The organism is Thermostilla marina (genome assembly GCF_054657455.1).
In genome coordinates, this window is the sequence record NZ_BAAHYR010000001.1 from 57672 (window position 1) to 173014 (window position 115343).

General features: G+C 61.1%; 82 protein-coding genes, 2 tRNA genes and 1 other RNA gene (2 of these 85 cut by a window edge). 59 read left to right on the forward strand and 26 right to left on the reverse strand.

Translation table 11 applies throughout. The features are described from left to right. Positions 1 to 464, reverse strand: the 5' portion of a protein-coding gene (locus ACYQ2I_RS00220) for a sigma-70 family RNA polymerase sigma factor (protein WP_460164969.1). The gene continues 103 nt to the left of window position 1, outside the view; only the first 464 of its 567 coding nucleotides appear in the window; the start codon lies at positions 462 to 464; its stop codon lies off the left edge, out of view. A gap of 877 nt (positions 465 to 1341) precedes the next feature. Between ACYQ2I_RS00220 and ACYQ2I_RS00225 the strand changes: the two genes are divergently transcribed. The 4 genes from ACYQ2I_RS00225 to ACYQ2I_RS00240 all read left to right on the forward strand — a co-directional run bounded on the left by ACYQ2I_RS00225 (position 1342) and on the right by ACYQ2I_RS00240 (position 6612). Further along, positions 1342 to 3219 carry a peptide-binding protein gene (locus ACYQ2I_RS00225; RefSeq protein ID WP_460164970.1) on the forward strand — a complete coding sequence of 626 codons (1878 nt, stop codon included), beginning with the start codon at positions 1342 to 1344 and terminating at the stop codon, positions 3217 to 3219. 110 nt (positions 3220 to 3329) lie between these two features. Beyond that, positions 3330 to 5162 carry an ABC transporter permease gene (locus ACYQ2I_RS00230; protein ID WP_460164971.1) on the forward strand — a complete coding sequence of 611 codons (1833 nt, stop codon included), beginning with the start codon at positions 3330 to 3332 and terminating at the stop codon, positions 5160 to 5162. Further along, positions 5159 to 6457 (forward strand): ABC transporter permease, encoded by a 1299-nt coding sequence (locus ACYQ2I_RS00235; protein WP_460164972.1) that lies wholly within the window; start codon positions 5159 to 5161, stop codon positions 6455 to 6457. Before ACYQ2I_RS00230 ends, ACYQ2I_RS00235 begins: the two co-directional genes overlap by 4 nt. 81 nt (positions 6458 to 6538) lie before the next feature. Beyond that, a tRNA-Val gene (locus ACYQ2I_RS00240) sits at positions 6539 to 6612 on the forward strand. A 331-nt stretch (positions 6613 to 6943) separates the two neighbouring features. Here the strand turns inward: ACYQ2I_RS00240 and ssrA are convergent. Further along, positions 6944 to 7304: a transfer-messenger RNA gene (ssrA, locus tag ACYQ2I_RS00245) on the reverse strand. Between the two features lie 363 nt (positions 7305 to 7667). On the opposite strand from ssrA, the gene ACYQ2I_RS00250 reads away from it, so the two are divergent. From ACYQ2I_RS00250 to ACYQ2I_RS00280, 7 genes are all read left to right on the forward strand, one after another. After that, positions 7668 to 8531, forward strand: coding sequence for a hypothetical protein (locus ACYQ2I_RS00250; protein ID WP_460164973.1), 864 nt, complete (start codon positions 7668 to 7670; stop codon positions 8529 to 8531). Between the two features lie 242 nt (positions 8532 to 8773). Continuing rightward, complete coding sequence (locus ACYQ2I_RS00255; protein ID WP_460164974.1) at positions 8774 to 9238, forward strand: CBS domain-containing protein; 465 nt, start codon at positions 8774 to 8776, stop codon at positions 9236 to 9238. A gap of 79 nt (positions 9239 to 9317) precedes the next feature. Beyond that, on the forward strand, positions 9318 to 11189 hold the full coding sequence (locus tag ACYQ2I_RS00260) for a 2-oxoacid:acceptor oxidoreductase subunit alpha (RefSeq protein WP_460164975.1): 1872 nt from the start codon (positions 9318 to 9320) through the stop codon (positions 11187 to 11189). Positions 11190 to 11296: 107 nt separating this feature from the next. Further along, positions 11297 to 12352: a 2-oxoacid:ferredoxin oxidoreductase subunit beta gene (locus tag ACYQ2I_RS00265; protein ID WP_460164976.1), complete on the forward strand. Its 1056-nt coding sequence runs from the start codon at positions 11297 to 11299 to the stop codon at positions 12350 to 12352. A gap of 22 nt (positions 12353 to 12374) precedes the next feature. Further along, positions 12375 to 12890, forward strand: a complete 516-nt coding sequence (locus ACYQ2I_RS00270) for a CBS domain-containing protein (RefSeq protein WP_460164977.1) — start codon at positions 12375 to 12377, stop codon at positions 12888 to 12890. Between the two features lie 337 nt (positions 12891 to 13227). Continuing rightward, the gene (locus ACYQ2I_RS00275; RefSeq protein WP_460164978.1) at positions 13228 to 14634 is read left to right on the forward strand and encodes a sulfatase; all 1407 of its coding nucleotides are present in this window, start codon (positions 13228 to 13230) and stop codon (positions 14632 to 14634) included. A 50-nt stretch (positions 14635 to 14684) separates the two neighbouring features. Beyond that, entirely contained in the window at positions 14685 to 16277 is a 1593-nt protein-coding gene (locus tag ACYQ2I_RS00280) for a sulfatase (protein ID WP_460164979.1), read from the forward strand. 50 nt (positions 16278 to 16327) lie between these two features. On the opposite strand, the gene ACYQ2I_RS00285 is transcribed toward ACYQ2I_RS00280, so the two are convergent. The 3 genes from ACYQ2I_RS00285 to ilvB form a co-directional block, all read right to left on the reverse strand. Further along, entirely contained in the window at positions 16328 to 17419 is a 1092-nt protein-coding gene (locus tag ACYQ2I_RS00285) for an alpha/beta hydrolase fold domain-containing protein (protein ID WP_460164980.1), read from the reverse strand. A 60-nt stretch (positions 17420 to 17479) separates the two neighbouring features. Further along, positions 17480 to 19999, reverse strand: a complete 2520-nt coding sequence (locus ACYQ2I_RS00290; protein ID WP_460164981.1) for an SUMF1/EgtB/PvdO family nonheme iron enzyme — start codon at positions 19997 to 19999, stop codon at positions 17480 to 17482. Positions 20000 to 20205: 206 nt separating this feature from the next. After that, positions 20206 to 21990: a biosynthetic-type acetolactate synthase large subunit gene (gene ilvB / locus ACYQ2I_RS00295; protein ID WP_460164982.1), complete on the reverse strand. Its 1785-nt coding sequence runs from the start codon at positions 21988 to 21990 to the stop codon at positions 20206 to 20208. 1509 nt (positions 21991 to 23499) lie between these two features. On the opposite strand from ilvB, the gene ACYQ2I_RS00300 reads away from it, so the two are divergent. From ACYQ2I_RS00300 to ACYQ2I_RS00330, 7 genes are all read left to right on the forward strand, one after another. Next, positions 23500 to 24534 (forward strand): HDOD domain-containing protein, encoded by a 1035-nt coding sequence (locus ACYQ2I_RS00300; protein ID WP_460164983.1) that lies wholly within the window; start codon positions 23500 to 23502, stop codon positions 24532 to 24534. A 174-nt stretch (positions 24535 to 24708) separates the two neighbouring features. Continuing rightward, positions 24709 to 25065 (forward strand): 4Fe-4S binding protein, encoded by a 357-nt coding sequence (locus ACYQ2I_RS00305; protein ID WP_460164984.1) that lies wholly within the window; start codon positions 24709 to 24711, stop codon positions 25063 to 25065. 241 nt (positions 25066 to 25306) lie between these two features. Beyond that, positions 25307 to 26584, forward strand: a complete 1278-nt coding sequence (locus ACYQ2I_RS00310; RefSeq protein WP_460164985.1) for a DUF6786 family protein — start codon at positions 25307 to 25309, stop codon at positions 26582 to 26584. A gap of 365 nt (positions 26585 to 26949) precedes the next feature. Continuing rightward, positions 26950 to 28293 (forward strand): Gfo/Idh/MocA family protein, encoded by a 1344-nt coding sequence (locus ACYQ2I_RS00315; RefSeq protein ID WP_460164986.1) that lies wholly within the window; start codon positions 26950 to 26952, stop codon positions 28291 to 28293. A 343-nt stretch (positions 28294 to 28636) separates the two neighbouring features. Further along, positions 28637 to 30466, forward strand: a complete 1830-nt coding sequence (locus ACYQ2I_RS00320; RefSeq protein WP_460164987.1) for a sulfatase-like hydrolase/transferase — start codon at positions 28637 to 28639, stop codon at positions 30464 to 30466. Positions 30467 to 30601: 135 nt separating this feature from the next. Further along, positions 30602 to 31447 carry a family 16 glycosylhydrolase gene (locus tag ACYQ2I_RS00325; protein ID WP_460164988.1) on the forward strand — a complete coding sequence of 282 codons (846 nt, stop codon included), beginning with the start codon at positions 30602 to 30604 and terminating at the stop codon, positions 31445 to 31447. A 230-nt stretch (positions 31448 to 31677) separates the two neighbouring features. Then, entirely contained in the window at positions 31678 to 33162 is a 1485-nt protein-coding gene (locus tag ACYQ2I_RS00330) for a sulfatase (protein ID WP_460164989.1), read from the forward strand. A gap of 24 nt (positions 33163 to 33186) precedes the next feature. Here the strand turns inward: ACYQ2I_RS00330 and mqnC are convergent, their stop codons facing one another. The 3 genes from mqnC to ACYQ2I_RS00345 form a co-directional block, all read right to left on the reverse strand. Continuing rightward, on the reverse strand, positions 33187 to 34257 hold the full coding sequence (gene mqnC, locus ACYQ2I_RS00335; protein WP_460164990.1) for a cyclic dehypoxanthinyl futalosine synthase: 1071 nt from the start codon (positions 34255 to 34257) through the stop codon (positions 33187 to 33189). Then, entirely contained in the window at positions 34211 to 35047 is an 837-nt protein-coding gene (locus ACYQ2I_RS00340; protein WP_460164991.1) for a menaquinone biosynthetic enzyme MqnA/MqnD family protein, read from the reverse strand. The genes mqnC and ACYQ2I_RS00340 overlap by 47 nt, the downstream gene beginning before the upstream one ends. Positions 35048 to 35127: 80 nt before the next feature. Further along, positions 35128 to 35934: a Nif3-like dinuclear metal center hexameric protein gene (locus ACYQ2I_RS00345; protein ID WP_460164992.1), complete on the reverse strand. Its 807-nt coding sequence runs from the start codon at positions 35932 to 35934 to the stop codon at positions 35128 to 35130. A gap of 73 nt (positions 35935 to 36007) precedes the next feature. Here ACYQ2I_RS00345 and ACYQ2I_RS00350 point away from each other — a divergent pair, with 73 nt between their 5' ends. Next, positions 36008 to 36427 (forward strand): DUF4186 domain-containing protein, encoded by a 420-nt coding sequence (locus ACYQ2I_RS00350; protein WP_460164993.1) that lies wholly within the window; start codon positions 36008 to 36010, stop codon positions 36425 to 36427. A 20-nt stretch (positions 36428 to 36447) separates the two neighbouring features. Here ACYQ2I_RS00350 and ACYQ2I_RS00355 read toward each other — a convergent pair whose 3' ends face one another. From ACYQ2I_RS00355 to ACYQ2I_RS00365, 3 genes are all read right to left on the reverse strand, one after another. Next, positions 36448 to 37830 (reverse strand): NAD(P)(+) transhydrogenase (Re/Si-specific) subunit beta, encoded by a 1383-nt coding sequence (locus ACYQ2I_RS00355; protein WP_460164994.1) that lies wholly within the window; start codon positions 37828 to 37830, stop codon positions 36448 to 36450. An 82-nt stretch (positions 37831 to 37912) separates the two neighbouring features. Further along, the gene (locus tag ACYQ2I_RS00360; protein WP_460164995.1) at positions 37913 to 38281 is read right to left on the reverse strand and encodes an NAD(P) transhydrogenase subunit alpha part 2; all 369 of its coding nucleotides are present in this window, start codon (positions 38279 to 38281) and stop codon (positions 37913 to 37915) included. Positions 38282 to 38391: 110 nt separating this feature from the next. Then, on the reverse strand, positions 38392 to 39537 hold the full coding sequence (locus tag ACYQ2I_RS00365; RefSeq protein WP_460164996.1) for a Re/Si-specific NAD(P)(+) transhydrogenase subunit alpha: 1146 nt from the start codon (positions 39535 to 39537) through the stop codon (positions 38392 to 38394). A 489-nt stretch (positions 39538 to 40026) separates the two neighbouring features. Between ACYQ2I_RS00365 and ACYQ2I_RS00370 the strand changes: the two genes are divergently transcribed. The 3 genes from ACYQ2I_RS00370 (at position 40027) to ACYQ2I_RS00380 (ending at position 44819) form a co-directional block, all read left to right on the forward strand. Then, on the forward strand, positions 40027 to 41523 hold the full coding sequence (locus ACYQ2I_RS00370) for a methyltransferase domain-containing protein (protein WP_460164997.1): 1497 nt from the start codon (positions 40027 to 40029) through the stop codon (positions 41521 to 41523). Between the two features lie 143 nt (positions 41524 to 41666). Next, on the forward strand, positions 41667 to 43061 hold the full coding sequence (locus ACYQ2I_RS00375; RefSeq protein ID WP_460168388.1) for a S26 family signal peptidase: 1395 nt from the start codon (positions 41667 to 41669) through the stop codon (positions 43059 to 43061). Positions 43062 to 43196: 135 nt separating this feature from the next. After that, complete coding sequence (locus ACYQ2I_RS00380; protein ID WP_460164998.1) at positions 43197 to 44819, forward strand: glucoamylase family protein; 1623 nt, start codon at positions 43197 to 43199, stop codon at positions 44817 to 44819. A 291-nt stretch (positions 44820 to 45110) separates the two neighbouring features. On the opposite strand, the gene ACYQ2I_RS00385 is transcribed toward ACYQ2I_RS00380, so the two are convergent. Further along, positions 45111 to 46493, reverse strand: coding sequence for a DUF362 domain-containing protein (locus ACYQ2I_RS00385; protein WP_460164999.1), 1383 nt, complete (start codon positions 46491 to 46493; stop codon positions 45111 to 45113). Positions 46494 to 47195: 702 nt separating this feature from the next. Between ACYQ2I_RS00385 and ACYQ2I_RS00390 the strand changes: the two genes are divergently transcribed. Together ACYQ2I_RS00390 and ACYQ2I_RS00395 are read left to right on the forward strand one after the other, a co-directional pair. Further along, positions 47196 to 47531, forward strand: coding sequence for a hypothetical protein (locus tag ACYQ2I_RS00390; protein ID WP_460165000.1), 336 nt, complete (start codon positions 47196 to 47198; stop codon positions 47529 to 47531). Between the two features lie 797 nt (positions 47532 to 48328). Next, positions 48329 to 48838: a hypothetical protein gene (locus tag ACYQ2I_RS00395; protein ID WP_460165001.1), complete on the forward strand. Its 510-nt coding sequence runs from the start codon at positions 48329 to 48331 to the stop codon at positions 48836 to 48838. Positions 48839 to 48937: 99 nt separating this feature from the next. Here the strand turns inward: ACYQ2I_RS00395 and ACYQ2I_RS00400 are convergent, their stop codons facing one another. The 4 genes from ACYQ2I_RS00400 to ACYQ2I_RS00415 form a co-directional block, all read right to left on the reverse strand. Next, positions 48938 to 50377 carry a sulfatase family protein gene (locus ACYQ2I_RS00400; RefSeq protein WP_460165002.1) on the reverse strand — a complete coding sequence of 480 codons (1440 nt, stop codon included), beginning with the start codon at positions 50375 to 50377 and terminating at the stop codon, positions 48938 to 48940. Positions 50378 to 50415: 38 nt separating this feature from the next. Beyond that, a complete protein-coding gene (locus ACYQ2I_RS00405; protein ID WP_460165003.1) occupies positions 50416 to 52959 on the reverse strand; it encodes a hypothetical protein in 2544 nt (847 codons plus the stop codon). A 216-nt stretch (positions 52960 to 53175) separates the two neighbouring features. Then, on the reverse strand, positions 53176 to 55392 hold the full coding sequence (locus ACYQ2I_RS00410; protein ID WP_460165004.1) for an amino acid permease: 2217 nt from the start codon (positions 55390 to 55392) through the stop codon (positions 53176 to 53178). Positions 55393 to 55644: 252 nt separating this feature from the next. Then, entirely contained in the window at positions 55645 to 56979 is a 1335-nt protein-coding gene (locus ACYQ2I_RS00415; protein ID WP_460165005.1) for a Gfo/Idh/MocA family protein, read from the reverse strand. 1020 nt (positions 56980 to 57999) lie between these two features. Here ACYQ2I_RS00415 and ACYQ2I_RS00420 point away from each other — a divergent pair. Then, positions 58000 to 58590, forward strand: coding sequence for a hydrolase (locus ACYQ2I_RS00420; RefSeq protein WP_460165006.1), 591 nt, complete (start codon positions 58000 to 58002; stop codon positions 58588 to 58590). A gap of 54 nt (positions 58591 to 58644) precedes the next feature. Here ACYQ2I_RS00420 and ACYQ2I_RS00425 read toward each other — a convergent pair whose 3' ends face one another. Next, positions 58645 to 59649: an ABC transporter ATP-binding protein gene (locus ACYQ2I_RS00425; protein WP_460165007.1), complete on the reverse strand. Its 1005-nt coding sequence runs from the start codon at positions 59647 to 59649 to the stop codon at positions 58645 to 58647. Beyond that, positions 59642 to 60682, reverse strand: a complete 1041-nt coding sequence (locus ACYQ2I_RS00430) for an ABC transporter ATP-binding protein (protein ID WP_460165008.1) — start codon at positions 60680 to 60682, stop codon at positions 59642 to 59644. Before ACYQ2I_RS00430 ends, ACYQ2I_RS00425 begins: the two co-directional genes overlap by 8 nt. Before the next feature lie 284 nt (positions 60683 to 60966). Between ACYQ2I_RS00430 and ACYQ2I_RS00435 the strand changes: the two genes are divergently transcribed. The 4 genes from ACYQ2I_RS00435 to ACYQ2I_RS00450 all read left to right on the forward strand — a co-directional run bounded on the left by ACYQ2I_RS00435 (position 60967) and on the right by ACYQ2I_RS00450 (position 69267). Next, entirely contained in the window at positions 60967 to 62430 is a 1464-nt protein-coding gene (locus ACYQ2I_RS00435; RefSeq protein ID WP_460165009.1) for an RtcB family protein, read from the forward strand. A gap of 229 nt (positions 62431 to 62659) precedes the next feature. Continuing rightward, a complete protein-coding gene (locus ACYQ2I_RS00440) occupies positions 62660 to 64525 on the forward strand; it encodes a sulfatase-like hydrolase/transferase (RefSeq protein ID WP_460165010.1) in 1866 nt (621 codons plus the stop codon). Between the two features lie 82 nt (positions 64526 to 64607). Continuing rightward, on the forward strand, positions 64608 to 66014 hold the full coding sequence (locus ACYQ2I_RS00445) for a sulfatase family protein (protein WP_460165011.1): 1407 nt from the start codon (positions 64608 to 64610) through the stop codon (positions 66012 to 66014). 16 nt (positions 66015 to 66030) lie between these two features. Beyond that, complete coding sequence (locus tag ACYQ2I_RS00450; RefSeq protein WP_460165012.1) at positions 66031 to 69267, forward strand: outer membrane protein assembly factor BamB family protein; 3237 nt, start codon at positions 66031 to 66033, stop codon at positions 69265 to 69267. 12 nt (positions 69268 to 69279) lie between these two features. Here ACYQ2I_RS00450 and ACYQ2I_RS00455 read toward each other — a convergent pair whose 3' ends face one another. Both ACYQ2I_RS00455 and ACYQ2I_RS00460 read right to left on the reverse strand, forming a co-directional pair. Next, positions 69280 to 69804 carry a nitroreductase family protein gene (locus ACYQ2I_RS00455; RefSeq protein WP_460165013.1) on the reverse strand — a complete coding sequence of 175 codons (525 nt, stop codon included), beginning with the start codon at positions 69802 to 69804 and terminating at the stop codon, positions 69280 to 69282. An 88-nt stretch (positions 69805 to 69892) separates the two neighbouring features. Beyond that, entirely contained in the window at positions 69893 to 70180 is a 288-nt protein-coding gene (locus tag ACYQ2I_RS00460) for a co-chaperone GroES (protein ID WP_460165014.1), read from the reverse strand. A 273-nt stretch (positions 70181 to 70453) separates the two neighbouring features. On the opposite strand from ACYQ2I_RS00460, the gene ACYQ2I_RS00465 reads away from it, so the two are divergent. Both ACYQ2I_RS00465 and ACYQ2I_RS00470 read left to right on the forward strand, forming a co-directional pair. Next, positions 70454 to 70526 (forward strand) — tRNA-Lys (locus tag ACYQ2I_RS00465). A 787-nt stretch (positions 70527 to 71313) separates the two neighbouring features. After that, entirely contained in the window at positions 71314 to 71712 is a 399-nt protein-coding gene (locus tag ACYQ2I_RS00470; protein ID WP_460165015.1) for a hypothetical protein, read from the forward strand. Positions 71713 to 71964: 252 nt separating this feature from the next. On the opposite strand, the gene ACYQ2I_RS00475 is transcribed toward ACYQ2I_RS00470, so the two are convergent. The 3 genes from ACYQ2I_RS00475 to ACYQ2I_RS00485 all read right to left on the reverse strand — a co-directional run bounded on the left by ACYQ2I_RS00475 (position 71965) and on the right by ACYQ2I_RS00485 (position 75928). Then, positions 71965 to 73812 carry a glycoside hydrolase family 2 protein gene (locus tag ACYQ2I_RS00475; RefSeq protein WP_460165016.1) on the reverse strand — a complete coding sequence of 616 codons (1848 nt, stop codon included), beginning with the start codon at positions 73810 to 73812 and terminating at the stop codon, positions 71965 to 71967. A gap of 164 nt (positions 73813 to 73976) precedes the next feature. Next, positions 73977 to 74660, reverse strand: coding sequence for a TlpA family protein disulfide reductase (locus ACYQ2I_RS00480; protein ID WP_460165017.1), 684 nt, complete (start codon positions 74658 to 74660; stop codon positions 73977 to 73979). 260 nt (positions 74661 to 74920) lie between these two features. Next, positions 74921 to 75928, reverse strand: a complete 1008-nt coding sequence (locus tag ACYQ2I_RS00485) for a DUF128 domain-containing protein (RefSeq protein ID WP_460165018.1) — start codon at positions 75926 to 75928, stop codon at positions 74921 to 74923. 461 nt (positions 75929 to 76389) lie between these two features. On the opposite strand from ACYQ2I_RS00485, the gene ACYQ2I_RS00490 reads away from it, so the two are divergent. The 4 genes from ACYQ2I_RS00490 (at position 76390) to ACYQ2I_RS00505 (ending at position 80699) form a co-directional block, all read left to right on the forward strand. Beyond that, positions 76390 to 77913: a glutamate synthase-related protein gene (locus ACYQ2I_RS00490; protein ID WP_460165019.1), complete on the forward strand. Its 1524-nt coding sequence runs from the start codon at positions 76390 to 76392 to the stop codon at positions 77911 to 77913. 106 nt (positions 77914 to 78019) lie between these two features. Continuing rightward, on the forward strand, positions 78020 to 78415 hold the full coding sequence (locus ACYQ2I_RS00495) for a bacteriohemerythrin (RefSeq protein ID WP_460165020.1): 396 nt from the start codon (positions 78020 to 78022) through the stop codon (positions 78413 to 78415). A 514-nt stretch (positions 78416 to 78929) separates the two neighbouring features. Continuing rightward, the gene (locus tag ACYQ2I_RS00500; RefSeq protein WP_460165021.1) at positions 78930 to 79520 is read left to right on the forward strand and encodes a thioredoxin family protein; all 591 of its coding nucleotides are present in this window, start codon (positions 78930 to 78932) and stop codon (positions 79518 to 79520) included. A gap of 162 nt (positions 79521 to 79682) precedes the next feature. Next, entirely contained in the window at positions 79683 to 80699 is a 1017-nt protein-coding gene (locus ACYQ2I_RS00505; RefSeq protein WP_460165022.1) for a sialate O-acetylesterase, read from the forward strand. A 105-nt stretch (positions 80700 to 80804) separates the two neighbouring features. On the opposite strand, the gene ACYQ2I_RS00510 is transcribed toward ACYQ2I_RS00505, so the two are convergent. Further along, entirely contained in the window at positions 80805 to 81980 is a 1176-nt protein-coding gene (locus tag ACYQ2I_RS00510; RefSeq protein WP_460165023.1) for a helix-turn-helix transcriptional regulator, read from the reverse strand. 661 nt (positions 81981 to 82641) lie between these two features. Here ACYQ2I_RS00510 and dxr point away from each other — a divergent pair. Continuing rightward, a complete protein-coding gene (dxr, locus tag ACYQ2I_RS00515; RefSeq protein WP_460165024.1) occupies positions 82642 to 83805 on the forward strand; it encodes a 1-deoxy-D-xylulose-5-phosphate reductoisomerase in 1164 nt (387 codons plus the stop codon). Further along, positions 83790 to 85883, forward strand: a complete 2094-nt coding sequence (locus tag ACYQ2I_RS00520; protein ID WP_460165025.1) for a M50 family metallopeptidase — start codon at positions 83790 to 83792, stop codon at positions 85881 to 85883. Before dxr ends, ACYQ2I_RS00520 begins: the two co-directional genes overlap by 16 nt. Positions 85884 to 85974: 91 nt before the next feature. Here the strand turns inward: ACYQ2I_RS00520 and ACYQ2I_RS00525 are convergent, their stop codons facing one another. Next, positions 85975 to 86808: a substrate-binding domain-containing protein gene (locus ACYQ2I_RS00525; RefSeq protein WP_460165026.1), complete on the reverse strand. Its 834-nt coding sequence runs from the start codon at positions 86806 to 86808 to the stop codon at positions 85975 to 85977. 356 nt (positions 86809 to 87164) lie between these two features. Here ACYQ2I_RS00525 and ACYQ2I_RS00530 point away from each other — a divergent pair, with 356 nt between their 5' ends. Next, positions 87165 to 88517, forward strand: a complete 1353-nt coding sequence (locus ACYQ2I_RS00530) for a hypothetical protein (protein ID WP_460165027.1) — start codon at positions 87165 to 87167, stop codon at positions 88515 to 88517. 172 nt (positions 88518 to 88689) lie between these two features. Here the strand turns inward: ACYQ2I_RS00530 and ACYQ2I_RS00535 are convergent, their stop codons facing one another. Further along, positions 88690 to 90870, reverse strand: coding sequence for a beta-galactosidase (locus ACYQ2I_RS00535; protein ID WP_460165028.1), 2181 nt, complete (start codon positions 90868 to 90870; stop codon positions 88690 to 88692). 879 nt (positions 90871 to 91749) lie between these two features. Between ACYQ2I_RS00535 and ACYQ2I_RS00540 the strand changes: the two genes are divergently transcribed. From ACYQ2I_RS00540 to ACYQ2I_RS00640, 21 genes are all read left to right on the forward strand, one after another. Continuing rightward, positions 91750 to 92307, forward strand: a complete 558-nt coding sequence (locus ACYQ2I_RS00540; RefSeq protein WP_460165029.1) for a transcription termination/antitermination NusG family protein — start codon at positions 91750 to 91752, stop codon at positions 92305 to 92307. Between the two features lie 134 nt (positions 92308 to 92441). Further along, the gene (locus tag ACYQ2I_RS00545; protein WP_460165030.1) at positions 92442 to 93545 is read left to right on the forward strand and encodes a sugar transferase; all 1104 of its coding nucleotides are present in this window, start codon (positions 92442 to 92444) and stop codon (positions 93543 to 93545) included. Between the two features lie 58 nt (positions 93546 to 93603). Further along, on the forward strand, positions 93604 to 94524 hold the full coding sequence (locus ACYQ2I_RS00550) for an XrtA system polysaccharide deacetylase (RefSeq protein WP_460165031.1): 921 nt from the start codon (positions 93604 to 93606) through the stop codon (positions 94522 to 94524). Beyond that, a complete protein-coding gene (locus tag ACYQ2I_RS00555) occupies positions 94521 to 95750 on the forward strand; it encodes a TIGR03087 family PEP-CTERM/XrtA system glycosyltransferase (protein ID WP_460165032.1) in 1230 nt (409 codons plus the stop codon). The genes ACYQ2I_RS00550 and ACYQ2I_RS00555 overlap by 4 nt, the downstream gene beginning before the upstream one ends. Positions 95751 to 95874: 124 nt before the next feature. After that, positions 95875 to 96699, forward strand: a complete 825-nt coding sequence (locus ACYQ2I_RS00560) for a glycosyltransferase family 2 protein (RefSeq protein ID WP_460165033.1) — start codon at positions 95875 to 95877, stop codon at positions 96697 to 96699. A gap of 49 nt (positions 96700 to 96748) precedes the next feature. Continuing rightward, on the forward strand, positions 96749 to 98104 hold the full coding sequence (locus ACYQ2I_RS00565; protein ID WP_460165034.1) for an O-antigen ligase family protein: 1356 nt from the start codon (positions 96749 to 96751) through the stop codon (positions 98102 to 98104). A gap of 6 nt (positions 98105 to 98110) precedes the next feature. Then, entirely contained in the window at positions 98111 to 99091 is a 981-nt protein-coding gene (locus ACYQ2I_RS00570; protein WP_460165035.1) for an ABC transporter permease, read from the forward strand. Between the two features lie 37 nt (positions 99092 to 99128). Beyond that, positions 99129 to 100370: an ABC transporter ATP-binding protein gene (locus ACYQ2I_RS00575; RefSeq protein ID WP_460165036.1), complete on the forward strand. Its 1242-nt coding sequence runs from the start codon at positions 99129 to 99131 to the stop codon at positions 100368 to 100370. After that, the gene (locus ACYQ2I_RS00580; protein ID WP_460165037.1) at positions 100370 to 101005 is read left to right on the forward strand and encodes a class I SAM-dependent methyltransferase; all 636 of its coding nucleotides are present in this window, start codon (positions 100370 to 100372) and stop codon (positions 101003 to 101005) included. Before ACYQ2I_RS00575 ends, ACYQ2I_RS00580 begins: the two co-directional genes overlap by 1 nt. 61 nt (positions 101006 to 101066) lie before the next feature. Then, positions 101067 to 102038: a GDP-mannose 4,6-dehydratase gene (locus ACYQ2I_RS00585; RefSeq protein ID WP_460165038.1), complete on the forward strand. Its 972-nt coding sequence runs from the start codon at positions 101067 to 101069 to the stop codon at positions 102036 to 102038. A 64-nt stretch (positions 102039 to 102102) separates the two neighbouring features. Further along, positions 102103 to 103326, forward strand: a complete 1224-nt coding sequence (locus ACYQ2I_RS00590) for a glycosyltransferase family 4 protein (protein WP_460165039.1) — start codon at positions 102103 to 102105, stop codon at positions 103324 to 103326. Between the two features lie 49 nt (positions 103327 to 103375). Beyond that, a complete protein-coding gene (locus ACYQ2I_RS00595; RefSeq protein ID WP_460165040.1) occupies positions 103376 to 104401 on the forward strand; it encodes a glycosyltransferase family 2 protein in 1026 nt (341 codons plus the stop codon). Further along, entirely contained in the window at positions 104398 to 105255 is an 858-nt protein-coding gene (locus ACYQ2I_RS00600) for a sulfotransferase (RefSeq protein ID WP_460165041.1), read from the forward strand. Before ACYQ2I_RS00595 ends, ACYQ2I_RS00600 begins: the two co-directional genes overlap by 4 nt. Positions 105256 to 105299: 44 nt before the next feature. Beyond that, positions 105300 to 106235 (forward strand): glycosyltransferase family 2 protein, encoded by a 936-nt coding sequence (locus tag ACYQ2I_RS00605; RefSeq protein WP_460165042.1) that lies wholly within the window; start codon positions 105300 to 105302, stop codon positions 106233 to 106235. 31 nt (positions 106236 to 106266) lie between these two features. Further along, positions 106267 to 107460, forward strand: coding sequence for a glycosyltransferase (locus ACYQ2I_RS00610; protein WP_460165043.1), 1194 nt, complete (start codon positions 106267 to 106269; stop codon positions 107458 to 107460). After that, positions 107457 to 108542, forward strand: coding sequence for a glycosyltransferase family 2 protein (locus tag ACYQ2I_RS00615; protein WP_460165044.1), 1086 nt, complete (start codon positions 107457 to 107459; stop codon positions 108540 to 108542). The genes ACYQ2I_RS00610 and ACYQ2I_RS00615 overlap by 4 nt, the downstream gene beginning before the upstream one ends. Beyond that, positions 108539 to 109144: an acyltransferase gene (locus ACYQ2I_RS00620; protein ID WP_460165045.1), complete on the forward strand. Its 606-nt coding sequence runs from the start codon at positions 108539 to 108541 to the stop codon at positions 109142 to 109144. The genes ACYQ2I_RS00615 and ACYQ2I_RS00620 overlap by 4 nt, the downstream gene beginning before the upstream one ends. 52 nt (positions 109145 to 109196) lie before the next feature. After that, positions 109197 to 111125, forward strand: coding sequence for an asparagine synthase (glutamine-hydrolyzing) (gene asnB, locus ACYQ2I_RS00625; protein WP_460165046.1), 1929 nt, complete (start codon positions 109197 to 109199; stop codon positions 111123 to 111125). Beyond that, complete coding sequence (locus ACYQ2I_RS00630; protein ID WP_460165047.1) at positions 111115 to 113970, forward strand: hypothetical protein; 2856 nt, start codon at positions 111115 to 111117, stop codon at positions 113968 to 113970. Before asnB ends, ACYQ2I_RS00630 begins: the two co-directional genes overlap by 11 nt. A gap of 66 nt (positions 113971 to 114036) precedes the next feature. Further along, positions 114037 to 114564 carry a YqeG family HAD IIIA-type phosphatase gene (locus tag ACYQ2I_RS00635; RefSeq protein ID WP_460165048.1) on the forward strand — a complete coding sequence of 176 codons (528 nt, stop codon included), beginning with the start codon at positions 114037 to 114039 and terminating at the stop codon, positions 114562 to 114564. Continuing rightward, positions 114561 to 115343 carry the 5' portion of a UbiA prenyltransferase family protein gene (locus ACYQ2I_RS00640; RefSeq protein ID WP_460165049.1) on the forward strand. The gene runs 192 nt beyond the window's last position, so 783 of the gene's 975 nt are visible here — the first part of the coding sequence; the start codon lies at positions 114561 to 114563; its stop codon lies off the right edge, out of view. The genes ACYQ2I_RS00635 and ACYQ2I_RS00640 overlap by 4 nt, the downstream gene beginning before the upstream one ends.

The following is a 115343-nucleotide window of genomic DNA, read 5'->3' on the forward strand; positions in this document are numbered from 1 at the left end:
TCCTTGCTTGACTGTTTTTCCAGTTCGCGAAGCGTGAATGCGTCGGCTTGGCGTTGCGAAAGGGCCGCAAGGCATTCCCGCAAGGCGGCCCAGAACTCGCGTTGTCGGATTCCGGTGTCGGGCTGGCTTCGTCCGAATCGCGGGTCGAATCGCCAGTTTCCGGCTTGATCGAAAAAGGTTTCGGCGGGATCGCCTTCCCACTCGCCGCCGCGTGCCGATTCCCGGTGACGCTTGCGGACGTGATCGACGATCTTGCGTCGCAGAATCGTCATCAACCACGCGCGTTCCGAGCCGTCGCCGCGAAACTGATCGACGGCCTTCATCGCAGCGAGGAAGGTCTCCTGGACGACTTCTTCGGCGGCCTCCGCATCCCGCAGCCGGGAATACGCGTAGCGGAACAACAAGTCGCCGTGGTTGTCGACCCAGCCTTCCGGATCGAGTCGCGTCGCCGTTGTTTCCGACATGGTCTTCCCCGATTCTTGAAATCCAGAAAACGGCCTCATGCCTGGCGACAAAACGTCCGCACAGCGCATGCGGAGGCTTGTCGCATCATAGAGGTCAAGACGGCCTCCGCTCGCGAACCTTACAAACCCTCCTTCCGGGGGGGTCTGATTGCGGTGGTTTGGTAAAATTCCGATATTTTTCTGCGCAAAGTTTGTATCGGGACTGGAACTCGAGGGGCTCATCGGGTATTTTAATGGGTGACGCTATTGGAAAAGACGTTTTTCGGTAACGTCGCCATCGAACAATTCGGTATCGCATCGGGGCGAGCCACCGCGATTGGGTTCTCTAACCCCGGCCCTATCCCCCACAACGGCCTTGGCTGTGACCCTTTCTGCTCGCCCCGTTTGCCTTTCTTGAAGTGACGCCGGTCGATTCTTTGCGAGCGTCTCCCCAAGTCCACGGTGCGGTCGGTTGCGTGGCGATCCACAGCTTGGGTGTTTTGCCGTGGGCTTTCTGCGCGGCCGATGATGTCGGCGCGCCGCCGCGGGCGGAATCGGGCAAGAAACGTTCTTGAGCAAGTTTCAAGCCGTTGCAATCGTTATTGACCGGCCATTTTACTTCCCTTACCATGCGAGGCATATGTGACCGCATCCCGGTTGCTGCCGGGCATTTACAGATTACGCAAATCGCACGCCCTACAAAAGTTTCGTAAAATAACAAAGGTCGAGAAACGGTTTTCTCGGCGTGGTGCGTGACCGATCGCCACGCAGTATCGGTCGAAGCGCGAGCCCGGTTCGGGGATGCGCGCCGCCTGCGACCGACCGGACGGATCGTCCCGCCGCCGTTATCCACGTCCCTCACGCTGCGGCGAAAAATCAACTTTCAGGAGGTCTACCGATGCGACGTTCCCATAAGAGTCGGGTAGAAACGTCTGCCCGTATTGCCGGTCTGAGGGGCCGATCGCTTGCATCCGCGGCCGTGTGGACGGGGTGCTTGATGGTATTGGTGGCGACGGCCGGTTGCCCCAAGCCGGAAAGCGACGGGACTGAAGGCGGTTTCGAAGGGACCACGTCGCAGGCTGCCGTGCCGGACAAGCCCACGCTGGCGGGCGTCAAACCCGCGGCCGACGACGTCCTCATGCTCGGTTACAACGACGATCCCGATACGCTCAACGCAATTACCTCCAGCGATACCGTCAGCGAGGCATTCCAACGGCACGTGTACGAAACGCTGGCCAATCAGTCGTTCAAGAACCCCGACGAATTCGAGCCTGCCTTGGCCGAAAGCTGGGAGTTCGACGAAGAGAACCTCGAGTTCACCATCCATCTGCGCAAGGGGGTGATGTGGCATCCGATCAGGTTGCCCAACGGCAAGTTGCTGCCGCCCACCGAGTTCACCGCACGCGACGTCGTGTTCACGTTCGACTGTATCCTGAATCCGCACATCGAAGCGGCGCACATCCGCAGCTATTTTGAAGATCCGGACGCGACCGGCGACGACAAGTCGATGATCACGGTTCGGGCGGTCGACAAGTACACCGTCAAAATCCGCTGGAAGAAACCGTACTTTTTGGCCAAGGACTTCACCCTCGCCGGCACCGCGATCATTCCGCGTCACGTGTACTCGGTCGACGAAAACGGCGAACCGATTTCGTTCGACTTTCGTTCGAAAGAGTTCGCCGACGGTTTCAACAATCACTGGGCGAACAGCATGATGTGCGGCACCGGTCCGATGATGTTCAAAGAATGGGTGCCGCAACAACGGTTGGTGTTGGTGCGGAATCCCAACTATTGGGGTGCGCCGTATTACTTCAGCCAAATCCGCTACCAATGCATCACCAACCCCAACACGATGACCCAAAAGCTGCTGGCCGGTGAATTGGACTTTGCCGGAATTCCCGACAAGGACCAGTATCTTCAGTGCTTCGAGAACGAAAACGTGAAGGCCAAGAAGGTAAAGCTGGTCGACTATGCGTATCCGGGCTACCGGTACATCGGTTACAACCTCGACCGGCCGGTATTTCAAGACAGGCAATTTCGTTGGGCGTTGACGTACGCGACGCCCGTCGATCGCATGGTCAGCGAGGTCTTCCGAAACCTGGCCACGCGGACGACCGGACCGTTCTTGCCCGGTTCGAGTGCTTATAACGCCGAGTTGCCCGAAATCCCCTTCGATTTGGACAAGGCACGCGAACTGCTGGCCGAGGCCGGTTGGGAAGACACCGACAACGACGGCATTGTCGACAAGACCGTCGGTGGAACGAAGATCCCCGCCCGCTTCGAGTTGATGATCTTCAGCGATGCACCGAGTTTTCGCTCGATCGCCGAGATGTACAAGGAAGAGTGCCGTAAGATCGGCGTCGACGTGCAGGTCGCGCCCACCAAGTGGCAAACGATGCTCCAGCGGCTTCGCAAGCGGGAATACGATGCCGCGTTGTTGGGCTGGGCGATGTCGTGGCGTCAAGATCCTTACCAACTATGGCACAGCAGCCAGGCCGATCTGCCCGACAGCTCGAACCACGTGGCCTACCGCAACGAAGCAGTGGATGCGCTGATCGAGCAACTGCGGGTGACGATGGACGAAACGAAGCAAATCGAGCTATACCACCAAATCCACAAGTTGATCTACGAGGATCAGCCGTACACGTTCCTATTCGGCGAAAAGGCGACCGGCGGTTACAACACGCGGATCCGCAACGTGAACTTCTACAAGATCCGTCCGTGCCACGACAGCCGCGAATGGTTCTCGGACCGACCGCGCCCCATGCCCAAGTGACGTTCGAGCCGGCATTCGACGCGACGCGGCCCGTTGCCGCACGTGCGCGTCGCCTCGGCCGAATCGCCGAATGACGGAACCGCTGCAAGCGAACAGGAAGAGACGGATTCGTGTGGAGCTACATCGTACGCCGATTACTCCTGGTCATCCCCACGCTGTTCGGAATCACGATCATCTCGTTCGTGATCATGCAATTGGCGCCGGGGGATCCGCTGCTGTCGAAGCTCGGTTCGTCGGGACTTGCCGGCCAATCCAACCAAACCCGCGAAGCCTACCTGATCATGAAGCGGGACTTGAAGTTGGATCGGCCGTTGGTCTTGAACTTTCGCTATTTTCGGGACTACTCCGACGACGTCCGACTGGCCGCATATTATCTGTCGCATACAGCCGAGGAACTCGAGGCCGAACTCGACGCTCTGAATGCTCCGGCTGAGTCGCTTTCCGACGAACAGCGCACGCGACTGGCCTTTCTGAGAAAACTCGATATCCCCGACTTCGATCGGAAGTTGGCCGAACCCGAAAAACACGGTCGCCTGGCGGCCGCAGTGGCGGGTTATACGCAAGTCTATTGTGAAGATCTCGGACGGCACGGCGTCCCTGCCGCCTTGCGGCAATTGGACGATCCGAATACCGACCTGCGCGATCGGATCGGCCTCGTGCGGGCATTGAATTTGATGGTCGTCGAACCGTTCCGCTTCACGTACTCCTCCTCGGGTGAACCGAACGACAAGGAAACTCCCGAGATCGTCGCGGCCTGGACGACTTGGTGGGAAAACCACCGCGACGAATATCCGGCGATCGACGCCCGACGGCGCGAAGAACTGGAAGACCAATTCCGCCGCCTGGTCGACGAGAAGGATCGCAAAGTCCTTTTCGAAGAGGTCGAATATGTCGACCCCGAGGCCGCCGGGTTCTTCGTCGAAAAACTGCGCGACGCGAAAAACGTGCGCGAGCGGTTTACCGCCTCGCTGATCTTGCGGGCGACTGTCCGCAGTACCATTCCCCTGGATGTGAGTGACGATCGATCGATCGACGACTTGGATCGCGTAATCGAAAATTGGCACGCCCACTACGAGACGTATCGAGCCCGGTACGAGCCGTCATGGGGGCGACGCCTGGCCGCCGTTTTCCTCGACACGCAATATGCTTATATGGTGGCGCGGCTGGCGACCTTTCGCTTCGGCCGCTCGGCGGTCAAATCGCGCGAGCCGGTATCGCAGAAGATATGGCGGGCGGTGTTGGTGTCGGCCCCGCTGATGTTCCTCAGCCAGATCATCATCTATCTGTTGGCCGTTCCATTGGGAATCGTGGCCGCGGTCAAACGCGACACGTGGGTCGACCGCCTGATCACGCTGAAGTTGTTCTTGCTGTATTCGATTCCGCCGTTCGTGGCGGGCATGTTGTTCTTGTTGTTCTTCTGTTACGGCTCGTACGTGAAGTGGTTCCCGTCGATGGGGTTGCACTCGGAAGGTGCCGAGAATTTCGGCTTCTTCCGTTACCTGCTCGATTACGCTTGGCACGCCTTCTTGCCGGTGGTGTGCTTGTCGCTGTTCAGCCTGGCCGGGCTGGCGATGTATTCGCGGACGAGCATGCTCGACGTGATCGGGCAAGACTATATCCGCACCGCGCGGGCGAAGGGACTTTCGGAAACGACGGTGATCCTCAAGCACGCCCTGCGGAACGGCCTGATTCCCATCTTGACGCTCTTTTCCAACTTCTTGCCGGCACTGTTGGGCGGAAGCGTGCTCATCGAATACCTGTTCGGTATTCACGGCATGGGGCGGTTGAGCTGGGAATCGATCGAATTGAAAGACTATCCCACGCTGATGGCGCTGATCTACGTCGATGCCATCGTGGTGTTGTTGAGCATCTTGATGACCGACCTGCTCTACGTGCTGGTCGATCCGCGCATCAGCTTCTCGGGACAGGGTAAGGCGGAATGAACGAAGGCGAATCGTATTTCGATATCGTATGGCGGCAGTTCTGTAAAAACCGCCCGGCGATCATCTCGCTGTGGCTTTTGGCGCCGACGTTCCTGCTGGCCATCTTTGCGCCGCTGATTGCTTCGAACGTACCGTTTTACTATCACGACGGTTCGGGCACGATCTACCCGTGGATTCACGCCTTGTTCAATCCCGACCAGACGATCGACTTCTTGTTCAACATGGCCCTGGTCGCCTTCGGGCCGTGGGTGCTCGTCGCCCTTGGGCTCAATGTGTGGTGGCGGCGTCGCGGTTGGAAGGGACGCACCCGCGTATTCGCAGCCCTTGGGGTCTACGTCGTGTTGACGGCGATCTGCGCTGTGTTGTTTTCGTTCCCGCAGTTACGGCCCGACAATCGCTATCGTACGCGGTCGTTCGCAGCCGAGCAGTTTCGGTCGAAAGAGAAGGTCTCGGCGTTGTATCCGCCGATTCCCTTCGGCCCGACGGAACAGTACGATTACGCCTTTTTCAAGCCGCCGATGTACCGCAAACCGATGATGCGGACCGTCGAAGTGCCCGACCCGAACGATCCGACGAAGACCGTCAAGCAGGAAAAGCTCTTGTGGACGCGGTCGACCGACGCCTATCCTCACTTGCTGGGAACCGACAACGTCGGGCGGGACGTGTTCGTCCGCATGCTTTACGGATTGCGGGTCTCGCTGACGATCGGTTTCGTGGCGGTCGGTATCTACATTTCGATCGGCGTCGTGCTGGGGGCCTTGGCGGGGTACTTCGGCGGGGCGGTCGACATCCTCATCTCGCGATTGATCGAGGTGATGCTGTTGTTCCCCACGTTCTTCCTCGTGCTGACATTGGTAGGACTGGTGGGGCAAAACATCTTTATCATCATGGTCGTGATCGGCTTGACCGGCTGGCCCACGATCGCCCGACTCATTCGCGGCGAGGTGCTCAAACAGCGCTCGATCGACTACGTGCAGGCTGCGCGGGCATTGGGGGCGTCGCATTCGCGGATCATCTTCCGCCATATCCTGCCGAACGCCCTGTCGCCGGCGATGGTGGCCGCGCCGTTCGGCATCGCCGGGGCGATCATCACCGAGGCCGGCCTGAGCCTGTTGGGCTTCGGCGTGGCGCCTCCCGCCCCAAGTTGGGGTGTGCTCCTGCGGTTGGGGAACGAAAACTATCACTACTGGTGGCTGGTGGTGTTTCCCTCGTTGGCGATTTTCTACACGGTGACGGTATTCAACCTGGTCGGCAGCGGCCTGCGAGACGCCATGGACCCCCGACTGCGACGCTGAGGCCCCACATCGGTGCCCTATCCGCCCTCCGGGGCTACTTGCACGAGCCCGGTTTTGGCAAGATAATAATTGGAGTCTGTTGGGCGACTAGCTCAGTTGGTTAGAGCGCTATCTTCACACGGTAGAGGTCACTGGTTCGAATCCAGTGTCGCCCACTTAGGGTGAACACACCAGGCAACCCCTCACAAACCCCGGAGAGAACCGGGGTTTGTGTGCTTCTTGCTCTCGGCGACCGCTCATGCGGCACTTGTCAGCCGGCAGTCGAAGCGATCTTCTGCGTCCGAGCACCGTGCCGCTATTTTCTACCCCCAATCGCTGGCTGCAAAGAGGTTTTGTAACGGGGGCTAGGGGAGGCTCCCGCGATTTCCTGGCGGACGACGACGCCACCGGTTCGAAAACCGGCTATGCGGTATCCCCAATGACCAAGGCCCGCCAGGTTGCACTGACGGGCCTTGTTTCGATCGAGCCGGGTTGTGTCATCCAACAAAGTGGAGGCGGCGGGAATCGAACCCGCGTCCCGCGACATTTCAGTGGAAGCTTCTACGTGCGTAGTCGGTTCTTTGGATCTCGCCGACGCATCCCCCAACCGACAGGGTGATTCGCCGACCAGTCGGGAACGGAGTTTAATTCCGGGCGTGCCCGACAATGACCCGGAACGAGTCGGATGGGTCAGCCGACAGTCGGGAACCTCCGACGAGTTCCCTCAGTCGGGGCTGCAGCTATTAGGCAGCCAGGGCCAAGTTGTGGTTGGCACGTAAAGTTTTGATCAGCTTTTAACGTGGGCCGCTGATCAACCACGGCACGCCACTTCCACCTCAACCTGTCCGGTCGAATCCAATTCGCCCCCGAATTCGGTCGGGCCGCCGAAAAGCGGCACCCGGAGAATGTGGTTTCGGCGAAGTGCCTTTCCTTCCGTATTATACGCCGATCGGCTCGGAATCTTGACGGGCTTTCCTCGAATTTCGGCAAAATTCCCATCCGCCGGAAAAAAGGCCGTTCCCTATGACGGTTGCGCCCGGGAAGGGGCGTGTTGCCTCGATTTTCGGCGTCGGGCGACGGAATCGGCTTCACCCCGCGATAGTCGGAGGGGCGGAGAGGCGAAAGTGTCTTTCGCGTCGGCATCGTCGCTTTTCGGATCGGGCGGTAGAATAGAGGAACCTTCGGCAACCGGCATGATCGACCCGACGAGGAAATCGTGAGGGGGTGTCCGATGGCCGACTCGACGCCGTTTTCCGGGATTCCGAAAGGACCTTCCCAAATGCTCGATCGCGACGAATACGTAGAGCAGGCATATTTCTTCCGCGCCCTGCGCGAGCGTTTGGGTGAGGGGTATTCAACCCAAGAACTCATCCGGATGATCCGGCACGAGATTCTCTCGACCACGCAGTTGCCGTACGCGCTGGATTGTATGGTCGACGAGCTGCGTCACACCGGCGGCTTCGCCACGGTAATGAGCCGGTTGTCGCACTACTTCACGCCGTTTCAGGCATACGTGATTTCCGAGGCCGAGCGCGATTCGGGCCGGATGGAATTCGCCACCGCCCTGGAAATTCTCGAAAAAGAAGCCGAGTATCGCGCCAAAGGCGCGAACGTCCAAGGGATCTTCCTGTACCAGTTCGAAACGCTGTGCCGAAACCGACTGGGGTACGACAAAGGGCTGGCGGCGATGCAGGGCGACCCGATCTACGACGACGCGTGGCGCGAGTGGCTCGATACCGTGCGACGCCAGATCGGCCTGATCGACATTGCCGACATGATCTTCGTCCGCAGCGAGTATTATGTGCAAAAGTTCGGCCCGATCGAAAAGCCGGTGTTGTTCGGTTTGAAAGAAGGGCAAATCGCCGCGGCGAACCGACGCAAGGATCCGCTGTATCTTTTTGCCGCGTTGGCGCGGCACCTGGGCTATCCGACCGTTCCCCGGCAGCAAAAGGCCGATGATCCCTTGGGAACGCTTTACGCTCTGCGTCGGCGTGTGGAACGTCTGGAAACTCGCTTGAAACTCGTCGAAGAAGAGCAACGCGGCGGCATCGATTTGTCGCGTTTCTACATTCCCGATGAAAAGAAAGGAAAATAGCGCAAACGCGGTAAACTCTTGGGGCATGGCCGGGAAAACGGGTGGGGCCGGTCGACTTCGGCCGATTGTTCGAACGGCCGTTTTGTGACCTATGGATCGACAACCATTCTTTTCCATTGCCCGACCGGGAAGCAGTTCTATACTTATGGGCAGGTCCTCGGTCGACGACCGCTTGCCCCTTCCATAAGGCGACGATGCCGACAGGGAGCGGTGATCGAGGACGGTACCTCGACGTTGGGCCCATGAGTATCCGCACCAATCTTTATCGTGAAACGGCGGCGCAGCATGCCGAGTCGCCTGTGGTCTTGGTGCCGCGGACGTGCACACTGCGGACGGTCATTCGGCGCATGACCGAGGCCGAATACGGCGCGGTCTTGGTCTGTGAAGAGGAACGGCTGGTCGGCATCTTCACCGAGCGGGACTTGTTGCGGGCGTTGGCCGCCCGCGTCGATCTGGAGCGACCCGTTCACGAGTTCATGTCTCAGCCGGCCGTGGCGGTGGCGTCGGACTGCAAACTGGCCGAGGTCGTCTCGTTGATGGCCGGCGGCGGATACCGACATCTGCCGGTCGTCGATGCCGAGGGTAAACCCGAGGGCATGGTCGACGTCGTCGGGCTGGTTCATTGGCTGGTCGAACACTTCCCGGAGTCGGTGTACACGTTGCCGCCCGACCCGAATCAGAAGATGGACAGCCGCGAGGGCCCTTGACCGATGCCGCACGCGTTTTCTTAGCTTCCGGATCCAGCCACGGCTCCCACTCACCATGAATCCTGCGATCAACCACGAAATGGACTCTCGACAAGAAACGGCGGAGCGTCCCCAAGTTTTCTCGCTGGAACAAGCCACGGTTCGTTTTTCGGGCGATTCGGGCGACGGCATGCAATTGGCCGGCAGCCAGTTCACGAACACGTCGGCCCTGTACGGGAACGACATCGCGACGCTGCCCGACTATCCCGCCGAAATTCGTGCCCCGCGCGGCACGCGGGCCGGCGTGAGCGGATTCCAGATCCACTTTTCGAGCCGACCGGTGTTCACGCCCGGCGACCGGCTCGATGCATTGGTGGCGATGAATCCTGCCGCGTTGGCGACCAACCTGGGTGATCTCGTGCGCGGCGGCTTGCTGATCGTCGACGAAGACGCTTTCTCGAAACGCGATCTCGAACTGGCCGGGTACGAAAGCAATCCGCTCGAAGACGGCACGGTCGACGGGTACCAGCTTGTTCGGGTGAGTCTCACGAAGCTCACGCGGTCGGCGGTCGAAGATTTGGGGCTATCGAACAAGGAATCGGATCGTTGCCGCAACTTCTTCGCGTTGGGGCTGGTCTACTGGATCTTCGATCGGCCGCTCGAACCGACGTTACGGTTCATCGCCGCGAAGTTCGGAAAGCGGCCGCTGATTGCCGAGGCCAACCGTCGCGCATTGATGGCCGGCTACCATTACGGCGAGACGGTCGAGGTCTTTCATCACCGGTACCACATCGATCCGGCAAAGTTGCCGCCGGGTGAATATCGAAACATCACCGGCAATCAGGCTACGGCGTGGGGATTGATTGCCGCATCGGTGAAAAGCGGCTTGCGGCTGTTCTACGGCACGTATCCGATTACGCCCGCCAGCGACATCTTGCATGAGCTGGCGATGCGCAAACAGTACCGCGTATATACGTTTCAGGCCGAAGACGAGATCGCGGCGATCACATCGGTCATCGGAGCGGCCTTCGGCGGGGCACTTGCCGTGACCGGCACGAGCGGGCCGGGCGTCTCCCTCAAGTCGGAAGGGATGGGACTGGCGGTGATTATGGAGCTGCCGCTGGTGGTCGTCAACGTGCAGCGGGCGGGACCAAGCACGGGCATGCCCACCAAGACCGAGCAGGCCGACTTGTTCCAAGCCCTGTTCGGACGGCACGGAGAATGTCCGATTCCCGTGCTGGCCGCGCGAAGCCCGACCGATTGTTTCGACACCGCGTACGAAGCTTGCCGCTTGGCGCTTCGGTACATGACGCCGGTGGTCGTCCTCAGCGATGCCTATTTGGCGAACGGATCGCAGCCGTGGCGGATTCCCTCGCAGGATGCCCTTTCGCCGATCGAGGTTCGTTTTGCCGGACCGGAAGAGGCCGACGGTTTCTTGCCGTATAAACGAGACGAACGTCTTGCCCGCCCGTGGGCCGTGCCCGGCACGCCCGAATTGATGCACCGTGTGGGCGGACTGGAAAAAGAAGACGGCACCGGCAACGTGTCGTACGATCCGCTCAATCACCAGAAGATGGTCGAACTGCGTGCCGCGAAGGTCGCCAAGATCGCCGAGGAGCTTCCGCCCACCGAGGTGCACGGTGCGGCCGAGGGCGACCTGTTGGTTCTCACCTGGGGCAGCACGTACGGTGCGGCAACGGCAGCCGTGCGCGAATGTCTCAAAGACGGCGACGCGGTCGGACATGTGCATCTGCGCCACTTGAATCCTTTGCCCAACGACCTGGAGCCGATCTTGCGGCGGTATCGCCGCGTGCTCGTGCCTGAACTGAACGCCGGGCAGTTGCGGTGGCTGATTCGTGCCAAGTTCCTGATCGACGCCGTCGGACTGAACAAGATCCAGGGAAAACCGTTCACGCTGGCCGAACTACTCGAGGGTATCCGCGAGAACCTGGAAGCGGTGAAAAACGCGTAAACCATGCCTTCCGCAACGGGGCCGTTCCCCGAATCGCCCCGCCCGTTCACGCGGGAAGGCTACCGTGTATTGGACTTCAAGCGACGCCTTATCGAGGCGAAAACGACATGAGTGTATTGACCGAACAGGCCGAACCGATTCGTCGCTCCCCGAAAGATTACGCCAGCGACCAGGCAGTGCGTTGGTGCCCCGGATGCGGCGACTACGCCATCCTGGCCCAAATGAAAAAGACGCTGGCCGACTTGAACCTGCCGCCCGAGAAGGTCGTGTTCGTGTCGGGAATCGGCTGTTCCAGCCGCTTTCCGTATTACATGAATACGTACGGGATGCACTCGATTCACGGTCGTGCTCCGGCGATCGCCACCGGTTTGAAGACGATGCGTCCCGACCTTTCGGTGTGGGTGATCACTGGCGACGGCGACGGGCTGAGTATCGGCGGCAACCACCTGATTCATGCGATCCGGCGAAACGTCGATATCAACATCATCCTGTTCAATAACCGCATCTACGGACTGACGAAGGGCCAATACTCGCCCACCTCGCCGTTGGGCAAGGTGACTAAAAGCAGCCCCTTCGGCTCGATCGACAATCCGTTGCATATTCTGTCGGTGGCCATCGGATGCGAAGCGACCTTCGTCGCCCGCAGTATCGACGTGTACCAAAAGCATCTCGGTTCGGTTCTCAAGCGGGCGGCCGAGCACAAGGGAACGTCGTTCGTCGAGATCTATCAAAACTGTGTCGTGTTTTACGATGGTGCCTATTCGTACGCCACCGACCGCGAGATGAAAGCCGACAGCATCCTCGAACTCGAACACGGCAAACCGTTGATCTTCGGGAAAAACCGCGACAAGGGAATCCGGTTCCGCGGTGTGGAGCCCGAAGTCGTCTCGCTCGGCGACGGGATCGCGGAAGACGACCTGATCGTTCACGACGAAAAGGCCGAACGACCGACGTTGGCGTACTTTTTGAGCCGGATGCATCATCCCGAGTTCCCCGAGCCGATCGGCGTCTTCCGGGCCGTCGAGCGGCCTTGTTACGACGAGGAACTGAATCGCCAGGTCGACAAAGCCGTGTCGGAGGCGGGCGAAATCGAGCTCGACGATCTGTTCCGCTCCGGCGACACCTGGACGGTGACTCCCGACGGAAACGACGCCGCCCACTAGCCCTTCGCGCGGAGGACACGTCATGGTCATTTGTCCCGATTGCGGCTACGACAACATCGACGGCGCCGATACGTGCGAACAGTGCGGGCAATCGCTGCTCGATGCGACGGCGCGACGGCCCGAGAGTGATCTGGAACGATCGATTCTCGAAGACCGCATCGGCCGACTTGCCGTGCGCAAGCTGATCGAAGTCCGCCCGAACACTTCCGTCGGCGAGGTGTTGCGTATCTTGGCCGAGGCGGGCGAAGGTTGTGCACTGGTTTCCGACGAAGAACACCGCATCTTGGGGATCTTTACCGAGCGTGATGCACTGATGAAGATCGGCGAACGCATCGAGGAACTGGCCGATCGACCGGTCGGCGCGTTCATGACCGAGAACGTCGGCACGCTGAATATCGACGACCCGATCGTCTTCTTGCTGCATCGAATGGATGTCGGCGGCTACCGGCACGTGCCCATTTTGGTCGACGGGAAACCGGCCGGCATCGTCTCGGTACGTGACGTTCTGCGTTATCTTCGCGTGCACTTGGGTGTGTAGCGACGGCCTCCCGTAGACGGGGAACCACCCCGAAGCGGAAGTTGCCCACGAGGCACACGGCAGCGAAACGTCTGCACCCCTTGGGCTACTTGGCTATGTCGCAAGGGCCGCAATTCTGTAGATCGAAAGGCGTCCCCCAGTAGCGAGGGAAGCGTAGGGCGCTTGTTCATCGACTCGAGGCGGTTCTAGCGTTACGCAAGCCCGGGATTGTCGACAATCAACAATCTGCACGGCAATGTCGCCAAAATAAAGTTTGCAGGCCGTGCGTGCCCCCCTCCGGCAACGATTCAGTTTCAGTGAAGGAAAGCGTCCCAATAACACCTCCGAGGGTGGTTTCATGAGAGGGATAGGAGCGTGCGCCGTCGCCGTGTTGTTGGGGCTCGCTTCGCAGGTCGCGGCGGCCGAGCCGACGTTACCCGAGCGGCCCAACGTGCTCTTTCTGATCGTCGACGACCTCAATTCGTGGCTGTTGGGCGATTCGAACCGGTACGACGGCAAAGTCGTGGCCCCGAACATTCAACGTTTGGCCGAAAGCGGCGTGCTGTTCCGGCGTGCGTACACGGCATCCCCGTTTTGCTGTCCGTCGCGGACGGCCGTTTTCTCGGGCGTGGCCCCCTGGAATTCGGGGTTATATGCCAATGGTCACGATTCTGCGGCCGGTGAAGCGCTCAGACAGGCGGTGTCGCTTCCCGGCCTATTCCGCAAGGCGGGGTATTTCACCGCCTCGTACGGCAAGGTCACGCACGGCTGGGATACCCGCGACGCCTGGGATGATCGGATCCCGCACAAGCGCGATCCGATTCCGCCGGGGGCACCTTTCTTGCCGTTCACGCGAGGGGAACAAGATTGGGGCCCCACGCATCTGGACGAATCCGAGATGCACGACACGCAATACGCCGACGCTGCTATTGAACAGTTGCGCCGGAAGCACGATCGGCCGTTCTTCATTGCCTGCGGATTGTTCCATCCGCACATGCCGTGGTACGTGCCGCAAAAGTATTTCGACATGTTTCCGATGGACGAAGTCCATCTGCCGCCGTTGAAGGCGGACGATCTGGACGACGTGCCTCCCTTGGGACGCGCGGTCACCGAGGGAAAAAGCAAGTTTGTCGCTCAGGTGATCGAACACGGCGTGCATCGCGATGGCGTGCGCGGTTATCTGGCGGCCACGGCCTACGCCGACGCCCAAATGGGCCGCGTGCTCGATGCGTTGGAAGAAAGCCCCTATCGCGACGACACGATCGTGGTGTTGATGACCGACCACGGATTTCATCTGGGCGAAAAAAGCCACTGGCAAAAGGGGACGCTGTGGGAAGAAGCCACGCATTGCGTGTTGATGTGGCGCGTTCCCGGCCTGACGAAGCCCGGTGGACGTTGCGAGCGTTTTGTCTCGCTGCAAGACATCTATCCCACGTTGACCGAACTGTGTGGCCTGGATCGCCCGAACTACATCGACGGTCGGTCGCTGGTGCCGTTGCTTGCCGATCCCAATGCCGAGTGGGAAAGCACGGCGATCAGCGCCTTGTACGATCGCTACGTCGCCATTCGGACGGAAAAATATCGCTACATCCGCTACCGCGACGACCAAGAAGAGTTTTACGATTGCAGCCTCGATCCGCACGAATGGACGAACCGGATCGGCGATCCGGAATATGCCGAAGTCATCGCCCGGTTGCGGGCGACCGTGCCCGCGTTCGAGGCGATGGCGCCGTCCCTCCCCGATGCACGAGGTCGGGACCGCTGACGTTTTCAAACCGTTCCATCACCGAAATCCACTTTCGAGGAATCAGGATCATGGGAAAGAAGGCAACGCTGTACCTGGTCGCAAGTTGCGCATTCTTGTGGTGCGCGCAGGCGATCGCCGCCGATCGGCCGAACATCGTGTTCTTGTACATCGACGATTGGGCCTGGTACGGCACGCCGATCGCCATGCGTCCCGATATGCCCAACTCGCACATGCCGGGCATCCACATGCCGAACATCGAGCGGCTGGCGAGGGAAGGGATGGTGTTCGAGAACGCGTACGGATCGCCGCAGTGTTCGCCGGCCCGCGCGTGCGTTCTCACCGGTCAAAGTGCGGCGCGCCACGGCATGACCGTCTACTTGAACCCCAGGGGGCAGGACTACTACGACTTGTCGAAACAATATGCGGCGTTTCCCGTGATTCCGTGCGTGGCTCGCTTCAGCATGGATCCCGAGCATACCTTCAGCATCCCCGAAGCCTTGGCGCCCTACGGTTACGTGTGTGCCCACGTGGGCAAGTGGCACATGCGCAGTGATCCCGGCGCGCATGGATACGCCGTGCACGACGGCGACACCGACAACAACGCCGGTAACACCATCGGGCGGTTTCTCAAAGAAGGCGATCCTTTGCCGCAGCGATTGACCGAAGAACTGATGACCGATCCCAAGGCGATGTTCAGTGTGACGGAAAAGGCGATCGGTTTCATGGAGAAACAGGTCCGCCAGGGAAAACCGTTCTACTTACAGATTTCGCACTACGCGATGCATGAGGGACGTGAGTGCAAGGTGGAGACGCGGGAAAAGTACGTGCATCACCCCTTCGTGCAAGCCTGGTACAAAGCCAACCACAAGAGCGCCGACACCGTCGGCCGAAAGCAAGATCCGGCCGTGTGGTTGGGCATGGCCGACGATCTCGACGGCCGCATCGGCGCCGTGCTCGACAAGATCGACGAGCTGGGAATCGCCGATCACACATACGTCGTGCTCATGGCCGACAACGGTTATCGGCACTCATTCTTGCCCGGTCTCACGCAGCCGCTGCACGGGGGAAAGTGGTGGGCTTGGGACGGGGGCATTCGCGTGCCCATGATCGCCCGCGGACCCGGGATTCGGCCGGGCAGCCGCTTCAACGCCAACGTGGTGAACTACGACTTACTGCCGACGTTCGTCGAGTGGGCGGGCGGCGATCCCCAAGAACTCGAAAACATCGACGGCGTTTCGCTGGCGCCGTACATGGCCGGCAAAGAACCCGATGAGGCGTTTCGCAACCGCAGTCTGTACTTCCACTATCCGCACTATCGCGGCGGATCCGTGCCGCACTCGGCGGTGATCGCGGGCAAGTACAAGGTGATCCATTTCTACGAGCGTCCCGAATTGCCCATCTTGTTCGACTTGTCGCAAGACATCGGCGAAATCCACAACATTGCCGCCGAAAAGCCCGAGATTCACAAGCGGTTGTTCGACGACCTGATGAACTATCTGCACGCGGTCGGTGCGCGGTTCCCGAAGTTGAATCCGAACTACGATCCCGCGATCTACAAGGCCGACAAAGATTATCCGAAACGTTCGGCTTGGGGGCCGTTCGCCGGAACGCGGCCGCTGGAGGAAGACGAACGCGCGCCGCTGCTGCCGCTTCCGAAATAGGTCGGCACGACTTGTGATCGCCTACCCAGGGGCGCCCTCCACCGCACTTGTCACCGTTGGGCGGGCAACCAGCCCAGCTCGACGAGAAAGCGATCCGCCTCGGCGAGTGTCTTCTCGTAGTATTCGCCTCGATTGAAGAAACCGTGGCCTTGACCTGCGTAAGTCACGATTTTGCAGTTGTTGCCTGCGGCCACCGAGTCGTCTCGGAACATTTTCGCGGGGAGGAGTAACCGGTCTTCGGTGCCGAAGAACATGATACAGGGCGGTTGTTTCTGCTTTGCGTAGGCCAAAGGCGAAAGACGTTCCGGCTTGCCGCGTGTGAGCGCCGCCAAGGCCTTCAGTTTGGTATTGGCCTCGTCGTTCAGGCGCGGGTCGGGGGCCGTGATGAGCGCCGGATTGAACAAGATCATAGCGTTCGGTGCGGCGCTCGGTTTATGAGACGTGTCGGCTTCGCGCGTGTCGAGCAGCGCGGTACAGGCCGCCAGGTAGCCGCCGGCAGAACCGCCCGCGGCTGCGATTCGCGACGGATCGATGCCCAGTTCCCTCGCATGACCGCGAACCCATCGCATGGCATCCAAAGCGTCTTCGACGCAGTCGTCGACCTTGACGGAGGGTTGCGAAATGAGCCGGTATGTAACGGTGACGGCGACCATTCCGCGATCGGCAAAATGACGGCATTGGCCTTCGAATTGTGCCGCGCTGCCGCCTTTCCAACCACCACCGTGGAAAAACACGATCGCGGGGACGGGAGCATCGGAAGCCCGCTTGGGCGGCTTGTACACGTATAAGGGAAGTTCGACCTCGCCGACTCTCTTGTAAATGTATCGCTCGTCGAAGCCCTCCGGTTCGCGGATCGCGACGTTTGCGGCGGGATTCCGTGCCCCGCTGTTCGATTGCAACCGCTTTTGGATTTCGGCCAAGGTGACTTTTCCGTCGCCGTCACGATCCAGTTTTCCCAGACGTGACCAAACGGCGTCGCCGGCTTCGTCCTTCGAAATGGCTTTGTCGCCGTTCGCGTCGAGGCCGCGTATCCGGTCGAGCATCGGTCGGTCTTGGGCAAAACTCCGGCAAGCCCACAGGACGATCACCAAAGTGACGGCAACGGCGACGAAGCGGCGCAGATGCAAGAAGGCTTTCGACATGGCGACGACCTCCTTTGGTAGGGGGGATACGGCAATCCGCGCCGACGAGGCTGCCGCTTGTCAACGGCCCGACGACGGCACGGCATCCATCGGTTTCAGGGTGAACGCCTTGACGACCATTCCTAGTTGCGGCGGCTTGTCGCGCCAAAGGGTGAGCGTGTTTTCACCCGCGGTCAACGAGACGGGGATCGGTGCCGTCTCTTGCCACATGCCGGCGGTAAACGGTAATTCGATCGTTCGACTCGTCTTGCCGCCGTCGGTCGACACGTTGAGCCGTTGGCCATACCCGACGGTGACCACGCGGGCGGACAGGGCGTAAGTGCCGCTGCGGGGGACACGAATCACGTATTCAAGGTGCGACTTCGTGCCCGGCTGAGGACCAGTCGGATCGACCTTGGGACTTTGGGCGTAATAGTTGCGGTCGTACTTGTCGGCGACGCGCTCGCACACGTTGCCGTAGATGTCGTACAACCCGAACGGATTCGGCTTCTTTTGGCCGACGGGGTGCGACTTGGCTTCGGCGTTCTCTTTGTACCAGGCGTACTCGTGTAACAAGGAAGGATCGTCTCCGAAGAACCATTTGGTGGTGGTTCCGGCGCGGGCGGCATATTCCCATTCGGCCTCGGTCGGTAAACGGACCTCGTACCCGGTCATTTCACTCAGCTTCGTGCAGAAGGCGACGGCGTCCGACTCGCCGATGTTGTCGACCGGGCAATCAGGTGCCTTGGTCGAACGACTCGGATTCGTCCCCATCACCGCCTGGTATTGGGCTTGTGTCACCTCGTATTTGCCCAGGTAATAGCCGCGGGTGAGGGTGACTTCGTGCTTCGGCACCTCGACGCACTCGAAACGACCTTCGACGGTGTTTTCCCCGCCCATGATGAATGTACCGGGGGTGATGTACACCAGTTCGAGCGTGACGCCGTCGCCCAAGTCGAGCTTCAATTCGCGCGGCGGTGTGTTGCTGCGCGGTGTCACGGCCACGCGGAATCCCCAGTTTTCGTATTTGCCGTAGCCTCCGCTGAGCATGCGTTTTCCCGAGGTGCAAGCGTCGGGATCACCTTTCCACGTGCCGCCGCGGAGGATCGTTTTTCCTTCGGGGAAAAAGCGGGGAAGGAAGACTTGGATTCCGCCGTCGAAACTCTTCATAGCGACGACGTCCGACGTATTGCGTCCCGGCTTGGTATGCGCCGCGGCAGGAATCAAGATCGTGCCGTCGGCCGCGTAGGTGATTTGCTTTGCATTGGTCGGAACGGCCGCGGCAATGAATCTTTCGAGCGTCGTCGGCTCGTCGGCCTCGCCCAGTTCCTCGCCGAGCGCGGCGAGCGGTTCGGTCTTCGATGCCTCGACGACAGCCCGCTGCGTTCGCAGGGCGACGGCGTTCCAGAAGCCGGGCGTGCCGTCGTGTTCGCCGTAGACGCGTTGCTCTCCCCACACGTCGGCGATCCATTGTGCCCGCTTTACTTTCACAAAGGCCTCCGGATTGCGACGCGCTTGCGTCGTGGCCAGGAAGTCGAGGTCTTTTCGGTAACGTGTTTTCGTCCAACCGGCCCCCCAACCACCACCGAGGCAGACGACCCAGCCTTGCGGGGTCCAGTGCGCCAAGGCGGCGTGACCGGTACTCGGTCGGGCAATCGTGGGGATGCCGAAGGCGCGCAGAATGAACCGGCCGAAGAAGGCACGCCGTCCGCACACGCCTCCGTTCATCAGAATGTTCTGATACTTTTGCAGTTCGGGGCGATCGAACTTGACGTTTTCCGAGCCGTACTTGACGTCGGTTCTCACGATACCCACGTAGCGCCAGCCATAGTTGGGTGTGTAGATGTGATCGGGTCGATAATTGCGAAGCATTTCGCGGCCCCAGCTCAGGATTTCGTCCGGCTCGTCGCCGTTGACGACGAAACGCAGTTCCCACGTACTCAGCCGATCGAAGGCCGGATCGAGTTCACCGTCGAGATATGCCTTTTCGTAGTGCAAGTAGCGCTTGACGGGACCGACCGACGTCGGAGCGTCGGTTTGCGCCTCGGGATTCGATTGCGCGACCGGCACCGCGTGTTCGAGGGCGATGGCCAAGGCGAGCCGATGGAAGATCCCCTGCGCCGCACGCGGACTCGTCTGGCGAATCGCCGTGTAAATTTCCATTGCCGGCCCGTATTGAGCCGGACCGTATCCGCGACCTTGGGGCGGGGCTGCGGCACCGTCGGCGATCAGCATTTCTTTCAGCAATGCGGGATCGGCAAGCAAGCGATCGACGAGTTCGCGATGCGCGGGGCTTTGCTGGGCGAACGCCGCCAGGCCTCGCGGCGTGGCTTCCAGCAGAACCACGCAGCGCACCAATGCGGCATCGCGCGAATCGTCGGCGAGGAAGCGTTCGGGCGTCGCCGTTTCCTGCGGAATGCGAGACCTGAGTTCCTGTTGCAGGTTGTCGAACAGCTTGCTGTAGCGGGCTTCGAGCAACCGGCCGGTGTCGGTGAGCGTGGTTTCGACGTCGGCTGCCGAAACAAGCGGCGCCGGGATGACCACACTGATCACGACGATCGGCAACAAAATGCGAACAACGACGGCATTGATGCGCCGCATGCGAGCCTCCTCTCTAGATATGCTTCCCCGACGAACAAGGGCGTGATGGTGTCTACAAAGTAAAGTATACACCGCCCCTTGGTGGTTTGCAGCTTGGTGACGCGTCGAGGAGGCGTCGCGCCTGCACACGAAAGAAGCGTTGCCGCGCCCGCGTTTCGCTGTGCGAGGCCATCAAGAAAATCAGCCCGCCGTGCCGGCTGCGTGACTCACTCGCGGATGAGTTCCCTCACGGTCATGCCGGAGGGAATCATCGGCAGCACGTGTTCCTGGTAAGGAACGGCGACGTCGAGGAGAAACGGCCCGGGCGATTCGATCATCTCGGTCAGGGCGTCGACCAGTTCGTCGGGCTTGGAGACGTGCCGCGCTTGCCAGTTATAACCTTTTGCGATCGTGACGAAGTCGGGGTAGCGCTCGCTGGGCGCCAGTCCGTTGCCGCGGCCGACCGCTTCGGGATGGTCGATCGGACCGAGGTACGTGTGCGCACGATTCGCCGCGTGGAAACGGTCTTCCCACTGGACGACCATTCCCAAATGCTGGTTGTTCAGCAACAGCACTTTGACAGGAATCTTCTCGCAGTGGCAGGTGGCCATCTCTTGGATGTTCATTTGGAAGCTGCCGTCGCCGTCGATGTCGATGACCAACGCATCGGGGTGTGCCACCTTCGCACCGATTGCGGCAGGTAGGCCGAAGCCCATCGTGCCCAAACCGAGGCTCGACAACCACGTTCGCGGACGGCGGAACTTATAGAATTGCGCCGTCCACATTTGGTGCTGGCCCACGCCGGTCGCGATGATCGTATTACGGTCCTTCGTCAGCTTCCACAATTCATGAATGGCCTGCTGCGGCAGGATGGCATCGGGACGTTCTTTATAGCGGAACGGCTCTGTTTCTTTCCACTCTTTGATTTGTGCGTGCCACTCCGAGAGGTCTTCGGGCGGCTGGACGATCTTGTTCAGTTCGGCCAAGGCGTACCGCAAATCGCTGACGACGGCGATATCGGCCGGCTTGATCTTGTTGATTTCCGAGGCGTCGATGTCGATGTGGACGATTTTTGCATGCTTGGCGAATTCGGGCACCTTACCGGTCACGCGGTCGTCGAAACGCGCGCCGAACGCCAACAGCAGGTCGGCTTCGTTTACCGCATAGTTCGCGTAGATGCTGCCGTGCATGCCGAGCATGTCGAGCGACAACGGATGATCGCCGGGAAAACCGCCCAGGCCCATGGCCGTCATCGTGACGGGGATCTTCGTTTTCTCGACGAAGCGGGCCAATTCGTCGGCGGCACCAGCCGCGATCACGCCGCCCCCGGCGTAAATCACCGGCCGCCGCGCGTGGCGGATGGCCGCGGCGATGGCTTGGATCTTTTCGGGCGGTGCGTGGTGCTCGACGACCTTGTAGCCGGGCAGGTCCATGGGAGCGTCGTAGTCGGGCACGGTTTGCGCCAACTGAACGTTCTTGGGCAGGTCGATCCAAACCGGCCCGGGCCGCCCTGTTCCCGCCACGTAAAAGGCTTCACGGAACACGCGAGCGATGTCGTTCACGTCGGTGACCAGATAATGATGCTTCGTCACACTGCGACAGACTTCGACGATGGGCGTTTCTTGGAAGGCATCGGTTCCGATGACCGACGTGCCCACCTGGCCCGAAATTGCGATCAGCGGCACGCTGTCGAGTTTTGCATCGGCAACGGTGGTCAACAGGTTTGTGGCGCCGGGACCGCTGGTGGCCATGCACACACCGACCTTGCCCGTCGAGCGGGCATAGCCCTGAGCACCGAAGCCGCAGCCCTGTTCGTGTCGCGGCAGGATCACGCGGATTTTATCGCGAAAGCGAGTGAGGGCCTGATGAATCGGCATGCTCGCCCCGCCCGGATAAGCGAATACGGTATCCACGCCGTGGTTGACCAACGATTGGACGACGATATCGGCCCCGCTGACCAGTTCGCCCGCAGGATTGGTCCGGCTCGTGAAAGTCGTCGCTGTGCTGGACACCGATTCAGTCTCCTTCGCAAGGACAAAGGCAAATATGGATGCAAGCGGTACAAATTGCCGCCCGTTTCGGCAACGTAACAATGGACGTTCCCCGGCCGATGCCGAAGTCGTCCATCTCTCGGTAACTCGCTGGAGGGGGATTGTGATCCGTCCTACCGCGAAGACACCGGCGAGGCAGTGCCGGTTCGGCGCATACGCTCCCCCGCCTCGACGGATATCCGAAACGTTTAAGGATACCCCTGTTACCGGTGTTTTTCAATGCGGCCACCACCCCTGCAAGGTGGTATGCAACAGGCTATATTGGGCTAATTCAATACGGTTGCCCGTGCCGACGGCGCAAAAAAAACCGCTCGGGGATGCGGTTGGTGTGATGGTGGCGGTCGCGGTAACAACCATCACGGCGCACATCCCCGAGCTTTGGGGCTGCCATCGCGAGGAACTCGGCGAACGGTTCGGCTACGGGGAGGGGAATCCTCAGTCAGCCGAATACCGTCGCAAGTTCTGCAATGGGCTTCTGGGATTACCTGCTCGTGTTTCGGGCGGGACGGATTCTCCGTTTCCAGGGGCGAAACTACCGATCGCGTTTGCTTCGCACGAACGCAAACCGCGCGACACTTTCGCCGCGTGATATTCGGTTGCTCCGAAAAACGGTCGGACTTCCGGTAGGTGTGCCCGATCGGGGGGATCGGGTACAGGGGTCATCGATGCGTGGGAAATTCAGGGGTGCCGGGAGGACACATCGGGAATCGTTCGTCTCGTACCGGAAACGGTTGAGAGAACGATCCGTCTTTTGCCCAGTTCTGGTGGTATAAAGGGGGTAACCAGCCTGTCCGTCGTATTGGGATCGCTTTGGGGGTAGTGTGATTCGAATCGACGTGGGATGCAAACGGAATTGCCTCGTTGCCGGTCGAATCACGGTGGCGGCCCACCGAAGACGGCCGGTTCGACAACCGAGGTTTCGTCACCCCCCGGTTTTGCGGCCGCCTCGACAGGAGCCGTTTATTCGTTTCGACCCGACACCCGGTATCTCTCCAAGGGAAGCATCGTACACAAAGGCAAAACAACGGGATTGCGACGCGATCAGGTATGGCTGCTCGGGCGAGGATGACTTTACCGGCAGCAAGCTTTTTTGCCCTGGAAATGTACCCGCGTTCGGGGTGGTTGCGCGGAAATCACCCCTCTCGATTGTCGATCGTTTTCGCCGTGCCGAATGCGCGGACGCCGTTCTAAGGTGACGTCTCTTCCGGGCTTCAGAATCGACCGTCGAATTCCCCCGCAAGCGACGAAATAAGCTAGGCTTCGGATGGATACCCAGACGCAGATTGTGTCTTGTGGGTGTCTGTACGAGGCTTACGAATCGGTTTTATCGGCACAAAACGCGGGCGCCGCCTCTTCGAATGAAGGGTGAGTCGCCTTCGGCATCGCCGAGGGGCAAGGCCGATTTCCCAACCACGAGTTCTGCACCGACGATTCCGACGACGCGGGAACAATCGACCGGGAGGCGCAAGCGTGCCTGCTTACTCCGACAGCAACGTCAGGAATGGGGCCGACGGTATGACGCGGCAGGAACGTCGTGTGGATCACGAGGCGCGACAGCGCGTCGATCGGTTCATCGATTCGATCGACGAGTTGCATTCGTCGCCTGCGGTGGCCTGGACCGTCCTCAATCTGCTCAAGGATCCCGAATTCGACGTCCACGAGATCGAACGGCACTTGGAAGCCGATCCGGCATTGGCGGCGTCGATTCTGCGCTTGGTGAATTCGGCCTGTTACGGGTTGCCGCAAAAAATATCGAGTTTGCGCCAGGCGTTGATGATCATGGGCGCCCGCTCGTTGCGGTTGGCGGTGTTGAGCTTCGGGCTGGTCGATCGCTTGACCCGCGGAACTCCCGTGCAGGTCTATCAGGATTTCTGGCGTCGGGCGCTGACGACGGCGGTCGCCGGCAGCCATTTGTGCCAGGATCGTTATCAGATCCCCGTGGACGAAGTGTATTCGGCCGGTTTGCTTGCCGATATCGGTGTGCTCGCGCTTTCGCAGATCGATACCGACAACTACGTGCCGTTGTATCTCGAGAAACCGCACGGCACGAAGCTGAGTTCGGCCGAGATCGAGACCTACGGCTTCCATCACGGAGTGCTGGGGGCCGCGTTGTTGCGCCGCTGGGGGCTTCCGCAGCCGTTGCCCACGGTGGCCGAGAATCATCACGTCTTGCCTACCGGCGACAATCTCATTCATCGCGCCGTGTTCGGCGGCACATTGCTGGCCGACGTTCTGTGGACGCCCGACACGCCCTTGCTGCCGTTGGCCCGCAAGTACCTGCATCGGTTTTTCAATATCGGGGTCGACGACTTCATCACCTTGGCGATCGAATGCAAAGAAGACATCGCCGACGCGGCCGACATGTTTGCCGTCGAGCTTGAAGGTGAAATCGACTGCGAACAGTTGAAGGCCGAAGCGCAACGCCGCTTCCGCAAAGAAGCCATCGAAACCTCGGTCGATTACGACAGCATGACCGCCGTCTTTCAGCAGGACTACGGTTACTGACGTGTTCTATCGGTCATGCGCACTCTTGCTTCGCGTTGCGGCGTGCTCGGCGCCGTGGGAACGCTTTCGGGCGTCGGCACGATGCGGGTAGAATAGGCTGCGCGCCGGGGGAGGTTCGGAACTCCGGCGTTCGACCCGTATTGGGCATGAAATTCTTGCGACGAGACGTTTCGCATGAGCGCTTCGGCGACACCGCATCCTTCCAAAAAACGCCCTCGCTTGACGGCGTTCATCGATCGCGATGCCTGCACCGGTTGCGAGGCGTGCGTCGCCGTCTGTCCGGTCGATTGCATCGTGAAGTGTTATCCGCCCGGCGATCGGTCGGGATTGATGAGTTGGTGCGAGATCGACGTGGACCGCTGTATTGCGTGCCGGTGGTGCATTCGATTGCCGCGCAAACGCGGTGAGTTTCCGCTTTTGGTTTGTCCTTGGGACGCGATTTCGATGGTCGCCCGCGATACGATCGATGCATCGAACGACCGCCCAAAGGCCGGCGCATCTACGGAACGGTCGAATTCCGAGTTTGGGTGATTGAGGATTCTTTCGGCGTGGGTTACAAATGGAGCGAGCCGAACGCAAATCGGCGAAAGGGTTCGGCCGGACGCCGGACGATCGCCCTCGGTGAAGGCTTGTCGACAACATAGGTGTTGCCGAACGGCGATCCGGCGTGCAGGTGACGCACTCGAGTGTAAAACAGGCGGCTTTCGCTTTGCGGCGGAACCGTTTGTGTGCATCGTGGGGGATTCTTCTTGTTCAGTGAGGTGATCGTCCGATGAAAAGCGATCGATGGTTCGGAAGGGTATTGGTGTTCGGGTTGAGCGTCGTCCTGGCCGGGGGGATTGCTCTCGCAACATCGGCAGAGGAAACGGAAGGGGAAGCGATGAGCTACGGTGAAGCTCGGCAATATTTGGTGCAGCACACACAGGTGGTCGAACTGACCGACGGCAAGGGCGCCCGCGTCCTCATTACACCGGACTGGCAAGGACGCGTGATGACCTCGTCGTGCGACGGATTGGACGGGCTGAGCTACGGCTTCATCAACAAGGCGTTCATCGACGCCGGGAAACCCGACGTGCGATTCAACAACTACGGCGGTGAGGACCGCTTCTGGCTTTCGCCCGAAGGCGGCCAGTTCAGCCTGTGGTTCAAGAAAGGTGCCGAGCAAAACCTCGACAACTGGTACACGCCGCCCGCCTTGAACGAGGGTGCGTGGAAGGTCGTCTCGAAGGACTCCGACCCGTTCTACCGCATGGTCCGCGAAATGGAAGTCGTCAATGCGTCGGGAACCAAGATTCGCGTGGACGTGACGCGGGATGTTCGGCTACTCACGTCTTCGGACCTCGAATCGCTGTTCGGTTCCGACGTTGCGGCGAAGTTGGCCGATGACGACGTGAAGACGGTCGCCTACGAAACGATCAACCGCATCGTGAATCGCGGCGAGCCGATGACGAAGGACGCCGGGCTCGTCTCGATTTGGATTCTCGGCATGATGAACGCCGGTCCGCAAACGGTCGTGATCGTGCCCTATAAGCAGGGCGACGAAGCCGAGCTGGGGCCGGTCGTTCAGTCCGACTATTTCGGCGAGATCCCGCCGGAACGGCTGAAAATCTTGCCCGAGGCCATTCTCTTCCTCGGCGACGGCAACTATCGGTCGAAGATCGGTACCTCGCAAAAGCGGGCGAAGAACGTCCTCGGTTCGATGGACTTCAAGAACAACGTGCTGACGATCGTCTCGTTCACGATGCCCGACGACCCGACCAAGGCCTTGTACATGAACAACCTGTGGGAGCTGCCGCAAGAGAAACCGTACCAAGGCGACGTGGCGAACAGCTACAACGACGGACCCGCCGGTCCCGACAAGCCGGGGCTGGGACCGTTCTACGAAATCGAATCGCTCTCGCCGGCGAAAGAGTTGAAGACGGGTGAGTCGCTTGTGCATCATCACCGCACGTTGCATATTCAAGGTGACTACGCCGAACTGAAGGAGATCGCCAAGGCGGTCTTGGGCGTCGATCTCGACACGGTTCGCGCGACGATGTTCGGTAACTGAGTCGCCCTCACAACGACACGATTCGGGGTGGAAGGCACCGCTAAGACCTCGGTGGCCGACGAGATTCGTGCTTGTTAGGCATCGCGTCGGGAGTTCCTGCGGCTGACGGAACGGCCTTCGAGCGGGAAACGTTCGTCGCGGCAAGCAGCGTCTCGCGCAGTCGGTGCTTTCCACCCTCGTTTCGTTCTTGCCCCGGGGACTCCGCACTGCGAGATTGCCGCGGCGATGGAAGACTCAATGAAATCTCCCCCATTACGCGTGGAAAACTTTTGATCGCTTCGAGATCGGCAAGTACCGTGAATGTGATTTGCGCAAATGGCGTTGTGGGGGGACGGACGCAACACAACAAATGAAGGAGCCTTGCTGTGAACGCGAAGAAAAAACACAGCCGCCGCCGGTTTCTGGTTCGCTCGGCCGGTTTCGTCGCCGCCGGAACGTTGGCCTCGACATGCATTCCCGCCGTCCATGCCGCCGGCAGCGATCGACTCAAGATCGCACTCGTCGGGTGCGGCAACCGCGGCACGGGCGCCGTTGCACAGGCGTTGAACACCGAAGGGCCGGTCGTCTTGTGGGCGATGGCCGACTTGTTTTCCGAACGGATCGAAAATTGCCTCCATTCGTTGCAGACGGGGTTGGCCAAGAACTACGATCGAGATCCGACCGATCCGTTGACGAACCGCATCGACGTGCCGCCGGAACGTCGGTTTGTCGGTTTCGAAGCGTACCGCCACGCGATCGACAGCGACGTAGATGTCGTGTTGTTGACGACGTTTCCGCACTTTCGGCCCGAGCATTACGAGTATGCCGTCGAAAAGGGGAAGCACGTGTTCATGGAGAAGCCGGTGGCCGTCGACGCGCCGGGGATTCGTCGTCTGTTGAAGGCGAACGAAACGGCCAAACGAAAGCGCCTGAAAGTGGGCGTCGGACTTCAGCGGCATCACCACGGTCTGTACCAAGAGACGATCGCCCGTGTCCATGACGGCGCAATCGGCGATCCCGTTTATCTGCGGTGCTACTGGAACGGCCCGACCGGTTCGGCACTGGGCCCGCGAGAGCCGGGGATGACCGAAATGGAATACCAGGCCCGCAACCGGTACTTCTTCACCTGGTTGTGCGGCGACCATATCGTCGAGCAGCACGTGCATAACATCGACGTGTGCAACTGGATCATGCAGGATCACCCCGTGGAAGCTCAAGGAATGGGCGGCCGTCAATGGCGCAACGGACGTGAACACGGCGAAATCTTCGATCATCACGCCGTCGAATTCACGTATGCCGACGGCACCAAGATGTTCAGCTATTGCCGCCAGACCCCGAACTGCTGGAACTCGATCGCCGAGTTCGTCACCGGCACGAAAGGTGCCGCGCAATTGGGTCAAGCCGCTTGCCGCATCGAAGCCGGCGGTAACAAATGGGAGGCCCGCTGGGTCAAGAAGAATCCGTACCAGGTCGAGCACGACGTTCTTTTCCAGGCCGTGCGGGAAGACCTTGATCACAATGAGGCCGAGTACGGGGCGCTGAGCACGATGACCGCGATCATGGGCCGCATGGCTACGTATTCGGGGCAACGCATCCTCTGGGATGACGCCATCGCCTCGGAAACGGCGTTGGTGCCCGACCGGTACGCATGGGACGGGACGCCGCCGGTGCTGCCGGATGCGAACGGCGCATACCCGTCGGCCGTTCCCGGCGTCACGAAGCCTTATTGAAATCGATCAGGCATGTTTCTGTTTGCGTCAGCAAGGACGCTCCGGATCATCGCTTCCGGTGCGCGCCGATGCGCGGAACGAACGGCCGGAATCCTTTCCCTGCGGTCACAATAACCGCGAGACGGCGCAAAACAGAAACCAAAGCGATTCGTGGATCCGTCAAAACAGCGAACAATGCATATAAAAAGCATGTTCGGCGGTGCGCCGAAACGGAGTCGGGAATCATAATAAAAGGACGACCCACGCGTTCGGTCGCCCACCCGGTCGCCTTTCGGGACACGCTTGTCCTGTCGCACGACGACCGCTTGTTTCCCGCCTTTGGTTTCGCCTTTCGGAGTTTGTCATGTCTCTGAGGAATCCGTCGATCGAGCTTCGGCTTTTCGGGTGGTTTTGCGCCGCGGTGACAGTGTTTTCGTGGACGGCAGGCGTGAATGCCGCCGAGACGTCGCAGCGTCCGCCGAACATCTTATGGATCATCACCGACGATCAGCGTCCCGATTCGTTGGCTTGTTACAATCGCGCCGTGACGGGCAAGGCGGAAAGCCCTCTCGGGTATGTCGAGTCGCCCAACTGGGATCGGCTGGCGGCCGAGGGTGTCTTGTTTACCCGCGCATTTTGTAACTCGCCCGGATGTGCGCCTTCTCGTGCATCGATGCACACGGGGCAGTATCCGCACCACAACGGTATCTACGGTTTCGATCGGGCGCACAATCGGGCCGATATCTGTCCGCCGACGGTACCGCAGATTTTGCGGGAAGAAGGGTATCTGACCGCCCGCTTCGGCAAATTGGGCGTGCGGATCAATGAATGGGGGCCGGGTTTGACCTGGAACGATCCGGGCCACTACACGGTGAACGTCGACATGGATCGCGACCTCGCGCGCAAGGGGATCACCGATTTCCTCAAGCAAAACCTTTGGAAGAAGGGAGGAGTCGTCGATACCAAAGAACACTGGTATTTTTCTGACGGTTCGCACGTCGAATATTACGTCGAGCGGACCGATGGTCCCCTTACCGAGGAGGACTTGAAAGCACGCCGCGAAATCGAACAGCGTTTGAACATCCTGCGCGCATACACGCGGCAACTATCGTTGCTGATCATCGGCGGCGAAAGTCCGCAAGGTTCCGACGGAACACTCGACGCACGCATCGAGCAGGCCTTCGAGAGCTTTTTGGACGGCAATGACAACTCCGGCGACAAGCCGCTGTTCATCCACCTGGGCTTTCATTTTCCGCATACGCCGGTGTTGGTGCCCAAGGAATGGCGAGACCGTTTTGCCGATAAGACGTATCGCGTTCCCGAATTTTCCAAGGAGGAACTCGAACGCCTCCCGCCGCAGTTGGTGACGTTGTATGAAAAGATGAAGATCGACGAACTCAAGCCCGAGGAAAAGCAGCAAGCGATTCGCGATTACTACGCGTTTTGCGCCTACGGCGATTGGCTGCTGGGCAAGGCCGTCGATCGTTTCAAGGAATATTGTCGCGCCCGTAACGAAGACTATTTGATCGTGATCGCCTGCGGCGACCACGGCTGGCATCTGGGAGAAAACGGTTACGAGGCCAAATTCGGGCCGTACCGCATGTCGAACCAATGCGCCGTGGTGGCGATCTCGTCGCGAGGCGAATTTCCCGCAGGCACCGTGTGTGATCGCTATGTCGAATATGTCGACTTCGCGCCGACGTTTTTCCAAGCGGCAGGCATGGACGTGCACAGCGACGCGTACGCCTACTTGGACGGTTTTCCGCTTCAAGAGATCGTTTCGGGGACGGCCGTCGAGCGCGAGTACGTTTTGGGCGAATCGACTCACGTGTATGGTCCGCGGGCCTACTTGCGAAACGATATGTTCGCTTTTTCGATGCGAACTCGCCCCAATCGCCGGTTGAAACCGGGGGAAGACGTTCGCTGGGCCCTCGATGCGCCGCTGGAAGACGTCGAACCGGCATTGTTCGATCTGCGGGTGGATCCCGCCGAACGCTGGAATGTGGCCGACGACCCGCGATATCGTCCGCTGGTTGAATTTCTCCGCGAGAAGCTCGGACTCATCGTGTTGGGTGACGGTCGTGTCGAATGTGATTGGGAGCAAGAGAACGTCTACGCGATCAGCGATTTCGCGCCGGGGGCCGACGACAAGAAGTTGGCGATCCCGCCGGAATTAATCCCGCCTGTGAAGTGATTGCGGACCGGCGAACCCGGTTTCCGCCGGTGATGCCGTGCCGCCTTCGGGGTGACGCGGCATCGCCGATCCCGCCGTGTGTTCCTACCTTGACATCCATATTGGTTCCCGCCTGACAGGAAGAGGAGGTTGAGTATGCGCCGCTTGATGTGGGTGATCGTTACCGGAATGATCGTTGGATTGACAAATTCGCAGGCCCCGGCCGATCCGCCGCCTGCTCCCGAAGGTTACAAGTGGGTTCGCAACGAGGCCTTTTGGGACGACTTCGAAGGTGACCGATTGGACGAGACGAAGTGGTACGACCATCATCCGCGTTGGAAAGGGCGTCCTCCGGCGAAATTCGTGCCCGAGGCGGTCTCGGTCCAAGACGGTTGCCTGGTGATCCGCAATCGCATGTTGGACGAACCCGACGGTCCGTACACGATCGGCGGCGGCGCGGTCGTCTCCAAAAGCGACCAGGCGCACTACGGATACTACGAGGTCCGCATGAAGGCGTCGAAGGTCTCGATGTCGTCGACCTTCTGGTTTTCGAACAAACCGGTCCGAGAAGGTGATCGGAAGACGGCCCAGGAATTGGACGTGCAAGAGACGGTCGGCGCGCCCAAGCGATCGAAGAATCGTCACATGGGCATGTTTTCGAACACGCACCACTGGGTTTGGGAGAAAGGAGAAAAGTTCGACGAGGCGGTCGGCGACCATGCGCCGTTGCCGTCGCCGGCCGGAGAGGAATTCCACGTGTACGGTGTGTGGTGGGTCGATCCGAACACGATTCACTTCTACCTCAACGGTAAGTACGTGTACACGATCCATCCCAGTACGAAGTTCGACGAAACACCGTTCGATCGTCCGATGTGGTTGAACCTGGTGACCGAGACGTACAACTGGGAAACGCCGCCCACGCCCGACGAGTTGGCCGACGATTCCCGCAATGCGACCTATTACGATTACGTTCACGCCTGGAAACTGGTACCCGCCGAATAGACGACAGATCGAATTCGCACCTGGACGCGGGGCGATCGCCGCGAGCGGTCGTCCCGTTCGTCGTTCTTGCACACGGTTGCGCAGCGCCGAAACGGTTCGCCGTCGCGGCATCCCTCGAGGGGGCGGAACTTTTGAGCGATGTTCCTGCTGCAATTAGAATGGCGTCGGTGGATGTATTTGCTTTTTTGTCGGAAAAGGAACCGGTTGTCTCTTGCCGATAGGTGAATGCCATGCGAACGAAACGATTGTGGGTGCCGGTGTCGGCGGTGATCGTCGTTGCGTCGATCGTGTGTGGTGCGGTGCACTCGGCGGCGGCGAAAGATCGTCGACCGAATTTCGTCTTTATTCTGGTCGACGATTTGGGATACATGGACATCGGCGCGTACAATCCGAACACCTTCTACGAAACGCCGAACGTCGATGCGTTGGCGGCGTCGGGCATGCGATTTACCGACGGCTACGCGGCCAATCCCGTATGCAGCCCGACGCGGTTCAGCATCATGACCGGCAAGTATCCGACCCGCGACGGCTGCACGAACTTCTTTTCGGGCCGTCGCGAAGGTCGCTTTCGTCCGGCGCCGTTGAACGATCGGATGCCGTTGGAAGAAGTCACGATCGCCGAGGCCCTCAAAAGCGGCGGCTACGCGACCGCGTTCATCGGCAAGTGGCACCTGGGACCGACCGAAGAATATTGGCCCGAAAACCAAGGGTTCGACATCAACATCGCCGGATGCCATCGAGGTTCGCCGGCGGGCTACTTCGCCCCGCATCAGAATCCGCGATTGCCCGACGGACCGAAAGGCGAATTTCTCACGAAGCGACTGACCGACGAGGCCATCCGGGCCGTGGAAATGTTCCGCGATCGACCGTTTCTGGTGTACTTGGCGTTTCATACCGTGCACACGCCGCTTCAGGCTCCACCCGAGTTGGTCAAGAAGTACGAAGAAAAGGCAAAGCGATTAGGGCTGCTCGAGCGGGAAGCCTTCGGTGAAGAAGAGCAGGTGTGGCCGACGAACCAGCCGCGGAAGGTCCGCACGCTGCAAGCCCACGCCACCTACGCGGCTATGGTCGAAAGCATGGACACGAACGTCGGCCGATTGCTGGCGAAGCTCGAAGAACTAGGGCTTGAAGACGACACGGTCGTGTTCTTCATGTCGGACAACGGCGGGCTGTCGACTTCCGAGGGGCATCCTACCTCGAATTTGCCGCTGCGCGGCGGCAAAGGATGGTTGTACGAAGGCGGTATCCGCGAACCGTGGATCGTCCGCTGGCCCGGTGTGACGAAGCCGGGGAGCGTTTGCAAGACGCCGGTCATCAGTACCGACTTCTATCCTACGATCCTCGAGATCGCCGGATTGCCGTTGCGCCCCGAACAGCATCGCGACGGGGTGAGCATCGTGCCGTTGTTGAAACAGTCGGGCACCATCGAGCGCGAGGCGTTGTATTGGCACTATCCGCATTACAGCAACCAGGGCGGATTTCCCGGCGGCGCCGTTCGCATGGGCGACTACAAGTTGATCGAGCGGTTCGAAGACGGCCGCGTGCATCTGTACAATCTGGCCGAGGACATCGGCGAGCGACACGATCTGGCTGCAGACATGCCCGATCGCGTCGAACTCATGCGGCGCAAGTTACACGCGTGGTACAAGGAAGTGGGCGCGAAGTTCCTCGAACCGAAGCCCGGCGGGCCGATGCCCTGGCGTCCCGAAGATTGACCCGAAACGCCGTTTGCCGATCGGTTATTCGAGCAGCTCGTAGAAGACGTTTCGCCGCTTGGGCACGTATCCGGCGTGCTCGATCGTGCGCCGCATTTGCTGTTCACTCATGCGGAAGCTGGTGCCGGCCGCCGCGACGACGTTTTCTTCGATCATCAGGCTTCCGAGGTCGTTGGCGCCGAATCGCAACGCCAGCAGGCCCACCCGCGGGCCTTGCGTGACCCAACTGGCTTGAATGTTGGCGAAGTTGTCGAGGAATAAACGGGCGACGGCGAGCGTCTTGAGATATTCGAACGAACCGACCTTTCGCAAGTGCGCCAGTTCGGTGTGGGCAGGCTGGAACGTCCAGCAGATGAACGCGGTGAAGCCGCCCGTTTCATCTTGCAGTTCCCGCAGTCGCCGCAAGTGTTCGATGCGATCGGCGGGCGTTTCGATGTGTCCGAACATCATGGTGGCCGAACCGCGTCCGCCCATCTTGTGCCAGGTGCGGCACACTTCCAGCCAACCGTCGGCGTCGACCTTGTAGCGGCTCAATTGTGATCGCACGCGATCGACGAGGATTTCAGCGCCTCCGCCGGGCAGGCTTCCCAGCCCTGCGTCGCGCAGCCGTCGGAGGACTTCCTCGATCGAGAGTTTCGTTTGATCGGCGAAGAAGGCGATTTCGGCCGGTCCGAACCCGTGAATGTTGATCTGCGGAAACCGTTCTTTGATCGCCCGGAGCAAATCTTCGTACCAGCTCAAGGGCAGCTTGGGATTCATGCCGCCTTGCAGCAAGATCTGATCGCCGCCGAGTTCGATCGTCTCTTCGATCTTCCGGAACAATTCGTCCTGCGCGATCGTGTAGGCGTCTTCGGCCGTGGCCGGTCGTGAAAACGCGCAAAAGCGGCAACCGCCCACGCAAATGTTCGTGTAGTTGATGTTCCGATCGATGTTGAACGTCCGGTAGTCTTCCGGGTGCATACGCCGACAGACGGCGTCGGCCGCCTCGCCCAAGGCGGGCAGATCGCCGTGTGCGAGCAGTTCGACGGCGTCTTCCGGTGCGAGGCGTTCACCCTCGACGACGCGTTCCAGGATGTTGTTCAAAGTCGCAGACAAGATCGACTCCCGGTTCCGGCAACTGGTGCGCCCGGGCCAGTTCCGCGAAGCGGCGAAGTCCTGCCCGCTCCTCCGGCCCGAGCGTAAAACAAAGGTTTCGGGTCAAGTATTCCCGGCAAAGATCCACCGGCAGATCGAGTTTTCTCGACCACGCCGCGGCCAACGCGTCCCGCTGAGCCAGTCCCTTCGTTGCCGCGCGGTCGAGAATGTTTCGACAGGCCGCGGGATCGACCTCTGGACGAGCCGTCCATACGGCGAACACGAACGGCAACCGCTGCCACGTATACCATGTTTCGCCGAGATCGCACGCATAGGGGAAGCCTTCGGGCGCGGCCGCGAAGGCGCGATCGCCTATGAGCATCGTAGCGTCGGCGGTCGAATCGTCCAGTGTCGCGCCGAGGGGCAACGGCACGGTTGCAGGCCGGATCTCGAACAGTTCGGCCAGCAGAATCTGCACCAAGGCGGCGCTCGTTCGTGATCCTTCGTCGAGTGCCAACACGCGGACTTCCGGCCAGTCGACCCGACTGAACAGTTTGACGCTTCGCACCGGCCCCCGGCAAGCGATGCAGTGCTCGGAGACAACCCGCCCTCGCCCCGCCGCGCACAACCGTAAGGCCTCGATCGACGGAATCAACGCGACGTCCAGCTCGCCGGCTTCGAGGGCCTGCGAAAGACGGCTGGGGACGTCTTTGACGATCTGCACGTGCGGCGCGCACTGCCGCAGGCAATGCACCAAGGGCGCCGAGTTGAAGTAACAAACGGCTCCGATCTTCAGCGTGCTGTCGGCCATGTCGGGGGCGTGTCCTGTCGTTTCCGGGGGTCGGCCGAAAACCTCATTATAGACGCCGCCGTGTCTTGCGGCAGGAGCCGTCACATCCACGTGCAGGGATCGTGTTCCCGTTGCGATGCCTGCACCGACACTTCCGGAAACGCTTCGGCCAACACCTCCGCCAGTCGTTCGACGGCAAATCGTTCACTGGCATAGTGACCGATCAGCACGAGGGTAAGGTTTTCGTGTTCGGCTTCGAGGCAGGTATGAAAGTTCGTTTCACCGAGAACCAGGAGGTCGCACTCGGCCTCGACGGCCGCGGAAAGGAATGTGCCGGCCGCACCGCAAGCAACGGCCGCCCGCCGTACCGGCGTTTCGCGAGGGCACACGACCTTTGCGTGAGAAAAGCCGAGCGACGCTTTCAATCGCGCTACGATCTCGGCAAGCGGAAGCGGCGGATCGAGGTCGCCGCAGCGTCCGGCACCGGACGGTTCGTCGGAATCGGGAGCGGCCGGGGCCTCGAAAGGAACCAGCGGCCGAATGTTACGGGCACCGAGGATGTCGATCAAGCGGCGGTTGATTCCTTCGCGCGCGGAATCGAATGCCGTATGCGGACTGTAAACGGCGATTCCCCCCTTGGCCAATTCCCATACGAGCCGACCCGGCATCGTCTCGGTCGTCACCCGCTTGAGCGGCCGAAACGGCAGCGGATGATGACTGACGATCAAATCGACGTTTTCGGCGACCGCCTCGGCGACCACGTCGGCGGTGATCGTCAAACAGGTCATTACCTTGGCGACCGTCGCATCGGGATCACCCACCAACAGGCCCACGTTGTCCCAGTCTTCGGCCAACGAAAGCGGTGCGAATTTTTCCAAGAAATCGGCAATCGACCGGATCGTCGTCATGGGGTATCCTGTCGCGTAAACGGTAGACAAAGTGTTTCGGTGAAATCTTCCGCCCCACAGAAAGCCGCAAGCGATGCGTCCATTGGACGAGGTGTTCACCGCCCTGGCCAAGAGCCAATTTCGCCGTCGGCAGAAGCTGAGTCAAGCCGATGCCGCATACCTTGCGCGGCAGGGTGTCGAACGGGTGATGGCGCACGCCGAGGATTTCATCCGACAACGACTCGCCCCGGCTCATCCGGCGAACGACGGCCGCCAAACGCCCATGCGGGGGCACCCGGTGTTCGTCGCGCAACACGCAACCGGTACGTGTTGCCGCAATTGTCTACGCAAATGGCACCGCATCGCACCGGGAAAAGAGCTTTCGGAGGCCGAAATACGCTACGTGCTGGCCGTGCTCCGACGTTGGCTCGAATCGCAGCAGGTGGATGTCGACGAACGCAGAGACGACCGGCCGTCGCTTTTCGACCGGTTGGAGCGTCCGTCCGAATCGTGACGGGCAACGCCCTTACGTGACTACTGCTCTTTGATGGCGCTGACCAGGTCGAGGATCGCTTTCTTACCGTCGCCGAAGTACATGAGTGTGTTTTCGGCGGCGAACAGCGGGTTGGGGATCCCGGCGAAACCGGGGCTGAGGCTTCGCTTGATGACGACGACCGTCCGGGCTTTGTCGACGTCCAGGATCGGCATGCCCGCGATGGGGCTGTTCGGATCGGTGCGGGCGACCGGGTTGACCACGTCGTTGGCGCCGATGACCAAGGCGACGTCGGTTTCGGCAAACTCGGGATTGATCTCGTCCATCTCTTTGAGGCGGTCGTAGGGGATTTCGGCCTCGGCCAGCAACACGTTCATGTGGCCGGGCATGCGCCCCGCGACCGGGTGAATCGCAAATTGAACGTTCACGCCGCGCGACTCGAGCAATTGATACAGGTCGCGCACCGCGTGCTGTGCTTGAGCGACGGCCATCCCGTAGCCGGGCACGATCACGACTTTTTGCGCGCTGTCGAACAGCATGGCGACTTCTTCGGCCGACGTCGACTTGACCGTGCGATACACATCGTCGGCGTCCGGCGAATCTTCGCCCGGTTGCAGAACGCCGAACAGCACGTTGAACATCGACCGGTTCATCGCCTTGCACATGATGCTGGTGAGGATTACGCCCGAGGCTCCCACCAAGGAACCGGCGATGATCAACACCGAGTTGCCCAACACGAACCCGGTGGCCGCGGCAGCCAGACCGCTGTATGAGTTCAGCAAAGCGATCACGACGGGCATGTCGGCACCGCCGATCGGGTTGACCAGCGTCAGACCCAATACCGAGGCGATCAAGACGACCAGCCAATAGAAGCCGATCTGGCCGGGATGCATTACGCCCCATACGGCGGCCGCCAACAGCAAAAGCCCCAACAGGGCGTTGATCGGTTGCAGCATCGGGTAACGCCACGGGTTGCGGAAAGACTTGTATTCTTGCAGCTTGGCGAACGCCAACAGACTACCCCAAAAAGTGACGCCGCCGATCAACCCCGAGGCCATCGTGGCAATGGCGACGTCGCTGACGGGTGCGGGCGGCGTGCGGATCATCTCGGCACCCGCCACCAACACCGAGGCCCCGCCGCCGAAACCGTTCAATAACGCGACCATCTGCGGCATACCGGTCATGGGTACTTTGTAGGCCATGATCGCTCCGATCACGGCCCCCACGATCAGCCCCGCGATGATCACTTCGTATCGGACGATGTCTTGATGCACCAACGTGGCGACGATCGCCACCAGCATACCCAAGGCGCCGGTCCAGTTTCCGCGGACCGCCTTGCGCGGGTGCGTCAACCCTTTCAGGCCCAAGATGAACAGGACCGATGCAAGCAGATACGCCAACGTGATGATCGATTGCTTGTCCACGGATATGACTCTCTGATTCGCGATTCGGGAGCGGGAGAAATGTTCACCGATACGTGGGCAACAGCCCTGTTGCAAAACCCGGTCACTTGCGTTTGAACATGTGCAGCATGCGGTCGGTGACCAAGAAGCCGCCTACGACGTTGATGGTCGCCATCACGATCGCCAAAAAGCCCAGCGTCGTGGCCAGGAACGAGTGGCCCGATCCGCCTGCCAGCAAAGCACCCACCAGCGTAATGCCCGAGATCGCGTTCGAACCCGACATCAACGGGGTGTGCAAGGTCGGCGGAATCTTCGTGATGATTTCGAAGCCTACGAAGACGGCCAGCACGAAGATGGTCAATCCGACGGTAATCGGCAATCCGCCTGCGGCCTCGACGGTTTGTTGCGCCGCTTGAGCTGCATCGGCGGCTTGCTCTTGGAGGGCTTCAGCGAGTACGAAAAAGGAAAACATGGGACGGCTCCGTATGATCGGCTGTTTTCTGTCGGCGATCGCATGTGCGATCGATCAGGAACCTCGCGGCTTTCCAATCGATCGAGGTGATCGGGTAAAAGGATACATCTTCATGCGTCGTTCAAACGCTCGAGGACGCGTTCATTGACGATTTTTCCGTCGCGTGCGACGAGCGTATCGCGGATGATTTCGTCTTCGGTGTCGATCTCGAGTTTTCCGTCTTTGGTCATGTTGGCCAGGAACGTTTGGACGTTCTTGGAGAACATCTGGCTACCGTGGTACGGCACCGCCGAAGGCAGGTTCACCGGTCCGATAATCGTGACGCCGTTTTCGACGACCGTCTCTCCCGCTTTGGTCAGCTCACAGTTCCCGCCGCGTTCGGCGGCAAGGTCGACGATGACGCTGCCCGGCCGCATTGCGGCGACCATTTCTTTGGTGACCAAAAGCGGCGCTTTCTTACCGGGAATCGCCGCGGTAGTGATGACGACGTCGGACTCGGCGACCACCCGCAGCATCATCTCACGCTGCTTGCGATAGAACTCTTCGCCCAGCTCTTTGGCGTACCCGCCTTGATCCTCGGCTTCTTGGTTTTCGAGTTCGATTTCCACGAACTTGCCGCCGAGACTTTCGACTTGTTCTTTGACGGCGGGGCGCACGTCGTAGGCCGATACGACCGCGCCCAAGCGGCGGGCGGTACTGATCGCCTGCAATCCGGCCACTCCGGCGCCGACGATGAAGACTTTCGCCGGGGCCAACGTGCCGGCGGCGGTCATCATCATGGGAAAGATCTTGGGCAACGCCTCGGCCGCCAAGAGAACGGCCCGGTACCCGGCCAGCGTGGCCATCGACGAAAGGATGTCCATGCTCTGCGCGCGGGTAATGCGGGGCAAGAGTTCCAAGGCGAACAGCGTCACGCCTTTTTCGGCCCAGGCTTTGATCTTCTCCGCCCGCAACAACGGGTCCCACGTCCCGATCAGCACCTTGCCGCCGGCGATCGAATCGCGGAGCGTCTGTTCTTCGGCCTCGGGCAAATCCCAGCGGATCGCCAAGAGGATATCGGCAGCCAGGACCTCGCTCCGATCGACGAGTTCGGCGCCCTTCTCCTGATATTCCTCATCGGGAAAGCCGGCGGCGGTACCGGCCCCACGCTCGACTCGAACCGTGAATCCCGCCTTCGTTAGCGCCGGCACCTGAGCGGGAATCAGCGCCGTGCGTCGTTCGCCGGGAAATGTTTCCTTGAGGATGCCTACGATCATGATCGATTCTCTGGGCTTTGGACGACGGAAGCAAAGACGGGCAATCGAAACGCCGCCGGGCGACGTCGTAGAGTTTTCGACAATTCAAACAGTTGTATCCGTTGCTTTGAGGCCGCGGCACACACCTGCAAGCCAAATCGAGATTACCCATTTTCTGTGGATTTCCGTTGACACTCAATCCCTCCCCCCCTGAAAGAGTTTGGCGATCTTTCTGGTTGTGGGGGGATAAAAGGGCTGTGCTCGGACGCTCCCCGAGAATCGACCGAATGCTTGTCATGGGCTCTCTCGCCGACGTATGATGGTCCCGGCACCATCGAAACGACGCCCTAATGCGACGCGGCACGGCTCGACCACGCCAAATTCCGGTCGTCTTGCGTGGGGCCGTGGTTTGTCGGATACGAGACCAAGTCGCGGCTGCCGGAACTCGCTCGGTACATCGACGGTGGGTTCTTCAATCGGTCGCTGATCCTGATTTGCGGGAGGCGGATCATGGGCTCCGGGTCGGAAGGCTTCCGGCGTACCGCCGTCGGCGGCTCGTGGTTGGGACGACTATTTCAAAGGTTCGGGCGTCGGTCGAATCCGAAGGCGGTGGCGGCCGCCGTGCGGTATTTGGCCGATTGTGATTTTTCGATCTTGCCGGCCAAACCGATGCTCGTCGAAACCGCCGGAGGCGTCCTCGAAACGTTGATGCTGTTCGGCCGTCGCGAGGCCGCCGAGCGCTCGGCCGCATGGCTGCGCACGCAACAGCAACCCGACGGTTCCGTCTCCAACTCGAAACTCCCCGAGCACGTCTTCCAGGCGACCGCCGGGGCCGTGCGCGGCTGGTCGGCCGTCTATCCCGAGATGAGCGATTACGCTTCCTGCGCCGAAAAGGCGGCTCGGTTCTTACGCGAATGGGTGGCCTCGGATGGTCGACTCGTGCCGCCGTCGCATCGGCCGTGGAGTCGGCCCGAGGGGGTGCTGTTTCGGACGACGCCCGATTTGTACGCCCTGCTTGCCGCCGGCCGACGTTGGCCGGATACCGATTGGACTTCGGCGGCGCTGCGGGCCGTCGAGTGGTGGATCGGCCATCCGCATGCGAATCCGATCCCGGATCGTACCGATTTGCTCGCCCAGACGATCGTGCGGTTCTTGGAGTGGGGAAAACCGAAGGCGGCTGCGCCGGCCGTTGCGATGTTGCGTGAACGCCAAGGCAGAAACGGCGGACTCACAGGCGGTGAGGCCGCTTCGGCCGTCACGCTCGGTTGGGCGGCCCTTGCATGGTTTCGCCTGGGGGAAGACGCGCTTGGAGAAGCGGTCTATCAACGCCTCGAGGCGATGCAGAAACCGGACGGCGGCTTTCTGGCGGCAGAAAACGGCGACCGTTATTCGCCGGTTCGATTGGCGGCCGCCAAGTTGTTTCTCGATGCCGCCTTCGCCCGCGTCGAATGCGGGTTTGAAAAAGTCGAACAACAAGAATCGCTGGAATCGAACGATCCGCGGGTCCAGGCCGTTCGGCATTGGCTGGGAGGATTTCCTGCCGAGGCGGTGATTGCGAATGTCGGTTGCGGCGACGGTCGCTACCTGCGGTTCGTGATGCAATGGTGTCCGAATCTCGGGTTCGCCGGGATCGATTTCGCGTTGCCGCTTTTACGGAAGCTTCCGCCGGGTGTGCAGCCGGTCCAGGGAAGCATGCTGCGGGTTCCGTATCCCGACGGCGCGTTCGACGGGGCGTTTGCCGTCGATGCCTTGTGCCATTCTCTGGTGCCTGAGGACGCCGTGGCCGAATTGTGTCGCATCGTTCGTCCCGGCGGCGGTGTGCTGTTGATCGAGCCGGTCCACAAGCGACGGACGCGGTTCTCGTGGGAGCAGGATTTCAAGCCGGAACAGATCGTCCGCTGGATGCAGTCGCATTGCGGAAACGTTTCGCAGGCGTTGTTGACCGCCGGAGCGGGCGCGTTGGGCAGCGTACCGCACGTTGTAGTGACGGGCGTGCGACGGCGCTGAATGCGAGGCACCGGCGGCCGCGAATTGCCGATTGTCGACAATGCCTCGTGCTTCTCCGGCGGGGTGGCTTTCGATCGAGCGGAATTCGGCTCACAATACCCGGTGAATCTTCCGCTTTTCGCCGTCGCGAATGTCATTCGGTGATGATCGATCGAGCTGCCGACAACGACGGGTATTCTCCTGAGGACGCCCCGACGAACCGTGTTTCTACGGCGGGACGCTTCGTGCGACAAGTCGTGGAGACCGTCGTCTTGTTGTTGTTGGCCGCATTGATCGTCGAAGGATGGTTCGTCAGCGGCTGCTGGTTTCCGCTGCGAATCGCCGGCTCGTCGATGGTGCCGACATTCCTCGGCGAACATGCCGTCGTGCGGTGTTCGGCCTGCGGGATCGAAACGGCCGTCGAATTCCCGATATCGATGTCGAAGTTTTTGTGCCCGGCGTGCGGCCGTCGAGGCGAGGGCGAGCTCGTTCGTCGCGTTCCCGGAGATGTCGTAGCCGTGTTGCGGGTCCCTTGGTTGGCGCGTCCGCCGCGGCGGTGGGAAGCCGTCGTATTGCGCAACCCCGATGCGCCCGCCCAATGGATCGTGAAACGCATCATCGGCTTACCCGGTGAGCGTGTGCGACTGGCCGAGGGCGATGTCTTCATCGACGGAAAGCGGCAGCGAAAACCGTGGTGGCTGATCCGGCAAACGGCGGTGCGGGTCGACACGACGGAGGATCGTCGCTTGGGAAATCCCGACGTGATTCCATCTCGCTGGCACGCGGCGGCCGAGAGCGCCTGGCACGAGGCGGAACCGGGCCGTTGGGCGTTTCGATCGCCGAGCGTAGCGAAAACCGATCCGCGGGTACGCCGCGCCGTGTCGCCCGACGAAGCCGTCGATTGGCTCGTCCATCGACCGACAGGCGGGCCGGTCACCGATTTCGCGTACTATACCCCCGATCGTACTCGCGGGAACGTTGCCGTTGCCGAGGGCGGCTTGGAAATCGTCGTCTCGACGGAAAAGGCGAATTCATTCTGGGTGCGTTTGAGGCATGACGACCACGTATTGTGGTTCGACGTCCCGCTGCGGGATCGTCGGCCTTGTCGCGTATTGAGTAATTTCGAGTATGCGATGGTCACCGACGTCATTGAGTGCGGCGGGCTTCCCCCCGACGGCTCAGCGACGGTCGAGGTCTCCATCGTGGATCGCATCGTACAAGTTACGTACGATGGTGCGATCGTCGTTCAGGGGCGGTTGCCGCCGGAAATGCAGTGGCCGCACGATCGGCCGCTGGAATGGGCCGTGGGAAACCTCTACGGCGGTCCCGCGTTGTCGATCGAACGGTTGACGACGTGGCGCGACGTGTATTACCGGTCGATCCCGGGAACGAATGCCGGCACCGTCGTCTTGGGGCCCGACGAATACTTCGTATTGGGCGACCATCCGGGCGTTTCCGACGATAGCCGCACGTGGCAGGCCGGGCCCGGTGTGCCGAGGGAGTATCTCATCGGCCCGGCGCGTCGATTGAACCGCCGCGAATCGATTCCCGTCCGTTGATCGGAAGGTTTTGCCCGAAGGTTCGATCGGGGCGTTTTTCGCGTGCGATCGGAAAGCTGACTACAATCGAGAAGTAGCACGTCCTGCGCCGCCCGGCCGGGTAGCGCGTTCTTTCAACCTTCCGAGTTTCCCGCCATGTCTTATTTGCCGAGAATCGAACGTGCGACGTCGACGCGTCGTGATTGGCTCAAGGCGGCCGGTGCCGCGGCCTTGACTTCAATGGGTTTCCGAGACGCCGTCGGTAATGTCGGCAATGCCTGGTCGTTGCAGGCTACGGCACACGATCGACGTATCGACCTGCGTTGGCAGGCCGACTGGAACACACAACGCGCCGGATTTGTGGTGTACCGCGCGCGGGAAGAACACGGGCCGTTCGAGCCGATCACGGCGACACCGTACCAAGGTTGCGTGTACAGCGATTTCGTCGATGAGAACAACTCGGCGTTTTATTACCGGATCGCCGATGCCGAAGGCAATCGAACTTCGGCGGTGGTTTCTGCCGTTCCTCGCTCGATGGACGAGAATGAATTGCTTTCTTCGGTGCAGGAAGCGGCGTTTCGCTACGTTTGGGACTACGCGCATCCGGTCGGCGGTTTGGCATTCGAACGGGCCCGCGTCGGACGGCTGCCCGACGTGAATCGTCGGGCGGCATGTGCAAGCGGCGGCACGGGGTTCGGCCTGATGGCGCTCATGGTGGGCGCCGAACGCGGCTTCGTATCACGCGAGGCTGCGGCAACACGCGTGTTGCAGATCATCACGTTTCTCCAAGAGAGGGCGCGGCGCTACCACGGGGCCTGGGCGCATTGGCTCGACGGACAAACAGGCGAGACGATCCCTTTCGACCGGGAAGGCATCGACGACGGCGCCGATCTGGTCGAAACGTCGTTCTTGATCCAAGGGATGCTTACCGTCCGCGGCTACTTCGATCGAAGCAACGCCGTCGAGACCGAAATCCGCGACCGCGTCACGCGGCTGTGGCACGAGGTCGAGTGGGACTTCTTCACGCAGCGACCGGACGAAAAGCGGCTTTATTGGCATTGGTCGCCGAACCACGGATGGAAGAAGAATCTACCGATCGTCGGTTACAACGAGTGCATGATCACGTACCTGTTGGCGATCGCGTCGCCGACGCATCCGATTCCGCCCGACTGCTACGAAAAAGGGTGGGCCGGAAGACCTCGCTATCGCAACGGGAACACGTACTACGGTCATGTGTTGCCGGTGGGCAAGCCGATGGGCGGTCCCCTGTTTTGGACGCATTATTCGTTCATGGGATTCGATCCGCGACGATGGCGGGACCGTTATTGCAACTATTTCGACAACAGCCGCCGCATCGCCTTGATTCATCACGCCTACGCAAAGGCGAATCCCGCCGGGCACAAGGACTACGGGCCGACGGTGTGGGGCCTGACGGCCTGCGACGGCCCCGACGGCTACGCCGCGCGCGATCCGCTGCGCGACGACGGCACGGTGGCCCCCACGGCGGCACTCGGTTCGATGCCTTACACGCCCGCCGAATCGATCGCCGCGCTCAAACATTACTATTACGAGTACGGATCACGGCTATGGGGTCCCTTCGGATTTCGCGATGCGTTCAACATCGATCGTGACTGGTTCGCTCCCAGCTACATTGCGATCGATCAAGGGCCGATCGTGTGTATGATCGAAAACTTTCGAACACAACTATGTTGGCGCATGTTCATGCGAAACCCGGAGATCGAGCGACTGTTGGAACGCCTGGCCGAACAGCCCCGTTGAAAACCGCTTTACGGTCTGCGGGCGACGGTCGCGCCGAACGGCACAAAGCGCCACGGAAGCATTGTTTTCAGTGTGATGCCCGGCAGAAGTGAAGAAACAACACGTCGTGCGAGGGATCGGCGACAACCGGGCGGTAATATTGCGAACATGGTTCGGACTTCCGTTGCCGCGGCACGTGTTGCGTGCGCCCCACACTGCCGCCGGGCCTTAATCGACTTCAAACGATCCCCAAAGCCGGCTTGGGCAACCGGTTGCGAAGCGGTGGGTTGATGCACCCGCCGAGCGGCGCGCTCACGCCGCACGATAGGGAATCAACTCGATGCCCTCGGGCTTGCCCAGGTTGCGCGAATACTTCTTTTCTCGTGGATCGTTCCAGTGCTCGTGCACGCCGAGGCTTGCCAATCGCTCGGTCGGCTCCGCATGGTTCGGATCGTAGAACGTGCCCGACGGCGGCGCGTCGGCGAGGGCGGCCTCGTGCAGATAGTCGTCGACACCGCCTTTGTTCGCGTGCGGAAATCCGTTCGCCGAGAGAAAGTCGAACGCGACCGAGTCGATCGCCACCGGGTCTTGCGATGCGAACACGCTGCACGACCATTGGCCTTCCATCGGTGGAATCGTCATGCGTTGCGGTTCGGGGTCGCGAGGATGCGTGCCCGAGAAAAGGCCGTCGATCATGTACAGAACCGTTTTGCCGCCCAGGTGAGCGTGGCCCATCAGATCGACCAGCGGCCGGTAGATGCCCTCGGCGGTCGAGAAGCACTCCGGGTGAATGTTGTAGTAGTCTTTCTGCGCCGGCCAGCGGATGAGCGAGCCGTAATGGTTCTTGGCGCACAACGTGACGCCGCCGCCGGTGTGGGCCTTGAAGTTGGCGATGTTGATCAGGTATTCCGCTTGCGCGAAACAGGTGGGAAGCAAATCCGTCCGCACGTCTTGCGGGCGCGAACTCCAGTACAAAGGCACCTCCGACTCTTGTACCTTGATGCGTCCGAACTTGCCGGCATAATCTTCGAAGCGAACCTCGGGGAAAGCGCCGTGGATGATGTCGTAATACTCGTGGACGACGTAGGCGAGCGTGTCGACGATGGTGATGTCTTCCTGACGTACGCCGGCGGTCGTGGTGAGTTGATCGAGGACCGCCATGATGACATGCGGCGACGTGTTCATGTAGTTGTGGCGTCGAATCCAAGTATAGGTTTCGGGATCGACGAGCCCTTCGTGGAAGATCATGCCCACCCAGTTCGGCTTGATCGCGATCTTCTCGCCGGGGCGATAGCCGACGGCACCTTTTCCGCGTGCCTGGTTGTGAGCGGTGAACAAAGCGGTCCAGGCGTCGGCGAGATTCGTCTTTCCGGCAGTCAGGCAGACGGCTTGTCGGACCATGTTGCCGACGCGGACGTAGGAGACGTTTTCCCCTTTCCACCAATAGCCGTCTTGCGGACCGTTCCAAAGGACGGCGCCCGGATCGTGCGCCCACACGACACGACCGGGGCAAACGCCGCGTCCTTTGCCGACCGGTGAGAGCGGGGCGTGACGTTCCTCGGCAGGAGCCGCACGCAGTTTTCGCCCGGCGACAAGGCCGCCCAACAACGCAGCCCCTTCGACGAAACGACGGCGGTGGATCCGTGTGGGATCATGATTCTCGTGGACGAACGGATCGTGTGGGGGACGGTTCATGGCTTCGACCTCCGCAGGCAACAGGGCAGAAACGGCATTGTCCACAATATACCGCGCGAACGAGGGAAAGGCATATGTAATTTCGGCGAGAACGACGAGGTTTGGAGAGCCAAGCGTGTAGCCGCCGATTGCATCGTTGGCGAGAACGGCCCCCCTTCCCCTCGATTTGCACCGGCGCGCCTACGGTTGCAGATCCTCGCGGTTGTGCCCTATCAGCCCGTTGCACAAGCGGGGATTGGGGATCGTGTAAGGTCGAATACGGCCCAACGGCCGTTTTGACCTCGCGCGCCGGAATACCCCGGGCAGGTAAGAACCGTCGGCTGTCGAAACCCTTTTTCGCGTCCGAGCATCGCGCCGTCAGAAAATTGGTCCCACAAACTTATTCCTTGCCGGTTCGTGCCGCTATTCTCTACAATCAGCCGTAATCGTAATGGGATTTTGCGACGGGCTGTTAGAGATCCGCGATAAAGTACTGCTCGGTTCCCAGGTTTCCCTCATAGCCGCCGGTGCAGCCGACGCAGCCGCAGGGGCAACAGCAGTAGTAGAAGTAACTGTGCTTGGAGGTAAACCTGTCGCGGAGTTTACTGTACTCTCGCGAACCAACGTGGTACGGGTAATGAGCCGGCCAGGCAGAGTAGGGTTTCGGGTTGATTGGGCCGATGCTCATAAGCCTTTTATGCACTGGCATTTCTGGAGATGGTAATGCGTGAAAACTTGCTTCCGCCGCGATTTAGTGATGGCGAGGTAGAGATTTCTTTTCGTAAGGCGCAGCTCTCGATTGATATGACATATGAAGGATTGCTTAGACTCATAGAACTTCTCACAAAGCTGAAGGAGCAGGTAGACCGAACAAAGCAAAATGAGCATATCCACTTGGAAGATTACGAGGTGCTCACGAGTAATTCTCCCCCATGCGTAATCGGCGTGTTCACTGAGTTGCATCGAGGCGATGAAGACGAAAGCTCTTCCCGGCGTGTTTCTGTGACGCAGCGCTTGTGGGCGGTTGTTAAGCAACGGCTTTTGAAGGGCAGGCTGTAGCTCACAGTGTCCCCTGTTTCTCATCACGACAATTCCCTGCTATGTGTGTCGGGTGATAGGGAACTTCGTCAAGTACGTGGTGCATCAGCCAGCGCGTTTGCAGCGTGGGTGGCACACCCAGGACATGGCGATGGGGCTAGTGCGTTTGGCGCCAGACGCGGCAGGCCGTTGCACCGGAGCTGTCGCTGGACCAAGGGCAGCGTGCCCGATGTAACGGAACGGTGGCGCCCCCTGTGGTGGCAATCTGCGCTCGGCCACGGCCACGGGATCGGCGGACTCCGTGTACCACCGCCAGTGGGAGGACCACTGGTGGCTTGATGCCGAGACCTGGGCCAGCGGCGGGACCTACCAGAACGGCACCCACGACGATTACGAGTACCAGTATCAGTCGACCACCGCTTGGCAGGGTCAGGGGAATCCGCAGAACACCAGTTCGGCCACTATCAGCCCGTTGCACAAGCGGGGTTTGGGGATCGTGTAAAATCGAATAAGGCCCAACGGCCGTTTTGACCTCGCGCGCCGGAATAGCCCGGGCAGGTAAGAACCGTCGGCTGTCGAAGCCTTTTTCTGCATCCGAGCATCGTGCCGTCAGAAAATTGGTCCCACAAACTTATTCCTTGCCGGTTCGTGCCACTAGTCTCTATAATCAACCGCAGTCTTAATGGGATTTTGCAATGGGCTGTTAGAGAGGACGTCCCGTGATCGATGCGGCTAGATTCGAGTTGATCAAACGTCGTCACGGTTCCTACGCTAGTTGGGCTATCTGGGCGCCGGCGTTCGGTCCCCCGAAGTCGAACATGGGCGACCTCTCCGTGCTCGACCCTGTCGCCAATCCACTGCTGCTGGAGCAGCTCAACCCGTCGGTTGTGATGGTCGGGCTCAACATCTCCCGGGCTTTCCCGGAAGAGCCATTCCGCAATTTCCACGACCCGAGCAGTGTCGCCAACGACTACAAGATCAGGTTCGCCTTTGAGGGTACTCGGTACTGGGGCGCCTACATGACGGACGTGATCAAGGGGTTCGTGGAACCGGTATCCGGCAAGCTGATGGCGTATCTCAAGATGCACCCCGAAGTGGTTGACAGCCACATTCGGAAGCTGCGGGCCGAAATTGCGGACCTCGGCGTTCCCAAGCCCAAGCTTCTGGTCTTCGGCCGGGCAGCGTTTCGCTTGTTAATGCAGAACCTAAGCCCTGATGACTACTCGCTTCTGGTGCCGTTAACGCACTACAGTCACCACATCTCGAAGGAGAAGTATCGCGAGGTTGTCTTGCATGAGATTGCATCTGCTGAAGCTGCGTCTGTCTAACAGCCCGTTGCAGAATCTCTTTGCAGCCTGCGGCGGGTAGTCGACAATCGCGGCTCGGGACGGCAAGAAACCGCTTCTTGTGCACGGCCCGAGGGAGCCTCACTTGCCCGGCATTTTCTTCATGGCGGCGATATCCGGGCGTTTCGGCTGCGGGTCGAAGAAGCGTGCGCCTGCGCCGATCCGATCGTAATCGCCGATATCGGCACGCGCTTTTTCGGCCAGGTCCAACAGGCGGCGGACGATGTCCGGATGGGCATCGGCCACGTCGTGACGCTCGCCGATGTCGCTTTCCAGGTCGAACAGCATCGGCCGCGGGATGTCGATCACATCTTCCGGTGCGATATGCGGGCCCCATTTCGGGCACCAGGGCGGTTCGTCGGGACGCGGCAAGTGCAGCTTCCAACGTCCGCTGCGAACCGCCTGAAGATGCGTGTGCTGGTAATAGTAATATGCTTCGTGCGGACTCGTCGCGCCCGGCTTACCGTGCATCAGGTCGCTGATATCGCGTCCGTCGATGATGCGGTCTTGCGGCAAAGGAGCACCGGCCAGCTTGGCGAAGGTAGGCAAGATGTCGATCGTGGCGGCGATTTCGTCGCAGACGGTTCCCGGCGGAATCCGTCCCGGCGCCCACATGATGCACGGCACGCGCAGGCCGCCCTCCCAGGTCGAGGTCTTCGCACCACGCAGAGGAAACGCCGATCCGCCGTGCGGCCCCTGTTTGTACCACGGCCCGTTGTCGCTGGTGAAGATTACGTAGGTGTTTTCGGCCAGGTTCAATTCGCGAAGCGTATCGAGTATCCGCCCGACGTGATAGTCGAGTTCTTCGATCACGTCGCCGTAAAGGCCGCGTTTCGAACGACCGCGAAAGGCATCCGAGACACCCAACTTCGTGTGCGGCATCGAGTGGGGAAGATACACGAAGAAGGGCTCGTCGGCATGTCGGCGAATGAATTGCAAGACCTCGTCGGTATAGCGCTGCGTGAGCGTATTCAGGTCGGCCTTGGCTTCGATGACGGTTTCGTTCCGCAGCAAATCGACGAAGCTGTCGTTGCTGGTCGGCGTACCGAAGAAGTAATCGAAGCCTTGATGTGTGGGCAACAACTCGGGGGCGTAGCCGCGCTGACTGTGCCCGGCCAGATCCCATTTGCCGAAACAGGCCGTCGCGTAGCCCAAGGGCTTCAGTACCTCGGCAATCGTGATTTCTTTCGTATGGAGCAGGGGATGGATCGTCACGGTGTTGTTCTTTTTCGCCACCCGCAGCGGATAGCAGCCTGTCATCAGTGCCGCGCGGGAAGGACCGCAAACGGTTTGCGCGTAGAAGCTGGTGAACCGCATGCCTTCGCGGGCCATCTCGTCCAAGCGCGGCGTCTCGATGTTCGGCGAGCCGAAGCAACCGACGTCCTGGTAACCTTGATCGTCGGTGAAGATGATCACGAAATTCGGCCGCGTCGTTTCGGCCCCCGCCGCAGCAAGCGCGCCGCAACTCAACAGGCAACCGAGCACCAACCCGATCAGCGACATTCTGAACGCAGCAACCATGGAATCACTCCGATCGTCGGGGGGAGAAAAACAACGCCCTACCGCGGCGAGGGAACACCGCCGGGGGTCGGCGACACGATCATCTCTTGCCGATTGCCGCGACGGACGACGAATCGCGTTTCGGTCGCCGGGGCCGCCGAAATCGCGCCGATCAGTTCCGGCACGTTCGCGATGTCGGTTTCGTTCATCCGAATGAGCACGTCGCCGCGGCGGAAGCCGAGCCGATACGCCTCGGACGCTTGCGGTACGTCGAACAACGCGATCCCTTGCGGCCCGTTGCGCAGCGCGGCACCCAGCCAGTCGAACACGGTTTCGGAATCGTCCGCCGTCCCTTGGGGACGCAGACCTTCAGCGCTCAAAAGGGCGACGAACTCGGGCTTTTGCGTCCCGAACCGATCCAGCGGAAACGGTCGGAAGCCCAACCGCAACGCCGGTGAATCGGGCCGCAACCGAAAGTCGCCGTGTTCCAAGTCGACGAACCGCGGATCGGCGAACACCGAACGGGTGTCGGCCCCCAAGGCCTGCCACTGCGCAAGCGACAGTGCGCGGCGACGCGGTGATTCGCCGTCGATCGCCCCTTGGTAACCGAAGAGGGGCGGCTCACCCGGTGTGTTCCAGTACACGTTGCGATCGATTTCTTTGGGCAAATGCACGGTCGCCGGTCCGCGATTGATCGCCCACGCATCGCGTGTATTGACGACAATGTTATTCGTGATCACGTCGTCGTTGTCTTCGAAACAACAATGCTTACTCGGCGGATTCGGCCCCACGAAAATATTGTGGTGTACACGGCGGAAGAAGCCTTCCCGTAACTTCACACTGCATCCCAGGCACAGGTTGCTTTCGACGATATAGTTCGACGCGCCGTCGTCGAGATCGATTCCCCAACTGAATCCGTCGTGGGCAAAGCGGTTGTTGCGAATCACCGTCGGCAGATGGTTGTCGAGCACGGCGTATCGCTTCGACAACGTCATGTCGCACGGCTTGTTTTCACGGTGCAACGACTGCCAGTATCGGTCACGTCCCCAGGCGTTCAGCGGCCCGTGGTCCGAGGTTTCGAGCACGGTCAAGAAGGCGTCGTTGAATTCGATCAGGTGGCCGCCCCAGCATCCGTCGTTGATGCAGATCGCCGCGCGGGGTACGAGACAGATCGTGTTGTGACTCACGTGGATCCGTTCGCAGGCCGAAAGATACACGCCCGCCGTCTGCTTGCCCACGATCCCCAAGCGATACATCAGGTTATTGCGAATAGTACATTCACCGGGATAGTTCGGCGACTTGGGCCCCGGCTCGAGATCGGTCAGTTCGTCCAGAGGAACGTGATAGGTCCGATGCACGCGCAGCTCGCGAACGGCGTCGTCGCTTCCCACCGCCAAGACGGCGCTGTCGCCGATGTCGGTGAACAACGAATCGGCGACCTCGACCCGGCGGTTGTAGTTCGAAAGCAACACGGCATTGCCGCCCAAATGCACGAATCGGCAATCGACGACCGAACAATCGGCGGCGCCGTCGAATCGCAACGCCGCCCGCCGCGCAATCGCCCAATCGCCGCGCAGACGCGTTTCGTACGGTTCGAGCATCGTGCGGGCGGTGTGCGCGAAGGTGATTCCGCGAAAATGCAGATCGTGCACAGGATTCTCGGCCGTGCCCGCGAGCACGATCAGCTCTTTCAGTACGCAGCCGACGACTTCGGCCGTTGCGATGTCTTCATGTTCGTGCGGCAGGTAATGGAGCACGTGGTTCGGGGCATCGAAGTACCACTCGCCGGGCGCATCCAATTCTTCGAACACGTTCTCGATGAAATAGGGTGAACCGCCGCCGATGCGATTGGCCCGCTCGGTGTGCCAAAGCGTTCCGATTTGCCATCCGCCTTCGCCCAATGCGATCCGGTGGGATTCGTAGTCGATCGCCTTCAATCGCCATTGCAGGTTGCTCCAACGCTGACTTTGAAAGATGTGCAACACGGCGGTTTCGGGATGCGCCCAACGGCGCGGCGTGAATTTCTGCGGATCGAACGCCAGCGTCGAGAACGGCTGCAACGGAGGCGTCACGCGCGAGGCGGGCTCGCCGGGGCGAGGCTCCAAGCCGCGGGCGTAGCCGACATCGACGCCGTGTTCTCCCTCGCGATAGTCCGGCCAGCGGGCGAGCGGACGCCGCTTTCCGGCGACGAACAACTGGTCGATTTCCGTTACGTCGTCGGGCACGCGGGCCTGAAGAATGCCGTTTTGAGACGGGCGCCACGCGAGTTCGAGCCGTCGCCCGCCGCTGATGACGGGATTCGCTCCCGGCCGCGCTTGGTACGTAACCGGTGCGTCGGGCGTTCCCGAATCATCGGGCGTGAACACGATCGTATCGTCGAGATAGTACGTCCCCTCGTCCAAGAAAACGTCGGCCGGTTCTCGGCCGGCGATCTTGCGTACAGCTTGACGCGCACGATCGATCGTGCGAAAGGGTCGTTCCGCCGTGCCGAGATTCGAATCGTCGCCGCGTGGAGAGACGTAAAATTCGGCCGCGTTACCAAAACCGGCCGTCGCCGCGCCGATCAGGCATACGATCCAAACGAATCGGGCAAGCAAACGCATGAGAAAACCTTCGGGAAACGGGGATGGGATATCGTCGGTTGCGCACCGTCACGAAATCGATTCGCCGCCGATCGACGTCGCAAATCTTCCGATGCGTGCCTATTGCCACAGTTACCCGCTTCCCGCTGTCGAGGACATTCGATTGTAATCGCGAGACAGGCCGATTTCATCCACACGGCGCAAGCATCCCGGCAACACACCTGTTGCCGAAGCGACTTATTCGCGTTGGCTGATCAACAGCATCGGCGTGGTGGTGCGGCGGGCAAGGGCGAGCGTCAGGCGGCCTACGGCCTTTTCCCTGCGCGAAACGCGCTGTGTGCCGATGATCACCAGGTCGTGCTCGGCGATCGCGTCGACGAGGGCGTCGGCCACGTCTTCGGCGACGACGATCCGCCCGGTTCCGATCTCGCCCGCCTCATCCTCGACGATTTCGGTCAACACGCGTCGGGCACGATTCCTTGCGGCAGGCGGCATTTGGGGCGGAACGACGCGCAAATAGGTGACTTGCTGCAACCCGGTTCGCAGGAGGCTTCCCAAGAGCCGCGCGCGAAGGCGATCGTGCAATCGTGCGCCCGCCACCGGCACCACCACGCGGCGCACCGTCCGCGGATCCCAGTCGCCCGGCGCCCGCAAGACCACCACGTCGCAGGCCGCCGTTCGGATGAACTGGTCGACCGGCGGCGTCAGGTCTTCGTCGCCTAGCTCACTGAAGCCGAGCAACACGGCCTCGCAGCGGTGTGCGCGGGCGACACGGCCGATCTCGCGCCAGGGCGATTCCCCCAGGGTGGTGAGGGCCTCGGGAAACCGCCCGAAGCGGACGGCCGCGGCCAGCGCCTCGGACAACACCGACTGCGATCGTTCCAAAGCCGACCGGCATTCTTCGGGGGTAATCTCGCGTTTGCGGGCGAGCGCGACCGTCAACAACAACACGCGCCCGATTTCCGGCGGCGACAAGGCGTCGGCCACGCGCACCAACGCCGGCGCGCGTTGCGGATTGGCGACCGGTACCAGCACCAGCGGCGAGCGACCTCGCAGACGCGTGAGTTCGGGGTCGACGGCGGCGGCGCGGGCGTCGACGACACGGGCCGGTCGCGCAAACAACGCCATGAACACGAAGCCCCCCGCCATCATCCACAACGCCGTCAACACGCCCGCTCGCGGCACGACCACGCCTTGAAACATCGCCAGCGGAAAGCAAGCAGCGATTCCCAAGACGGGTACCAAGGGGAACAACGGGGTGCGGAACGTATCCGTCCGCAAAGCTCGACGCCGCGCCAAAATCGCGATCCCGTGCACCAGGGTGAAACACAACAAGAAGATCAGCCCCGCCGCCGCACCGGCGGTTGCGACATCGGGCAACACCAACACGACGATCACGGCCAGTAGCGACGTCGCAGCCACCGCCACGTACGGTGTTTTCGACTCGGGATGATGGCGCGACAAGAACCGCGGCATCGTGCGATCGGTCGCCATCGCCACGGCGATCCGGGAGGCGGCAAACAGGTTGGCCCCCAGCGCCGAAAGCATCGCGAGTATTCCCGCGATCATCACCAGCCAAAAACCGGCCCTACCAGTAAACTGCTCGACGGCGGTCGGAATGATCCCTTCGGGATCGGCGCGGCACAAGTCGATCAGCGTTTCGCCCGGGGGCACGCCCACGAGGGGAACGAGCAGCATCAACGGCACGTAGATCGCCAGCGCAATCGCCAGCGAAAGGAACATCGCCAGCGGAATGTTCCGTCGAGGTCGACGAATTTCGCCGCTTGCCGCCGAAATCAAGTCGAACCCCTGCATGGCGATGAACGTGTATCCCATCGCGGCGAAAAAGCCTTCGGCCCCTTCGGCAAAAAACGGCGTGAACGCTTCATCGACGGGACGCGGCGTGCCGGTGAGCACGGCCCACAATCCGGCGATGATGATGGCCCCGAAAAAGAGAACCTTGAGGATGTTCTCGATCACGGCGCCGCCGGCGCCCGACTGCCGCGACAGCCGCAACGTGTACACGAGCACTGCCGCCAACGCAAACAACTTGAACGTCCAATAGCGGCCGAGGGGCCCGGCAGCTCCGAACCAACCCAGGTGTCGCAGCAGGTCGAAAAAGAACTGCGCGAAGCCGATCGCGTACAACGCTGCGGCGGTGATCGAAGCAAACCATACGACCCAGCCGACCAGGAACGCGGCCTCGACCGAGAGAACAGTCTTGGCGAAGACGTAGGTTCCTCCCGAGCGTGGAAACCCGGTCGCCAGCTCGGCGAAGCTCATCGCGGTCAGATAGGCGATGAGGCCGTTGGCCAAAAAAACCAGCGCCGCACTGGGGCCGGTGGCGGCGAAACAGGTTCCGGCCAAGGCCAGAATGCCGCCGCCGACGATCGCTCCCACGCCGATACTCGTCGCGCCGACGAGCCCGATTTTCCGTGCCGGGTCCGAGTCCATGTCCTTCCTTGTAAGGCGGGTGATCGGTGATTGTGATTCTGCGATGATGTATCGTAGCGGCCGCCTTGTCCTCGGAAAATGCCCGTCTTGCCGAATTCCACCGATTCCTCGTCCGACGACGAGCCGCACAAACGAAACAAGCACCCCAAAACAAAAAACGCGGGAGGCCCGCCGAAGGCGAACGTCCCGCGTACCGAATTCGAAGCGTCGAACCGCCGCCGTCGACCGCGGCGATCGGTCAACAGGCGTGGATCAGGCGTCCAAGATATAGCCGTCGCGATATTCCGGCTTGACGATCTTTTCCAAGCCCTCGATGTTCTTCACCTTGAGGTTGACCGGATCCCATTCGACCTTTTCGCCCAGGCCGGGTTCCTTGGCGACCCAAACGGCCAGGTTGCCGAGGAGGACGACCTCGGTGAGCGGCCCGGCGTAGTTCGGGAAGTTCGACATCGCCGGTTTGCCTTCCTTGATGGCGCGAACCCATTCTTCGAAGTGCCCCGGCGACTTTTCGAATTCCACTTCCATGTCGGCATTGTCGCCGATGATGCGGAACTCGGCCCCGTAGTCGTGCGGCGAGTAGATCTTGCCTTTGTCGCCGATGATCAACGAACCGCTCGGGTTCGGTGCCTTCGGATCGTCGAAGCCTTCGAACAGCTCGACCGGCGGACGCTTGCCGCCGTCGTACCACTTCATCGTGAGGGCCGGCCGCCAATCGTTGGCCGGGAACTCGTAGGTGATGATCGACCATTTCGGGTAGCTGTCGCCGTTGTGGCCGGAAGTCTCGGCCTGGACCGAGGTCGGATTGAGCAGGTCCAACCCGGCGTACGGCATGTTCATCGTGTGGCAGGCCATGTCGCCCAAGGCCCCGGTGCCGAAGTCCCACCAACCACGCCACGAGAAGGGATGGTAGCCGGGAGCGTACGGCCGGAAGGGAGCCGGACCGATCCATTCTTCCCAGTGCAGATACGGCGGCACGGGCTGTTCGGGCTGACGTTCGCCGCCTTGCGGCCAGATCGGCCGGTTCGTCCACACGTGAACTTCGGTGACGGTGCCCAGCGCACCGGCTTTCAGCAACGCGGCCGCTTTTCGCAAGCCGTCGGTCGCCGTACCCTGGTTGCCCATCATCGTTTGCACGCCGGTTTCTTTGGCCACCTGGGCCATCAACCGGGCCTCGTAAATGCTGTGCGTCAGGGGCTTCTGGCAAAAGCAGTGCTTGCCCATCCGCATCGCCATCAGCGAGGCGGCGGCGTGGCAATGGTCGGGCGTGCTGACGGTCACGGCGTCGATCTGATCGCCCATCTCTTCGAGCATCTTGCGGAAGTCGTTGTACAACTTCGCGCCCTCGAACCGCTTCGCGGCACCGTTGAGCGTGCGGTCGTCCACGTCGCAGATGGCGACCATCTTGCCGTGTTTGCCTGCATCGGCCGAGTCGCTTTGTCCTTTGCCGCCCACACCGATCGAGGCGAACTGAATTTGTTCGTTGGGCGACTTGCTCTCTTGGGCGCGCACGCCGCCGGCCACCCAGTAACCGATACCCACCGCGGCCGTGGTCTGAACGAAACGACGACGACTGGTTTTGAACGCCATGACGGATACTCCTGGTAGGACAAAACAAGGGGAGTGGAAAGCGGGACCGCATGCCGAGATCCGCGCCTCTCCCGCGATGCACAACCGCCCGCGGGAACGATCTTTGCCGGCGAACGCCCGATCACACGTCGCGCATTCAACGCGGTGTCTTCCCGCCGCAAGCCCTTCCGACCGGCAAAGACCACCGAGATCGGCATCCTTGCGCGGGAGATGCTTGCGGTGAGCGACACCGTAACGGCCAAACCCGCATCCGTTGGAGTTGCGCGGTTACGGAAGGGCGGGATATCGACGTCGGTCCGATACGACGATCTCCAATTTGCACCAAATAGTTTGGTCATTGCCGACGCCTGATGCAAGCAGAGAATCCTATTTTCGCCGTTTCGGCATCGAGCGATGTTCCGGTCGATCGCCTCTCGGGGTTCCCCCGTCCGGCAGCCGAGTCGTCTCTACGATCGCCGTGAAAACCGCCCGCGCCCCGCGGTCCTCTGCTCCCTGTAAGCAGAAGCACAATATGGGCAACTTACAAACGATAGGCAATCCTGTTTCGCCGTCCCCTTGCGGGGCCCGTCGCGGGATTGGTATATTGAGGGCTTCGGTTGTCCTCTTGGGCGGAACGTGTCTTCCGCGTATCCGGTGGGTACCTTCCTTCCGCCGAATCCGCATCGTCGAGCCGGGCGAACGTGCGTCCTTCATGTCGGCTCGGCGCCCCTTTCGGGGACGACCGCATCGCTTTCCAATCGCAGCACCGAGCCGAGGCCGCCGGGCACGGTTTCCGGCGTCGGTTGCTCGTCGTCGTTCGTTTTGACCCGAAGATCCACAAGCGGAGAAGATCGTGGGCACGAAGAAAACCGGAAAAGGTCGGCGCAAGATCGGTCGCAAGAAACGTCGAATGCGTTCCAAGATTCGACACCGCAAGAAGTAATCGCCTTTCTGCGACGTTAGGGCGGATCGCGTGCGCCGCATGCGCACGCGACGATGTTCGCAGTTCGTCGGGCAATCGTTCGGTAGGAGAATCGGTTCATGTCATCCGAGACTTTCCCCTCCCGCAGCCCGCTGCTCATGTCGCCTGCGACGACCGCCCTGCTTGTCGTCGATATTCAAGAGAAACTTTTGCCGCTGGTCGACGGCAAGCGGCAAATCGTGTGGAACGTGCGCCGACTCATCGACGCGGCGAAGGCGCTCGAGATTCCCGTCGTCGGCACCGAACAGTATCCAAAGGGACTCGGTCCGACCGTGCCCGAACTGGCCGAACGACTCGGCGATGTGCCGTCGAAGAAAATGTTCAGTTGTCGCGAGTGCGGCGACTTGTTCGAGCAGCTTTCGGCCGACAACCGCGACACGATTCTTATCTGCGGCATCGAAACGCACGTGTGTATCGCGCAAACGGCCCTTGACCTGCTTGCGGGAGGCTGGAACGTCTTTCTGCCGGTCGATGCCGTGGGGTCGCGGCATCGTTTGGATCACGAAACGGCGTTGCGGCGGATGGAAACCTCCGGGGTCGTCCTCACCACGACCGAGGCCGCCCTGTTCGAGTGGTGCGAGACGGCCGCCCACCCGGCGTTCAAGGAAATCAGTCGCCTGGTGCGCGAAGAACCGCCGGCCGACGATTGATTCCCTTTCGTTCGTCGCGTGCGGGCCGCTCTACCGACCGCCGACGAACTGCGATCAGTCGGCCGCTTTCTGGACGGGGGCTTCGAGAAATCGCTCGGCAAAGTGACAAGCCGCAAAATGCCCCGGCGCCGCTTCACATAACGCCGGCTGCTCTGTGCGGCAACGCTCTTCGGCAAAGCGACAACGCGGATGGAATCGGCATCCCGGCGGCGGATTTCGCGGGCTGGGAACATCGCCCTCGAGGACGATCCGCTGCTTCTTCGTTTTCGGATCCGGCACGGGAATCGCCGACAGCAATGCCTGCGTGTACGGATGCGCCGGTCGCGCGTACAACTCGCTCGACGCGGCCGTCTCGACGATCTGCCCCAGGTACATCACCGCCACACGATCCGAAAGATACTCGACCACCGACAGGTCGTGCGAGATGAACAAGTACGTCAAGTTGAACTTGCTGCGCAGCTCGGTCAGCAAGTTGATGATTTGCGATTGAATCGAAACATCCAACGCCGAGATCGGTTCGTCGAGCACGATGAACCGCGGCCGGACCGCCAGCGCTCGGGCGATGCAAATTCGCTGTCGCTGGCCGCCCGAAAACTCGTGTGGATAGCGGTTCGCCGCATCGGCGGGCAGGCCCACGCTTTCGAGCGTTTGCATGACGATTTCTCGCCGCTTGCGGGCATCGCCCATGCGATGGACGATGAGCCCTTCCTCGATGATCGAGCTGACGGTCATGCGGGGATTGAGCGAGCTGAAGGGATCTTGGAAGACGATCTGCATCTTCCGCCGCAGCTTCCGCAGCGTGTCGCCCTTGGCGGCGGCCACGTCGTCGCCGTCGAACAGCACGGTTCCCGAGGTCGGTTCGAGCAAGCGTAGAATCGTCCGGCCGGTGGTCGTCTTTCCGCACCCCGATTCGCCGACCAGCCCGAGCGTTTCGCCCTCGGCGATCGACAGGGAAACGTCGTCGACCGCTTTCACGTACCCGGCGATCCGCGAAAAGATGCCCTTGCGGACGGGAAAATACTTCTTCAGATGTTTGACTTCGAGCAACGATTTACGCATCGGCCAACTCGTCGGCAAAGTGACAGCGGGCGAAATGGCCCGGCTCGATTTCGACCAATTCCGGTTCTTCACGTGCGCAGCGATCTTGCCGGTGCTTGCAGCGCGGATGGAACTTGCAGCCCGACGGAAATTCCCGCGGACTGGGAACCATCCCCTCGATCGTCTCCAGCTTCTCGCTCTTCGACTGCCCCAGCGAAGGACGCGACCGCAACAACCCCCGCGTGTACGGATGCAACGGCCGATCGAAAACCTCGGCCACCGGTGCCTGTTCGACCACCTTCGAGGCGTACATCACGACCACGTCTTGCGCGGTTTCGGCGACGATCCCCAAATCGTGCGTGATCAGCAGGATCGACATGTGGTGTTCTTCCTGCAAATCGCGCAACAATTCGAGAATTTGCGCCTGGATGGTGACGTCGAGCGCCGTGGTCGGCTCGTCGGCGATCAACAGTTGCGGCCGACACGAAAGCGCCATGGCGATCATCGCCCGCTGGCGCATACCGCCGGAAAACTGGTGCGGATACTCGCGGAACCGCTGCGCCGGATCGGGAATGCCGACCTTGGCGAGCATGTCGATCGCGGCGTCTTTCGCTTCGGCGGACGACAGATCGGTGTGCAGCCGCAAGGCCTCGACGATCTGCGCACCCACCGTAAACACCGGGTTCAGCGACGTCATCGGCTCTTGGAAGATCATCGCGATCTTCTTGCCGCGAATCTTCCGCAATTCCCGCTCGGGCAACCCCAGAATGTCGATTTCGCCGTCGCTCTCGTCGAAGAGGGTGATGCGACCCTCGACGATCTTGCCGGGTGCCGCCACCAGCCGCATCAGCGACAAGGCCGTGACCGACTTGCCGCAGCCGGATTCACCCACCAAGGCCAACGTGCGGCCGCGCGGAATCTCGAACGAAACCCCCTGTACGGCCTTTACGACTCCCTCGTCGGTGAAGAAGTGCGTGTGCAGGTTCTCGACGCGAACCAACGGCGCCGCTGCCGCATCCATCATCGATGTGCCGGAAGATTCAGGGTTCGCCATCTGTTTGCCGTGTGTTCAGATTAGGCTGCTGTCGGTCGTGGTCAGGAACCCTTCGATTGTATTCTGTTTTCCTGAATTTCCCAATTGCGATACCTTGCCGACGAGAGGAAATCGCCGGCGCGTCTTCGGCTGCAAGCGGCCGGTGGATGCTTCGACGCCCCGAAAAGGGTCTGGCTTCGGCCGATGCAAGACCGAACAATGAACGGCGAGGACATCGTTCCGCAAAGCCGTTTGCCGATCGTGGAAGTTTGCAGCACACAAGCAATATAAGCAAGGAAGACAACATGGCCGGCAAGGAATACCAAGGACCGTTGGAGCGAATCGACGACACGACGTGGCGCATTCCGAAGGACGCCCGCCTGGGAATGCGGGTCGAAGGACGTATTTTTGCCGACGAGCGGTTGATCGATCAAATCCGCGCCGACCAGGCCCCGGTACAGGTGAGCAATGTTGCGTGCCTGCCGGGAATCCAAAAGGCCAGCCTGGCGATGCCCGACATCCATTGGGGATACGGGTTCTGTATCGGCGGTGTGGCGGCGACCGATCCGGAAGAGGGCGGCGTAATTTCGCCCGGCGGGGTCGGGTACGACATCAACTGCGGCGTTCGGCTCATGCGCACCGGCCTCGAATACGACGAGATCCGCAAGCAGGCCAAGCAACTGGTGGCCCACTTGTTTCGCGACATCCCTGCCGGAGTGGGCACCGGCGGCCCCTATTTGTTCGGCGGCAAGGAGATGGACCGCCTCTTGGCCGAGGGCGTTCACTATCTGCGCGAACGGGGTTTGGCGACCGACGAAGACGTCGCCCACACCGAGGCCGAAGGATGTCTTCCGGGTGCCGATCCGGCGGCCGTCGGCGAGCGGGCGAAACAGCGGGGCGGCGACCAGTGCGGTACGCTCGGCTCGGGAAATCATTTCCTCGAGTTGCAGGTCGTCGACGAAATTCACGACCCCGAAGCCGCCCAAGCGATGGGCCTGCACGAAGGCACCGTGTGCGTGATGATCCACTCCGGCTCGCGCGGATTGGGATATCAAGTGTGTGACGACGCCCTGCGCGAAATGCGCGCTTGCCCGGCCAAGTACGGCATCGAGTTGCCCGACCGGCAATTGGCCTGCGCGCCGGTGAACAGTCCCGAAGGGCAGAAATACTTAGCCGCCATGCGCGCCGCAGCCAACTTCGCCTGGGCGAACCGGCAGCTCTTGATGTGGTTGACCCGCGAATCGTTCGCACACTATTTCGGTCGCCCGTGGGAAGAACTGGACATGCACTTGGTTTACGACGTGGCGCACAACATCGCGAAGATGGAAGAGCACGACGTGGGCGGACGCCGGAAGCTAGTGTGCGTCCACCGCAAGGGCGCCACCCGCGCCTTCCCGAAGGGACATCCCGAAGTGCCTCCGGCCTATCGCCATGTGGGCCAGCCGGTGATCATCCCCGGCGACATGGGCAGCGAAAGCTGGGTGCTCGTCGGGCAACCGGCGGCTATGGAACGTTCGTTCGGCTCGTCCTGCCACGGGGCCGGCCGCGTCCTCAGCCGCAAGGCTGCGATTCGCCATGCCGAAGGACGCCGCATCGACCGCGAGCTGGAGGCCAAAGGCATCATCGCCCGCGCCCGAAGCCGGCGCGGCCTGGCCGAAGAACAGCCCGAGGCCTACAAGGATGTCTCGGTCGTCGTCGATGTCGTCGATCGCGCCGGGCTGGCCAAGAAGGTCGCGCGGTTACGGCCGATCGGCGTGGTGAAGGGATAGCCGACTTCACGATCCGACTCACTCAAGCCGCATCACGCACCTGTGCTGCGGCTTTTTTCATGGGCGCGATAAGACTCTTTGCCGCACGAGACGGTTCGGCAAAGATTTGCCCGCTGCGCTTGGCCATTCGACCGTCATCGAAGGTATGATGGGCCTTAGTGCGCCGAGGCGATGCGACGTCTCGATGCCGTTTCTCCGATCGACGAATCGACATGCGTGGGAGGCGATCATGATCCGTAACCGGTTCGGAATGACGCTGCTGGTGTTGGCGGCGGCAGGCTTGTGGGCGGGCTTGGCAACGGCGGAACAACGTCGACCGAATATCGTCTGGCTGACCACCGAGGACAACTCGGCCCTGTGGTATCGGTTGTACAATCCCAAAGGCGCTCCCATGCCGAATGTCGAGCGTCTGGCCGAACACGGCCTGGTGTTCGAAAACGCGTACTCGAACGCGCCGGTATGCTCGGTCGCCCGCAGCACGCTCATTTCCGGTTGTTACGCCCCGCGGTTGGGCGCTCAATGGCACCGCAAGGAACAGCCGGTGAAGATGCCGCCGGGTTTGCACATGTTCCCGTGGTATCTGCGTCAGGCCGGTTACTACACGACGAACAACGCGAAGGAAGACTACAACTTCCTTCCCGAGGAAAAGGACGGCGTGTGGGACGAATCGTCGAACAAGGCGACCTATCGCAACCGCAAGCCGGGACAGCCGTTCTTCCACGTGCAAAACTACGGCCGCACGCACGAGGGGCAGTTGTTCCGCAATCGTCCCGACGAAACGCTGAAGACGAATCCCGACGACGTCGAACTCTTCCCGTATCATCCCGACACGCCGTTGTTCCGCAATAAGTATGCCGACTACCTCGACGCGCATATGCAAATCGACGCGCAGCTCGGCGAGTTCATTCGGCAACTCGAGGCCGACGGCCTACTGGACGACACGTTCATCTTTCATTTCGGTGATCACGGCGGCGTGTTGCCCGGCAGCAAAGGCTACGCCCATGAAGACGGCCTGCACGTGGGGCTGATCGTGTACGTACCGAAGAACTTCCGACACCTGGTACCGGCCGAACCGGGTTCTCGCATCGACGGTTTCGTCGAGTTCGTCGATCTTTCGGCGACCGTTTTGAACCTGGCCGGGGCGACGATTCCCGAAGGCATCGACGGACGTCCCTTCTTGGGGCCGGGCGTGACGCTCGACGAACTGAACCGCCGGAACACGACCTACGGCTACGCCGAACGCTTCGACGAAAAGTACGATCTCGTCCGCTTCTTCCGCAAGGGAAAGTACAGCTATCACCGCAACTATCAGCCGTTCAACTTCGACGGCTTGTACAACGAGTACCGCTACAAGCAGCCCGCCTATCGCGAATGGCTGGAATTGTATCGCCAGGGCAAACTGAACGCGGCGCAACGGGCGTTCTTCGAGGCCCGGCCGCCGGAATGCCTGTACGACCTCGAAAACGATCCGCACGAAGTGCACAATCTGGCCGGCGACCCGGCCTACGCCGACGTGCTGGCCGACATGCGTCGCGAAGTGCAACAGCGGATGTGCAACTTGCCCGACTTGGGCATGATCCCCGAGCCGGTATTCTTGCGAGAAGGTGCACCCGACGGATTCGGATACGCGCGGGCGAACCGGGATCGCATCACCCATTTGCTGTCGATCGCCGATTTGCAGCTCGTTTCCTTTGCCGAAGCCAGGCCGAAACTCGAAGCCGCATTTGCCGAAAAAGACCCGCTCGCGCGATACTGGGCCTGGATCGTGTGCAGCACCTTCGGCAAAGAGGCGGAATGTTTTGTCGACAAGGCGAAACAGGACATGTGGAAGGACGACGATTTGCTCGTCCGCACCCGTGCGGCCGAGTTCGTCGGACTCGTCGGCGCCGCCGATCCGCGTCCGGCGCTGGTCGACATCTTGAACAAAACGACCGATCCGGTCGAAGCCAACTTGATCTTGAACACGGTCGTTCTTTTGAAGGACGGAAAAACGAACCTGCCGTTCGACTTCGAGCAGGTGGCGAACGCCCCGTGGGTGAACGCCGCCGGCGAGGTCGCCAGGCGCATCCGTTACCTGAAGGGAACGACGGAATAAAACGACGGTATCTTCAACCAGGGCACCGGACCGATTCGTCCCCCCGCGGGCACGTGCTGCCGAAGACAAAAGGAGCAAGCACATGTTGTGTCACCGCACACGGGGAGGGCGGGGGAATTTCGATCGATTCACGAACCGGGTCGCTTTCATGCCGCTGCTGGGCGGCCTGGCCGTGATATTTTGCTGCTTGGGCATATCCGTCCATGCGGCGGAACGCCCGAACATCGTGTGGATCATGGCCGAAGACATCGGCCCGGAGCTTTCGTGCTACGGGCATCCGGCCGTCCGAACCCCGAACATCGACGCCCTGGCCGCCGACGGCGTCCGTTTCACCCGCGCCTTCACGACGGCCCCTTCCTGTACCCCGTCGCGCAACGCGATGATGCTCGGGGTGTACCAGACCCGCACCGATACGCAAGATCAACGGCGGCGCGGCGTGGTGCTTCCGCCGCACATCAAACCGATCACCTATTACTTGCAACAGGCGGGCTATTTCACGGCGTTGGGATGCGGCTACTCGAACAAGACCGATCTCAATTTCAAGTGGCCGCATCTGTTCGACGCGAACGACTGGAAAGAGCGGCGGCCCGGACAACCCTTTTTCGCGCAGATCACCTTGTGGGTCACCCATCGCCAACCGAACGGTTGGGCGAAAGACTGGATCGAAGTGCGACGGCGGTCATCCCATCCGGTCGATCCTGCCGAAGTCGCCTTGCCGCCGTATTTTCCCGATCATCCCGAATGTCGCCTGGACTGGGCCCGCTACCTCGACGCGATCGAATACATCGACGCAGAGGTCGGTGAGATCCTCGACCGGCTCGAACACGAGGGCCTTGCCGACAATACGATCGTGATCTTTTGCGGCGACAACGGTCGATGCCATCTGCGAAGCAAATGCTGGCTCTACGAGGGCGGCATTCATGTGCCGTTGATCATTCGCCGACCCGGCCAATCGGGAGGAATCGTGCGGGATGAACTGGTTTCGATGCTCGACGTTTCGGCGTCGGTATTGGAGTTTGCCGGAATCGACATCCCCGATCACTTCGACGGCCGTCCCTTGTGGGGACCGCGCGCCCGACCACGCGATTGCATCTTTGCCGCCCGGGACTTGATCGATACCCTTGAAGATCACATCCGTTGCGTGCGGACGGATCGCTTCAAGTACATCCGCAACTACAACCCCGAGCTGGGTTACCGCGAATCGGAGTACGTCGAAGAAAACCGCCCCATGTTGCCGGTCATCCGTCGCTTGGCCGCCGAAGGGAAGCTCAACGCCGCGCAACAACTATTGCTGGCCGAGCGAAAACCCGACGAAGAGCTGTACGACTTGCAGGCAGACCCCTTCGAGCTGCACAACCTGGCCGATTCGCCTGAGTATCGCGAGGTTCTCGACGATCTGCGGGCGCGTCTGGACCGCTGGATCGAAGAAACCGGCGATACGGGATTGGCACGCCTGAAAAAAGCCCCCGAACCGACTCGAACCGATTGAAAGGGAGGACAAAACGGTGCGCGCTGTCGTGGTATTCATGTGGCTGGGACTGATCGCCGCCTGCGGCGGATATCCGACTCGCGTCGATGCAGATTCCGCTCCTGCCGATGCATTACGCGACGCCGGAGCAAGCGGCGGGTTGATCGTTCACCTGGGATGCGACGCACCGGATACGTTGCTTGCCCTGCGACTGGACGAGCGATTTCTGGTGCAGGGTTTCGACATAAGCGACGACGCCGTGGCCGCGGCCCGGCGACGAATCGCCGACGCGCAACTTTCCGGCAAGATCCGGGCCGCACGTTTCGACGGAAAGCACCTGCCGCTGGTCGACGAAACGGCGGCGGCCGTAGTCGTCTCGACCGGTTTCGATGTTTCCCGCGACGAGCTCATGCGCGTCCTCGCGCCCGACGGCGTATTGTGCACGCAAGACGGCGGCGGATGGTCGATCGAACGCAAACCGTGGCCCGACGACGTGGATCAGTGGACGCATTTCTTGCACGACGCGTCGAACAACCAAGTCTCGAACGACAAACGCGTCGGCCCGCCCAAGGGCTTGCGTTGGACCAGCGGCCCCCGCTGGTGCCGCAGCCACGAATGGCCCACCAGTGTGCAGTGCACCGTGACGGCAGGCGGCCGTGTGTTCACGATCATCGACCTCGGGCCGATCGGCGTTTACCGGCACTTGCCGCAAGACTGCCGGCTCGTCGCCCGCGATGCCTTCTCGGGCGTTCACCTCTGGGAAGTGCCGTTGGTCGACTGGCAACCCGAGTTCGGCACCGGCACCGAGAACCGCTGGCAGATGCATCACACGATCGCGAGGCGCTTGGTCACCGACGGCGAGCGGGTGTACGTCACGTTGCGTTTCTTGGATTCACCCGTCTCCGTCCTTGATGCAGCGACGGGTGAGGTGCTCGTCGACGCATTACCCGGCACGAGAGGCGCCGATGAAATCTTGCTTTCCGACGGTGTGTTGGTCGCCAAGTGTACGCAAGGTCGGTCGATCGGCGCGTTGGAAAAGATCGCCGGACCGTCCTTGGCAACCCGGGACCGCCTCGTCGGCGTCGACATCCCGTCGGGCAAAAAGCTCTGGGAAACACCCCTGTTGCACGTACTGCCGTATGCCTTGGCAATCGACGGCGGACGCGTCGTCTATCACGACGGCACGACGTTGACGTGCCTCGATCTGCGCAGCGGCGAATCGCGCTGGACGGTCGAATGTCCGATCCTCTCCGCCTTGGGCGGAGGTACTTCGTTGGCCGTCCATGACGGGGTCGTACTCTTGCACGTCCGCGGACGCCTTGCGCTGCCCGAAAACGCCGCTTCGACGGCAACCGCACCGACCAAGGACACGAAGCCGACGACCAGCTCGATGACCGCTTTCGCCTTGGACGACGGCCGCGTATTGTGGCAGCGTCGCGGCCACACGAGCCTAGCCGGCGCGTCGCACATGCCGACCGAAATCTTCGTCATCGGCGATACGCTTTTCTACGGCCAATCGACGGAAGGATACGACCTGCACACCGGCGAGGTGAAAACGTCGATCGACGTCGGGAAGCTGATTTCGCCCGGCCATCATTACCGTTGTTATCGCGGCAAGGCGACCTGCGACTACCTGATTTGGCCGAAACGCGGCGCCGAATTCATCGACGTCGTCGAAGGCAAGAATCACATGCGCAACGATTGGCTGCGGGCGCCGTGCTTCACCAGCTTCGTGCCCGCCAACGGCCTGTTTTACGTACCGCCCAGCCAATGCTTTTGCTATCCCGGGGTGATCGTGCCGGGCTATTTGGCGCTTACATCGAAGCCCGCCGAGGGCAAGACGACCGAACTTCCGGCCCTCGAAACAATCGGCGCGACGATCACCGAAACGGTCGCGGCGACGACGGCCGACTGGCCGATGTACCGCCACGATAATGCTCGCAGCGGCAACACGCCTGCGAAGCTGGGTCCGAATCTCGTTCCGGCGTGGGACATTCACTTGGCTTCAGCGGCTGCGCAAGCGATCGGCGTGAAGGATCGCGTCTGGCTTGCCGAAAAGGAGGCCGGGCAAATCCGCTGTGTCGAAGCCGCGACGGGGAAAACGGCGTGGACGTTCCTCGCCGGCGGTCGTATCGATTCGCCGCCCACCTACTGGAAAGGGCGACTCTACTTCGGGTGCCGGGACGGCTACGTCTATTGCTTGGATGCGGCGAAGGGCACCTTGATTTGGCGGTTTCGCGCGGCGCCCGACGATCGCCGATTGGTGGCCGAGGAACAAATCGAGTCGTTGTGGCCGGTCTCCGGCAGCGTGCTCGTACAAGACGGCAAAGTCTACACCGCGGCGGGCCGTTCTTCCTTCCTCGACGGCGGCATTTACGTCTACGCCCTGGACGCAAACGACGGCCACCCCGTGGCCAAGGAAAAGCTCGAAGGCCCGTGGCCGGATATCTGGAAAGACGTCGGCACGCCCTTTGCCATGGAAGGCGCCCGGCCTGATTTGTTCGTCTCCGACGGACACAACCTGTACATGGGCCGCATCAAGTTCGACCCCGACTTGAACCGGATTCCGCTCGAACCGGCAAGTTCGTTGGGGGAACTCGACATGGGAGAAACGCACCTGGTGGCGACCGGCGGCTTTTTCGACGATTCGGGCTTCGACCGCATCTACTGGATGCACAGCCGATGGTGGCCGGGATTCTACCTGTCGCAACACGCGCCCAAAGCCGGACAGATCATCGTCTTCGACGACCATACGACCTACGCCGTAAAGTACTTTTACCGGCGGATCTTGTGGGCCACGGCTTTCTTCCCCGGCGAACACGGCTACCTGCTGTACGCCGACGACGCTTCGACCGAACCGGCCCTGCTGGAGCACAACGACAAAGGCACCGGGCTCACATGGCTTCCCCCCGAGTCGTACACCGACCAGTATCGACACGGCGGTCGCGGCGTCGAAAAAGGGACCGGTTGGGTCCGCCTGCAACCGGCGAAATGGCAGAAGTTCATTCCGGTTCGTGTGCGGGCGATGCTCTTGGCGGGCGATTACCTGTTCACCGCGGGTGTGCCCGACGTCGTCCCCGAAGATGATCCCCTGGCCGCCTTCGAAGGCCGCTTGGGAGGCCGACTTCAGGTCTTCCGCAGCCGCGACGGAGAGTTGCTGAACGAGCTCGAGCTCGATGCGGCTCCCGTCTTCGACGGCATGAGCGCGCTGAACGGCCGTATCTACTTGACCACGCAGGACGGTCGCGTGCGGTGCTTCGACACGAAAGAATGACGGCCGTGATTCTCACACGCCGAAACGGTTGAACCACGCCCGTTGCTCGAACGGCAGCTTGGGCTTTTGCTCCCACTGCTCGGCCGGTACGCCCAGCGGAAGCACGACTTGCACGCGCCGATCGGCGGGCACGCCCAACAGCTCCGCAAGCCGTTCGGCCGTGCGGTTCACCCGCAACGCGCCGTCCAGCCAGACCGTGGCGTAACCCAACGCGGTAATCGCCAGCAGCATGTTTTCGACGGCTGCGGCGCAGTCCTCCTTGTAAAACGACATCCCGTTGAATACCGGCCGCGGATCGGCAACGCACACGATCATCGCCTTGGCCGTGGCGCACACCGGCCGGTCGATGATCTGCTTCGCCTGTTCGAGCAAGGCAGGGTCGTCGACGATGATGAACGAGGTCGTTTGCTCGTTCTTACCCGACGGCGCACGGATACCGGCCTCGACGATCTTGCGCAAATCTTCCCGCGAGACGGCCGCATCGGTGAACGGCCCACGATAGCTATGCCGACGACGAATCGCTTCGAAGACGTCCACGGGTTCCCTCCTCGGAAACGCGCCCCCTCAGAACCGAAAACGGACATGCGTCGATGCGAACGCGCTGCCGGTCTTCGCACCGCCAAGCTCATTCGATGACGGCGAGGATCTCGCCTTCGCTCATCACAAGAACTTTCTCGTCGCCCAATTGAACCTCACTGCCCGCGTAATGGTTGAAGATCACCCGGTCCCCTTCGCACACCTGAGGTTCGGCGCGGCTACCGTCGGGCAAGAGCCGACCGTCGCCGACCGCGAGGACGCGTCCTTCGCGCGAGCGTTCACGACTGGAGTCGGGCAGGACGATGCCGCCGGGGGTTGTTTCCTCGGCCTCCAACGGTTTGATGATCACGTTGTTTCCCAGCGGTACGAGCTTCACGGTTTTTTCCTCCTCCCGGTCTCTCCGACCCCACCGCAGGCGCCCTCTTGTGAAAACCTCGGTCGGACGCCGTGTCATAGCCCCCTATTGTGGCGCGGAACGATTCACCGCTCAAGCCTGCGCTAACTCTTTAGGAGTATCGACCACCCCCTTACAGAATCCTTCTCACAAGAGGCAAGGGAACGGTGCGGCAAACGAACCGCCTCGGCGCGGGATTCGAAGGGGCTTTTCAAATTCCCGAAAGCTATGATAGAATGGGCTTTCGCATGGCACGCCCCCTTAGCTCAGTTGGCAGAGCAGCTGACTCTTAATCAGCGGGTCGTAGGTTCGAGTCCTACAGGGGGCACTTGGGTGTTTTGCCCTAGGCAGCAAATACCGCAACCTCTTACACAAAGCCGACTTCCGTCAAACCGGCGGAGTCGGCTTTCTGCGTATTTCCAGGCGTCTCCGCCGCGTACTGCGTCGCATTTCGCGCCGCCATTTTGCCGTCGAAATCGAGCCCTTGCAGAGCGGGATGACCTCCCGCGGCGCGACGGTTCCCCCCCACGCACACACCATATGGGACAGGAACCGTTGCTCTGAATCCGCCAGCCTCGCTTGCCCGCAGGTTGTGCGCTACCCTCCGTCACGCCTTCCGCCCCGCCCGTCGGTCCAATTCATGTTTCGCCAGAAGCGCGTTCAGCTTGCGATAGAACGCGGCACCCGGCGGTTCGGGGATTGCATCCCGGCGGATAAACAGCGTCGGCTGTCGAAGCCTTTTCCTGGGTCCGAGCATCGTGTCGTCAGAATCTTGGTCCCAGAGGCTTATTCCTTGTCGTTTCGTGCCACTATTTTCTACAATCAGCCGCAGTCTGCAAAGAGGTTTTGCAACGGGCTGATATATCGAACCATATGAACCAGGGCGTTTTATTACGCGAGTAGACACTTTGAAACCCCTTTCTAGTTCCAGATGCGAACCTCATCCCCCACATGGAGCTGCGGTCCACGCACCGGTTGAAGACCTGGGGCCTGCAACCACAAACCTCACGCATCCTCCACCTCCTGGGAAGAGTGTCTTCGTGCCGCTGTGGATGTTTCGTGGTCCAGGCGACCGAAGAGAGCCGCCACAGTAACGCGAAGCGGGAGGCGCTTCAATGACAAGCAAGAGAATCGTTGTCAGATGGTATGAGCATGGGCGGCCGCAATACCGCTGTTTGGTCCGGGGCATTTTGCCGGACCGACGTTTCTATGGTGAAATTCTCGCATGCTATCCACATGGAGGAAAAAGTACGACTGCTCAAGGGCGATTGTCCGAGCCTGACTACACACGCCTGTTGCAGTTGGTTGACAAAGTCGAGGCTGCCACACGCGGTCAGCTTCAAGACGGACCTTGCGAGGGAATGCTTGCGGAAGGGCTGCCTGCCAATCCGAGAATCATCTTCTTGTATAACCCGAGCGTACATGCAACGACACAAGCGGGGATCTTGTTCCGCCAGATCACACAATTGTTGTTGCCCTACCTGCAACCTTTCATGGAGATGCTCAAAGAGTAGCTCGGCGAAGCAAGTATCAGCCATTAACATGCGTGGCAATTTTACGCTGATGGTCCTTATCACCCCGTTGCACAAGCCGGTTTTAGACGCGGCGTGACGGCGAATAATGACCAATGGGCGTTGTGACCTTGCCAGATCGAATATCGCCAAAATGGTGTCAAAAAGCCGATCATGCGCCCCGATCGGCCCGCAGGCAAACCGGTGCCGGCAAGCCGCTTCCGGGGCGCTTCGAATGCCGTTTCGCCGCCCAGGTCACGGTCCGTAAGGAAGGTCGTCGCGGTACGTCGACCGATTCGCCTGCCGCACTCGGTCACGATCGAGTTTCATCACTTTACGATCATAAGTATACAGGCCGTTCATCTCGTTTTCGACGTCGGTCCATTGTGTATATACGGCGGCACATACTCCTTGCCGTTTGTACGCCGTCAACTGGGCGATGAAGTGTTCATATTCGGCGGTCGCCTTTTCGAAGTTCTCGTAGTTGAAGTGGACCCACGGACCGTCGGGATCCCATACGTGGCCGTCGACCAGGTAGCCGATTGCCCCGTATTCGCCGAGCACGGCGACGCGATCGTCGATCACCTCGACCGGTCCCGGCGGACGATAATGATGGATGTCGCGGACATGCCCGGCTTGATAGTCGATCTTCCGTTTTCCGGCGGTGAAGCCGCTGTTCGTATTCACCAATCGCGTGGGATCGAGGGCCGTCACTTTGCGGGTCATGCGATAGGGATCGTAGATGCCCCAGTGTTCGTTGAACACGACCCACATGATGATCGACGGATGGCTCTCGTGCGTGCGGATCATCCGTTCCAGTTCGGCTTCAAACTGGATGCGATCGTCGTATTCGCGTTCGCCGAAGGTGCTGGGCATGTCTTGCCACACGAGGATGCCCAACTTGTCGCACCAATAATACCAGCGTCGCGGTTCGACCTTGATGTGCTTACGGATCATGTTGAAGCCGAAGTCCTTGATGCCTTCGATGTCCCAGCGCATGGCCTCGTCGCTAGGCGGTGTGTGGAGACCGTCGGGCCAAAACCCTTGATCCAGCGGGCCCATCTGAAAGACGAACCGCCCGTTGAGGACGATCTTGGGCACACCGTCGATCGTCGCAATGCCGACATCACGCATGCCGAAGTAGCTTTCGACATGATCGACGGGACGTCCTTCGCGGAGAACGACGATTTCGGCGTCGTACAAAAACGGGTGATCCGGCGTCCAGGGCTTCGGCTGCGGGATCGGCAAGGTCAGTTCCTTGTCCGCGCGGGTTTCGCCCGAGGCGATCGTGGTTTCGCCGTCGCGCACGATCACGCGGTAGGTCACGTCGGGCTCCAACCCTGAAATACCGCACGAGAACGTGACGGTCTTCTCGGCCAGGCGGGGCGTGATCGTCAACTCGGCCAGATGCACCGGGTCGACCGGCTCCAACCATACGGTCTGCCAAATGCCCGAGCTGGGTGTGTACGAAAAGCCTTGCGGGTCGGCGAACTTGCCGTTGCTTTGTTTCCCGCGGGCGATGGGCCGATCGCTGCCGGGATCGTACACGTACACGAGCAATTCGTGGGCGTCACGGTCGGCAAGATAGTCGGTGATGTCGATGGAAAACGGATCGTAGCCGCCGCGATGGCCGCCTGCGTATTTTCCGTCGACGAATACGGCGCATTCCCAATCGACGGCCTCGAAGTTCAAGTGGATGCGTTTTCCTTGCCACGCTTCGGGCACGCGGAAGGTCCGACGATACCACGCCCGGCCTTGCGGATGGAACTCGCGGATTCCCGACAGGGCCGATTCCCACGGAAACGGCACGAGGATTCGTCGTCCAAGATCGCGACTGAAGGGGATTTTTTCGGGACGCTTGTCTTGGTCGATGAACTCGAATTGCCATAGCCCGTTGAGGTTCAACCATTGGGCGCGGACCAACATCGGCCGCGGATATTCGGGCCATACGTTTTCGGGATCGATTTTTTCGCCCCACGGCGTCATCAACGGGCACGGTGCCGGCTTCCACGGTTCGGCCGCAGCGGCGACCGGCTGCACGACGAACGAACCCGACACGACAAACCACATGGCCGCGGCGAACAATGCAAGAACGAGATACATTTCGAACTCCCGGCGAAGAAATCGACGCAACCGCTTGCGCGACACATTCCTCCTATCCCCACGGCGTCAGTGTTTTCGCCCGATGCCGGATCGTCAATTGCGATGCGCAATATCGATATTCTTCTGCGCAGAAACGGCGTTCGGCACGGGAAGCATCGCGCCGATCATTCGCGGGCGAGGCATTCGGCGACGGTTCGGGCGACGGCGTCCTCCTGGCCCGGCACGCTGCCGCTCCACACGGCGCAGATAGTGCCCGCCGGATCGATCAACACGGCAGAGGGCAAGACGACTTGTGTCCCTTCTTGCATACCTCCGGCGGCCGCCAGCGCACGCCGCGTCATACCGTCACGGTCTTCGTAACACGGCACCGAGATTTGCCGCCGACGGAAGAGGCGTTCGATCCGCCGAGGAACGTCCGCCGTTTCACGATTCGGTAAAGGACACACGATCGGCACGAAGCGGAAACGATCGGAGTCGGCAAGCGTGTCGAACTTCGCGTTGAGTTTCGCCAAATCGTCGATCGCCGTGTCGGACCAATCGCCCCAAAAGAAAAGCAACGTCCACTTGCCGCGAAGCGATTCTTCGTCAAGCGGCGGGGCATCGTCGGGATACACCGGTGTGAGCGCACATGCAGGCAACACGGCGCCGACTGCCGGATGTTGTCGCGGGTCGGGCGTTCCGAACAGCCGGTACCGAAAGACGACGAACAACAGGCCGACGAAAGCCGCCAAGATGAGCGCATCGACCCATTTCGGCCAGTCGCGACGCTCCCAAAAGAACGCCTTGAGGCGCGCCGGAAGCGAAACAGGCGAAGGCGGGCGGTTGGTGATGTCCGACGTGTCGTCCACGTGAAGTTCTCCCGAAAGGGGCGTTCGGGCGGAGGTTCGCGATGCACCTCGTATGCATTTCATCATAGTGCATCGCGTCGAAAAAACGCCCCGTCGGCCGCCGGATTCTCGCAATTTGCGACAGGAAGCCCGATGCAGCGTATCGTTTTCCGGCGCCCACCGCGGCCGTCGCTCGTGCTCGCCGGTCTTGGGCCGCCTTACCGGAGGTGTGATGCGTTGCCGGAACCGAGGCGCGTGAACGTCTCGACGGTAGATGTCCGTTACGTCAAGTAGGGCTTCAAGGCATCGGCAAGCTGCTGATAGTGGAACAGCCGACCGAAATCGAGCAGTCCGGCCAATGCATAAGAATGCACGCGATAACCGGTTTCTTCCAGGATCGCAATCGGATTCAAGCCGCCGATGACGGCGCACCCGATGCGGCCTTGAGTCGGGTGCAGCCCCAACACCTCGCTTTGCGGTTCGCCGATCTGAAGAAAGCCGCGCATGCCGATCACTTCAAGACGTGCGGCCAGGTTCTCGACCGCTTCGCGGCTTTGTTCGGGCACTTCACGGAACCCGGCGCCGACCACGCCGTTTCCGTCGCGAACGGCGCCGCGATAGTTCGTCAAGCCGGCGCGGATGAAAACCTCCAAGGGGTCGATGCTCGTGCCGTCGTACCGGATGATTTCCACGAATCGCGTCGGCCGACCTTCTTGGAATTCGAGCAGCCCGCCGAATACCGACGCCATCGGGATCCCGTGTTTCAAGAGCACGCCGTTGAGCGTAATCGAACATACCGTGCACAAGCCGATCTTGTTCTCAGGAATCGTTACCTGGCCGATCGTTTCGCCGGGCCCCAATACGGCCACCAGGTGGCCCAAGGCGTAGCCTGCGGCGAAGACGTCGCAAACCCCATCGAGGCACGCGTACAAATGCCGTGGATCCACAATGGACGTGTTGACGACGACCTCGCCCCGGCGCGATGCCAAATCGAAAGTCATGGCGTAAGTCAGATGGTCGATTTTCGCCGAGAGGAAGCCGACACGCTCGAAGGTTTGTGCGGCGCGCAGCTCTTCGCGGCCGCGATCGGTGATGGTTCTTCCACGACGTCCGTGCGATTCGGTCAAGCCCTCGGCGTCCATTTCGGCCAGGTAGAGGCGAATCGACCGTTCGCTGAGGTCCAGCCCGGCCTTTTCCAGCATTGCAGCCAGTTGGCGGGAATGAAGCGGCCGGTCGCCGGCACTGAGCAACTTCAAGATGGCCAACCGATTTCGTTGCCGTTTGTCCATCGTCGTCAGACGCCTTTCCTTGAATGGTTGGGTTTGTCCATGCGGTCACCAAGAGACTGAAACGGCAGTTTACACTGCCGCAACGGCACAGAGAACCGATTTGCGGCAATAGTTACGGCATTATTGCCGCTTCAATTGCCGCACAAAAGGCAAAATTACCGTGAGCCCACAGAGTCAGCCGACGGCGGCACACGCCGAAACCCTCCTCCCTACCGAGGATTACGGTGCAAAAATGCGGGAAAACGATTGGAGATCTTTCGTGATTCGTGTATCATCAAGCCTTCAATGGGGCATTGTGTTGCCGTTGATTTGCTTTCTTCTTGTCGTTAAGGAAGGAGAGGTCTATGGAATTCGGTCCCAAACAAAATGACGCTCTCGGTACGAGCAATCGTGGTAATCCCTGCGAATCCGGGCTTTGCACATTGTGCTCTTCGGAGTGTAAAGGCAAGTGCGAAACCTGGTTGTCTTCGCTGGTGGGCAGGAAGCTGCTTTACCCGCGAAACTTCGGCAAGGTCACTGCCGGGTCGGCCAAAACGGTCGCTTTGGGAGTCGGCTATCATGCCTTGCGGATCCAAGGCTACGCGTACGGCGCGCACGGCCTGAACGGTCGGCTGTCGAACAGCCCCGACGACTGCATCTTTCCGAATGTCGACATCACGACCAGCTTCGGCAAGGAAATCAAGACGAAGTGCCGCGTGCCGATCATGACCGGTGCGTTGGGGTCGACTTTCATCGCCGCCAAGTATTGGGACTCGTTTGCGATCGGTGCGGCGTTGGTCGGTTTTCCGATCGTGGTCGGCGAAAACGTGGTGGGTGTCGACAAGCAGTCGGAACTCGAAAACGGTCGGATCAAGAGCTCGCCCGAGTTGGACCGCCGAGTCGAAACGTTCCTGCGCTATTACGACGGACACGGCGCGATCATCGTCCAGATGAATGTCGAGGACACGCGCAACGGCGTGGCCGAATACATCATCGACAAGTACGGCGACAAGGTCATCATCGAGCTGAAATGGGGCCAGGGCGCCAAGGACATCGGCGGTGAAATCCAGGTGACCGATCTGGAGTATGCCCAGTTCCTGAAGAACCGAGGATACGTGGTCGATCCCGATCCCACCGACCCCGTCGTCCAGAAGGCGTTCAAAGCGGGGTCGATCACCAGCTTCGCTCGCCACAGCCGTTTGGGCGGAACGGATCTGAGCAGCGCGGAAGCCGTCCGCGAAGCCTTCGCGACGGAAGTGGGCAGGCTGCGGAGTCTGGGCTACAAGCGGATTTCGCTCAAGACGGGCGCCTACGGCATGGAAGCGCTGGCGATGGCGATTCGCTTCGCCGCCGACAACAATCTGGACCTGCTGACCGTGGACGGCGCCGGCGGCGGTACGGGAATGAGCCCCTGGAACATGATGGATCATTGGGGTGTCCCTTCGCTCCCGCTGCACGCCAAGACCTACGAATACTGCAAGATTTTGGCCGACCGAGGCATCGCCGTTCCCGACATCTCTCTGGGCGGCGGTTTCGCGCGCGAGGATCACATCTTCAAAGCGCTGGCCTTGTGTTCTCCGTTTGCCAAGTTGGTCTGCATGGGTCGCGCCCCCATGATTCCGGGCTTCCTGGGGAGCAACATCGAAGGCGTACTCCGGCCCGAACGCCGAGCGGCCGTCAACGGAAACTGGGACGAGCTGCCGAATTCGGTCAAAGCGATCGGTTCGACGCCCGAAGAAATCTTCGCCTGCTGGGAAACGGTCCGCGACAAGGTGGGCGACGACGAGATGGAGAAGATCCCCTTCGGTGCCGTGGCGCTGTACTGCTACGCCGACAAGCTCGCTTGCGGACTCCAGCAGTTCATGGCCGGTGCGCGTAAGTTCAAACTGGACCAGATCTCGCGCGACGACCTGATGGCGGCCAACCGCGAAACGGAGAAGGAAACGGGCATTCCGTTCATGACCGAAGCGCAAGAAGAAAAGGCACTGGCGATTTTGAACGCCTAGTTCCCACATGTTTCGGCCGAACAGCGACGCCGGAGGAACGCCCTCCGGCGTCGCGAAACGGTTTACGTTGATTCCGATTCACCATGATTCCGGGATTGTGCCCATCATGACAAAGCAATGGTCCGACGATTATCTGCTGGGAATCGAAACGATCGATTCGCAGCACAAGCAGTTTTTCGACGCCGCGCAGCGTCTGCACGACGCCATGGTGAACGTCGAGGGTGAGGATGTCGTAGAAAAGGCCGTCGATTTTCTGCGCAGTTACGCACAAACGCACTTCCAGACCGAAGAAGCCTTGATGGAACGGCACGGCTATCCGCGGCTGGAGGAACACAAGCGACTGCACGCGGCGTTCTTTGATGCGATGACGGAGCTGGTCGAAGATCTCGAGAAGTTCGGCCCGAACCAACATCTGGCCGAACAGGCGTTGGAGATCTCTCGCGATTGGCTTCTCGAACACATCTTGGAAGAAGATACGCAGTACGCAAAGTACATTCGCTGATTCGCCAAGACGTACCGCGCTCTCGCGTCGATAAGCTTCTCCCCGTGCTTGTTGGATTTTCCAACTGCGGGATGAACGCGATGCGGACGGGAGCTTCCCCGCCCGGCCGATCCACGGCCCAAGGCGATGGGGAAACGGGCGTGCCGGCCGTCGACCCGGTGTTTGGAACGCTTCGGGGTTTCACGACCGTCGACGGCGAGCACGCCCGCGGTTCGTTTTGAAGTTCTCATCGGATCGAATCGAACCGCGCGCCGGCAAACACGCAGCGCCGCCCGCCGATCTTTCGGACTTGTCACAAGAAGATCTCGCTGCCAATCTCGAACATATCCTGTCACCGTAGTCGGTGGTGTCGAACGGATACCCTTCGCCGAAAGACACGACCTCGCTGCGCATGATTTTGCCTTGGGCACGTGTGACGCATAAGATTACGCGGTTTCGCGGGCACGGTACCGCGGGAATGCGACTTCGAGGTCAACAAAGCACTCGTTCGTACAAACGATAAGGAGGGTACGTCATGGTCCGAACCGCCAGCACGATGATGCCGTTGGGGACGCCCGCTCCGGCCTTTCGCCTGCCCGACTACGCCGGAAAGGAATGGTCGATCGACGATTTCGCCGATGCCGCGGCGTTGTTGGTCGTGTTCATGTGTAATCATTGTCCCTTCGTGAAGCACATTGCCGACGAACTCGCCGCGTTGGCCAAAGAGTACCAGGCCAAGGGTGTCGCCGTGGTCGGCATCAATTCGAACGACGTGGTGAATTATCCCGACGATTCGCCCGAAAAAATGCGCGAAGAGGCAACCCGGCGCGGCTACACGTTCCCCTACTTGTACGACCACACGCAAGAAGTCGCCAAGGCGTATCGCGCAGCATGCACGCCCGACTTCTTCCTGTTCGATCGCGAACGGAAGTTGTTCTATCGCGGCCAATTCGACGACAGTCGGCCGGGGAACGACGTGCCCGTCACGGGTGCCGACTTGCGGGCGGCGCTCGATGCCGTCCTGGAAGGCCGTCCCGCCCCCGAGGTGCAAAAGCCCAGCTTGGGATGCAACATCAAGTGGAAGGCGGGCAACGAGCCGGAATACTTCGCCTCGGCCCAAGTGTGAATCGCCCGACGGCTCGAACAGGCCGGCCGGACCCGATCGTCGATCGCGCATCGAGGGTATCCTCCCGAATCGGAGGATGCCCTTTTTGCTTGACTTGTGCGGCCTAGGCTGCCCAACCTGTCAATCGAGCTTGTATATTTTCATCTCGAAGGGAGGTTCGCGATGCGCTGTTCGCTTGTTCGCCGATCGATTGTTTGGGCCGTGTTCATGCTTGCGGCCGGTTGTTTCGCTTTGCCCGCGTTCGCAAAGGAAGGAGCGACATGCCCCGCCGACGGCAAGCTGAAGGTGTTCATCCTCGCCGGCCAGTCGAACATGGTGGGTTTCGGACAGGTCTCCGGCGAGCCCGGCACGATGGAATGGTACGTCGCGAAGCATCCCGACAAGTACGGACACCTGGTCGATGCGTCGGGGAAGCCGCGGGTACGCGACGACGTGTGGGTCGTCAACATCTCGTATCCCGACCGGCCCAAAACGGGTTGGTTGACCGTCGGCTTCGGGGCGAGCGAAGACCACATCGGTCCCGAGTACGGTTTTGGTTGGGCCGTGGGCGAGTATTTCGAGGATCCGGTACTCATCATCAAGTGTGCGTGGGGCGGACGATCGCTGTATCACAACTTCCGCCCGCCCAGCTCGGCAGAGTATCCGCCGCCGCAGAAGGACGGCGACATGGGCTTTCAGTACTACGAGACGATCCGCCAGTATCGTGAGATTACAGGCAACCTGACGAAATACTTTCCGCATTACGACGGCAAGGGATTCGAATTGGTCGGCTTCGGTTGGCACCAAGGTTGGAACGATCGAATCAATGCCCAGGCCGTCGATGCGTACGAATCGAACCTCGTGCACCTGATCCGGGACTTGCGTCGCGATCTCGGCGTCGAGAAGTTGCCGTTTGTGATCGCGAACACGGGAATGGGCGGCTGGGACATTCCGCCGACGGCCTCGTACAAACAGCGTGTCGAGAAGCTGATGGAAGTTCAACTTGCCGTGGCCGATCCCGAAAAACATCCGGAATTTGCCGGGACGGTGGCCGGCGTCGAGACGCGCGACTTCCAACGCTCGACCGACGAGTCGCCGTCGCGCCAGGAATACCACTGGAACCGCAACTGGGAAACGTACTACCTGATCGGTCGCGCGATGGGCGAGGCGATGATCGGGTTGTTGCGAAACAACGAGTAGACCGGGGGTTCGTTGCGATCGGCGTTTTTCGCCGTTTTGCGAGGATTCCCGGCGGCGCGCCGACCGGATGCGACGGCATTCCGTCACCATGACCGGGGAGCGGATTTACCCCGTCGCATGCGGGCGCTTGGGGCCGTCGTGCCGGTGCGGTCGACTCGGCGCGCCGTCTAACTCGTACATTGCGACCAGCGTCTTGAATTCTTCGATCAGCTCTTCGCGGAGCGATGCCGGGCGGAGCACCTCGGCATGGCGGCCAAAGCTAAGGATCCAGCTCTTGAACTCGGGCAGCCCCGAAAGACGAAACTCGGCGATCACGTGGCCGCTCTTTTGCTGGGTCAATTTTTGCGAAGGGTGCCACTTTTTCTCCATGACGTAACGGGCGACGGTCGGCGAAAAGCGGACACACACGTCCTCGACGTCGCTGCCGCTGTAGATGCCGAACTGCTTTTCGAGATGCTCCTTCAGGTTGAACGAATCGGGAATCGTAAACGGAATCCGCGTTACCTCGATGTCGTAGATGCGATCGACCTTCCAATGCCGAATGTCGCGGTGTTCGTTCGAGTGGCCGACCAGGTAGAGCGAACCGCGATGCCGGACCAGCCCGTACGGACGGATGTCGTACGTTACCGGTTCCGTCGCGTGCAACGATTGATAGGTGATGTGAACGGTTTTCTTCTCGTCGATCGCCAACAGCAACGCATCGACAATCTCGTACTTGCCGCGATAATCGCTGAGCCCGACCGACGTTTCGCAGAACTTGTCGGCCAGGTTGTCGACGTACCGGATGGCGTTTTCGCTCAAAATACTCCGTATCTTCTGGAAGGCTGCGCGTGCCGGTTCGGCGAACGGGGTACCGGCCAACGTCTCCAGCAAGCGCCGACCGACGAACAGCGACAGGGCTTCTTCGTAGTTGAGTGAGATTTCGACACCCTGCGCGCTCGCGATCTTGAAGCGTTTTCGGCCGTGAGCTTCCGTTTCTTCGGCGACGGGAAATCCGACTTCACGAATGATGTCGAGATCGCGTCGGATGGTCTTCTCACTGACCTCCAATTCTTCGGCCAATTCTTTGACCGAGACGCCCAAGCGTCGCGCGCCGAGGATGCGCAGGAGTCTCCACTGTCGGACGAGTTGTGATTGATCGGCCACAGGCGGCTCCCATCGTTGCAAGAGTTTCCACAACAGCGCAAGGTCGCCATGGATTCTTTGAACAAGCTTGCCTTGTGCCGCCGAAGCGGTCAAGTCACGCCTGCGCCGGCGCGGAGTGCGGTGTTTCTGCCCCATCGTTGCCGATTCCTTCTGCCCCAAAAAGGAAACCGGTCACCCCACTCCTGGCGCCGACGCCCGGCGCGACTGTGCCCCTGGGTCCGCTTACCGCCCTATCAGCGATCGTGCGTGGGGGATCGCTGTTTCGGGGATCGTTCCGTGCATCGGCACGATAAACGAATCGGTTCTCCTTCGCGCGATCGACGATCGAGGGAACGTGGGGATCCCGATCGAAAAACTCCCCGCCGGTCGCCCGAGATGTTGCCCCGTCCACCTCGGACGATCCGGCGGGAAACGGAGGTCGCCGGTCGAAGCTCGTTGATCACCGATTGAGCTTCTGTTGCTCCGTCGAGTTCGACCGACTCCTCCGACTGCCCCATTCCGCCATCGGGTGTCACACGGTCTCTCCCTAGTGCGTGGGGGATGAACCGTCGTCCTCCATGTCCCTCTTGCCTGCTCCGATCAATTACTAAGATACGCGCGGGGTTGGACAGATCGCGGGCAACCTCGCGCACGAAATTCGAGAAAATTCGAGTTGCCCGCGATGCCGCTCGCTGCAATCCGCAAGGCTTGAGTATTTCGGCAAACGTCGTTCGGTCTTTTTCACCGCCGATTCCCTCCGTAGAATGGTTGTCTTGCCTTATTCCATCGAAAAAATCTCCCGGATTTCGTCTATTCCATGGCTTCTCCGGTCAAACAAATCGCCGTTCTCGGCTCCACCGGCAGCATCGGGCGCAATGCGCTGGAGGTGATTGCCGCCTCCGGCGGGCGATTGCGTGCGGCCGCCCTGGTTGCCCATACGCAAACCGAACGGGTTTTGCGACAGGCGCAGGCTGTTTCACCCGATAGCGTGGTCGTGGTCGACGAACAGGCCGCACGACGGCAAGATTGGTCGGGGTTGCCGAAGAAAACGAAGCTTCTTGTCGGTGAAGAAGCCGTGCTCGACATCGCCCGCGATCCGAACGTCGATATCGTGCTGTCGGCGATCGTCGGGGCGGCCGGTTTGCGGGGAACCTGGGCGGCGGTCGAAGCCGGAAAAACCGTCGCACTGGCGAACAAGGAGAGCCTCGTCGTCGCCGGGAAGTTGATCACCGATTTGGCTCGGAAGACGGGCGCCGCCATCTTGCCGGTCGACAGCGAACATTCGGCCGTGTTTCAAGCCCTTCAGGCGGGCAAGCGTGCCGAGCTTCGGCGGGTCGTCCTCACCGCCAGCGGCGGTCCCTTCCGGGAGAAAAGCAGAGAAGAACTTGCCCGCGTCACCGTCGAACAGGCCCTCGACCATCCCACATGGTCGATGGGGCCGAAAATCACGATCGATTCGGCCACGTTGATGAACAAGGCCTTGGAGATCATCGAGGCCCGTTGGCTGTTCGATCTGGGACCGGACCAAATAGGGGTGGTAATCCACCCCCAATCCGTCGTTCATTCTATGGTAGAATTCATCGACGGGTCGATTATCGCCCAAATGAGCCCGCCCGATATGAAGTTGCCCATCCAGTACGCCTTGGATTGGCCGAACCGCCGCGCGGGGGTGGCCGAACGCCTGGATTGGGCGCAGGCGTTTCATTTGGAGTTTTTCCCGCCCGATTTCGACCGCTTTCCGGCGCTTGACCTGGGTCTGGAGGCCGCTCGGCTGGGGGGATCGGCCGGTGCCGTCCTCAATGCCGCAAATGAAACCGCCGTGGCGGCCTTTTTATCGCGCAGGATTTCGTTCGATCGCATCGTCGAAACCTGCCGCACGGTCCTGGAGCGTCATCGATTCGAACCCGACCCCACGCTCGAGCAACTTTGGGAACTCGACCGCTGGGCCAGAGAGGAGACCGAACGTTGGATTTCTTCGTGATTGCGTCCGCCGATTGGATGTGGCTGGTGTACGTGGCGATGGTGGTCATCGGCTTGGGGATGATGATCTTCGTCCACGAGCTGGGCCACTTCTTGGTCGCCAAGGCCTGCGGCGTCCGTTGCGACAAGTTCTACCTAGGATTCGACTTTTTCGGCCTGAAGTTGTTTTCGTTTCGCTGGGGCGAGACCGAATACGGTATCGGTATCGTCCCTTTGGGCGGCTATGTGAAAATGTTGGGCCAGGAAGACAACCCCAGCCGCCTGCGTGAAGAACTGGAAAAGGCGAAAGCCGCCAAGGCCGCCGAGGGCGAAGGCAAAGAGGTCGCCGACCTCGAACGCGCGCTCTTCGATCCCCGCAGTTATCTGGCGAAAAGCGTTCCCCAGCGGATGGCGATCATTTCAGCGGGCGTGATCATGAACATCATCTTCGCGTTCGTCATCTCGGTGATCGCCTACTTCGGCGGCGTCGAACAGGTGCGTTGCGGAGTGGGCGCCGTCGCCCCGGGCGAAGCCGCCTGGCGTGCCGGGTTGAGCGTCGGCGATACGATCACGGCCATCGACGGCAAGCCGGTCTATCGTTTCAGCGACCTGCAACACGGTGTTTCTTTGAGCGATCCCGACGCCGCGTTGACGTTCACGGTCCGCTCGCCCGACAATCAAGAGCGGCAAGTCGAGGTCAAGCCGGACCGATTCCGTATCGGGCCGACGGTGGGCGTCGCGGGGCCGATCACGCCCGTCTTGGGCGAGACGTTGCCTTTCTTACCCGGCAACGTCGCCGAGTCGGTCACACCCAAGCTGCTCCCCGGCGACCGGATCACCGCGATCGACGAAATTCCCGTGGCGAACGCGCGCGACCTGCACCGTGCCTTGGCGTTGCGCTGGGGAGTTCCCGTTCGGCTGACGATCGAGCGTCAAGGGCCTTCGGGCGAAAAGACTTTCGAAGTCGAGCTGCCGCCGCAGCCGGTGCGCTGTTTGGGGCTGGTAATGACCCCCGGTCCGGTGGCGGCCGTCAAACCCGGTTCGATCGCCGAAAAACACGCACTGACGCCCGGTGAAACGATCGTCGCGGTATCCGTCGAAGGGCACGAACCGTGGGACGGCGATCCGATGCGGTTGCCGTACTACCTGCAACAAGCCGCTCGCGCCGTCGAACACGCAACGGCCGAAGTCACGCTGGAAAAGGACGGGACACAACGGACGATCGAATTACCGCTGGAGCTCGCCGAGAGCTTCGCCCAACTGTACGCGGCCGAAAGCCGCCTCGAAATTCCGCAATGGGGCGTCACGATCGAAGTGTTGCCGCGGGTGCAAGCCGTCCGCGAAATCGCGAAGCAAACCCAAATCGATGAGAAGACCTCGCCGCTCTTGGAACCGGGCGACGAGATCATCAGTGCGCGGGTGATTCCCCCTGATCCGCAAATCATCGAAGAAAAATATCCCGATGCCGGTTTTCAGCAACCCGAGCGGACGTTGGTGTTCGACGACCCCGAAAGCCGCGACTTCGCCACCTGGCCGGCGATGATCGCCGTGATTCAAGAGACGCTGCCGGAGACGACCGTCGAATTGGTCGTCCGACGCGACGGAAAGCTGTTCGATACGCGATTACACCCGGTTCCCGATCCGACGTGGCATTTCCCCGATCGCGGTTTGTATTTTGCGGACGACACCTACACCGTTCGCGCCGGGTTGGGCGAAGCGATCGTTTTGGGCGGGAAGGAAACGCTCGACGCGATCACGGTCGTCTACCGGATGCTCGAACGCTTGGGCAGCGGCGACGTTTCTCCCCGCGCGATGACCGGGCCCATCGGTCTGGTCGGTTACGCATACCGAATGGCCTCGCAGGGTTTCGGCCGTTACCTGCTGTTCTTGGCCTTTTTGAGCGCGAACCTGGCGGTGTTGAACTTCTTGCCGATCCCCGTCCTCGACGGCGGCCACATGGTGTTCCTGCTCTACGAGGCGATCTTCCGCAAGCCGCCCGACGAACGCGTGTTCGTGGGCTTGTCGTACGTGGGCTTGTTCTTGCTGCTGGCCTTGATGCTGTGGGTGTTCGGGCTCGATTTGAACCTGATCCCGCGGTAACGGCCGACGCATCGGACGAAAATCGAATCGCCCGCGACGCGCCATGGATCGCGGGCGATGTGCGTTCCGTGGGCAGCAGTCCCGGCTTGCCTCATTCGGCGGCGGGGGTATCGCCGTCCGAGTCGGCCTCCGGTTCGTATTTCAGGTAACCGCTTTCCTTGAACACCTCTTGGCCGTGTTCTTCGGCAAACTTCAAGAAGGCTTCGACTTCGTCGGGATGTTTCGTGTACGACAGTCCGATGACGCCCACGCGAATCTGCTCATCGTACTCGTACGGGGTGGGCACGATGTCGATCGCGTCGAGGTACTCGTTGGCGACGCCGTTCCACATGATGCCCGCGTCGGCATGGCCCAGCTTGAGTTGTTTGCCGATGTCGGCGTGCGAGCGGAACATGGCGTTGCCGACGTTCTTCAGGACGGCGTCCTTGATGCCTTTCTTTTCGAGTAGGGCGAAAACCATCTCGCCGCAGGTCGAGTAATCGGGGTTGGGCAGCGCGACCTGGATACCTTCTTTGGTCAAGTCTTCGATGGACTGAATGTTCTTGGGGTTCCCCTTTTGCACGACCAACACCGGACACAGATAGCCGACTTGCACCCACCGCAGCATGGCGCCGGCCTCTTCGGTGTATTGCATGTACGGGTCATGGGTCACGTACAGATCGCCCTGGGCCTTGGCCTGCACGTGCGGCAGATGGTCCTCGGAGCCGCCGAAGCTGAGCAGCACGTCGATGTCGGGATGTTCTTTTTCGAACATCTCGACGAGCTTTTCGGTGGGCGGGCGGAAAGACGTTCCGCAGAGAATCAAGAGTTCCGTCTTCGCGGCCGATTCGCCTTCACCTTGCTGCGCCGTTTGATCGGGTTTCGGACAGCCCGCCAGCATCAACGCGCCCAGTACCAACATCAGTGTGCCCAGTTGTTTGCGCATCGCGTAGAACCTCCCTTCGTGAAGTCGTTCGTACAGCCGACAATACCGTCTCACAACCAACTCGCCGCGCGCAACGGATGATTATAGTCGTTCCGGAAGGCGTGTGCCAAAAAACGCCGCCCCCTGCGAAAACGGAACGACGACAAGCCGCCGGGCACGTCCGCCCGCGGAATGTTTGTGCGAGCTGCTATTTGCCCTTTTCAAACTGCTATTGCGGAAAATCGATTCTCGGAAACAATACGCGAAAGCGGCCGCGTGCACAGTGCCGTGCGTTTTGTGCGGAACACCCCTGTTGCGGGGCGGGTTCGCGCGGACCGACGGATCGGTGACGGATTTCTCACGAAACACGGCGACTCATGCCAGGGATCCCCACGACAACGCGAAAATCACGCGACGGCGCCTCGTTTTGCCGGTGGGCCGCAGCGGCGCTTGCAGGGCTTGCGTTGGCGATCGGTTGTCGCCCCCCCGAGCCGGAAGAACCGCCGCCGAAACCGCTGGTCGAGACGCTCGGCGAGTTGCCGGGCATTCGCCATTCTCCCGATCTGCGACTCCGTGAAGAACTTGCGCGTATCATCGAAGAGCAGGGAACGCCCGAGCAATTGATGCCCGAGTTGCCGCCGCCGGAAGAAAACGTCGCTGCGGTATTCGACGACCTGTTTCCGAAGTTTCGGATTCCCGCGATCTGGGCGCAGACGGAAGAACTCTTGCCCGGCAGCGACTTTCGTTTTCCGACAGGTTCCGCCGACGAAGCCCATCGCCTGATCGCCCGCTACGCCGACCAACGGAAGGCCGTTCGCGAGGCTCTCGATCGGCCGCAATGTGTGTTTCCGATTCGCTATACGGCCGGTTACGGCGACGAACTGGTGTTTCTCGATGCGGCGTCGATCGCGGCCCGGCTCGAACTGTTTGCCGCGGTCGAGGCGTTGGCCGCCGATCAGCCCGGCGAGGCCTTCGACGATTTGAGCGTCGTACTGCAAATTGCAGCGTATTTGTCGCAGCCGCCGCATCCGATCACGCGTGTTCGTTCGGCGATCTTGCGGGCCGAAGCCCTTTCGGGCATGCAAGCACTGTTCGCGCATCCGAAAACCGATCCCGCTTTGGCCGAGCGACTTTATCGTCGTTTGCTGGCCGACGTGCGGAACTGGCCGAGCGACGCTGCGGCGTGGATCGGCGAACGGGCGCTGGGCCTGCACGCCTTCGAAGTCGTGCGCCAGGGAAGGTTGTTCGACCTGCTCACCGAGGCCGAGGTGCGGCACTTCGCCGAATTGGGCACGTTGGAAGACGTTCCGCGGCTGGCCATGGAACGCGCCGACATGGACGAATGGTTTTATCTCCAGGCCATGCGCAAGGTGATCGACTCGGCCGAGCTGCCCTATGCCCGGCGCAACGAAGTGATCCGGTCGATCGAGGAATCGCTGAACGCGAAACGCGACACGCCCGAGTATCCGTTGGTATCCGGATTCTTGCTCTTGCCGCCGTTGCGCGAAGAAGTTCGCCTGCAATGCCGCGATCGGGCGTTGTGCGAAGGATGGTTGTTGGCCTTGGAGCGGGCCTTGGGGCACGCCGACGGCGCACAACGCACGAATCCCATGACCGGACAACCGTTTTTGCTCGAACGACCGCCCGGCTGGATCAGCGTCCAGTTGATCGATCCCGACCACGAGGCCGTGTTGAAGATCGAGGTTCCCGATTACGCCGGGCAAAAGTAATCAGCCGGCTTCGCCCCGGCGGCTCGGGCCGACGACGCGCAGGCCCACCAAAATACCGGCGTCGGCAAGAACGGCATTGCGTCCCGAATTGTGCCCGCGTGCCGGTCTGCCCGGGGCGCAATCTTCACCCACGAACCACGGGGCGATAGCAGGCCGATTGACGCGATGTGCCTCACTTTCCGGCGCGACGCGGATACATTTCGGCACCGATATCCCGCGCCGCCTCGATGATTTCGACGTTCGGCGTGTCGCACACGTCGACGAACCCGATCTGGTAGTTTTCGCCGTCGAATCGGCCGGTCGTCGCCTGGTTCATGTACTGGAACCAATGCGTCCCGACGATGTACGGGTTATCGAGTGCCGAGCGGACGTAACGACGATACGTCTCGGCGCGGTCCTCTTGGTTCGCGGTCAAGCGCAATCCCATGCAGAACATGCCGCGGTCGAGAGCCCCGAAGTGGAATTCGCCGATGATGATCGGCTTGTCGATTCCCTCGGGCAACGCGAGTTCGGCTACGTCGACCTGATAGCGGTTGTAGCTGACGACGTCGCAATACTTGGCAGCCGCCTTCGCCGCGCGATCGTTCACCCACGCGAAGCGGCACCCCAAATAGAGTTTGCCCGGTGCATGCTTGTGCAACGCCTCGGCCACCGTGCGGAAGTATGTCTCGGCGATCTTCGTATAGAACGCGCCGAGGTCTTCCTTCGCCTTTTCTTTGTCGGGCGCGTCGGTCGCTTCGAGCATCGCCTTCCACGAGGCATACTCGCTGCCCCACGCCTCGTTGAGCTTGTCGATCGTGCCGTACTTGGCCTTCAAATCGTCGATGAACACCTTCTTGGCGGGCTGATCGGCAGGCGATTGCAATGTCGCCACGGCCAGCGAGGTATCGTCGCCCCAACTCATTTCATTGTCGACAAAATATCCGATACACCACGGATCGCGTCCGCTTTTCTCGGCTTGCAGCCGAATCCAGCGATTGATCGTTTCGACGAACTCGGGTGCGAACGGATCGGGAAACTTGCCCCAGTAGCCGCTTGATCCTTCGATGTTTCGCGATTTCGTTCCGAGCGTCGTCACGTAGGGCGTTCGGTCGAGTGCCGCGATGTCGCGATCGGACCAGTTTCCGATCGTGTTGATTCCCCAACTGCGTAAACGGCGATGAACCATGTCGGCATACCGCGTGCGCCATTGCGGCCCGTACTTGCGCAGCAGGTTGGCCTGCGAAAAGGCGTACGCGCGGTAGGGATCTTTGTTTTGGTAGTATCCGTGCGGCGCGCCGTGCCCGGTCGTATAAAACGCGGCAAACGGGCCTTCTTCGGGAAGGAACTCGAAGTAATGCTCGCGGTCGTCGATGGGCGTAACGGCACCGTTCGCGCGGACGCAATCGAGGCCGTGCGACCAGAACAAGTGCCCTTCGGGATCGACCAGCCACCACTTGCCTTCGTATTTCTGCACGCGAAAATGCCCGGTCGCTTCGAGCTGCGGCCCGGCGGCCCAACCGCCGAACTTGTCCCACGTGTCGGGACCGGGATGGGCGGCCAGGTCTTGTTCTTCGGTTTCGAGACGACGGGCGAAGTCTTCGGTCGTATGGATTTTTCCCGGCCAATCGCGATGCTTGTACTGCCCGAAGCGGTCGATCAGGGGAAACAGCTTCGACGTATCGCCTTCGGCCCACGGCGGCGCTTGATACGTCCCCTCGGCCAAGATGCGGTACAGGTACACTTTGCCCGAGGCGGCCAAGCCCGACGGACCGAACATGACTTGCTTGAGCTTCGAGACGTTCAGTCCGCGATGGGGATAGTCGCCATCGTCCGGCTCGTAGCCTTCCGGAAAACCGCGCATGCCGAACAGGTCGTCTTTCAGTTCGTCGGGCAGGCGTCGAATCAAGGGAAGTCGGACCATTGCCCGCTCGCCGGGATACAAGAGGTATTCGCGCTCGGTCGTCTGCCATTTCGGATCGCGGCTGTTCGCTTTGATCTTCACACGGACGGTCGTTTCACCGGGGTTCGCCACATCGACCGACACATACCAGAAGCGGCTGAGGTCCCACGTTTCTTTGGCGGTCAGCTTCAATTCGGGCAAGGCGTCGGCTTTCGTCCAGCCGAGAACGATCGCTTTTCCCGCCTCGGTATCGGCGATTTCGATCGTCCCCTTGTCGGTCTTGAACCATGATGCCTCGGCCTTGGCGGCGTCGAGCAGTACCCGAGGTTCCCCATCGAGGTTGGCGCCTTGGGCGCAAGCGCGTTCGGCGAAGACGATCAGTCCTGAAACGGCAATCGCCGAGGCGGCAAGCGTCCGCACGGCGTTCCAAAAGCGAAGACGTTGGATACCACGACGTGAAGCAAGCGGCATCGTGTCGGACCTCCTTGGAGATGTACGCGGTAGGATCGAGGCCGGCTCGCCGTCCGGCTGAACAGGTGGAACGCAGCCGGATGCGATCGCCCATTTGCGGGAAAGCAACCACGGTAGACGCAACACCAAACCGGGTTGCACGACTGTGCCTTTGGGTGGGTAACTTTCGGGGGAGGGATTCGACGCGACGACATTCGAGATCGAATGCACGCCTCAGTATCGTCAAACCTGGCATCCGCTTCAAGGAAGTTCCTTTACCCTCACCCGATCGCGGCCGAGCGGGGGCCTTTCGGCGGATGGCTCCGCTTTCCGACCGCCGTTACACTGAAAATGATCGATCGCCCCCATACGCAATCGGCATCGGGGCGTCTCGGTCACGTCGATAGCGAGGCCCCCTATGCCGGAAAACAAATCAATCCGGCACTGAAAGGATTCCTTCCAAATACCCCGGTTTTGCTATTTGTGTTTGTGTTGCCTATTTTGACATTTGGTTTACCATGGGGAATGGGTTTTCCAGAGGAATACCTGTGGGCTGCTTGCCGGCCCTCCTGTGGAGATTTCGGATTCGGAGCATCGCAGGGGAGAGTGCGTCTCATCGGGCAGCGAATCGCCGGGCGCGGGGCGGGGAGACGTTCGTCGTCTCAAATCCTTTTGGGGCAATAGGTTATCACGATTGATCCGGGATAAGTGCGCGCACCATACACCCCCCAAGAGAACGGAGTGCGCGCCGCCAGAACCCTCCGTTCGGGTGGAATGTTCATCCTTTCAGGTCCTACGATATACTATAGAAACACGGTCGCTGCGGAGGGGGATTCGCCGATCCGCGGCCCTGCGTCACGGACGTCTTGCCCGCACACGGAGTTCGAAGGGCCCGCGCTCATGCCGACGTTGCCACGTGAACCGGACATCTTCCCGGAAAACCTGCTCGAATCGCCGCCGGTTGCCGGCGTGGACGGCGATTGGTGGGCCGTCTACACGAAATCGCGGCAAGAAAAGGTACTCATGCGGTTCTTGCGGCAGCGGGAGATCGGCCACTATTGTCCGCTGGTGCCGAAGAAAAACCGGCTTCGCAACGGGCGGATTCGTACGTCGTACAACCCTCTTTTCTCGGGCTACGTCTTCCTTTTCGGCGACCGACAAGCCCGCGATTTGGCGTACAAATCGAACGTCATTTCCCGCACACTCGAGGTCAAAAATCCCGAGGAACTGATCGCCGACCTCCAGCGGGTCCATCGTGCCATTCAATCGGGACTTCCCCTGTTGCCCGAAGACAAACTCGAATCGGGCGACCGCGTGCGGATCAAAACCGGCTCGCTGGCGGGGATGGAAGGGGTCGTCATTCGACGGCAGGGCGAAGATCGCTTGCTCATCGCGGTGCACTTTCTCCAAAAAGGTGCCTCGATTCGGTTGGACTTGCTCGATGTCGAGCCGGTTTGACTTGGAATCGGCGCCGGATCTTATTTTGCCTATTTTCACATTCCCGCGGCCTGCCCGCCCCCAAAAAGTATTGGAGATGAAGAAAATAGCGAATTTATGGAACACAACACTTGATCGCATCGTGCGGGGCAGGTATGGTCTTTCTCTGGTCGCACCCAGGAGTACTGGAGAAGGGGGCAGCCGCATGCCAGTGGGTGGTGCGACCGTCGAACGGGCCGGAGAAAGGGTATCTAGGAACGCACATCAAGAGAGCCCTCGTCGAGACCATGTTCTACCCCGCCGATGCTGCAACCGAATCGGGGGCTGCCCGCGTGAACGGCGATTACACCGCGCTGTTCACCCACGCCCGCGAGAAAAATCGTTCCATCCCTACGATTCGACGGTCGTCCTATTTCGCGATTCAGCCGATTGTGGGGTGGCTGGCGGCGCTGGTGATCGCATCGGTGATTTGGCCGGTCATCGTCGTCTTGGCCGTGCTCGTCAAATTGACCAGCAAAGGGCCGGCCTTCTACGTACAAGAGCGAGTCGGCAGGGACGGTCGCATCTTTCGCCTGTTCAAGCTGCGATCGATGCGTCACGATGCCGAACAATTGACCGGTCCGGTGTGGACCGATGAAGACGATCCGCGAATTACGCCCTTCGGTCGATTTCTTCGTAAGACGCACTTGGACGAGCTTCCCCAGTTGTACAACGTGCTGCGCGGTGAGATGACGATCGTGGGACCGCGTCCCGAACGGCCGAACTTCGTGGAAGACCTCAAGAAAACGATTCCCGCCTACGACGCACGGCACCTTGTCCTTCCGGGGATCACCGGACTGGCCCAGATCAATTTGCCGCCCGACACCGACTTGGAAAGCGTTCGACGTAAGCTCGTTCTCGATCTGGATTACGTACAGCATGCGACGTTGTGGCTCGATTTGCGGATCATGCTGTGCACGGCCGCCAAGATGTTCCGGTTGCCGGGGTTGATCGTGGCCAAATGGCTGGGCATTCGTCGTGACGCTCGCGTGCCCGCGTGGATGCAAGGTCCGCTACCCGTCCGCGTCGACGGTCCGACGACATTCCGCCGGGCGTTCAGCCGTGCGAAGGCGCTGGCCGAAGGCGAGCGAAGCGGTTCGACGCCCCAAGTAGCCGCGCCGCACACGAACGGCAAGAACGGGAAGAACGGTAAGTCGCACCCGGTGTTACCGCACGAAGCAGCATCCGAGACGATTCCTGCGCCGCACAAACCGCGTTGAAAAGTCGCGTGCCGGTCTGCTTTTCTCCGGCTTTTCCCCTCGTTGAGCAACGCGCCTGTTGCCGGTCGATCGTGACATTCCTCCACACGCTCCGGTGAAACACATTCTCACCTTCGACATCGAGGAATACTTTCAAGTCTCGGGGTTTGCGCGTCACGTGCCGATCGACACGTGGGATACGTTCACGTCGCGGGTGGAACGCCCGACCGCCCGCATTCTCGAATTGCTGGCCGAACACGGCGTTCAGGCCACGTTTTTCATCCTGGGCTGGATCGCGCGGCGGCACGCCGACCTGGTGCGGCAGATTGCTGCAGCAGGTCACGAGATCGGGTCCCACAGTGATCTGCATCGACTGATCTACGACCTGTCGCCCGAGGAGTTTCGGGACGACCTGTTGCGCAGCAAACACATTTTGGAAGACATCACCGGCACGCCCGTGCATTCGTTTCGCGCACCGAGCTTTTCGATCACCCGCCGGTCGCTTTGGGCGCTGGACGTGCTCGCCGAGTGCGGATTTCGGTACGACGCGAGTATCTTCCCGATCGTTCACGATCGTTACGGAATCCCCGATGCGCCGCGCGGGATCCACCGAATCGAACGCGCGGCGGGAACGCTGATCGAAGTTCCCGGCACGGTCGCCGGCGTGTTCGGTATGCGGCTGCCCGTAGGCGGTGGAGGCTACCTGCGTTTGTACCCCTGGTGCGTAACCCGCCGCTTGTTGCACCGTATCGAACGGCGGGATCGCCGGCCGGTGGTCGTGTACGTTCATCCGTGGGAACTCGATCCGGATCAGCCGCGGCTTGCCGGACCGTCGCGTGTTTCGCGGTTTCGGCACTATGTGAACTTGCACACGACGGAAACCAAGTTGAAGAATCTGCTGGCGTCGTTTTCGTGGGATCGGTTGGATCGCTGCGCCGAGGCGTGGTCGGCGGCGCATCCGCCAGAGGATGTTCCTTCGGCGGAGTATCTGCCTGCATGAAACGAATTCTGTATCTGGTCCATCGCAATCCGGCCCCGCCGAACCGGGGACATCGAATTCGCGCGTTCAACTGGCTCGATTATCTTGCGCGTCGGGCGGAAGTCGATCTCGCTTTCCTGGCCGACGAACCGGTCGACGATCGTATGAAGACGATGTTGCGGGCGCGGTGCAGGCGATTTGCGTTCGCGCCGCCGCCGGGCAAGTATCGCTACCTGAAAGGATTGCTCAGCCTGGCGATGGGCCGCACGGCGACGGAAGGCCTTTTCAAACACGGCCAGTTGCGCCGGTTGATTCGCCGCTGGACGGCCGAAACCGACTACGACGCCGTGATCGTCTATTGTTCGAGCATGGTCCAATATGCCGACGCCGCGAAGCTGTGGCGGCGCTGCCCGGTGATCGTCGACCTGGTCGACGTGGACAGTCAAAAGTGGTTCGACTACGCCGAGAAGACCGGCGGCCTGTTTCGTCCCTTGTTCGAACTCGAAGGGCGGCGCTTGCGGAAGCTCGAACGATCATTGACCGACCGGGCGGCGGCGATCTGCCTGGTAAGCGAGGCCGAGGCCGACGTGTATCGCAGCTTTACCGAGGGCGGCCGCGTGACAGCCGTGGAAAACGGCGTCGATCTCGAATACTTCTCGCCCCATGCGCACTTCGTGCGTCCGCCGAACCGGCCGAAAGCCGATCGCGCAGTGCCGGGCTGCGTGTTCATCGGCGCGCTCGATTACCGCGCGAATGTCGATGGTGTGTGCTGGTTCGTGCGTCATGTATGGCCGGAAATTCGCGTGCGTTTTCCGAACGCGCGCTTTCGCCTGGTAGGGGCCGGAGCCGGCGCGGCCATCGCCGCCGTCGCGCGGCGCGAAGGCGTGGAGCTGGTGGGCGACGTGCCCGACGTGCGGCCCTATCTGGCAGATGCGACCGCGGCGGTGATCCCCTTGCGCGTCGCCCGCGGCGTGCAAAACAAGGTGCTCGAAGCCATGGCGATGGGCAAACCGGTGGTGGCTTCGCCCGAAGCGCTCGAGGGCATCGCATGTCGTGAGGGCGAAGACGTATGCCGGGCCGATACGCCCTCGGAGTGGGTCGCGGCCTTGGAACGCATTTTTCGCGACGACGACTTTGCCCGTTCATTGGGCGCAAAGGCCCGCCGCACGATGGAATCGCACTACACGTGGTCGGCGAGGCTTGCCCCCCTGAATGAATTGCTCGGCTTGGCGCTTTCCGAAGTATGATCCCAAGGAATTGCCCGGCGGCCGAATCGGCGCGAAAATGGACGAAAGCAACACCCCTGTTGCCGGTCGGGCGATGGGGACGTCCTGCCGATTCATCGTGTCGCCATGCGGAGAATGCCGGTAGATGACCGCCGACGAATCGAAAATTGAAAATACGGCCGAAACGCCGGATCGACCGATGTTTTGCCCGTACTGCGGAAAGAGTTTGCAGGACGCGGACGAGATCGGTTGCGGTCGGTATCGCTTTCCGCCGGGGTTCAAGCTGTCGGTGGTGATGCCCGTCTTCAACGAGGCCGCCACGATCGACACCGTGTTGCAACGCGTGCTCGACGTACCTATCGACAAGGAAGTGATCGTCGTCGACGACGGCTCGACCGACGGCACGACCAAGAAGCTGACCGCCTGGACGGACCATCCCCATGTCGTCGTGCTACGACACGAGCGGAATCGGGGCAAGGGGGCCGCGTTGCGGACGGCGTTCGCCGAGGCGAAAGGCGACGTGATCGTCATTCAGGATGCCGACCTGGAATACGATCCGCTGGAATATCCGCGATTGGTCGCGCCGATCGCCGAAGGAACCGCCGACGTCGTGTACGGATCGCGGTTCATCGCCGCGGGGCCGCACCGGGTGCTTTATTTTTGGCACTACGTGGCCAACCGCATCATCACGACGGTGTCGAACATGTTCACCGACTTGAACCTGACCGACGTCGAAACCTGCCACAAGGCGTTTCGCCGCGAGGTGATCGCCGACATCCTTCCCACGCTGAAAGAGAATCGGTTCGGCATCGAAATCGAGCTGACGGCGAAGATCGCGCGTCGCGGATGCCGCATCTACGAGATGGGCATCAGCTACCACGGCCGCACGTACCAGCAAGGTAAGAAAATCGGCGCCGGCGACGCGATCCAGGCGATGTGGTGCATCGTCCGTTACGCGTTGCGGGATTGACCCGCCCGGCGCGAATCACGGATTCCATCTTTCGAGACAACGCAACCCAATGGCCGGACTTGTATACGTTTACCTGGTGACGTATCTCGGCGCCGCGGTTGCGCTCTTTTATCCGCTGGTCGGACTGTTCATCTACATTCACTACGCGATCATCAAGCCCGAATCGTTGTGGCATTGGTCGGTCGGTGCGGCAGGTCCCGGTCGGTACAGCTTCGTCGTCGCCGTCGCCATGCTCATCGGTTGGGCGATTCAAGGCGGCGGCAAGTGGAACCTGGGACGCGGAACCGCCATCGCCGCCTTGCTGGTCGGCTTTTTGGCGTGGGTCAGCCTGGGGCTGGTCTATTGTGAGCATGTCGAGCTGGCACAGCATTACGTCACCTCGTTGGCGAAGATCGTGTTGCCGTTCTTGGTGGGGATCACGCTGATCGATTCGAAAGCCAAGCTCCGGCAATTGGCGTGGGTCATCGTCCTCAGCCAGGGATATCTCGCCTTCGACTTCAACCAAAGCTATTACAACGGCTTCAACCGCGTCGTCCTCGACACGTTCGGCGGCTTCGACAACAACTGCATGGCTGCGGCGATGGTGGCGGGCACGGTGCTGGCGTTCTTCTTGGGAATGGCCGAAAAACGGTTGCTCGCCAAGATCGTCGCGTTCGGCTCGGCCGTGCTGATGGCCCACGTGATCATGTTTTCGTTTTCGCGAGGCGGCCAGCTCGGGTTGATCGCCGCGGGCATCGCGGGCTTCATGTTGATCCCCAAAACGCCGCGCTACTATTTGCTGTTCTTCCTTGCGGCGGCGCTCGCTTACCGCATGGCGGGCCCCGAAGTCCGTCAGCGGTTCATGACGATCTTCGTCGACGAAGAAGAACGCGACCAATCGGCCAACAGCCGTATCGAACAATGGAAAGCCTGCCTGAAGACGATCCGCGACAACCCGTTCCTGGGCGTCGGCGCGAACCATTGGCCGCTTCAATCCGAAAAGATGGGCTTGCCCCGGATGCAAGCGCACTCGCTGTGGTTTCAGACCGGTGCCGAGGCCGGCATTCCGGGACTGCTGTTGCTCTCGGCATTTTACGGGTTGACGATGTGGCGGCTGTTGCCGTTTTGCCGCAGAGACGGGCCGCTCGGCGATCCCTGGTTGGAACACATGAGTCGCGGGGTCATCGCGGCGTTGACCGGGTTCGCCGTCTCCGTGTCGTTCATCAGCGTGACATGGCTCGAATTGCCGTATTACGTGGCGATGCTCGGCGCCGCCATCTTGCGGGTGACTTCCGACCGGCAGGCCATGGCCGAAGCAGCAATGGACGACGACCTTGCGGCGGATGAAGAGGCCTTTCTCGATATCGACGATCCCGAGGGCATCGACGACGATACGCCGCTCGATGATTTCGGATATGCAACCTGAACGCCCATGAAGCACGACACCACCGATACCGCAACACAACCCGCACCCGAGACGGTTCGGCCTTCCCGGCCGCCGGAGGACGCCGAAGGACGAAGCAACGGCAAAGTACATTCGCACACGACCGCCGCGGGCGAGTGGGCTTTGTGGAAAGAAATGTTCCTCGAATTGGTCCATTACCGCGAGCTGTTGTACCAGATGGTGCTGCGGGATATCCGCATTCGCTACAAGCAGGCGGCGATGGGCTTCGGCTGGGCGCTGTTCATGCCGTTGATGGTCGTCGCCGCAGGATGCCTCGTGAAATTCGCCCTCGCTTACGCCTCGGGGGATCCGGTGAACACGCCGCGGTTGGCGGGGATGTCGGTCAAGGCGCTGGGCTGGGCTTTCTTCGCCGGTGCACTCGGGTTTGCCTCGAACAGCCTGACCTCGAACATCACGCTGGTGACGAAGGTCTACTTTCCGCGCGAGGCGTTCCCGTTCTCGGCGGTCGTCACGCAGGTGTTCGATACGGCCGTGGGAAGTGCGTTCCTGACCGTCTTTCTCGTTTTGTTTGCGGGGCTGCGCTGGTCGCCCACCTTGTTGTGGGCGCCCGTGTTGATCGTGCTGCTGATCCTGTTCACCGCGGCGGCGGCTTTGTTTTTAAGTTGTGCGAACGTGTTTTTCCGCGACGTGAAGTACCTGGTGCAGGTGATCTTGACCTTCGGCATCTTCTTCACACCGGTGTTCTACGAGCCGCATTTCTTCGGTCCGCGAGGCGCGGGCTGGATGATGCTCAACCCGCTTTCGCCGATGCTGGAAGGGCTTCGGCTGGCCGTCATCGAGCATCACAACCTGTTGGAACCCCTCATCGTGCAGGCGAAAAACGGCGTCCGGATCGTCGCCTGGCAACCGTGGTACTTGGGATATGCTGCCGTGTGGGCGGTGCTCGGCTTTTTCCTGTCGTGGCGGATGTTCCATAAGCTCGAGTTCGTGTTCGCCGAGTACATTTGAGTCCCGCACGTTTCTTGCCGATCGAAAGACGACACCGATGAGCGACATCGCGGTCGAAGTCTGCGGAATTTGGAAGAAGTTCCACCGAGGCGAATTTCACGACAGCCTGCGCGACTTGATTCCCGCGGTCGCCAAGCGGTTGACCGGCCGCGGTCCGCGCCGCGATGAGCTGGCGGAAGGCGATTTTTGGGCCCTGCGCGACGTGAGCTTCGAGGTTCGCCGGGGCGAAGTCCTCGGTCTGGTCGGTGCGAACGGGGCGGGCAAGAGTACGCTGCTGAAGGTCCTGGCAAAGATCATCCGGCCCAACCGCGGTTACTTCCGCGTGAACGGGCGTTTGCGGGCGCTGATCGAAATCGCCGCGGGTTTTCACCCCGATTTGACCGGCCGGGAGAACATCTACCTCAACGGCTCGATCTTGGGAATGCGCAAGAAAGAGATCGACGCCAAGTTCGATGAGATCGTGGCGTTTGCGGGCATCGACGAGTTCCTGGATACGCCGGTGAAACGGTACAGCTCGGGCATGTTCGCTCGGCTGGGATTTGCCGTCGCCGCCCACCTCGAACCCGAAATCTTGCTGGTCGACGAAGTTCTGGCCGTCGGCGACGCCGCCTTTCAAGCGAAATGCCTGGGCAAGATGCGACACGTCGCCGGAGAAGGACGCACGGTCATCTTCGTCAGCCACAACATGAAGGCGGTCACGCAGCTTTGCACGCGAGCGGTGGCCTTGGAGCGGGGCCGCGTCGTCATGGAAGGTTCCGCCCAGGAAGTGGTCATGAACTATCTGACCAAGGCGTTCGACCTGAAGGCCGTCGGCTGTACCGATCTGCCCGACGATCCCGAGTTGCCGCTCGTCGTCCGCCGAGTGAAGATCGCCGCCGAAGACGGCATTCCCGCTACGCTCTTTCCTCGCAGCAAGCCGCTGGAAATCGAGGTCGAGGGCGTGGTTCGGCGCCGGGGCCGGTACATCGTGGCGCTCGACGTGCGGACGTTGGACGACGTACTGCTCTTCCGCACGCACAGCTTCGAACAAGATCGATCGTACGGCATCTTGGACGACGTCGGTCCGTTCCGACTGCGTTGCACCATTCCCGCCGAACTGCTGCCCGGCGGAAAGTATCTCGTCGGCCTGGTGACGGCCGAAAGGGGCCTGCGCGAGCTGCAAAATCGCCGTGCCGTGCTCGAATTCGACGTGTACCAGGACACACCGTTGCGGGGCTCCGACATCATGAGCTGCCCGGGGCTGTTGACGCCCCATTGCCTTTGGGAGAGAACCGACTGATGCCCACCAGCGAACCGAGAACCCTGTCGGTCGTCCACGACATCATTTTGCGACTGGCGCCCGCGAGCGTGATCGACGTGGGCGTCGGGCACGGGAAGACGGGCGTGCTCGTGCGCGAGTTCACCGATATTTGGGCCAAGAACTATCACCGCGAGTCGTGGCAAACGAAAATCTACGGGATCGAGGCCTTCGCCGACTACCGCAACGCCCTGTGGGACTACGCTTACGACAAGGTCATCGTAGGCGACGCGGCGGAGTGCCTCCCGCAATTGCCCGATGCCGACTTGATCGTCGTCCTCGACGTGTGGGAACATTTCCAGCGTGATTACGGCGAACGATTCCGCGAGATGTGCCTCGCCAAGGCCGATTATCTGCTCGTGTGTACGCCGATCGAGGTCCACGAGCAAGGGGCCGTGTTCGACAACGAATACGAACGGCACGTCAGCGAGTGGACACCCGACGACTTCCGCGACGTCAAGCATCGCCTGGTCGCCTCGACCGGCTTCGATTGGGTGTTGCTCTTGTCGAACAAGAAGGCGATACCCTACGAGGTGTGGCGGCGGCATCGGCGGTGGGAGCATTTCCTCCGCGGGTGGCGGGCGTTCCGCCAGGTGAGCAAGCACAAAAACTGGTGACGCGATACGGCGTCGAACCGCTTACCGAACATTCGATCGTTCATTCGATACGGAGACTTCCATGCGATACCTGATCACCGGCGGCGTGGGATTCATCGGCTCGCACCTGGCCGAAAGCCTGCTGGCCGACGGACACGAGGTCGTGCTGCTCGACGATTATTCGACCGGACGTCACGAAAATGTGGCGCACATCGACGGCCATCCGCACTTGCGGATCGTCTACGGCTCGGTGACCGACGCGTCGATCACCTTCGAGTGCGTCCGCGAGGCCGATGCCGTGTTTCACCTGGCCTCGGCGGTGGGGGTGCGGCTGATCATCGAACAACCGGTCAAGACGATCGAAACGATCGTCGAAGGTTCAATGACGATCTTGAATGCCGCGGCACGGTACCGTCGACCGATTTTGCTCACCTCGACTTCCGAAGTGTACGGCAAGTCGCAGCGGGTTCCTTTCAGCGAAGAAGACGACCTGGTCATCGGACCGCCCACCTATCGACGTTGGAGCTACGCCACCGGCAAGGCGCTCGACGAGTTTTTGGCGTTGGCCTACTGGCATCATTCGCGGTTGCCGGTGATCATCACGCGGTTGTTCAACACCGTGGGACCGCGGCAAACGGGACAATACGGGATGGTCATTCCCCGATTCGTCCGCCAGGCGATGCGGAACGAGCCGATCACCGTCTACGGCGACGGGAAACAGACCCGTTGCTTCACGCACGTGAAAGACGTCGTCGGCGCGTTGCGGAAACTGATGGAAACGCCCGCCTGCCGCGGACAGGTCTTCAACGTAGGCAACGACCAGGAAATCTCGATCGGCGAGCTGGCCGAACGGATCCGCGAACTGACCGGCAGCGAATCGGAAATCCGTTACATTCCGTACGAAGAAGCCTTCGGCTCGGGTTTCGAAGACATGCTTCGCCGCGTACCCGATTTGACCAAAGTGCGCAAGGCGATCGGGTACGAACCGCGCCGCACGCTGGACGACATTCTTCGCGAGGTCATCGCCTGGATGCGCGAAACCGAACGCGTGTGAAACGGCCGATTCTTCGCACGACCCGGTTCGCCCGCACACCGCATCGACCGAGATCGAACACACCATGCGAATCTTGTTCACGGGGCTTTCGGGCTCGATTCACCTCGTTCGTTGGATCGAGCAGATCCAAGGCCGCGGCTGGGATATTCACCTTTTCCCGACGCCGTACTTTCGTATTCACCCCGAGCTGAAGGATGTGACGGTCTACGACCTGGAGGATCCCGCGACGGCTGCGGCCGATCCTTCCGTTCGCAAGGTGGACCGCTTCGGAACGGCTTGGGGACGTTCGTGGCGTTTGCCGGGCCGATACAAGGCGTCGAATCTCGTCCGACGGATGGTGCCGCAGTTCGACGATCAAGCGTGGCGCCTGGCCCGGCTGATCGACCGGTTGCAGCCCGACATCATCCACTCGCTTACGCTGCACCGGGGAGGGCTTCCCGTTCTCGACGCGAAGCCGCTGTGTCAAAAGCCGTTTCCGACGTGGATCGTGAGTAATTGGGGCAGCGACTTGTTCTTGTTCGGCCGCACGGCCAAGTACCGCGATCGCTTGAACCGCATTCTCGCCGAATGCGACTACTATTGGTGCGAATGCACCAGAGACGTAAAGCTGGCCCGCGAACGCGGTTTCGCAGGCACGATCTTGCCGGTCATTCCCGTGGCGGGCGGTTTCGATCTCGATCGCGCCCGCGCGTTGCGGTCGAGCGTCCCGCCCTCGAAACGGCGGACGATCGTGCTCAAGGGATACCAAGATTGGGCGGGAAGAGCCTTGACCGCCTTGTATGCGTTGCGGCTGTGTGTCGATCTGCTCGACGGTTACAAGCTCGTTGTCTATACCGGGGGCCGCGATCCCGAAGCGGTCGAAATCGCCGTAGAGCTGTTCTCACAAGATACGGGAGTCGAGGTCGAAACGGTCAAGCACGTCCCCCACGAACGCATGCTCGAATACCACGGCCGCGCCCGCACGTCGATCGGCGTGAATATCAGCGACGCCATTTCGATCTCGTCGTTGGAAGCGATGATGATGGGTTCCTTTCCCATCCAATCGAACACGGCCGCCGCAGGCGAATGGTTCATCGACGGTACATCGGGGATTCTCGTACCGCCGGAGGATCCGCATCCGATCGCCGACGCGATTCGTCGCGTGCTCACCGACGACGCGCTCGTCGACAAAGCTGCCGACATCAACTGGAAGATCATTTCCGAACGCCTCGATCGCCGCACCATTGCCGCGCAAGTCGCCGATATCTACGCCCGCATTGCCGCCGGAGAACCCGTGGAATCACTTTGAGGCCGGCTCGCGCGGCAGCGGTTGATTCCGCATCATCCTATTTGTTCGCATGTCCGATCCCCTGATCGCCTTGATTCCGACGCACGGCCGACCGCGGCTTTTGCTGCGGACACTCGACTCGCTCCGCACCGCGATCACCCCCGGTGCCGTCGACGCGTTGTGGATCATCGAAAACGGCGCGCAAGCGGGCGTGGAGCGGGCCGTTGCCCAGTGCGAGCTGCCCTGCCGCGTGCAATATCTGTATTGTCCGACCGCGGGCATGAGCGCGGCGTTGAATTTCGCATTGGAACGCGCCGCCGATGCGTGGTTGTGGTTCTTGAACGATGACCTGCGAATTCCGCCCGGAACGCCCGGTGCCTACGCGGCGGCGATTCGCGAGGCTGCGAAGGACACGTTCTTCGGCGGCCCATTGGGTGTGGACTACGAAACACCGCCGAAGCCGTGGTTGCTGCCGTATCTGCCGCGTTCGGCGCGAGGTTGGAAGTGGAATCCGGCGGAGGCGGATGGGTCCCCGGAAGCCTACCAGCCGTCGCGTGATCTGCCGCCGCAGCCGTTGTTCTTGGGCGCCAATTGGGCGGCGCACAGCGAGACGGTTCGCTTGGCGGGCGGCTTTCAAAGACGGTTGGGACCGGGTGAAGGCAACATCGCCTGCGGGTGCGAGACCGACTTGCAATTGCGGTTGTATCGGCGAGGTTGTCGCCCGTGCTACATTCCCGAGGCGATCGTGTATCACTGGGTACCGCGCGACCGCTGCACGCCTCGCTGGGCGATCCGCCGCGCGTACAAAATGGGCTTCGGGGCGGGCATGGCCGAGGTCGACCCTTCGGCGAGTGTGTTCGGATACCCCCGCTGGATGCTGCGGATCCGGATTGCCAAAACCTGGCGCTACCTGCTGACGCGCTTGGCGCTGTCGCCGGTGGTCCGCTTTCGTGCGGCCTACGATTGCGCGCTTTTTGCCGGGCAGATGGAGGGCAAACGCCTCGCCCGAATCCGAGCTGCGGCCGAGGCCGCGTCGCCGTTCGGCTTGCAGACGAACGACACCAAGACGACACCAGCTTCGAGGAGTACTCCATGAACGCGGAAGGCGCCCCTTCGACCCTCGATCCTTGCCGCCGTGAACCGCCGGTGTTCTTGATCGGCGTGCATCGCCGCTGCGGATCGAACTTCGTCGCCGACCTGCTGCGCCTGATGTCCGAGTTCCAATTGCCCAATCCGATCTCGGAAGACTATCTTCTCGAACATGCAAAGCTGCTGGTCGAGTACGCCGAACGCACGTCTGAAGAACAGTACCGCAAGCGCTTTTCCGACGAAGCCGAATTTGCAGCGTGTAAGACACGGCTGCTCGGCGAGCTGGGCGAAGGATTGCTGCGATTCTTGTACTCGTTCATCGAACCGGGAAAACGATTGCTCACGAAAACGCCGGATCCGTGGGGACTGACGCATTTTCGCCGGTTGTTTCCCGCGTGCCTGCTGGTGCTGTTGGTGCGCGACGGACGCGACGTGGTCGAATCGGCGTGCCGCTCGTGGCCGCACGAGCCCGCGAAAACGTGGATGCGATCGTGGGCGAAGAATGCTCGAGAAATCCTTGCCTTTATGGACGCGCTTTCGCCCGAGGAGAAAGAACGGACATTGCTTGTGCGCTACGAGGATCTTTTGGCCGGGCGGGAAAAGGTCGAACGCCTGGTTCGCTTCGTGGGCGGCGATCCGGACAAGTTCCCCTGGGAAAAGCTCGATGCGATGCCCGTCCGCGGTTCTTCCGACATTCGCATCAAAGAGGGCGAATTGCACTGGAAGCCTGTCGAAAAGCCGAAAGACTTCAAGCCGGTCGGCCGCTGGCAAAGCTGGTCCTATTGGAAAAAACGGCAGTTCAAGCGAATCGCCGGACGCGAGTTGATCGCCCTGGGATACGTAGCGGACGACCGCTGGTGAACGCTAGGCGTGCCGTCGAACACCGCAGCAACTGAGACGACCGCATGACGGAACCTGTTACGGCGCCGGTGAGCGTCGTCATCCCGGCGTACAATTCGAGCCGTTACCTGGGGGCGACGCTGCGCAGCGTTTTCGCGCAAACGGTACGTCCGCAGGAAATCATCGTCGTCGACGACGGTTCGGAAGACGACTCGGCGGCGCTGGCCGAGTCGTTCGGCCCGCCGGTGCGCGTGATTCGGCAGGAAAACCGCGGCGAATCGGCGGCGAGGAACCGCGGCATCGAAGCGGCGTCGAGCGAATGGATCGCGTTCCTGGACGCCGACGACTTGTGGGCGCCGACGAAACTCGCACGGCAGCTCGAAACCGCCGCCGAAGCCGACGTCGTCCACACGAATTTCTACTTTTTCGGCGACATGGACGGCCGTGTCGATCTGGCAGCGATCCCCGAATCCCGGCGATACACGCCGGCGCACGTCGCCGAAGACAACCCGTTCCGCATTTCGAGTTTGCTCGTCTCCCGCCGCCTCGACTTGCGGTTTCCCGAGTGGACGCAAGACGGCGAAGACTTGATCTACTTCCTCGAATTGGCCCGCAAAGCGAAAGTACGCTTGGTGCCCGAATACCTGACGGGCTATCGCGTGCATCGTGCAGGGCAAAGCGCTCGGGCCGACATGGTCGTCGCCCGGTTTCGGGCGATCGAGGCGTACCTGGACCGGCTCGGCGAGGAAATCACCGCGTCCGAGGCCGATGCCGTACGCGGCGGCTATCTGCGGTTGATGTGCCGCGTGGCGACGCAGGCGAAATACGCCCGACAATGGACGCAATATCACGCGATCCGCGATTTCCTGGCGCGCTTTCCCCGCGCAGAGCTGCTTCCTCCCGAGGCGAAATCGATCACGACCGAACGGTTGTATCCCCGGTTCGCCTACGCGATCAAAGATCGCCTCGACGCGTGGCTTCGCAAAAGGCGCAACTCGTGAGTAGCGGTATTTCGAAGGCGACGACTCCGCCGTGAACGCTTCTTCCCGCAGCGAGCTGCTTCGCATCTACTGTGCGGCCCATTCGGCGCAACCGGGCGGTGCCGAATGGTGCCTCGACACGTTCCTTCAGCGATTCGACCGCGAACGGTTCGACGTGACGGTGGGATTTGCGGCCGAAGGGCCGATGATCGCGCGGGCGCGTGCGGCCGGTTGTCGTGTCGAAATCCCGTACTTCAGTTGGTGGCTCGGCTACGAGCGTTCGTGGTGGTACTGGAAGAACCTGCTCGGGCGCGGTCTGTTTCGTATCCGGCGGTTGGCCCGCGCGTTGCGACGCGAAAGGTTCAGCGTGGTCTACACGAATTCGGCGGTCGTATTCGAAGCCGCATTGGCGGCGAGACGGGCCCGTGTGCCGCACGTGTGGCATGTGCACGAGGTTTTGACGCCGAACTACTGGCCGACACGGCTGATGCCGCTTCCGGCGATTCGACGGCGGATCGGACGTTGGGCGGCGCGGGTCGTGTTCGAGTCGCAGGCGGCGCGCGAAGCGGCGCCCGAAGTACCCCAAGCCAAGGCGACCGTCGTTCCGAACCCGGTCCGCCTTTCACGCGATGCGGTCCCCTCGGACGAAAAAGCCGAAGCCGCACGCCGGGCATTCCGCCGGCGACACGGAATACCGCTCGACAAGACGCTCATCTTGTGGCTGGGACGTTTCTCGCAACGGAAGGATCCCTTCACGGCACTCGAGGCGTTCTTGCGGGCGAACCGCAAGGAAGCCGTGCTCGTGTTCGCCGGAGAGGGGCCGCTCAAACCCGCACTGCAAGCCCGCATTGCCGAGACGAACTCCTCGGATGGGGTATTCACCCTCCCCTTCGTCGATGATGTGTGCGAAGCGTTGGCGGCTTCGGATGCGCTTTTGTTGACGTCGCGGGAGGAATCGTTTGGACTGGTATTGGTGGAAGCCGGCGCGATGGGCAAGCCCGTCGTCGCCGCCGCCGTACAAGGTCCGCGGGAAATCGTTTCCCACGAACGAACCGGGCTGCTCGTCCCGCCCGGTGATCTCGGGGCACTCGTCGGGGCATTGCAGCGGGTGATCGACGATTCGGCGTTGCGGGCGCGGCTGGGGGCGGCCGCGCAGCAGCACGTATGGGCCGAATACGATCCCGCGCTGTACGTCGAACGCCTGCAGTCTCTTCTCGAATCGGCCGGATCGGTCGGATTGCCATGACGCACGAACGTCCCCAAACGACTCCCTTGTGTACCGGCGACGACGCCCCGTTGGTCAGTGTCGTCGTTCCCGTTTTCAACGGATCGCCGTTTCTTCGCAAGGCACTGGAAAGCGTACTCGAACAAACGTATCGCCCGATCGAAATCGTCGTCGTCGACGACGGATCGCAAGACGATTCGGCGGCGATCGCGGCGTCGTACGGGCCGCCGGTGCGCGTGATTCGACAGCCGAACTACGGCGTCGGCGCGGCGCGGAACCGAGCGATCCTTCATGCCCGCGGCGAAATCGTCGCCTTCCTCGATCAAGACGATTGGTGGCTGCCCGCAAAGCTCGAAAAGCAGGTCGCGTGCTTTCGGGATCCGCAGGTGGGTTTGGTGCACACCGGCACGCTACACTATCTGCAACCTGCCGAAAAGTTCGTCGATCCGATCGATCCTTCGGCGCAGCCCGAATTGTTGATCGGTGAATGTTACGACCGCTTGTTGGCGGGAAACGCCATTTGCAATTCGAGTGTGGCCGTGCGACGCGACCTGTTCGCCCGCGTGGGATTGACCAGTCCCTTGGTTCGCGGCAACACCGTTCAAGACTACGATTTGTGGCTGCGTTTCGCCCGCGTGTGCCGATTCGCGTATGTCGACGAACCGTTGACGGTCTTTCGCATCCACGGCGAACAAGGCACGTTCGACCGCCGCGCAATGCTCACCGAGCAGCTTCGGTTGTTGGAGCGTGTGTTGCGTGAGGAGCCGAAACGGCGGCGCCGGCAAATGCGCGACCGCATGGCCTACTTGTACGACTTGTTGGGCACGTTCCACTTGGATTACCGTGAACATCGGCTGGCGCGGCGCCGGTTCGCCCGTGCCCTGCGCTGGCGGTTTCGAGCCCGCACGGCGATCTTGTGGACGCTGGCGTGGTTGCCGCCGCGGGTGTTGAACGGGATTCGACACGTCCGCCGCCGATTCAAGCAGCCCCAGGAAGATCCGTTCACCTTGAGCCCGCATTTCGCCGATCCATCCGACAGTCACACGGTGTCGAAAACCGGTATCACAGGCGCACACGCCGACACCCCACAGGAAACCGCATGAAGGATCGTCCTTCCCTGCCGAAGACGTTCGGAAACCTGTTCGCCTCGTTGAAGGCGACGGTGTGGCGCATGCGCTATTCCATGATGATCGGCGCCCTCGGGCGCGACCGGGCGTTTCAAGCGATTTCCCAGCAATTGGCGGGGGCTCCCGGTGTCGGCGGTGAGTACCTGCGGCGAGCGTTTTACCGGAAGGTTTTTCGCCGGATGGGCAACGATGTCGTCATCAGCTACGGGACGATCTTTTCCCATCCGACGGTGTCGCTGGGCGAATCGGTCTACATCGGCGCGTACTGCGTGATCGGGGATGTGAGTATCGGCGACGAGACGTTGATCGCCTCGGGCGTCTCGATCATCAACGGCGGCAAGCAGCACGGCATCCGCCGAATCGACATCCCCATCCGGCAACAACCGGGCGAGTTCGTGAAGTTGAAGATCGGTGCCGATTGTTGGATCGGCGAGCGGGCGGTGATCATGGCGAATGTGGGGGATCACGCGGTCGTGGCAGCCGGGGCGGTCGTCACGCGGCCGGTTCCCAGTTGGGCCGTGGTGGCGGGTGTGCCCGCCCGCATTATCGCCGACCGCCGCGACATCGCCGAAACATAACCCCCTCGGCGTTCCATTGGTTTTCCGTTTTCGATAGGCGCGCTTTCTTCCCGTGTGCGGCATCGCCGGCATCGTCTTTCGCCAGTCGCAGCATCCCGTGAACGAAGCCTCGCTTCGCGCGGCGGCAGAAAGATTACGCCACCGTGGGCCCGACGCCCAAGGCACGTGGTCGCGCGAGGGGACGGGCGTGGCCCATTGTCGACTGTCGATCATCGACATCTCGGCGGAAGCCGACCAACCGATGGTCTCCCCCGACGGTCGATTCGTCCTCGTCTACAACGGCGAAATCTACAACTACCGCGACCTGCGGCCGGGCTTGGAAAAATCGGGATGGCGATTCCGCACGCAAAGCGATACCGAAGTCTTGCTGGCGGCGCTGGTCCGGTGGGGCGAGGCCGCAGTCCTTCGGCTGCGCGGCATGTTCGCCTTCGCCTTTTGGGATACCGCGACGCAACGGCTCATCCTGGCCCGCGATCCGGTGGGACAAAAGCCGCTGTATTACGCTTTCGACGCCGACCGCCTGGTGTTCGCTTCGGAACTGAAAGCGATTCCCGCGCTGACGCCGCTGGATCGTACGATCGATCCGTTCGCCGTCGTCGATTACATGACGTTCGGCTGCATCGTGGGCGAACGATCGGTGTTTCGCGACGTTCGGAAGCTGCACGCCGGAACGACGTTGGTGGTCGACCGCAATACCTGGCGGCCGCGTGCCGAACGCTATTGGCGTTGGGAACCACGACCGAACCGGCACTTGAACCTGGACGACTGGGCGGAGGATGTCCGCGACGAGATCGACGAGGCGGTACAGGCACACCGCATTGCCGACGTACCCGTCGGCGCGTTTCTCAGCGGAGGCATCGATTCCAGCGTGATCGTGGCTGCCGCCTCGCGACACGATCCGATCGAAACGTTTTCGGTCGGTTTTCGCGAGGCCGAATTCAGCGAGCTGCCTTACGCCCGGTTGACCGCCGAAACCTTTCATTGTCCGCACCACGAAGAAATCCTGACCGCCGATCTCGACACCCTGTTGGAACGGTTCGTGTATCACTACGATGAACCGTTCGCCGACAGTTCCGCGTTGCCGTCGATGCTCGTCTGTCGAGCCGCGCGGCGGCACGTGAAGGCGGCGCTTTCGGGCGACGGCGGCGACGAGGCGTTCGGCGGATACCGACGCTACGCCCACGATCTTTGGGAAGGCCGTGTTCGGTCGTTGCTTCCGGCTGCGTTTCGGCGCGGTGTGTTGTCGCCGCTTTCGAAAGTGTGGCCGAAGGCCGACCGGTTGCCGCGGCCGTTGCGGTTGAAGACGTTTCTCGAAAACCTTGCCCGCGATCCGGCAGAGGCCTACGCGAACACGATTTCGTGGTGTCGTCCCGGTTTGCGGCGGCGGCTGTTGCATTCCGATTTTCTGCGATCCGTGGGCGACTACCGGCCTGAAGAGTGCGTGATCGCCGAGTTTCGCCGCGGTTACGAGGCGGCCGGCGGCGACCTGCTGGCGGGTATGACGGCGGCCGATATCGCGATCCTTCTGCCCGACGATTTCTTGACCAAGGTCGATCGGGCCAGCATGGCCGCGAGCCTCGAGGTACGCCCGCCCTTGGTGGATGTGTACGTCATGAATTTCGCCGGGCTGATTCCCTCGCATTTCAAGGTGAATCGCGAGACGAAATTCATTCTCAAATACGCCTTTCGCGACGTACTCCCGAAGGATATCCTGTATCGACGCAAACAGGGGTTCGAGATTCCCGTCGACCGCTGGTTGCGGGAAGATTTGCGGCCCCTTTTCGAGGAGACGGTCTTCCCGGCGTCTGCGCCGCAGGCGACGATTTTCGACATGGGCGAAGTGCGCCGCTTGTTCGAAGCCCACCGCAGCCGACGGGCGAAGGCGGGCGGAATCTTGTGGGCGATTCTCGTCCTCTCGTTGTGGTTCCAAGCCTACGGAACCGCACACGGAACCACCGGAGAAGAAGGCAATGGGGCTTGAGAACCGGCCGAACGGCTGGAATGTACCGATCGTTCCCATCCGATTCGCGCGCTGCGGACGGTCGGTTTCGACTCGCGATGCGATGGAACCGGTCACCGTCCTGCTTCCCGGCCCGCTGCCGTGCGACGTGGACGGTCTGTTCTTGCTCGGGCCGCACGGCCTCTGCGGGCTGTTCGAACCGGTTCCCGGCCACGGACCCGTTGGAAGCATGAAAGCCGTGGGCGTGCTTTTGCCCCACGTCGTCCGCGAAATCGAAAAAAACCCGGAGGCATTCTCCTTGATCGTCGGGTCGGGCCGCGACGGCATTCCGGATGATCCGTCGCAGTTCGATACCGAGTTCGTCGCACGGTTGGACTCGCTGGCCTTGCGGGTGGAAAAAGGCACGGCAACCACACCCGACCGCTTTTTTACCGATGATGCCGTTTTCGTCGCACCCGAACCGCACGGCCGCTTTCGCCTCGAAGCGGGCCGGGTGCCCGGCGAGCTGATCCACAACCCGGCTGCGTGCTTGCAGGGCGACGGCCGCAAGATCGACGTCGAAACGACGACCGTCGACCACGCCCCTTTCGAAGAGACGCCGATCGACCAAGTCGCCGAAGGCACGTTCGTGCTGATCGACGATCGCGGAAACGAAATCGAGTTTCGTACCGACGACATCTACGCCGAATCGGACGTGTCGATCGAGGCCCATTACCGCTTCGAGTGCACGCCCGTCGAACCGCAACGCGAATGCGACAAGAAGCTTCGCTTGACGGTCCACGTGCGCGTGTATCCGGGCGGATTGGTACGTCTGGATGCCGTATTGCACAACACGGGCAGGGCGCGGCACCGAGGCGGTCTGTGGGATTTGGGTGATCCGGGATCGATTCTGTTTCGCGAGTTGGTCTTCCGAGTTCGTTTTGCCGAGCGTCCGAAAGAGATTGTTCTCAAAGAAACGCCGTCCGCCGAAGCCCGCCGCTTCGCGCCGAAAGACGACTTCGCCTGGTCGTTGTTCCAAGGCGGCAGCGGGGGACCGAATCCGAAACATCCCACGCACGTAAATCGGCACGGGCAAGTGCCGATCCGCGAGGAGGGTTATCGGACGATCCTGCGCGCCAGCGGCCGGGAAACATCGGCGACCGGAAAGCGGGCGTCGCCCGTGGCGGCGATCGCGTGGGACGAGGCCGTTCTCGAATTCGGTGCCGAACGCTTCTGGCAGACGTTTCCCAAGAGCTTGCGCATCACGCCGACGTCGCTCGAATTTGCGATCTTTCCCGCCGAATGGGACGACCTCCACGAACTGCAAGGCGGCGAGAAGAAGACGCATACGTTTTGGCTGCGAATACACACGTCGCCGAAAGAGCATCCCGTCGAAACGACGCTCGACTGGGTGCATGATCGGTTGCGCGCGACGTTGCCGCCCTCGGCTGCCGTCTCGGCCGTGTTGTGGGACGACTTGATGGGCTTCGAGTTTTGCGAAACGCACGCGAGCGTGCTCGACGAACCGCCGCCGGAAACAGCCCGGATTCTCGAAAAATGGCGACAGGCCACCTACTCGGGCGACGAATTGGAGCAACTGCGCGACGCGTTCGATGAGTACGGCTGGCGCCACGATGGAGACTTACCCGCCGATCACGAGGCGCGCCACTATCGAGGAAAGTCGCCCCTGGTATCGCACTTCAACAATCAGTACGACCTGGTCTACGGCTTCCTGTTGCGCTCGGCGCTGACCGGCGATGTTCGATTTGCGGCCGAGGCGGAAAACCTGCTTCGGCACGTCGCCGACATCGACACCTACGACACCGATGAGGATCGCCCCAGTTTTTGCGGCGGTCTGTTCTGGATGACGGATCATTATCTTTCGGCCCACACGGCGACGCACCGGGCGTTTTCGAAATGCAACGCAACCGGCCGCGGCTACGGCGGAGGTCCCAGTTGCGAGCACAATTACACGACCGGTGCCCTCTTCAGTGAGGAAGGCGAAGGTGTCGTGTGCCGCGCGGCACGTTGGGTCATGCAAATGGAAGACGGTTCCCGAACCCCGTTCTTCTTGCTCGATTCGGGCCCCACCGGCTTGGCCACGGCGACCAGTTCGCTCGACTATCACGGACCCGGCCGCGGTGCTGCGAATTCGATCAATGCGTTGATCAACCAATGGATCGTCGGAGAGCGCGATGCGCCCCGATACCGCGAAGCGGCCGAAGCTCTCATCCGGCGGACGATTCATCCCAATGCCGACATCGACGCATGGCAACCGGCCGACGCCGAGCGGCGATGGTCCTACGTGATGTACATGAACGTGCTGGCCCGGTATCTCTTTTGGAAACGCCGGCTTGAAACGAAAGACGACATGTACCGTTACGCGGCGGCATCGCTGGTCCGGCTCGGGCGGTGGATGGGCGAAAATGAGCGTCCCTTCTTGGATCGCCGGAATGAGCTGGCGTTTCCCACCGAAGTCTGGGCCGCCCAAGATCTGCGCAAGGCGAACGCGATGCGGGCGGCATCGTTGTACGCCGACGCCTCTCTACGCCGCCGATTGCTCGATCGGGCACGCGAAATCGCTGATCGAGCCTGGAGCGACCTGTTTTCGTTCGAGACGTACAAAAACGTGCGGACGACCGCCGTCGTCCTGGTCGAAGGCTTGCGCGACGCCCTCTGGCGGGCGGTCGAGGCCGAAGAAGGACCCGGCCCCTATTGCGAAGACTTCGGTGAGTTCGGGGCGGCGCCGCCGATGTTCGTCCCGCAAAAGGCCCGTGTAAAACAGATGCTCAAGTCACCCGCGGGCTGGTTGCGGCTTGCTGCGGCCTTGACACGCCCGCAAAACGTGCGACGTCTGATACAATTGTTGAGGCAATGGCGAAACTGATGACGCGTTCCCGGTCGTGCGACCGGCGCACGCATTTTTCAAACGGTAAGGAAGCCCGTTCCAGGTATGCGACGTTTGTGGATTCCCGATTTTCGCGTTCGTTCGGTCATGGACCTTTCACCCGAGTGGTTGCGCGCGCGTGGTCTGCGGGCGCTGTTGCTGGACGTCGATTCGACGCTCAAGGCGTACCGCGATCGCGAAGTGTCGGACGACGTGCTGCGTTGGTTGGCCCAGGTGCAAGCGTCGGGGACGATATGTTGCCTCGTCTCGAACGGAGGCACGCGACGCATCGCGAAAATCGCGGCATCGCTGGAACTTCCGTACATTGCAACGGCGCTCAAACCGTTTCCGTTCGCCTTGCGCCGCGGATTGAAGCGGCTGAACGTCGATGCCGAAGAAACCGCCATGGTCGGCGATCAGGTGTTTGCCGACGTGTGGGCGGGAAACTGGGCCGGCCTGACGACCATCCTCGTCGCCCCGATCCATCCCGAGCAGGAAGGCTTTTACACGCGGATGAAACGGCCCTTGGAACGCTGGTGGCTGCGGGCGGTTCCGTTTGAAGATACCTCTCCGACCGGAGACGCCGAATCGTGAGCACGGCACCTCGCAGCAGCTTTCGCGACCTGATCGCGCTGGCACGCCCGGAGTACTGGTTCAAGAACGTCTTCATGTTGCTGGGCGTCGTGCTGGCGTATTTCTATCAGATGCACTCCGGCGACCGATGGCGATTCGATCCGTTTGCGATCGCCGTAGCGCTGGTCGCGGTATGTCTGGTCGCCTCGGCCAATTACGTGATCAACGAGTGGTTCGACGCCCCGTTCGATCGGCGTCATCCCGAAAAATGCAACAGGCCCGTTGCCCGCGGCGCCGTCGGCCGGAAGACGGTCGTCGTCTTTTGGGCGGTGTTGCTGGCCGTCGGATGTGCGCTTGCGTGGTCGATCAATCGTCCGTTTTTCGTGGCCGCGTGCGTGTTCGCCGCGATGGGAGCGGTCTACAACGTCCCGCCGCTGCGTCTCAAAGATTGGCCCTACCTCGACGTACTCGCCGAGTCGGTGAACAATCCGCTGCGGTTGCTGCTGGGATGGTTCGCCGTGAGTGCGACGAGCGTGCCGCCGTTGTCGCTGGTTGTTTCGTATTGGATGGCCGGCGGGTTCTTCATGGCCGGAAAACGCTTGGCCGAAATACGCAGCATCGGTGATCGCGACACGGCCGGGGCGTATCGACCTTCGTTCCGGCATTACGACGATACGAAACTACTCATCCAGATGTTCTTCTATGCGACGGCGGCCGCGTTGTTCTTGGGCGTGTTCATCGTGCGGTACCACGTCGAGCTGATCCTTTCGATTCCGCTGATTGCCGGTTTTTTCGCGTTC

Excerpts from the sequence above, each read along its gene's own strand:
- ACYQ2I_RS00225 (WP_460164970.1), top strand. The coding sequence starts at position 1,342 with ATGCGACGTTCCCATAAGAGTCGGGTAGAAACGTCTGCCCGTATTGCC.
- ACYQ2I_RS00235 (WP_460164972.1), top strand. The coding sequence starts at position 5,159 with ATGAACGAAGGCGAATCGTATTTCGATATCGTATGGCGGCAGTTCTGT.
- ACYQ2I_RS00250 (WP_460164973.1), top strand. The coding sequence starts at position 7,668 with ATGGCCGACTCGACGCCGTTTTCCGGGATTCCGAAAGGACCTTCCCAA.
- ACYQ2I_RS00255 (WP_460164974.1), top strand. The coding sequence starts at position 8,774 with ATGAGTATCCGCACCAATCTTTATCGTGAAACGGCGGCGCAGCATGCC.
- ACYQ2I_RS00260 (WP_460164975.1), top strand. The coding sequence starts at position 9,318 with ATGGACTCTCGACAAGAAACGGCGGAGCGTCCCCAAGTTTTCTCGCTG.
- ACYQ2I_RS00265 (WP_460164976.1), top strand. The coding sequence starts at position 11,297 with ATGAGTGTATTGACCGAACAGGCCGAACCGATTCGTCGCTCCCCGAAA.
- ACYQ2I_RS00270 (WP_460164977.1), top strand. The coding sequence starts at position 12,375 with ATGGTCATTTGTCCCGATTGCGGCTACGACAACATCGACGGCGCCGAT.
- ACYQ2I_RS00275 (WP_460164978.1), top strand. The coding sequence starts at position 13,228 with ATGAGAGGGATAGGAGCGTGCGCCGTCGCCGTGTTGTTGGGGCTCGCT.
- ACYQ2I_RS00280 (WP_460164979.1), top strand. The coding sequence starts at position 14,685 with ATGGGAAAGAAGGCAACGCTGTACCTGGTCGCAAGTTGCGCATTCTTG.
- ACYQ2I_RS00285 (WP_460164980.1), bottom strand. The coding sequence starts at position 17,419 with ATGTCGAAAGCCTTCTTGCATCTGCGCCGCTTCGTCGCCGTTGCCGTC.
- ACYQ2I_RS00290 (WP_460164981.1), bottom strand. The coding sequence starts at position 19,999 with ATGCGGCGCATCAATGCCGTCGTTGTTCGCATTTTGTTGCCGATCGTC.
- ACYQ2I_RS00305 (WP_460164984.1), top strand. The coding sequence starts at position 24,709 with ATGAGCGCTTCGGCGACACCGCATCCTTCCAAAAAACGCCCTCGCTTG.
- ACYQ2I_RS00310 (WP_460164985.1), top strand. The coding sequence starts at position 25,307 with ATGAAAAGCGATCGATGGTTCGGAAGGGTATTGGTGTTCGGGTTGAGC.
- ACYQ2I_RS00320 (WP_460164987.1), top strand. The coding sequence starts at position 28,637 with ATGTCTCTGAGGAATCCGTCGATCGAGCTTCGGCTTTTCGGGTGGTTT.
- ACYQ2I_RS00325 (WP_460164988.1), top strand. The coding sequence starts at position 30,602 with ATGCGCCGCTTGATGTGGGTGATCGTTACCGGAATGATCGTTGGATTG.
- ACYQ2I_RS00330 (WP_460164989.1), top strand. The coding sequence starts at position 31,678 with ATGCGAACGAAACGATTGTGGGTGCCGGTGTCGGCGGTGATCGTCGTT.
- ACYQ2I_RS00340 (WP_460164991.1), bottom strand. The coding sequence starts at position 35,047 with ATGGCCGACAGCACGCTGAAGATCGGAGCCGTTTGTTACTTCAACTCG.
- ACYQ2I_RS00345 (WP_460164992.1), bottom strand. The coding sequence starts at position 35,934 with ATGACGACGATCCGGTCGATTGCCGATTTCTTGGAAAAATTCGCACCG.
- ACYQ2I_RS00350 (WP_460164993.1), top strand. The coding sequence starts at position 36,008 with ATGCGTCCATTGGACGAGGTGTTCACCGCCCTGGCCAAGAGCCAATTT.
- ACYQ2I_RS00360 (WP_460164995.1), bottom strand. The coding sequence starts at position 38,281 with ATGTTTTCCTTTTTCGTACTCGCTGAAGCCCTCCAAGAGCAAGCCGCC.
- ACYQ2I_RS00365 (WP_460164996.1), bottom strand. The coding sequence starts at position 39,537 with ATGATCGTAGGCATCCTCAAGGAAACATTTCCCGGCGAACGACGCACG.
- ACYQ2I_RS00370 (WP_460164997.1), top strand. The coding sequence starts at position 40,027 with ATGGGCTCCGGGTCGGAAGGCTTCCGGCGTACCGCCGTCGGCGGCTCG.
- ACYQ2I_RS00375 (WP_460168388.1), top strand. The coding sequence starts at position 41,667 with ATGATCGATCGAGCTGCCGACAACGACGGGTATTCTCCTGAGGACGCC.
- ACYQ2I_RS00380 (WP_460164998.1), top strand. The coding sequence starts at position 43,197 with ATGTCTTATTTGCCGAGAATCGAACGTGCGACGTCGACGCGTCGTGAT.
- ACYQ2I_RS00385 (WP_460164999.1), bottom strand. The coding sequence starts at position 46,493 with ATGAACCGTCCCCCACACGATCCGTTCGTCCACGAGAATCATGATCCC.
- ACYQ2I_RS00390 (WP_460165000.1), top strand. The coding sequence starts at position 47,196 with ATGCGTGAAAACTTGCTTCCGCCGCGATTTAGTGATGGCGAGGTAGAG.
- ACYQ2I_RS00395 (WP_460165001.1), top strand. The coding sequence starts at position 48,329 with ATGGGCGACCTCTCCGTGCTCGACCCTGTCGCCAATCCACTGCTGCTG.
- ACYQ2I_RS00400 (WP_460165002.1), bottom strand. The coding sequence starts at position 50,377 with ATGGTTGCTGCGTTCAGAATGTCGCTGATCGGGTTGGTGCTCGGTTGC.
- ACYQ2I_RS00405 (WP_460165003.1), bottom strand. The coding sequence starts at position 52,959 with ATGCGTTTGCTTGCCCGATTCGTTTGGATCGTATGCCTGATCGGCGCG.
- ACYQ2I_RS00410 (WP_460165004.1), bottom strand. The coding sequence starts at position 55,392 with ATGGACTCGGACCCGGCACGGAAAATCGGGCTCGTCGGCGCGACGAGT.
- ACYQ2I_RS00415 (WP_460165005.1), bottom strand. The coding sequence starts at position 56,979 with ATGGCGTTCAAAACCAGTCGTCGTCGTTTCGTTCAGACCACGGCCGCG.
- ACYQ2I_RS00420 (WP_460165006.1), top strand. The coding sequence starts at position 58,000 with ATGTCATCCGAGACTTTCCCCTCCCGCAGCCCGCTGCTCATGTCGCCT.
- ACYQ2I_RS00425 (WP_460165007.1), bottom strand. The coding sequence starts at position 59,649 with ATGCGTAAATCGTTGCTCGAAGTCAAACATCTGAAGAAGTATTTTCCC.
- ACYQ2I_RS00430 (WP_460165008.1), bottom strand. The coding sequence starts at position 60,682 with ATGGCGAACCCTGAATCTTCCGGCACATCGATGATGGATGCGGCAGCG.
- ACYQ2I_RS00435 (WP_460165009.1), top strand. The coding sequence starts at position 60,967 with ATGGCCGGCAAGGAATACCAAGGACCGTTGGAGCGAATCGACGACACG.
- ACYQ2I_RS00440 (WP_460165010.1), top strand. The coding sequence starts at position 62,660 with ATGATCCGTAACCGGTTCGGAATGACGCTGCTGGTGTTGGCGGCGGCA.
- ACYQ2I_RS00445 (WP_460165011.1), top strand. The coding sequence starts at position 64,608 with ATGTTGTGTCACCGCACACGGGGAGGGCGGGGGAATTTCGATCGATTC.
- ACYQ2I_RS00470 (WP_460165015.1), top strand. The coding sequence starts at position 71,314 with ATGACAAGCAAGAGAATCGTTGTCAGATGGTATGAGCATGGGCGGCCG.
- ACYQ2I_RS00475 (WP_460165016.1), bottom strand. The coding sequence starts at position 73,812 with ATGTATCTCGTTCTTGCATTGTTCGCCGCGGCCATGTGGTTTGTCGTG.
- ACYQ2I_RS00485 (WP_460165018.1), bottom strand. The coding sequence starts at position 75,928 with ATGGACAAACGGCAACGAAATCGGTTGGCCATCTTGAAGTTGCTCAGT.
- ACYQ2I_RS00495 (WP_460165020.1), top strand. The coding sequence starts at position 78,020 with ATGACAAAGCAATGGTCCGACGATTATCTGCTGGGAATCGAAACGATC.
- ACYQ2I_RS00500 (WP_460165021.1), top strand. The coding sequence starts at position 78,930 with ATGGTCCGAACCGCCAGCACGATGATGCCGTTGGGGACGCCCGCTCCG.
- ACYQ2I_RS00505 (WP_460165022.1), top strand. The coding sequence starts at position 79,683 with ATGCGCTGTTCGCTTGTTCGCCGATCGATTGTTTGGGCCGTGTTCATG.
- ACYQ2I_RS00510 (WP_460165023.1), bottom strand. The coding sequence starts at position 81,980 with ATGGGGCAGAAACACCGCACTCCGCGCCGGCGCAGGCGTGACTTGACC.
- dxr (WP_460165024.1), top strand. The coding sequence starts at position 82,642 with ATGGCTTCTCCGGTCAAACAAATCGCCGTTCTCGGCTCCACCGGCAGC.
- ACYQ2I_RS00525 (WP_460165026.1), bottom strand. The coding sequence starts at position 86,808 with ATGCGCAAACAACTGGGCACACTGATGTTGGTACTGGGCGCGTTGATG.
- ACYQ2I_RS00530 (WP_460165027.1), top strand. The coding sequence starts at position 87,165 with ATGCCAGGGATCCCCACGACAACGCGAAAATCACGCGACGGCGCCTCG.
- ACYQ2I_RS00535 (WP_460165028.1), bottom strand. The coding sequence starts at position 90,870 with ATGCCGCTTGCTTCACGTCGTGGTATCCAACGTCTTCGCTTTTGGAAC.
- ACYQ2I_RS00540 (WP_460165029.1), top strand. The coding sequence starts at position 91,750 with ATGCCGACGTTGCCACGTGAACCGGACATCTTCCCGGAAAACCTGCTC.
- ACYQ2I_RS00545 (WP_460165030.1), top strand. The coding sequence starts at position 92,442 with ATGGTCTTTCTCTGGTCGCACCCAGGAGTACTGGAGAAGGGGGCAGCC.
- ACYQ2I_RS00555 (WP_460165032.1), top strand. The coding sequence starts at position 94,521 with ATGAAACGAATTCTGTATCTGGTCCATCGCAATCCGGCCCCGCCGAAC.
- ACYQ2I_RS00560 (WP_460165033.1), top strand. The coding sequence starts at position 95,875 with ATGACCGCCGACGAATCGAAAATTGAAAATACGGCCGAAACGCCGGAT.
- ACYQ2I_RS00565 (WP_460165034.1), top strand. The coding sequence starts at position 96,749 with ATGGCCGGACTTGTATACGTTTACCTGGTGACGTATCTCGGCGCCGCG.
- ACYQ2I_RS00570 (WP_460165035.1), top strand. The coding sequence starts at position 98,111 with ATGAAGCACGACACCACCGATACCGCAACACAACCCGCACCCGAGACG.
- ACYQ2I_RS00575 (WP_460165036.1), top strand. The coding sequence starts at position 99,129 with ATGAGCGACATCGCGGTCGAAGTCTGCGGAATTTGGAAGAAGTTCCAC.
- ACYQ2I_RS00580 (WP_460165037.1), top strand. The coding sequence starts at position 100,370 with ATGCCCACCAGCGAACCGAGAACCCTGTCGGTCGTCCACGACATCATT.
- ACYQ2I_RS00585 (WP_460165038.1), top strand. The coding sequence starts at position 101,067 with ATGCGATACCTGATCACCGGCGGCGTGGGATTCATCGGCTCGCACCTG.
- ACYQ2I_RS00590 (WP_460165039.1), top strand. The coding sequence starts at position 102,103 with ATGCGAATCTTGTTCACGGGGCTTTCGGGCTCGATTCACCTCGTTCGT.
- ACYQ2I_RS00595 (WP_460165040.1), top strand. The coding sequence starts at position 103,376 with ATGTCCGATCCCCTGATCGCCTTGATTCCGACGCACGGCCGACCGCGG.
- ACYQ2I_RS00600 (WP_460165041.1), top strand. The coding sequence starts at position 104,398 with ATGAACGCGGAAGGCGCCCCTTCGACCCTCGATCCTTGCCGCCGTGAA.
- ACYQ2I_RS00605 (WP_460165042.1), top strand. The coding sequence starts at position 105,300 with ATGACGGAACCTGTTACGGCGCCGGTGAGCGTCGTCATCCCGGCGTAC.
- ACYQ2I_RS00615 (WP_460165044.1), top strand. The coding sequence starts at position 107,457 with ATGACGCACGAACGTCCCCAAACGACTCCCTTGTGTACCGGCGACGAC.
- ACYQ2I_RS00620 (WP_460165045.1), top strand. The coding sequence starts at position 108,539 with ATGAAGGATCGTCCTTCCCTGCCGAAGACGTTCGGAAACCTGTTCGCC.
- ACYQ2I_RS00630 (WP_460165047.1), top strand. The coding sequence starts at position 111,115 with ATGGGGCTTGAGAACCGGCCGAACGGCTGGAATGTACCGATCGTTCCC.
- ACYQ2I_RS00635 (WP_460165048.1), top strand. The coding sequence starts at position 114,037 with ATGCGACGTTTGTGGATTCCCGATTTTCGCGTTCGTTCGGTCATGGAC.